This is a genomic window from Nonomuraea composti, assembly GCF_012034275.1.
GTDB lineage: Bacteria > Actinomycetota > Actinomycetes > Streptosporangiales > Streptosporangiaceae > Nonomuraea > Nonomuraea composti.
In genome coordinates, this window is record NZ_JAATEP010000004.1 from 1 (window position 1) to 113583 (window position 113583).

Genomic DNA, 113583 nt, shown 5'->3' on the forward strand with positions numbered 1-113583 from the left:
GGTCGTTCGGGAACGCGCTGGACGGGCGGGGTGATCCGGGCGTGCTGATCGCGGCGCTCAAGCAGTACGTGCTGCCGGAGCTGGCCTCCGCGTTCGGCGTCACCATGATCGCGCTGTTCCTGAGCGTGCTGGCGTTCGGGGCGATGGCTCTGGTCGAGCGGGCCGAGCGGGCCAACGTGGGTGCGGCCGACGAGGTGTTCCTGATCTACCTGGCGCGCCTGCCGGGCAAGGAGGCCGCGCCCGGGTTGCAGGGGCTCACCCGCGAGCTGGCGCAGGTGCAGGGGCTGACCAGGGAACTGTCGCACATGCAGGGCCTCACGCAGGAGCTGGCGCACTCGCGGGGCAGGACCGAGGAGCTGGTGAAGGGGCTGGACGCGCTGCGTACCGCCGTGGACCGGCTGGCCGCCGCCGAGAGCCGGCCGCAGAAGTACACGCTGGTGAGGGAACAGTGAGGAGGAGGCCGCCGCGGTCGTTCGCGCCGCCGCTCGACCTGCGGTTCATCGACCTGTTCATGGCCATCGTGCTCGCGCTGTCGTTCGTGGCGATCATGCTGACGGTGGTGACGCGGATGTTGCCGACCGAGAGCGCCACGCCGCCCGCGCGGCAGCAGAAGAGCGTGGCCCAGCTCGAACGGCAGCTCGCCGCCGCCGAGCGGGCCAGGCGGGAGGCCGAGGCGGAGCTGCGGACGACGCGGGAGCAGATCTCCGAGCAGACGGCCTTCGCCCTGCCGTGGTGGCTGATCGGCTTCTGCGCGCTGCTGGGCGTGCTGGCCGTGTTCATGAACTGGCGGGTGCGGCTGTGGAACAAGGGCAGCCTGCCGCCGCTGTGGAGCTGGGGGCTGGTCACGCTCGTGGTGGCGGTGGTCACGGTGGTGATCAGGTCGCTGAGCGACGGGCAGGGGTACCTGCTGCTGGCCGAGATCCCCTGGTGGGCCGCCGACGTCCTCTGCCTGGGGCTGCTGCTGGTCGCGCACGTGCTGATCTCGGACATCCGGGACCGGCAGCACGCGCTGGGACGTATCAAAGCGCAGGGGGTAAATCCTTCGCGTCCGTGACGAACCCTCGGTAAGGTCCGGAACCAGACTGGCCGCGGGACTCCGGTACGACTTCCGGAAACCGCCTCTGAAAGCGACGCTTCGCAGCTCGTGCCCCCATTCCCCGGCCAGTCCACGACCTGGGGGAGCCGATGGAGACGTACGCCGACCTGATCGAGTGCGAGGACGTGCTGCTCTTCGCCAACGCGGCGATCACCTCGACCGGGCAGCGCGAGTTCCACAGCGCGGCCGGCGAGCAGCGGCTGTCCCTCGCCTTCCTGCACGACTACATCCACGGCAACTATCCGGACCTGTACGCGGCCACGCTGGCGCTCGACATCAACGACCACAACGCCGCCCTGATCATCGCCAACCTCCTCAAGCGCGGGGCCGGCCTCCCCGGCGCCGGCGACGCGCGGCTGATCGCGGGGCGGCTGGCGCGGATGAGCCCGCCCCGCGTCTACCGGCTGTTCCAGGAGCTGCGGCGGGCGGGCGTCAACAACCGGCGCACCCGCGCGATCATCCGCGACTGGCTCGCCGCCCGGCCCGACCTGGCCTTCGACGCTGTGAAGTACCGCTCGGCGCTGAAGTCGGCGGTGCGGCACGCGCACCTGCGGCCCGAGGGCGAGCTGGGCGACTTCCTGTTCGCGCCGTTCCGCCGCGCCCGCTACGAGGCGCCCCTGCTGGAGGCGTGGCGGCGGGCGCACTACGACAAGAACGCCCTGTACGAGCTGCCGTACACGGTCGCCGAGGGCTTCGCCGCCCGCCACGGCATCAGCCGGGCCGCCTTCCTGGAGCGCGTCGCGCCCCGGCTGACGAAGCTGGAGCGGCTGCGGCTGACCGGGGCGGCCGAGCGCGACGGCGTACGGACCGAGGCGGACCTGACCGCGATGCCGCTGGTCAGGCTGGCCTCGTACGTGCTGTCGCTGGCCCCGGACGTGCGCGCGCGGCGGCGCGCGGAACTGGTCGCGGCGCTGCGCGCGGCGGCGGCGCGGGCGGCGGGGGCGCGGGCCGGCACGTGGGGCGACGTGGCCGCGGTGCTGGACGACAGCTTCTCCTCCTTCGGCTCGCCCGTGAAGCGCCGCCGGCCGCTCGCCGTCGCGCTGGCCTGCCACTACCTGTTGCGGGCGCTGGCCGGCTCCTACCGCGGGCTGTGGCTGTCGGGCCGCTCCGACCCGCTCCAGGCGCGCCCCACCGGGCCCACGCCGCTGGGACGGCGGATCCTCGACGCCCTCGAAGGGCGGCCGGGCCTGCTCGTCATCGTCTCCGACGGCTGGGACAACGCGCCCCCCGGCCTGGCCGCCGAGGTGCTGCGCGTCTGGCGGCGCAAGCTCGACCCGGCGGGCGAGGTCGGCATCGTGCACCTGAATCCGGTCTACGACGCCGAGCAGATCGAGGTGCGGCGGCTGGCCACGGTGGTGCCGACGGCCGGCATCCGCGATGCCGAGGACCTGCCGGCGCTGGTGGAGCTGGCCCGCTTCGCCGAGGGGCGGACGGGGCTCGCGGAGCTGCGGGCGTACCTGGAGGATCGGGCGGCACGACGATGACCGGCACACTGAGCGGCACGTTGATCGACTTCGGCGGGCTGGAGACGCGGCCCGCGCAGACGTGGGGCGCGCTGCGGCTCGTCCCACTCGTGCGCCGCGACTCCATCGAGGACCTGCGGCTGCACGCCAAGGTGTACGGCGACGAGGCGAGCCTGGTGCTGCTGCCGGACCGCACGCTCTACACCGCGTACGTCCCGCACGCCTTCGTCGCGTCCTGGACCGGCGACGGCACCCCGGCGGCGGCGTACGGCACGCAGCTCGGGCAGCCGCTGCGGCACGTGCCGGTCAGGGTGCGGCGCAGGATGGCCCGCCGGGTGGAGCCGGGCCGGCTGCGGTTCCTGCCGCTGCACCTGGCCCTGGAGGGCTTCCTCGCGCTGCACTTCGGCGGCCCCGAGATCGCGTGGCAGGAGTGGTCGCGCCAGGCGGTCGCGCACGGGCTGTCGCCGCGCGCCGAGGACGCCTACACCGGCGCGGAGGTGCGCGGGCTCGACGACGCGCTCAAGGTGTTCGAGATCCACCCGGGGCAGTGCGGGCTGCTGCTGTACGCGGGCGACACGCTGGCCGGCGCGTTCGTGGTGCCGCATCCGGAGGACTACCGGGCGCTGCACCCGACCCTCATCCGCGACCTGTACGGGGAGCTGATCTACGAGTACGCCCTCTTCCACCCCGCCAGGGACTTCCCCGCGGTGATCGACGAGAGCGCCGTCACCTCGCTGGCCGACCTGCGCGCCGAGGCGGAGCGGCACGAGCGGGAGTGGGCGGGCTTCCACGACTCGGTGATGGCGGCCGGGCTCCTGCGCGCCCCCGCCCGGGTGGAGCAGGTCTACCGGATGGGACGGTTCACGCTGAGCCGGTTCCTGCCGTCGTTCGAGAGGAAGAGCGAGAACCACCTCGGCGAGACGATCACCGACGGCGAGGGGCGGCTGGCGTACCTGAAGACGTTCAGGTTGTCGGAGGCGCAGAGCCGGCGCGGCCACCTGCTGAGCGCGCTGGCCGCGCACGGCTGGAGCCTGCCCGCCACCGCCGCCACGCTCCGGATCGGCGTGCCCATGCTGGCGGCGCGCCTGGAGCGGGCGGGGTTCGGGCAGTTGCTGCGGCAGGACGTCATGGACGCCTTCCGCAAGCAGCTCAATGAGCGCACCCGGCGTACTCGTCGAGGCGGCGCAGCATCGCCACCAGCATGAGCGGGAACATCACCACGTGCGAGACCAGCATCAGCCCGTCGGCGTCCATGACCCCCGTCCACAGCAGGGGGAAGAGCGGCACGGCGGGCGCGAACATGATCGCGCACATCTCCAGCGTCGGGGCCCAGCCGTGGCCGCGCACGCGCATCCACGCGGCCATGCCGATCGACATGTTCAGCGCCATCGCCAGGTACCACAGCTCCGGCTGCTCGGCGTGGGAGACGCCGAGGCCGACGGCCGACTGCAGCATGCCGAGCGCGAACATCCCGACGAACATCGCGATGATCATTTCGAGGTAGTGGAGGGCGAATCTGCCCCAGCGGCGGCCCGTCCTGGGCGTTGTCGTCGTCGTCATGTCCCCGACTGTCCTTGGTACGGCCGCCGGCGGCCAAGACCGGCGACCGAGAAGGTCCGGAAACTTGGGATCCGCGTCCTTCGCACCTAAAGTCGTGGCCATGGATCGACGACGGGTGGTGGTCGTGGCCTACGACGCGGCCGAGCTGCTCGAGATCGCGAGTATCACCTCGACGCTGGAGAGCGCCAACTGGCACGGCGCGGCACCCTACTACGAGTACCGGGTGGCCACCCCCGGAGGCCACCCCGTCACCACCGCCACCGCGCTGACCCTCGACGCCCAGCTCACCCTCGAACGTGTCACCGGCCCCCTCGACACGCTCGTCGTCGCCGGCGGGATCGGCGCCGAGAACGCCGCCGCCAGCCCGCTGATCGTCGGTCACGTCCGGCGGCTGGCCAGGGAGAGCCGGCGGGTCGCCTCCGTCTGCACCGGCGCGTTCGTCCTCGCCGCCGCCGGCCTGCTCGACGGGCGCCGCGCCACCACGCACTGGGGCTTCGCGCAGACGATGGCCGACCGCTACCCCGACGTCGTCGTGGACCCCGACCCGATCTTCGTCAGGGACGGCAACGTCGCCACCTCCGCCGGCATCACCGCCGCCCTCGACCTCATCCTCGCCTTCGTCGCCGAGGACAACGGCGACGAGCTCGCCAGGACCGTCGCCCGCAACCTCGTTACCTACCTGCAGCGGCCCGGCGACCAGGCGCAGATGAGCATGTTCGTCGAAGCGCCGTCGCCCGCCAACAGCCTCGTCAAACGCACCATCGACTACATCTCGGCCCACCTGCGCGACGACCTCAGCACCGCCGCGCTGGCCGTCGAGGCGGGCGTCAGCGAGCGGCACCTGACCAGGCTGTTCCTCAAGCACCTCGGCCAGACACCCGGCCGCTACGTCCGCCAGGTCCGCACCGAGGCCGCTGCCCACCTGCTCGCCTCCACCTCGCTGCCGATGGCGGCGGTGGCGGTGCGGTGCGGGTTCGGGACGGCGGAGACGTTGCGGCAGGCGTTCATCGACCGGTACGGCGTCCCGCCCTCCCACTACCGGCTCACCCAGGCCGCCGGCTGACCCTCCTGGCATGGTCCGGTTCGTCCGGACTCTGGCTAATGTGTCTGCGATGGACGGCGACCGGGTCATTGGCGGCTACACGCTGCGACGCCTGCTGGGGCGCGGCGGCATGGGCGAGGTGTACCTCGCCGCCACGCCCACCGGCGGCCTGGCCGCCGTCAAGCTCATCCACCCCGCCCTCGCCGGCGACCCCGCCTTCCGGCGACGCTTCGAACGGGAAGTGGCGGCCGCGCGACGGGTCGCCCGGTTCTGCACCGCACCCGTCCTCGACGCCGGGATCGACGACGGCGTCGCCTACCTCGTCACCGAATACGTCAAAGGGCCCGACCTCGCCCGGGCCGTCCGCGAGCAGGGGCCGCTGTCGGGCGGCAACCTGGAGGCGCTGGCCGTCGGCGTCGCCACCGCGCTGAGCGCCATCCACGGCGCCGGCGTCATCCACCGCGACCTCAAACCCGGCAACGTGCTGCTCTCGCCCCTGGGGCCGCGCGTCATCGACTTCGGCATCGCCCGCCTCGTCGGCCACGACGCCCTGTCCAGCCAGGCCATCCTGGGGACGCCCGCGTTCATGGCGCCCGAACAGGCGCGCGGCGAACCGCTGACACCGGCCGCCGACGTGTTCTCGTGGGGCGGGGTGATCGCGTTCGCGGGGACGGGGCGGCCGCCGTTCGGCGGCGAATCCTCGGAGGCGGCGCTGTGGCGGATCGCCCACGAACCGCCGCGGCTCTCCGGGTTGGACGACGGCATCAGGAGTATCGTCGAGCGGGCGCTGGCCAAGGATCCCCTCGCTCGGCCCACCGCTTCTGAGCTGCTGGCTGAGCTGGTGGGCGGCACGCGCCTGGCCACGGCCACGGAAGTGGTCGAACGCACGTGGACGGGCACCGCCACGGCCGACCTGCGCACCCCCGCCGCCCCTACCTCCGCCGCCCGCATCGCCCCCGCCCCCGCCGCCTCCCCGCCTGGTGCTGGCCCGCCTGGTGCCGCGCCAGTGGTTGCGCCGGTTGCGCCGACCGCGCCGGGCAGCGCGGCGCCCGCGGTCGCGCCTGCGGCGCCACTCGCGCCGTCCGGTGCTGCGCCCGCCACCTCACCCGCACCGCCCGGTGCCGCGCGTGCCGGCACGCCGTCCGCCCCATCCGCGGGTTCCGACGCGCGGGCCCCGTGGGCGGAGGCTGGGCACGATCGGCCGGTCAGCGTAGCGGGCACGGCTCGTTCCGGCGGGCGGCGGTGGCGTAGGTGGGTGTGGGGAGCGGCCGGAAGCGGGGCGCTGGCCCTTGGGGTTCTTGCCGCCCAGATCCTGCCCGGCCGGCTGACCGCACAGACCTGGCCGTACGAGGCCGGATTCGCCGACGGGTGGGCCGTCGGCGCGTCCGAGGGTGGAAGCGCCCGGACGGACGGTGGCGCCTACGAGCTGGACGTGAAGCCGGGGTGGCGGCTGTGGAAGTCCGCGCCCGTGAACGAGCCGGAGAGCGGCGTGGTCGTCAGCGCGAAGGGCACCCTGGAGGAGGGCGACGGGGAGTACGGTGTGTGGTGCCACGGCTCGGCGAGCTCCGGGAACCGTTACGAGTTCGGAGTGAGCGGCGCGGGCAAGGTCTCGATCGTCAAGCGCCGCACGGGCACGGAGGGCAAGATCCTTTACGGGCCGGCGGACGCACCGAGGACGGCCGCCAACCGCATCGTCGCGGAATGCGGCCAGAGCGGGAGCAAGGTGACCCTGCGGATGTGGCTGAACGAGACCCTGGTCGCCGAGGTGTCCGACGCCGACGCCCCGTACGGGGCCGGTGAGGCCGGGGTGCACGCGGCGTCGAGCGCGACCCGGCTGGCCCGCGTCCGCTTCGAGTCCTTCGCCGTCAGACCGGCGACCGGCACGTGAGGCCGGGGAGCCGGTGAGCACGCGGTCCGGCGAGCCTGGCCCGCCGCGGTCCGGTGTGCCCGGCCAAGCGCGGTCCGGTGTGCCCGGCCCGCCGCGGTTCGGCGTGCCCGGCCCGCCGCGGTTCGGCGTTCTCGGCCCGGTGCGCGTCGGCGGCGGCGACGGTGGTGGTGCCCGCGATGGCGGCGGTGATCGTGACGACGACGGTGGCGGCGGCTGGGCTCCGGGGCCGGCCAAGCATCGGGCGTTGCTGGCGGCGTTGCTGCTGTCGGCGGGTGAGCGGGTGCCGGTGGAGCGGTTGCTGTCCGCCGTCTGGGATGACCGGCCGCCCGCTTCCGCCGAGTCCGTGCTGCGGGTGTACGTCAGTGCGCTGCGGAAGAGCGTCGGCGGCATCCGTACCGTGCCCGGGGGGTACCTGCTCGACGTCGAGCGGGACGACGTGGACTGCCACCGCTTCGAACGGCTGGTCGCGGCGGCCAGGCAGGAGCGGGAGGCCGGGAGGGTGGCGGAGGCGGCCGACGGGTTCAGGGCGGCGCTGGGGCTGTGGCGGGGGCAGAGCGCGCTCGCGGACGTCGAGTCGTCGGTGTTGCGGCGGGCGTACGGGGTGCCGCTGGAGGAGCTGCGGCTCACCGCGCTGGAGGAGCGGGTGGAGCTCGACCTGCGGCTGGGCCGGGGCGCCGAGGTGGTGGGGGAGCTGCGGGCCCTCGTCGCGGCCCACCCGCTGCGGGAACGTGCCTGGGTCCGCCTCATCGAGGCCCTGCACCAGGCGGGGCGCAGGTCGGAGGCGCTGGACGCGTACCAGGACGTGCGGCGGACGCTGGTGGAGGAGCTCGGCCTGGAGCCGGGGGCGGAGCTGGTGGCCGCGCATCAGCACGTACTGAACGACATCGGGTCGCTGCCTGGCGGCTCCCTGGATGTGGTCAGCGCGGCGGGGGTGATCGGTGGCCTCGCGGGTGGGGTTGGTGCCCAAGGTGCGGTGGGGCCGGTCAATGAGTTGCCGCCGGATATTTCGGACTTCGCGGGGCGGCGGGCGGTGCTCGGCTGGATCGCGCGCATGGCCGCCGAACGTGTCCCGGCCCCCGTTCACCTGGTCCTGCACGGCCCGCCCGGCTGCGGAAAGTCGGCCGTGGCCGTGCACGCCGCCACCACGCTGGGTCAGCGAGACGGCCTCCCGTACGACCGCCTGTACGCCGTGCTCGGGGCGCGTCCGCCCGGTGCTGTGCTGGAGGATCTGTTGCGGTCGCTCGGGTGCCCGGACGGTGCGGTGCCGGCTGCGTTGGATGAGCGGGTGCGGTTGTACCGCAGCATCACGGCTCGTAGACGGTTGCTCGTCGTGCTGGACGATGCTGCCGACGAGTCCCAGGTGCGGCCGCTGCTTCCCACGGGGCCCGGCAGCCTCACGCTGGTGACGAGCCGGTCGCCGCTGGCGGGGCTGGAGGCGGCGCGGGCGTACGAGCTGGGGCTGCTCGATGAGGACGAGGCGGTGGCGCTGCTCGGCGGCGTGGCCGGGCATGATCGGGTAGGTGCGGAGCCCGAGGCCGCTGCCCGGATCGTCCGGCTGTGTGGGTATCTGCCCTTGGCGTTGCGTATCGCCGGCTCCCGGTTGGCCAGGAAGCGGGGCTGGACGCTGGGCCATCTGGCGGGGCGGCTGAGTGATGAGCGGCGGCGGCTCGACGAGCTGAGCGCGGGTGATCTCGCCGTCCGGGGCAGCCTCGCCCTGGGGTATCGAGGGCTGCCGGCGCAGGAGCGGCGGCTCCTGCGCCGGCTCGGCGCGCTGTCCGCGCCCGACTTCGCGCCCTGGGTGCTGGGCGCGGACCTGGAGCCGCTGGTGGAGGCGGGGCTGCTGCAGTCGCGCGGGCTGGACGAGGCCGGTCAGGAACGGTACGGCTGGCACGACCTGACCCGGCTGTACGCCGCTGAACGCCTGGCCGAGGAGGACGGCGGCCCGGCCGTGGTGCTGGCGGCCGTGGCGGGCGGAATCCTGGAGCGGACCCGCCGGGCCCGCGAAGCCCTCCTCCCGGCCGAGCCCGGCACCGGCCGCACCGAACTCCTCCCACCTGCGACAGCGGCGCACGATCACCTGTCGTGGGGGCGTCCGCCGGAGGGGGTGGGTGCTCAGCCCTTCTGGGGGCGTAGCGGGTGGTCGCGGCCGGGTGGTGGGCTGGAGACGGGGTGGTTGCGGCAGGAGGCGCGGTGGTTGGGTGCTGAGCGGCGGTTCCTGGTGGCGGCGGTCGAGGACTTCTACCGGGCCGGTCTGTACGAGGCCGCGTGGCGGCTGGCGTTCTACCTGACGCCGCTGTTCGAGCTGGGCGCCCACCACGACGACTGGCACGCGACGACCGCGACCGGGCTGGACGCGGCCAGGGCGGCGGGCCACCGGCACGGCGAGGCGCTGCTGTTGCGCGGCCTGGCCGACTTGCACCGGGTGGAGGGCCGCACGGACGCGGCGGCAGCGGCGCTGAGGGCGGCCCAGCCGCTGGTGGAGGGGCTGGAGCTGGCAAGGATCACGCTCAGGCTGGGCCTGGTCCAGGCCGCCGCGGGCGGGGCTCAGGTTCAGGCTGCTGCGGGCGGGGCTCTGGTTCAGGCTGCCGGTCGGAGCCCGGGGCGGGCCATGGGCGGGCGGCGGGCGTCGGAGGTGATGGAGGCGGAGCGGGCGTTCGTGCGGGCGTTGCGGGAGTTCGAGGAGGCGGGTGACCGGCGGGGGCGGGCCGACGCGCTCCGGGCGCTCGGCTGCCTGCGTGGGGACGAGGCGGCGCTGAAGGAGAGCCTGGACGCCTACCGGGAGCTGGGTGATCTGCGGGGTGCGGCGGAGGCGCTGCTCGACCTGGCCAGGCTGCATCTCGCGGCCCGGAGCCACGGTCAGGCCCGCGAGTGCGTGCGGTGGCGGCTGGGGATCAATCGTCGCCTGGGTGACCGGTTGCCGGAGGCGGTGGCGTTGCTCGTCCTGGCTGAGATCGAGGAGGCGGCGGGCGCGCCGGCAGCGGCGGCGCAGGCGGCGCGAGCGGCGCTGGAGACGTTCACCGCGTACGGGGAGCGGCGGGGCGCGGCGCGGGCGCGGCTGGCGCTGGCGAGGGCCGGGTTGGAGCTCGGCGAGCTGGATGAGGCGGTTGAGACCCTTGTGAGAGGTATGGAAGAGTTTGACCGCCTCGGTGATGACGAGGTCAAGGCCGAGGCCGACAGGCTCGCGAGGGAGGCCGCCAGGCGGCGTGATCGGCGCATATAGCCGACTATGCGGATCCTGAAGGTCGCCTCCCTAGGGTGAGGGCCACAACCCCGACAACGAAGGTGACCAGGTAAATGCGTAAGACGTTCGCGCTGGCTGTGGCCGCGATCGCGCTGGCAGGTTGCGGTGTGCTGCCGGGTCAGCAGGGCGGAGGCGGTGAGGAGCGGCAGACGCGGGCCGCCGCGGAGGGGCAGGCCACGCCCGCCTCCACGGCCCCTCAGGAGCAGGCGAGCAGCGCGCCGCCGCAGCAGACCGAGGTGATCGCCAGCCGCGAGGCCAAGGTCGGCGGCGGCGACATGTACGGCAAGGCGCGCGTCGACGTCACCGGCCTCAAGCGCCAGGGCCGCACCCTCAGCCTCACCTGGACGGTCACGGCCCTCGACGGCGACGTCAACCTGCACAACGGCCTGGGCAGTGGCCCGCTCGACTTCACCGTCTCGTCCGTCGCGCTGATCGACCCGGTCAACGCCAAGCGGTACCGGGTGGCGCGCAACGGCACGGACCAGGGGGCCGCGTGCGTGTGCTCCGGCACGCAGGGCCAGTTCCTGAAGCCGGGGGAGGCCTCCACGCTGTACGCGGTGTTCGCGGCGCCGCCCGCGGACGTCACGAAGATCAACATCGAGATGCCGATGTTCGGCGTGATCACCGATGTTCCGATCTCTTAGCGTCGCCCTCGCCCTCGTCCTGTCCCCGACCCCCGCACCCAGCCCGCCCGCGAACGCCACCGGCGCCGTCGAGGACCTCGTCCTGCCCGTCGAGGACATCGTGGGCGAGGTCGAGTCCATGGACGGCGCCGAGAGCGAGAGCAAGGTGGGCCGGCAGGTCACGGTCGCGGTGACCAGCGACGTGCTGTTCGCCCTCGACAAGTGGCGGCTCACGGACAAGGCCCGGCAGCGGCTGGCCAAGGTGGCCGGGAAGGTTCGGGACGAAGGGGCCGGCGGGGTGGTGAAGATCGAGGGGCACACCGACGACCAGGGCACCGACGCGTACAACCAGACCTTGTCGCAGCGGCGCGCGCAGGCCGTCGAGAGCGAGATGCGGCACCTGCTGTCGGCGGCCGGGGTGACGCTGGAGGCGCGCGGGTACGGCGAGAGCCGGCCCAAGGTGCCCAACATGGTCGGCGGCAAGCCCGTGGAGAAGAACCGCGCCAGGAACCGGCGCGTCGAGATCGTCTTCACGGCCAAGCAATAGGACCGCGCAGTAGAGGGGCGGGCGCGCGGACGGTGACGGATGCCCGCCGCGGGTGCGGACGGGCGCCCGGTGCACCACCGTCACCCGCACGGGACGCGTGAGCGGGCGTGTCACTCGCCCGGGAGTTGCCCCAAGGTCACGTTGAGCGTCTCGGTGCGGCCGTTCGAGCGGATCACGCCCACCCTGGCGTGGTCGCCCGGCTTGAGGGTGGTGATGGTCTCGGCCAGGAGCGCCATCGTCGACGTGTCCTTGCCGTTGATCGAGACGATCACGTCCCCGGCCCGGATGCCGGCCTTCTCGGCGCCGCTGCCCCGGTCGACGCTCGCCACCCCGACCCCGCTCGGCTGGCCGTCGGAGCCGATGACCGTGCTGCCGCGGATGCCGAGGGCGGCCCGGTGGCTGTTGGTGACCCGGCCGTCCTTGACGATCTGGCGGGCGATGTCGGTGGCCGTGTTGCTCGGGATGGCGAAGCCGATACCGGGCGCGGCGCCGCCGCCCAGGTCGGGGTCGGTGGCGGCGAGCGTCGGGATGCCGATGACGTGGCCGGACAGGTCCACCAGCGCGCCGCCGCTGTTGCCCGGGTTGATGGCGGCCGAGGTCTGGATGGCGCCGGCGATGGTGGCGCCGGGCGAGTCGGGGTTCTGCGGCTCGGTCACCGTACGGCCGAGCGCGGAGACGATGCCGTTCGTGACGCTCCCGGACAGCCCCAGCGGGTTGCCCATGGCCAGCACGATCTGCCCCACCCGCAGCTTCGACGAGTCGCCGAACCGGGCCGGCCTGAGCCCGTCGGGCCGGTCCACCTTGATCACGGCCAGGTCCCCGCCGGCGAACGACTTGACCAGCCGGGCCGATCGCGGCGGGCCGCCGGTGGCGATCGTCACGTTCATCTGCGTAGCCTCGCCGACCACGTGCGCGTTCGTGACGATGTGCCCCTGCGTGTCGAACACGATGCCCGACCCGAGCCCCACCTTCGTGGTGATCTGCACGATGGACGGCAGGACGTCCGAGATGACCTTCTCGTACGCCGCCTCCAGCGCCTGCGGGGACGAGGTGGGCGAGGTGGGCGAGGTGGGCGAGGCCGCTGTCGTGCTCGGCGCCGAGGAGGGCGAGGCGGACGGGCCGGTGGTGCCTGTGGTGGTGGGGGGAGGCCCGCAGCCGGCGACCAGTACGGCTGCGGCGGCCAGTCCTGCGACGATCTCCCTCATGGGGAGACTCTTCCCAGCTCAGCCCGAAAGATACGCTTCCCGGACGTTCCGCCTGCTCAGCTTGCCTGTCGGCGTACGGGGGAGCGATGCGCGGTACTCGATCAGCCGGGGATGCTTGAGCCGGGCCAGGCGGGGCGCGCAGTGCCGCAGCAGCTCGGCCGTGAGCTCGTCGCCGCCGGACACCCCGGCCGCCGGCTGCACCAGCGCCACCACCTTCTGGCCCCACTCGGGGTCGGGCACGCCGATCACCGCGACGTCGGACACGGAGGGGTGCTCCAGCAGCGCCGCCTCGATCTCGGCCGGGTAGATGTTCACGCCGCCGGAGATGATCAGGTCGGTCCTGCGGTCGAGCAGGAACAGGTAGCCGTCCTCGTCGAGGTAGCCGATGTCGCCCGGGGTGTAGTCGCGCCCGCGCATGGCGGCCGCCGTCTTGTCCGGGTCGCCGTGGTACTCGAAGCGGTTGATCCCGCCGATGTAGACCAGGCCGGGCGAGCCGGGCGGCACCTCGTTGCCGTCCTCGTCCACGATCGTGAACGACATCCCGTCCAGCGCCCTGCCGACCGTGCCCGGCTTGGCCAGCCACTCCTCGGAGGAGACCATGGTGGCCACGGCCGCCTCGGTGGAGCCGTAGTACTCCCACAGCACCGGCCCGAGCCAGTCGATCATCGCCTGCTTGGTGGCCGGCGGGCACGGGGCCGCCCCGTGGTAGAGGTGGGTGAGGGACGACAGGTCGTACGACTCCTTGTCCGGCACCGCCAGCAGCCGGTGGAACATCGTCGGCACCATGAACGCGTTCGTCACCCGGTACCGCTGGATCAGCTCCAGCGCGGCGGCCGCCTCGAACCGCTCCGGCGCCACGATCGCGTGCCCGAACTGCAGCGCCATCATCGCCTGCCCGTACGGCGCCGAGTGGTAGAGCTGCGAGCACACCAGGTGCACCCCGCCCATCGGCAGCCCGAAGTGCCGCCAGCTCTTGCGCATCAGGATCGGGTACAGCTCCTCCGGCGTCAGGTCCAGCAGCCGCCGGCGCACGCCCTTGGGCCGTCCGGTGGTGCCGGAGGTGTAGAGCATCATCGAGCCGGCCCGCCGGTGCTCGGGCGCGGTGGCGGACTGGCCCGCGACGAGCTCGTCCACGGACAGGGCGCCCGGCCCGACGACCACTTTCGCGCCGCAGTCGCCGATGATGTAGTCGATCTCCTCGGTGGTGAAGTGCCAGTTGACGGGGACGAGGTAGGCGCCGATCTGGTACGTGGCCAGCATCATGGTCAGGGCGTCGGCCCCGTTCTTCAGCACCGTCACCACACAGTCGCCCGGAGCGACTTCGCGCGAGGTCAGGCCGTGGGAGGCGCGGTTGACGCGGTCCAGCAACCGGCCGTAGGTCATGCCCTCGTCGCCGAGGAGGGCGGGGCGTTCAGGGTCGTTGGCGGCGATCTCGTAGAAACCCCTCATGTCCGCAGACCTTACAGAATTAGATTCTGCTGGGGGAATAGAGGAATTGTCCCGCTCTGTAGTGACGTAATCTCAAGGCCATGGCGGACGACGGCGAGCGCAGGCGCACTTACGATTCACCCACCACCCCGTTCCGCAAGGTCGTCCTGCCCGCGGAGGAGACCATCCGGATCTCACGGCCGCCCGCGCCCGGGGCCTCCGGGCCTGTCTCCGGGCCTGCCTCTGGTGCGACCGAGGAGCAGTCACCGGCACCTGCGCAGCCGGCCGGAAAGTCCGGTGGGAAGGCTCCCGGGAAGGGCGCCGGCTCGTCCACCGGGAAGGCCGCCGACCAGCCCAAGGGGCAGGCCGCCGGGCAGGCTCCCGCGAAGACGGGCACCAAGTCGCCGAGCCAGGCTCCCGCGAAAACGCCTGCCAAGTCGCCCAGCCCATCCCCGGGCCAGGCTCCCGGCCAGTCGCAGGGGCAGGGGCAGGGGCAGGGGCAGGGTTCCAGCCAGCCGCAGGGGCAGGCGCCCGCCCAGACGCAGGGCAAGACTCCCGTGCAGTCGCCGGGCAAGAAGGTTGCCCCGGTGCCGAGCCAGCCGCCGAAGCGGCAGCCCCCGAGCGGGCCCTCCGCCGTGCCCCCGGCGGGCGCTCCGGGATCGGGACAGGGCAGCGGGCCGAGGCAAGGCACCGGCCAGCCCCAGAGCCCGGGCGCCTCACAGGGCGCGGCTCCAGCGCAGAGTACGGGCCTCTCGCACGGCGCAGGTGCGGCGCAGGCTGCGGGCCAAGCGCAGGGTGCCGGCCAGGGGCCGGGTCAGGCGTCGGGTGCGGCGGGGCTTGGGCCAGGCGTGCCTCCGGGGCCGGGCGTGGGCTCGGGTCCCGGTCATGGGGCCGGGCCGATGCCGGTGCATGGGGGTGCGTTGCGGGTCGGGCATCCGCCGCAGCAGCAGCCGTACATGCAGCCGCTGCCGCCCGTGCCGCCGCTCCCGCCGGAGCCCAGGGGGCGCCGGCTCGGGGACATCCCGATCAGGGCGATCTACCTGGTCGGCGCGATCCTCGGCACGGTCCTGGCGGTGCTGCTCGTCTTCGTCGTGTTCCGCGGCGACGTGCCCGCCAACCAGCAGTCGGACGAGCAGATCATCCCGGTCGCGCCGGTGCCGTCCGTGTCGGTGACCCCGACGGCGTCGGCGAGCCCGACGCCGACCGAGACGCCGATCGTGCTGCCGCCGGTGCCGGAGTCGAAGAAGTTCGCCACGCTGTCGGGCACGGCGTCCCTCGTCACCGGCACGATCACGGACAAGAACAGCGGCATCTCCTACCCGAGGCTGGCCTCGCCGTGGAAGGCGAAGTCGTTCCCGCCGTTCTCGGTCGCGCAGCGCATCGGCAAGGTCGCCGTCCCGCACACGGTGATCGCCTCCGCCATGTACCCGGGTGACTCGCCGGAGAAGAAGCCCAGCACGAACGCCGACTACCGGGAGATCGCCACCCAGGCGGCCCGCTGGACGATCCGCACCCAGTATCCGGCGGGCGCCAAGCTCGACGAGTGGACGGCCTCGCAAAAGGTGCCGCTGGGGAAGGGGTGGACGCTCGGCTACAAGGTGACCTACACCTTCGACGGCAAGGAGCAGGAGGCCCAGGCCATGGTGACGGTCGTCGAAGTGGGCAAGACGAAGCCGGCGATGCTCATGGCCTCGATCCCCGAGACGAACAAGACCCGGTGGCGCGACCTGAACACGCTGGTGCAGCAGGTCCGTCCGCTGTAGCGGGCGCCCGTCGTGCCCTTTCCGCCGTCCGGGTCGTGCGGTATGCCAGAAGCATCCTCTAGAATATGATTCTGGGCATGACTCGGACCTGGCTGGAGGATGAGCAATGGCGATCGGGTTGAGCGAGGAGCACGAGGCGCTCCGCGAGTCGGTGAGCGGCTGGGCGGAGCGGAACATCCCCTCGGAGCTGCTGCGCGCCGGCACGGAAGGACGCCCCGCGTTCTGGCCGGGCCTCGCCGAGCAGGGGCTGCTCGGGCTGCACGTGCCCGAGGAGTACGGCGGCTCCGGCTACGGGCTGCTGGAGGCGGCCGTGGCCATCGAGGCGCTGGCCGAGCGCATGGCGCCGGGGCCGTTCGTGCCGACCGTGCTGGCCAGCGCCGTGATCAACGCCTCCAAGCGCCCCGAGCACCTGGAGTCGTTCGTGGACGGCACGCTGACCGCCGCCGTCGCGCTGACCGGCTCACTGACCGGCACCCGCCGCGAGGACGGCTCGCTGATCGTCTCCGGGACGGCCGAGCCCGTGCTCGGCGGCTCCCTGGCCGACTCGCTGGTGCTGCCCGTCACCACGGACGACGGCGAGGTGTGGGTGCTCATCGACGCCTCCTCCGCCACCGTCACCGAGATCAAGTCGCTCGACCTCACCAGGCCGGCCGCGAAGGTCGAGCTGACGGAGGTGGAAGTCCCCGCCGAGGGCGTCCTCGACGGCGTCGAGACCACCGACGTGCGCGACCTGGCCGCGATCCTGCTCGGCGCCGAAGCGGCCGGCCTGGCCTCGTGGTGCGTGACGGCCGCCGCCGAGTACGCCAAGGTACGCGTCCAGTTCGGCCGCCCCATCGGCCAGTTCCAGGGCATCAAGCACAAGCTGTCGCGGATGCTCGTCGCGCTGGAGCAGGCCCGCGCCACCGTCTGGGACGCCACCCGCGCCGAAGGGCAGGAGCTGCGCTTCGCCGCCGCCGTCGCCGGCGTCATGGCCCCCGACGCCGCCGTCCAGTGCGCCAAGGACGCCATCCAGACGTTCGGCGGCATCGGCTACACCTTCGAGCACGACGTCCACCTCTACTACCGCCGCGCGCTCACCCTGCGCGCCCTGCTCGGCCCGTCCGCCGAATGGGCCGCCACCGTGACCGAGCTGTCCCTCCAGGGCGTCTCCCGCGAGATGGAGATCGACCTGCCCGAGGGCGCCGAGGCGCTGCGCGAGTCGATCCGCGCCGAGATCGCCGAGATCGCCAAGCTGGAGGGCAAGGAGCAGAAGCGGGCCCTGGCCAACCAGGGGTTCGTCATGTCGCACCTGCCCAAGCCGTGGGGCCGCGACGCCAAGCCGCTGGAGCAGGTGCTCATCGCGCAGGAGCTCAAGGCCGCCAAGGTACGCCTGCCCGCCATGATCATCGGCGCCTGGGTGGTGCCGTCCATCGCCGCGTACGGCACACCCGAGCAGCAGCAGCGCTTCCTGCCCAAGACGCTCAGCGGCGAGATGATCTGGTGCCAGCTCTTCTCCGAGCCCGGCGCCGGCTCCGACCTGGCCTCCCTCCAGATGAAGGCCGAGAAGGTCGAAGGCGGCTGGAAACTCAACGGCCAGAAGATTTGGACGTCCGTCGCCCACGTCGCCGAATGGGGCATCTGCATCGCCCGCAACTCCAGCGAAGGCTCCAAGCACGAAGGCATCACGTACTTCCTCGTCGACATGAAGGCCCCCGGCGTCACCGTCAGGCCCCTCACCGAGATGACCGGCGAGAACCTGTTCAACGAGGTCTTCCTCGACGACGTCTTCGTGCCCGACGACCTCGTCGTCGGCGAGGTCGGCGAAGGCTGGAAGGTCGCCCGCAACACGCTGTCCAACGAGCGCGTCTCCCTGTCGTCCGGCTCCGGCGGCACCGGCGCGTCCGTCCCCGACCTGCTCGGGCTCGTCGGACGGCTCGGTCGCGAGCTGACGCCCGCCGAGGCGCAGCGGGTGGCCGAAGTGGTGTGCGAAGGGCACTCCATCAACGCCCTGTCGCTGCGGGTCACGCTCAAGCAGCTCGCCGGGACCGAGCCCGGGGCCGACGCGTCCGTACGGAAGCTGCTGTCCACCTCGCACGCTCAGCACGTGTCGGAGACGGCGGTGGAGCTGCTCGGGGCCGCCGCCGTGGTCGCGGCGGACATGAAGCTCGGGGACGCCGGGTACTGGAACCGGGCCGTGCTCGCCACCCGGGCCATGACCATCTACGGTGGCACGACCGAGGTGCAGCTCAACATCATCGGCGAGCGCATGCTGGGGTTGCCTCGGGATCCGGAGCCGGGCAAGTAGGTTTTCGTCCGGGCCGCCCCCACATCCTGCCCGCCCGCCCCTTCCCACCGCACTTCGGTGCTGTCCTTTGGGGGAAGGGGCAAGGGGTACGACCGCCACGGGGGTCGGCCTGCGGCGACCTCGGCACGGGCGAGCCGACCGCCCCGCGGCGACCGCGATGCGCGGGCGCTGGCGGCTGGCGTGCGGAGATCGCGTGCGCGGGCGTCGGCGGCTGGCCTGCTGTGACCGCGGTACGCGGGCGAGGAGGCCAGCCTGCGGTGACCGCGTGGCGGGCAGGCCGAACCGGCCCGCTACGACCGCGTGTGCGGGCGCTGGCGGCTGGCCTGTGGGGACCGCGTGGGCGGGCAAGGCGCCGCTCTGTGGTGACCGCGCGGGCAAGGCCGTCAGCCTGTGGCATCTCACGCCGCAGCCAGGTCTGAGGCGAGGGTCGTGCGCGTCGCGGGGCTGGCTGTGGCAAGCGCCCCTGCGCGTGGCTAATCGCCGTGGCGAGCGCAGCGCCAGCGCGGGGAGCCGAGCGGTGGGTCAGCTGTCCACCGGTTGTGGGGGGATGGCTGGGGCGGTTTCGTCGGGGATGGGGTGGCCGATGCGGATTTCGCCGAGGCAGGCCGGTGGGCCGTTGCCGGTGGTGCGGATGGTGAGTTCTCCGCCCCCGCCGGCGATGCGGGCGAACGTCCGGCCGAGATCCTTGCCGGCGCGGACCTCCGTGACGCCGAGGCCGAGGCGGACCGACAGGGTGGTTTCGGCGGAGTTCAGGTAGGAGATCTGGGCGGTGTAGACGCCGCCGGGGAGGCGGCCGGGGAGGCGGAAGCGGACCTCGGACGGGCCGACCGGGACGCAGCCGCCGCGCTGCGGGAGGCGCAGGCCCTGGATGGCGACCGGCCGCAGCCGGCCCTGCGCGTCGAAGGTCAGCGGGTTCGGTACGGGGCCCGACAGCTCGCGCAGCCAGGTCACCGGCCACGGGTCCGGGACGCCGAGCACCTTGGAGTGCAGGGCGTAGTCGTGGAAGAAGGCGGCGGCGGCGACCCCGGGCGGCACGTACGTGTCGAGCACGGCGGTGCCGCGCGGCACGCGGGTGAGCGCCAGCGTGGCCGTCCCGACGTAGTCGCGCACGGTGCGGCCGAGCGGGCGGTCGGCGTAGGCGGCCACCGACCAGACGGAGCCGGCCGTGACGGCGGCGGCCAGCGGCGCCCACGCCCAGCGGAGCCGGGTGCGCGGGCGCAGCCACGGGTGTTCCTCGCCGTCGAGGGGGATGAAGGCCAGCCCGAGCACGATGGCGACGACGGTGGCGGTGGCGGCGAGGTAGCGCAGCTCGTACCCGAGGATGCCGGGGCCGAGCAGTTCGATGCGGCCGAGCAGGACCGGCACCACGTCGGCGAGCAGGAAGTAGCCGAGCAGGGTCGACCAGGCCAGCCAGGCGCGGCGCCGCCACCGGACGGAGACGGCCACGACGGCGGCGGTGATCGCCAGGCCCGCCCAGGTCAGCGCGTCTGGCGGGGCGGCCATGGCGTAGTCGTCGCCGATCGGCCGCCACTGCCAGGGGCCGCCCAGCGCGGACGGGATCAGGCCGCGCGAGCCCAGCATCCAGAAGAACTCGCCCGCCACGGCGGGGTCGGGCAGGCCGGGGGTCTGGGTCGCGTTGTTGATCTGGACGGAGTTGTACAGGCCGGTGAAGAAGATCCAGGAGTAGGCGGCCAGCAGGGCCGTGTAGGGGAGCCAGGCCCGCCAGTATCGCCAGAGCCGTTTCCAGGCCGCCGTTGCCTCATGGGCGGAGCCCCGTGCCAGCCAGCCGGCGGTGAGCACGAGCATCAGGATCGGGATGAAGGCGGCCTTGACGAAGAACAGCAGGCCGAACAGCGTCCACGCGCACGCCGCGACCACGTGCCGGATGCGGCCGTCCCGCACGTACAGGAGGTGCGAGGAGAGGGCCATCGGCAGCGCGAGCTGCAGCGGCAGCGTCTCCAGCACCGCCGCCCACCACGACAGCGACGGGATCGTCATGGGCGTGAGCAGGTAGAACCCGAGCGGCACGAGGATCGCCGGCCGCGCCCCGAACAGCAGCCGCAGCAGCCGCAGCAGCGCGAGGCCGGCCCCGGCCTGGAGGGCGATCGTCATCGTGTGGGCCAGCACCTCGTTGTAGCCGCCGAGGCGGGCCATCGCCCAGGAGATGCCGAAGCCGCCGGGCAGCAGGTGGCCGACGTCGACCCACATGAGGTAGTCCCAGGTGAAGCCGCTCTCCTGGCCCCTGATGATGTAGTGGAAGTCGTCCTGGCGGAAGAACGTCCGTCTGACCAGCTCGTACTTCCAGACGAGCTGTACCGCCACCATCACGATCCCGGTGGCGAGCACGACGTCGCCGCCGCGTAATCGCGTCCCCTGTGCGGTCATGGCCCCCAGCCTCCCGTCCCGGCGAAGAGTAACCAGGCGGAGGTGATCAGTGGAATGGGCGTTTCGGGGTTGTGATGTCATTGCGGGATGCCGCACACCGCCCGAGCCGGGCTCGCCGCCGCCCTTCTCGGGCTGGTCCTGGGGTGCCTGGCGCTGGGGCCGGCGCTGGGGTGGGGGTTCACGCTGCTCCAGGACATGGTGTTCGTGCCGGACCCGGTGTTCTCGCGGTTCACGTTCGGGCTGGCGGGCGGGGCGGCGCGGGTGGTGCCGAGCGACGCCGTGGTGACCGCGCTGGCGCAGGTGGTGCCGGCCGAGCTGGTGCAGAAGGGGATCCTGCTGGGGATCTTCGTGCTGGGCTGCTCGGGGGCGGCGCTGCTGCTGCCGTCGCAGGCGCTCGGGCCGAGGCTGGTGGCGGGGGCGTGCTACGTGTGGAACCCGTACGTGGCCGAGCGGCTGCTGATCGGGCAGTGGGCGCTGCTGCTCGGGTACGCGGGGCTGCCGTGGGTGGTGCGGGCCGTCGGGGAGGGCCGGCGGGTGGCCGTGGCGGTGCTGCCGGCGGCGGTGGGCGGGTTCGCGGCGATGACGGTCACCGCGCTCACGGCGCTGCCCGTGGCGCGGCGGAGCGTGCTGGTGCGGGTGGTGGCGGTGTTGGCGGTGTTCAGCCTGCCGTGGCTGGTCCCGACGGCGTTGCGGCCGGAGGGGATCGACGGGGACCCGGTGGGGGTGGACGCCTTCGCGGCCAGGGCCGACACGCCGTTCGGGACGGTGGGGAGCCTGCTGTCGCTGGGCGGGATCTGGAACAGGTACGCGGTGCCGCCGGGGTACGAGAGCGTGGTCGGGGCGGCGGCCAGGCTGGCGCTCACCCTTGTGGGGGTCGTCTTCTTCCTGCGCTCGCAGGTCCCGTACAAGCGGCGGCTGGGCGTGGCGGCGGCGATCGGGCTGGGCGTGGCGTGTGCGGGGGTGAGCGAGCCGGGGCGGGCGGCGTTCCGTTGGGTCGTGGGGGAGGTGTGGGGCGGGTTCGCGGTGTTCAGGGACGCCCAGCAGTACGTGGCGCCGCTGGCGCTGGTGGCGGCGCTGGGGCTGGGGCTGCTCGCCGAGCGGGTGGCCCGGGACCGCGTGTGGGTGGGGGCGCTCGCGCTGGTGCCGGTGGCCGTGCTGCCGACCATGGCGTGGGGCTCGCTGGGGCGGCTGGGGGCGGTGGCGTATCCGGCGAGCTGGACGGCCGCGCGGGAGGTGATCGCCCGGGATCAGGACCCGGGTGACGTGCTGGTGCTGCCGTTCGAGTCGTACCGGCGGTTCCCGTGGAACGGCGGGCGGGCGGTGCTGGATCCGGCGCAGCGCTTCTTCGCGACGCCGGGCCGGCGGGTGGTCTCCAACGACGCCGTACGGGTCGGCGGCATGGTCGTCGAGAGCGAGGATCCACGGGTCCAGGGGCTAGAACACGTACTAGAAGGCGATTCGCCCGACCTGCCGGGGGCGGGGTTTCGCTACGTGATAGTCGACTCGGGGACAGTTGAAGAACGGCAGAGCTTCGGCATGTGGCTACGGAGTGCGAGGGTCCTGATCGATACCGGTGACCTGCGGTTGTACCGTTTCGACGGCCCGGTGACGGCGGTTCCGCCGGAATAGGTACGCTGATCAGCGTCTTTGTTAAGATTTCGTCTAGCTACTTCCGAGTAGCAAGAATTGGTTCTAGGTTTAGGGACGCCCGCACCACTGTCCGCTCGAGGAGGAACCCCGTGATCAAGATCCTCTTAGCAGCGATGATCGGCATCGCCGTTGCGGCACTCGTGGCGACGGTCACCACCGTCTCCTTCACCGGCGCCACCGCCACGCCGGTCAACCAGCCGCTCTACAACTACGGCGACCGGTAACCCGAGCCGACCATGCCACCCTCTCCGCAAGGGGACGAGAGGGCGAGCCGGCCACCACTGCTTGAGATCGTCGTTCCGGCCCACAACGAGGAACGACGGCTTCCCGGGGGGCTCCTGCAGCTGTGCGCGAAGCTTGCCCGCATGCCGTTCCCCACGTCCGTCATCGTCGTGGACAACAACAGCACCGACCGCACGGCCGAGATCGTCAGCGGCTGGCCGCGCGGCTCCGTGCCCGTCCGCCTCATCCAGTGCGCGACCCCGGGCAAGGGCGCGGCCGTCAAGGCCGGGCTGCTCGGCACCAGCGCCCCGTTCGTCGGCTTCTGCGACGCCGACATGGCCACCGACCTCGACGCCATCGACGTGGCGCTCGGGCTGCTGCTGTCCGGCGAGCGCGTGGTGATCGGCTCCAGGGCCCATGGCGGCTCGCACGTCGAGAACCGCCACAGCAAGGTCAGGGAGCTGGGCGCGTTCGGGTTCCGTGCGCTGGCCGGCGCGCTCGTACGGGGCGTCGGCGACACCCAGTGCGGCTTCAAGTTCTTCGACGGCGTGCTCGCCCGCGAGACCGCCGCGCGGCTGCGGACGCCGGGCTTCGCGTTCGACGTCGAGCTGCTCGCGCGCTGTGTCGAGCGGGGCTCGACGGTACGGGAGATCCCCGTCCGCTGGCACGACATGCCCGGCTCGCGCTTCTCCCCGGCCCGGCACACGCTCGGCATCGTGCTGGAGCTCGGCCGGATCTGGCTGCGGCTGCACACCAGGCCCCGGCCGGCCACGGCCGCGCACCCGGCCTGGGAGCCGCCGCTCGACCCCGTCGGATATCCGTGAAGATCGCTGTCGTCAACTGGCGTGACCCCTGGCATCCCCAGGCCGGCGGCGCCGAGACGTTCGCCTGGGAGCTGGCCCGCCGCCTCGCGCGCGCGGGCCACCGGGTGTGCTTCGTCACGGCCCGGGCGCCCGGGCAGCGCCGGCGCGACACCGTGGAGGGGGTGCGTTTCGTCCGGATGGGCGGGGTCTTCTCCGTCTATCCGCTGGTTCTGGGCTGGCTGCTGCTCAGAAGGGGCCGCTTCGACGCGGTGCTCGACTGCCAGAACGGGATCCCGTTCTTCACCCCCTGGGTGGTACGGCGGCGCACCCGCGTCTTGTGCGTCGTGCACCACGTGCACGACCGGCAGTTCGGGGTGCACCTGCCGGGGTGGCTGGCCGCGTTCGGGCGCTTCCTGGAGGGGCCGGTGTCGCGGTGGAGCTACCGGCGGCACGCGAGCGTGGCGGTCTCGCCGTCCACGGTGCGGGCCATGCGGGAGCGGCTCGGGTGGCGCGGTCCCGTGCACATCGTGTCGAACGGGGTGAGCGTCGCTCAGCCCGGAGACATCGAGAAAAGTCCGGTTCCGCGCCTCGTCTGCCTCGGCCGGCTCGTCGCGCACAAGCGGGTCCACCTGCTGCTCGACGCCATCGCCGAGCTGCGCGAGCAGCGGCCCGGCCTGGTCGTGGACATCATCGGCCGCGGCCCCGAGGAGGCGGCCCTGCGAGCCCGGCTGCCCGAGGGCGTCACCCTGCACGGCTACCTGCCGGAGGAGGACAAGGCCCGCCTCGTCGCCCAGGCGTGGCTGCACGTGAGCACCTCGCAGGGCGAGGGGTGGGGGCTGAGCGTGCTGGAGGCCGCCGCGCTGGGCGTGCCGACGGTGGCGTTCGACGTGGACGGGCTGCGTGACGCCGTCCGGCACGGCGAGACGGGCTGGCTGCTGCCGGAGAGCACCGACCTGGCCAAGGGCATCGGCGCGGCACTCGACGAGCTGGACCACACTTATACCGTGAAATGTCGGGAATGGGCCGGGCGGTTCTCCTGGGACCGCAGCGCCGAACGCCTCACGGCCCTGCTGCACGGCTCCGACCCGGGACCGGGCTGGGAGGAGCGGTGAGCAAGCGGCCACCGGGAGGAGCGGTGGGCGACCGGCCGGTCAGAAGCCAAGTGCCCACCCTGCTTCCCACCGACAAGCTGGTGGCCGGGCGCCGCACCGGCGCCGGCCGCCCGGTGAGCGAGGCGGCCCGGCGCCGCCTCTGGCTGCTGCTGTGCTGCCTCGGCTTCGGCCTGCTGGCGTTCACCACCAAGCCGGGCCACCTCATCTCCGACACCAAGATGGACCTGGCGCTCAACCCGGTCGGCTGGCTGGAGCGCGCCGCCCACCTGTGGGACCTGCAACACTTCGGCCAGCTCCAGAACCAGGTGGCCGGCTACATCTTCCCGATGGGCCCGTTCTTCGCGCTGGGCGACCTGGCGGGCGTCGCGCCGTGGGTGACGCAGCGCCTGTGGCTGACGCTGCTGATGTGCGTGGCCTTCCTCGGCGTGGAGCGGCTGGGCCGGCAGCTCGGCATCGGCACGCCGGGCACCCGCATCGTGGCCGCGCTGGCGTACGCGCTGGCCCCGCGCACGCTGTCGATCCTCGGCGAGATCTCGATCGAGTGGCTGCCCGCCGCGATGCTGCCGTGGATCCTCATCCCGCTGCTCACCGCGTCGGAGACCGGCCAGCGGGCGCGCGGGGCCATCAGGTCGGCGCTGGCCGTGGCGCTGTGCGGCGGCGTGAACGCGGTCGCCGTGCTGGCCGTGCTGGTCGCGCCCGTCCTCTACATCGTGACCAGGCCGTACCCGGTGCCGCGCTGGCGGCTGCTGGCCTGGTGGTCGGGCGCCGTCGCGGTGGCCACCCTGTTCTGGTCGCTGCCGCTGCTGCTGGTGGGCCGCTACGCGTTCAACTTCCTGCCGTACACCGAGACCGCGAGCACCACGACGGCCGTCACCTCGCTCACGAACGTGCTGCGCGGCGCCTCCGACTGGGTGCGTTACCTGCCGCTGAACGGCGTCTTCGAGCAGCCGCCCGGCTTCACGATCGCCACCTCCGCGACCATGGTCGTCGTCACCGGCGTGCTGGCCGCGCTGGGCCTGGCCGGGCTGTCGCGCCGCGACCTGCCCGCCAAGGGGTTCGTGGTGGCGATGTTCCTGGTCGGCGTGGTGGCGCTGGTGGCGGGGCACGCCGGCGCGCTGGAGCCGATCGTGGCCGAGCCGGTGCGCTGGCTGCTCGACGGGCCGCTCGCGCCGCTGCGCAACCTGCGCAAGTTCGACCCGCTCGTCCGGCTCGCGCTCGCCTTCGGGCTGGCCCACCTGCTGGTACGCGCCAGGCTGCCGCTGCGGACGACGGCCGTGGCCGCGTTCGTCGCGCTCGTGCTGCCCGTCTTCAACCAGGGCCTGGCCGCGCCCGGTGACTTCCAGCAGGTGCCGACGCACTGGCGGGAGGCGGCCGGCTGGCTCGACCGCAACGCCGGCGACGACGGCGTGCTGGTGGTGCCGGGCGCCAAGTTCGGCGAGTACGTCTGGGGCCGCCCCCTGGACGAGCCCCTGCAAGCCCTGACCACCGCCCGCTGGACGGCGAGGCAGATCACCCCGCCCGGCTCCGTGGGCCTGAGCAGGCTGCTCGACGCCATCGACCAGCGGCTCACCGCCGGCCAGGGCTCGCCGGGGGTGACGGCCGTGCTGCGCCGCCTCGGCGTGCGCTACCTGCTCGTGCGCAACGACCTCAACCGGGCCAACCTCCAGGGCGCCTGGCCGTCGCGCATGTACGAGGCGCTGCGCGAGTCGCCCGGCATCAGGAAGGTGCGCTCGTTCGGCGACCTGGTCGGCGACCGGGAAACCGACGACGCGGTGAACCAGGTGGACGCCCCGTTCCCCGCGCTCGACCTGTACGAGGTGTCCGGCAGCTCCGACCTGGTCTCCGTGCAGCCGGCCGCCGACGCGCTGGCCGTGCGGGGCGGGCCCGACTCGCTGCTGGCCATGGGCGACCTCGGCCTGCTGGACGAGGGCCCGGTCCTGGTCAACGGCGACGCCGGCACCCGCGAGGCGCCGACCGTGGTCAGCGACGCACTGCGGCTGCGCGAGCGCTCGTTCGGCGAGATCCGGTCGAACTGGTCGCCCACCCTCACAGCCGACAGCAAGGCGGACTTCGGCGGGGTCAGGGAGCTGGATCTGCTGGAGGACGGCTGGCTGGAGGAGACGGCGGTGGCCGAGTACCACGGCATCGCCGGCATCAGCGCGTCCTCCTCGGTCGCGGACCCGTACGCGATCGCCGGGATCAGCAGCAGCGGCAGCGGCCCCTGGGCGGCCATGGACGGCAACGTCGAGACCGGCTGGCAGAACGACGGCTCCAAGTCCCCGCAGGGCGAATGGCTGCGCGTGGACCTGGCCGGGCGGATGCGGCTGCCGTACCTGAACGTCATGTTCGCCCCCGACCTGCTGCTCGGCCAGTCCGTGCGGCGGATCGCCGTGGAGACCGAGGCCGGCAGCCTGGTGCAGGACGTCACCAACAGCACCGACCCGCAGCGGCTGCGCGTGCCCGACGGGCCGACGACCTGGGTGCGGCTCAAGGTCGTCCGGACGGCGAGCGCGACGTGGAGCTACGGCCAGCGGATCGGCATCGTCGAGCTGTCGATCCCCGGCGTCACGGCCGGCCGCACGATCCGGCTGCCCGGCGAGGGCGACGTCTACGTCATGGACCGGGGGCTCGACGAGCGGCCCGCGTGCATGCGCAACCCGTACCGGTGGGTGTGCAACGAGGTGGCGCTGGCCAGGAAGGGGGAGGAGACCGGGTTCGACCGGACTTTCAGCGCCGCGTCCGGCTCGACGGCGAACGTGCGGGGAACCGCCGTGCTGAAGGATCCGGCGCTGGTCGACCGCTTCACCCGCATCCGTGCGGACCTGACCACTGTGACGGGCTCCTCCCAGCTCAGCGACGACGCCGTGGTCGCGCCCAGGTCGGCGTTCGACGCGGACGGGAGCACGACGTGGATCCCGGACTCGGACGACGCCGAGCCGACGCTCACCCTCGCCTGGAAGGGCAAGCGGAAGATCTCCCGGATCCAGATCGGCCGCCCGGGCGGCGACAAGCAGCCGCTGGACGTGATCGTCAGCGGCGACGGCGGGCAGGTGCGCGGCGGGCGGGTGGACGAGCGCGGCAACCTCACGTTCAAGGCCATGTCCACCTCGCGGCTCAAGCTCCGCTTCACCCCGTTCTCCAAGCGGCTGCAGGTGACCGAGCTGGTGGTGCCCGGCGTCGACCCGGTGGGCCGGCCCGCCGACGTCCCGCTCCGGCTGGCCTGCGGGCTCGGGCCCAGGATCGAGGTGAACGGCAAAGCCATCCCGACCAAGGTCGCCGGCACTCATGCCGACCTGCTCGAACAGCGGCCCGTGCAGATCCTCGGCTGCTCGAAGGCGGAGCTGGCCGAGGGGGACAACCGGGTGCGGGTGGCCGGCTGGGACCCGTACGCGATCGACTCGCTCGTGCTCGGCACGCTGCCGCGCCGGCCGGACGGCGTGGAGGGCTCGGTGTCGCGCGGGCTCTGGACCACCTCGGCCCGCGAGGTCACGGTGAGCGCGCCGAAGGACGCGTTCCTCGTCGTCAACGAGAACTACAACGCGGGCTGGCGGGCGCAGATCAGCGGCAAGACGCTCAAACCCGTACGGATCGACGGCTGGAAGCAGGGCTGGGAGCTGCCCGCCGGCACGCAGGGGACCGTCAGGCTCGACTACCTGCCCGACCGCCCCTACCGGCTCGCGCTGCTGCTCGGGCTGGCCGGGATCGCGCTGCTGGCGCTGGCCGCGCTGGCGCTGCGCGGGCCCCGCCCCGAGCACGTGCGCGAGACGGCCGCCGCCGCCTCCGGGCGGCTGGCCCGGCCGCGGGCGCCGGTCGTGGTGGTGCTCGCGCTGGCGTTCGGCGGCTGGGTGGCGAACTGGCAGGGCATGCTCGCGGTGCTCGCCGCCGTGCTCGTGACGCTGCTGCTGCGGGCCCGCGGGCGGCCCGCGCACTGGGCGGCGGCCGGGAGCTTCGGCGTGGCCACGGTGTCGCTGGCGGCCGCCATGGTGCTGCGCGACTATGGCATCGACGTGGAGCCGCTGATGGACCACGTGCCGCAGCTCGCCGCCGTGGCGGCCGTGGGCGTGCTGTTCGGCCAGCTCGTCACGGAGCCGGCGCGGCCGGCAGCGGAGCCCGCGCGGGAGCGGGCGGAGCAGGTGCTGACCGGTGTCCGCTGAGCCTGAGCGCGGGCACCTCGATGAGGTGGTGGCTGCCGACGCTCAGCAGCATCGTCACGATGAACGACACCGCCGCCACGCTGGCGAAGTCGCCCTGGAACGGCTGCGCGCCGGTGAGCTTGAGCTGCAGCGTGATCACCGGCGCGTGCCAGAGGAAGAAGCTGTAGGAGATGCGGCCCAGGTAGGCGCCGACGGGGTTGCCGAGCACGCGGTTCCGCAGCGAATCGGGGCGGGAGGCCAGCGCGAACGGCGCCACCAGGAGCACGGCCACGGCCGTCTCCAGGCTGACCCGCCACAACGACTGCGACAGGGTGGGCAGCGTGAGCGTGCGGGGGCCGGCCAGCTCGGTGCTGAGCACGGCGTACAGCAGGCCCGCCAGCACGAGGAGCTGCGGCGCCAGCGAGTCGATCACGCGGCTGTGCCCGATCCACACCGACAGCACCGCCATCGCCATGCCGCAGGCGAAGTAGACCAGGTGGTACGGCAGCAGCAGCGCGATCTGCGGCTGCTCGAACAGGCGGGCGGCGACCACGGCGGCCACGGTGATCAGCGGCAGCACGCCGATGCCGACCAGCAGCCGCACCGGCGTGTTGCCGCGGCGCGCGAAGCGGTGCAGCAGCCACGCCAGGATCGGCAGCAGCACGTAGAACGACATCTCGATGGGCAGCGTCCACATCTGGTACAGCCCGTCGGGCACCGGGTCGCCGGGGAAGAAGTTCTGGGCCAGGAGCAGCCACTTGAGCCAGCCGGTCCAGTCGTCGAACGGGCTCCACGCCCACAGCACCAGAGCGGTCACGAGCCAGTAGACCGGCATCACCCGCAGCACCCGGCGCCACAGGTAACGCAGCGGCTGTGGCCGTGCCGTATTCTCGATCACCGCGCGCGCCCACGGGCGGTAGAGCAGCAGGCCCGACAGGAGGAAGAAGATGGGTACGGCGATCCCGAGGCGGCTCATCATCCACGGGAGCATGCCCTCGCGGTACATGACACCCGTGTTGCTCCCGACGTGCAGCAGCCAGACGCCGAGTGCCGCGATCGCCCGGATGCCGTCGAGTGCGGCGTCCCTGCTCTTCATCGCTGCTCCTGCTTTCTCGCTTTCCCGGCCGTCCGACAGGTAGCGGGCCGGGGCCGAAACCACGATAGAACTTGTTTCTATCAATTTGGTTGCGGTGCGCGGGCCGCCGGTGACGTCCCTCACTCACTGTCATACTTTGTTGCTCGACGATCGGGAACAAACGACAACATGTTCTACAAAATGCGGAGGCCTCGATGGGTCGTATCTCCACGCTCGTCCTCATCGGGTTCGGGGCTTTCTTCATCGCGCTGGCGCCCCTGCTGAAATTCTGGGCGGCCGGCCAGATCATCTCCGCGCCGGCGGACCAGTTCGGCATCTCGCGGCTGGAGGCCAAGGGCGCCCGGTACTTCTCCCTCCAGGACCTCAAGGTGCTGACCGGTGACCTCGACATCATCGTCACCACGCGCGGGGACGTGAAGGAGGCCAAGGACGACCACGTGGTCTGGGACGAGGCCACGGTCGTCAACGACGTCACCAACAGCCGCCCGCAGATCGACATCTCCGAGCGCCGCAGCGCCTTCAACCGCTACACCGGCCTGGCGGTGAACTGCTGCAGCAACAACGTCGAGAAGGCCCCGGTGACGCTGGAGGGGCAGGTCTACAAGTTCCCCTTCGACGTGGAGAAGAAGACGTACAAGGTGTTCAACGCCACGGCGCAGAAGGCGTTCGACGCGGTGTTCGTGCGCGAGGACAAGGTCAACGGGCTGCCCGTCTACGTCTTCGAGCAGACCGTGCCGCCGACCAAGACCGAGACCCGCACCGCTCCTGCGAACGTGCTCGGCATCACCGGCGAGACCGGCGACGTGCAGGTGGACCGCTGGTACGACGGCAAGACGACGTTCTGGGTGGAGCCGGTCACGGGCTCGCCGGTGCGGCAGGAGGTGCAGCGGCACGAGGTGCTCAAGACCCAGGACGGGGTGGAGCGCTCGGCGGCCTTCATCGCCACCGCGAAGATGACCGAGGCGACGGTGAACGACCTGGTCAAGAACGCGCAGAGCGGCAAGAACACCATCAACCTGCTGCGCAACGTCATCCCGCTGGTGCTGCTCGTCGTGGGCGTCCTGCTCCTCGTGGCCGGGGTGCTCGTCGGCCGCCGCCGGCCGGAGCCGGCCGAGTAAATTCAGGCGCTATTTATCGGGCCCGTGAGAACGGGCCCTTTTTCATTGACTGCCATTCTTTACTAGAACGAGTTATAGCCCGACGTTACTCATCAGTACCAGACGAAAGGTTCTAGTCTAGAACACGTTGCAGTTTGCCGTCCGCCGGACGTATTGTCGGGCCATGCGGACACGTGTCACGGACATGTTCGGAATCGAGCTCCCGATCTTCGCGTTCAGCCACTGCAGGGACGTGGTCGCCGCCGTCAGCCGGGCCGGCGGCATGGGAGTGCTCGGAGCGCTCTACTTCACGCCCGAAGAGCTCGAGACCGAGCTCAAGTGGATCGACGACCACGTGGACGGCAAGCCGTACGGGGTGGACGTCGTCATGCCGGCCTCGTACGAGGGCGCCGACTTCGCCCCCGAAGAGCTGGTCGGCCGCCTCCAGGCCATGATCCCCGAAGGCCACCGGGCCTTCGTCGAGAACCTCCTCGCCAAGCACGGCGTCCCGCCGCTGTCGGCCGACGCGGAGGCGGGCCGCGTCCTGCTCGGCTGGACGGACGCCACCGCCCGCCCGCAGGTCGAGGTCGCCCTGCGCCACCCCATCGCGCTGCTCGCCAACGCCCTCGGGCCGCCGCCCGCCGACGTGGTGGAGCTCGCCCACGCGCACGGCGTCAAGGTCGCCGCGCTCGCCTCCACCCTCCGCCACGCGCTCAAACAGGTCGAAGTCGGCGTGGACGTGGTCGTCGCCCAGGGCACCGAAGCCGGCGGCCACACCGGCGAGATCTCCACCATGGTCCTCATCCCGCAGGTCGTGGACGCCGTGGACGTGCCCGTGCTGGCCGCGGGCGGCATCGGCAACGGCCGCCAGATGGCCGCCGGCCTGGCACTCGGCGCCGAAGGCGTCTGGACGGGCTCGATCTGGCTGACCGTCGAGGAGGCCGACACGCCCGAGCCGGCCAGGCGCCGCATCCTGGAGGCCACCTCCCGCGACACCGTCCGCTCCCGCAGCTGGACCGGCAAGCCCGCCCGCCTGCTCAGGAACGAGTGGACCGAGGCGTGGGAGTCGGAGGAGTCGCCGGGGACGCTGCCGATGCCGCTGCAGTTCATGCTGGTCTCGGACGCGCTGCGCCGCATCGGCCGCTCGGACGCCACGGAGCTGGCCACGTTCCCCGCCGGGCAGATCATCGGCGTGATGAACCAGGTCCGCTCGGCCAAGGACGTGGTGTTCGGCCTCGTGGAGGAGTACGGCGAGGCAGTGGAACGCCTGGACCGCCTCACCGGCGACTGACCACTCGAACGGGCGCCGGCCACAGGTCGCCGGCGCCCAGGCCGGTGCGATTCATGACCTCATGATGCGTCCTGCCCGTGCCTCGCGCCGCCGAGCTCGCTCACCGCCCTTCGTAGCGGGCCGGGCGCTTTTCGCGGAAGGCGCGGGTGCCCTCCTTGGCGTCCTCCGAGCCGATCACCGGCCAGCCCAGCTCGTCCGACACCTTCAGGGCCTCCACCTCCGGCATGCCCAGCGTGTCCCGGTATGTCCGCAGGATGGCCTGCACCGCCAGCGGCCCCGAGGCGGCGATGTCCTCGGCCAGCTCGCGGGCCGTAGCGAGGGCCTGGCCGTCCGGGACGACGCGGTTGACCAGCCCCATCGACAGGGCTTCGGCGGCGGTGACGGGGCGGCCGGTGAGCAGGAGGTCCATGGCGTGGCAGTACGGGATCTGGCGGGGCAGCCGCACGGCGCTGCCCCCCATGGGGAACAGGGCCCGCTTGGCCTCGAACAGGCCCAGCGTGGCGGACTCGGCGACGACGCGCAGATCCGTGCCCACCAGCAGCTCGGTGCCGCCGGCGACCGCGTAGCCCTCGACGGCGCAGATGATCGGCTTGGTGGGCAGGTCCTCGCGCAGCAGGCCCTTCCAGTGGAAGTTGGGGATCTGCGCGGCCCTGGCCTGCACCTGCGGGTCGGTGGAGGGCTGGCCCATGGCTTTCAGATCGGCGCCGGCGCAGAACGTGCCTTCGGCCCCGGTCAGGATCGCCACCCGGATCCCGGGCTCCTGCGACGCGTACGCCCAGGCGGAGGCGAGGCCGATCAGCATGTCCGAGGACAGGGCGTTGCGGGCCTCCGGCCGGTTCATGGTGACGGTCAGGACGTGGCCGTCGCGTTCGATCCGGCAGTGGGGGGTGCTGATCGGCAGGAGCTCCACGGACGCCTCCGGAGTGATGAGATCAAGCGCTTGCTACGAAGTTGGGCCCAGGATACGCTCCGACCAGCAAACGAGAACAGGTTCCTGTTTTGCACGCCCTGAGCTGAGGAGATCAGATGGGCACGCTCGGTTTCTGGAGGCTCGCGCAGGCGGATCCCGAGTGGATCGCGGCCGTGGACCCCGACGGCACCCAGCACCGCGCGGGCGACCTCCTGGCCCGTTCGAACCGGCTCGTGCACGGCCTGCGCGAGCTCGGCCTGCGGCCCGGCGACGGCATCTGCGGCCTGGTGCCGAACGGCGCCGACGGGCTCGTCCTCTACCTGGCCGCGCTCCAGGCCGGCTGGTACTACACGCCGATCAACTGGCACCTGACCGGGCCCGAGATCGCCTACATCGTCTCGGACAGCGAGGCCAAGGCGTTCTTCGTGCACCCCCGCTTCGCCGAGGAGGGCGCCAGGGGGGCCGAGGCCATCGCGCCCGAGCGCCGCTTCCTGCTGAACGCGGAGCCGGCTGAGGAGCTTCGGCGGGTGGGCTCGCCGATCGACGGCTTCCGTCCGATGAGCGAGCTGGTCGAAGGGCGGCCCGGCAGCGCGCCTGAAGATCGCACCGCGGGCGCCACCATGCACTACACCTCCGGCACCACCGGCAAGCCCAAAGGGGTCAGACGGCCGCTCAGCGGCCTCGATCCGGACGACGCCGCCGAGCTCATGACGTTCCTGCTCGGACTGTTCGGCATCACCCCCGGCCGCCCGAACGCCCACCTCGTCACCTCGCCCAGCTACCACACGGCGGTGACCCAGTTCGGCGGCACGGCCCTGCACATGGGGCACACGCTCGTCTACATGGACAAGTGGAACGCCGAGGAGATGCTCGCCCTCTGCGAGCGCCACCGCGTCACGAACTCCCACCTGGTCCCGACCCACTTCAAGCGCCTGCTCGCGCTCCCGGAGGAGACCCGGCGCAAGTACGACCTGTCGTCGCTGCGCTGGATGATCCACGCCGCCGCCCCCTGTCCCGTCCCGGTCAAATGGGCGATGCTCGAATGGTGGGGCGACTGCGTGTACGAGTACTACGCGGCCACCGAAGGCGGCGGCACCCTCGCCACGCCCGCCGACTGGAAGGCCCACCCCGGCACCGTCGGCAAGGCGTGGCCGATCAGCGAGCTGCTGATCGTCGACGAGCAGGGCGAGCCGGTGCCCACCGGCACCCCCGGGACGATCTACATGAAGATGATGGGCGTCCAGTTCGAGTACAAGGGCGACCCCGCCAAGACCGCCGCGAACCGCCTCAAGGACCACTTCACGGTCGGCGACATCGGATACCTGGACGAAGAGGGCTTCCTCTACCTCTGCGACCGCAAGGCCGACATGATCATCTCGGGTGGGACGAACATCTACCCCGCCGAGATCGAGAACGAGCTCATGGTCCACCCGAAGGTGGCCGACGTGGCCGTGTTCGGCATCCCGGACGAGGAGTGGGGCGAGCAGATCAAGGCCGTGGTCGAGCCCGCCCCCGGCGCGGAGCCGGGCCCCGAGCTGGCCGCCGAGCTGCTGGCCTCGCTGGAGGGCCGGCTGGCCAGGATGAAGTGGCCCAAGAGCATCGACTTCATCGCCGAGATGCCCCGCGAGCCGAACGGCAAGCTGCTCAAACGCAAGCTCCGCGACCCGTACTGGGAGGGACACGACCGTGCCATCTGATCCCCTGGTCGCTCAGCACGTCCTGGAGTTCCCCGGCGGCTACACGCGTACGACGGGGCCGGTCATCGGCCGCTTCCTCAGCGAGCTGCGCGCGCGCCGCATCGTCGGGGTGCGGACGGCTGAGGGGCGGGTGCTCGTCCCCCCTCTCGAGTACGACCCCGCGACCGGTGAGCCGGTGACCGGCGAGTACGTCGAGGTCGGCCCGGCCGGCACGATCACGACGTGGGCCTGGGTGGACGAGCCGCTCGACACCCACCCCCTCGACCGGCCCTTCGCCTGGGCCCTCATCCGGCTCGACGGCGCCGACTCCGACCTCCTGCACGCCGTGGCGGCCGAGAACCCGAAGGCTCTGGCGGCCGGCGCCCGCGTCTGGCCGGTGTGGCGCGACCGGCCGACCGGCCACATCACCGACATCTCCCACTTCGCCCCCGAGGTCACGAAGATCGTGTCCGAGGTGCGGGCCGAGTACCGCCTCCAGGCCGGCGGCGCGCTGCGCGTCTTCCTGGAGGGCGTCGAGCGCGGCGTCTTCCTCGGCAGCCGCTGCGAGCAGTGCGAGAAGGTGTACGTGCCGCTCCGGCTGGCCTGCCCCGAATGCGGAAACACCCTCCCGGAGACGCTCGAACTCCCCGACACCGGCACGATCACCACCTTCGCCATCAACAACCTGCCCGATCCCCGGGCCCCGGAGGTGCCGTTCGTGTCGGCGTACATCCTGCTCGACGGGGCCGACATCCCCATGATCGCCCTCATCGGGGACGTACCCGCACACGAGGTGCGCCAAGGCATGCGGGTCAAGGCGGTCTGGGTGCCCGAGAGCGAGCGCACGGCGTCCATGGCGAACATCCGCTGGTTCGCCCCCACCGGCGAGCCCGACGTGGAGCTGACATGAGAGACGTGGCGATCGTCGCGTTCGCGCAGACGCGGCACACCGATCACGACACCGGCCTGAGCGAGCACGAGCTGATCCACCCGGTGATCAGCGAGGTCAAGGAGCGCACCGGGCTCAGGCGCTTCGGCTTCACCTGCTCGGGGAGCTGCGACTACCTGGCGGGGGCACCGTTCTCCTTCGTGTCCGCGCTAGACGCGCTGGCCGCCTGGCCGCCCATCTCCGAGAGCCACGTCGAGATGGACGGCGCCTGGGCCCTGTACGAGGCGTGGGTGCGGCTCCAGCACGGCGACATCGACTCCGCCCTCGTCTACGGCTTCGGCAAGTCGTCCCTGGGCGACCTGCGGACGATCATGACGTTGCAGCTCGACCCGTACTATCTGGCGCCGCTCGGCCTCGACCAGCTCTCCTACGCCGCCCTCCAGGCCGCCGCCGTGGGGGCCGACCGGGGGGAGCTCGACGAGATCGTGCGGCGCAGCCGGGCCGACGGCAGGAGCAACCCGTACGCGTTCGACCTGCCCGACCCTCCTGGCGGCGAGGACTTCGCCGTCCAGCCGCTCGGGAAAGCGGACGTGCCGCCCATCACGGACGGCGCCGCCGCGATCGTCCTGGCCGCCGGGGACCTGGCCACGGAGCTGTGCGACCGCCCCGCCTACATCCGGGGCATCGCGCACCGCACCGAGCCGCACTACCTGGGCCTGCGCGACCTGGCGAAATCGGCCTCGGCCGCCGACGCCGCCCGCGCCGCCGGCGTCGGCAAGGGGCCCGTCGAGGTGGCCGAGCTGCACGCCCAGTTCCCCCACGAGGAGATCATCCTGCGCCGCGCCCTGGAGCTGGGCGGCGACACCGTGATCAACCCGTCCGGCGGCCCCCTGGCCGCCAACCCCGTCATGGCCACCGGCCTCATCCGCCTCGGCGAGGCCGCGCGCCGCATCCACGACGGGACGGCGAGCCGCACGGTCGCGCACGCCGCGAGCGGCCCCTGCCTGCAGCAGAACCTCGTGACCGTCCTGGAGGCATGACCATGGGTAACCGGTGTGCGGTCATCGGCGTCGGCCAGACGCACTACACGACCAAGCGCAGGGACGTCTCCATCGCCGGCCTGGTCCGCGAGGCGGCGCTGCGCGCCCTGGAGGACGCCGGGCTGACGTTCAAGGACATCGACGCCGTCGTCATCGGCAAGGCGCCCGACCTGTTCGAGGGCGTCATGATGCCGGAGGCGTACCTCGCCGACGCCCTCGGCGCGGCCGGCAAGCCCATGATGCGGGTGCACACGGCCGGCAGCGTCGGCGGCTCCACCGCGCTCGTCGGCGCCTCGCTCATCCAGGGCGGCGTGCACGAGCGCGTGCTCGTGGTCGCGTTCGAGAAGCAGTCGGAGTCCAACGCCACCTGGGCCCTGTCCACCCACCTGCCGTTCAGCGCTTCGCTGGTGGTCGGTGCGGGCGGCTACTTCGCGCCGCACATCCGCGAGTACATGCGCAGATCCGGCGCTCCCGGACACATCGGCACGCTCGTGGCGGTCAAGGACCGGCTGAACGCGCTCAAGAACCCGTACGCGCACCTCAAGATCCCCGGCATCGACCAGAAGATGGTCGAGTCCACGCCCATGCTCTGGGAGCCCATCCGCTACCTGGAGACCTGCCCGTCCAGCGACGGCGCCTGCGCGATCGTGCTGGCCTCGGAATCGGCCGCCACCGGCACCCCCGCCTGGGTGCACGGCACCGCCATGCGCTCCGAGCCGATCTTCCGCGCCGGCCGCGACACCGTCAGCCCGCAGGCGGGCAAGGACTGCGCCGCCGACGTCTACCGGCAGGCCGGCATCGCCGACCCGCGCCGGCAGATCGACGTCGCCGAGGTGTACGTGCCGTTCTCCTGGTACGAGCCGATGTGGCTGGAGAACCTCGGGTTCGCGGCGGAAGGTGAGGGCTGGAAGCTCACCGAGTCGGGCGCCACCGCGCTCGACGGCGACACCCCGTGGAACGCCTCCGGCGGGGTGCTGTCGAGCAACCCGATCGGGGCGTCGGGGCTGATCAGGTTCGCCGAGGCCGCGCTGCAGGTGCGCGGCATGGCGGGCGAGCACCAGGTGGACGGCGCCCGGACGGCGCTCGGCCACGCGTACGGCGGGGGAGCCCAGTTCTTCGCGATGTGGATCGTCGGACGGGAGAAGCCCTGATGGAGTTCAACCACGCTGACCTGTTCGAGGGCCTCGCGGACACGATCGGGGACCGGACGGCCGTCGTCTGCGACCACGAGCGGCGCACCTACGCCGAGCTCGACACCGAGGCGAACCGGCTCGCCCACTACCTCCTCGACCTCGGCATCCAGCCCGGCCAGCACGTCGGCCTGCACCTCTACAACAGCATCGAATACCTGACCGGCATGCTCGCCGCCCTCAAGATCCGAGCCGTGCCGATCAACGTGAACTACCGCTACGTCGAGTCCGAGCTGCTCTACCTCTACCGCGACTCCGACATCCGGGCGCTCGTCTACGACGTCGAGTTCGAGCCGCGCGTGGCCGCCGTGCTGGACGAGGCGCCGCTGCTGGAGCACCTCGTCCACGTCGGCGGGCCGTCGGAGATCGGCAGGGCCGTGCCGTACGCGGCGGCGCTGGAGCGCGGCAAGCCGGAACGGGGCTTCGCGCCGCGCTCCGGCCAGGACGTCTACATCATCTACACCGGCGGCACCACCGGCATGCCCAAGGGCGCCATGTGGCACGTCGAGGACCTGTTCATGGGCTTCGGCGGCGGCAACCCGTACGGCGAGCCGCGCGCCACCCCGCAGGAGGTCATCGACGAAGCCGTCAAGGCCAACCCCATGGTCATGCTGGCCGCCTCCCCGCTCATGCACGGGGCCGCGCAGATGGCCACGTTCCTCACCTGGTGGATGGGCTCGACCATCGTGTTCGTGCGCAAGTTCGACGCCGACGCGGTGTGGCGGGCGGTCGGGCGCGAGCACGCGAACACCATCAGCATCACCGGCGACGCCATGGCCAGGCCGCTGGCCGAGGCCCTGGAGCGCGGCGAGTACGACGTCTCCTCGCTCTTCGTGATCAGCTCCACCGGCGCGATCCTGAGCGGCGCCGTCCGCGACCGCCTCCAGGAGCTGCTACCGAACGTGATGATCATGGACAGCTTCGGCTCCACCGAGTCCGGCTACACCGCCTCCGGCGTGGCCGGCTCCTCACCCGAGAAGGGCCTGCGCTACCAGCCGAACTCCGTGGTCAAGCTGGCCGTCCTCGACGAGAAGGGCCGCCCCGTCGAGCCCGGATCCGGCGTGCCCGGCACCGTGGCCAGGTCGGGGCGGGTGGCGTTCGGCTACTACAACGATCCCGCCAAGACGGCCCGCACGTTCGTCACCGACGAGGACGGCACCCGGTGGCTGCTCACCGGCGACCTGGCCACCGTCGACCCCGACGGCACCGTGAACGTCCTCGGCCGCGGCTCCCAGTGCATCAACACCGGCGGCGAGAAGGTGTTCCCCGAGGAGGTCGAGGCCGTGCTCAAGGGGCACCCGGCGGTGTTCGACGCCGTGGTGACCGGGGTGCCCGACGAGCGCTGGGGGAGCAGGGTCGCCGCCGTCGTCGAGCCGCGGCCCGGCGTCGAGGTCACGCCCGCCGAGCTGGATGCGCACTGCCGGCAGCTCCTGTCCGGGTACAAGGTGCCGCGCACGTACGCGTTCGTGTCCCAGATGGTGCGCTCGCCGGCCGGCAAGGCCGACTACCGGTGGGCCCGCGAGACCGCCGCACGCGCCGGGCAGCCCGAGAGCTGACGGCGCCGGGGGCCGGGCTGGCGCGGCCCGGCCCCACGTGCGGCCTTGACCCACGCGTGGCCTTGGCCCACGTGCGGCCTTGACCCACGCGTGGCCTTGGCCCACGCGCGGCGGTGGCTGGGCCCACGATCGGGTGGGGCTAGCCACACTTCCGGCCTGACCAGGGCAAAGCACGCTCCGTCCGGTGCAAGAGTGGAGGCACCGAACGAAGCGAGGAAAAGTCATGAAATTGCGGGCATCGTGGCCGGCCCGCGCCGCAGCGGGATTCCTCCGGTCCTGCGCCGTGGCGGCCGTCAGCATGCTGATCCCGGCCGTGTGGGCCGTCTCCGTCGCCTGGGGCATCCGGTGGGGGGCGGCCAACCCGTGGTCGTGGCTCGGGCCACTCGTGCTGACCTGCGCCGGAACGCTCGCCCTGACCCGCCCCGTCTGCCGGACGTTCCGCTTCCTCGTCGCGAGCTGGACCGGCACCGTCGTCCCCGCCGGCTACCGTCAGGCCGGGCCCGTCACCCAGCTCTCCACCGGCTACTGGTGGAACGGCTTCAGCTACGAGCGCACCCGGCGCGACGCCCTCATGGACCAGAGCCGGCACCTCCGCTGGAAGGACCCCGCCAACTGGCGCGACCTGCGGTTCTGCGCGATCGTCCCCTTCACCGCGGGCCTGGTGGCCGCTGTCTCGCCGGCCGCCGCCGCGGCCGCCGTCCTCGCGCTCCTCTCGCCGTCACCCGCCGTCGCGGTTCTTGGCGTGGTCGTGGCCGTCACCACCGCACCGTACGCCTGGCGCCCCGCCGTACGGATCACCGTCCGCTTCCTGCGCCCGACCCCCGCGATGGCGCTGGCCGGCCGCGTGGAGGAGCTGACCGCCCAGCGCGCCGACACCACGATCGCGCAGGCCGCCGAGATCCGCCGCATCGAGCGGGACCTGCACGACGGCGCCCAGGCCCGCCTCGTCGCGCTCGGGCTCGCCCTCGCGACCGCGGAGAAACTCATGGAGACCGACCCGGACCAGGCCAGAGCGCTCCTGCGCGACGCGCGCGCCGGCGCCGCCACCTCGCTCACCGAGCTGCGCGAGCTGGTCCGCGGCATCAGCCCGCCCGTCCTGAACGAACGCGGCCTCGCCGACGCCGTCCGCGCCCTCGCCATGGACAGCCCCCTCGAAACCGTGGTCACCGCCGACCTGCCCCGGCGCCTCGACCCGCCCATCGAGTCCGCCCTGTACTTCGGCATCGCCGAGCTGCTGACCAACGCCGCCAAGCACGCCGCCGCCACCCGCGCCCACGTCTCCCTCACCCGGCAGGACACCTCCGTCACCGCGGACGTCGAGGACGACGGTCACGGCGGCGCCCACGCCTCATCCGGCGGCGGGCTGAGCGGGCTGCGCCGCCGCCTGGCCGCCTTCGACGGCTCCCTGGAGATCACCAGTCCGGACGGCGGGCCGACGCGTGTGAGGATGGTCCTGCCATGCGCATCGTTGTAGCCGAAGACCTCTACCTCCTGCGCGACGGGATGGTCCGCCTCCTCCAGGCGTACGGGCACGAAGTCGTCGCCACCGCCGCCACCGGGCCCGAGACGCTTCAGGCGCTGCTCAAGTGGCGGCCCGACGTCGCGGCCGTCGACGTCCGCATGCCGCCCGGCCAGTCCGACGAAGGGCTGCGCGCCGCGCTGGCCGCCCGCCGCGAAGCACCCGGGCTGCCCGTCCTGATCCTCTCCCAGCACATCGAGCAGCTCTACGCCCGCGAGCTGCTCGCCGACGGCACCGGCGGCATCGGCTACTTCCTCAAGGACAGCGTCTTCGACGCCGACCAGTTCATCGACGCGCTCGAACGCGTCGCCGCCGGCGGCACCGCCATGGACCCCGCCGTCATCGCCCGGCTCCTGTCCAGCGGCACCTCCAACCGGCGCCTGGCCCGGCTCACCGAACGCGAGCACGACGTCCTCGCCCTCATGGCCGAAGGGCTGTCCAACCAGGCCATCGGCCGGCGGCTGTTCCTCAGTGACTCCGCGATCAGCAAGTACACCACTTCGATGTTCGGCAAGCTCGGGCTCGTGGACGACGACGACAGCAACCGGCGCGTCCTCGCCGTCCTCACCTACCTCAACAAGGCCCCTGATTGACCATGGTTCATGGCAGGCGGCCGATGCGGTGAGCGGGTCGCCGGCTCATGGCAGGCGGCGCAGCTCCTCCTCGACCGCCTTGGCCTCCTCCACCCGGCCGGTCCGCCCCAGCAACTCGGCCCGAGCGGCGAGCACCTCCCGCAGCAGGCTCCGCTCTGGCCCGGACGCTTCCCGCCACAGGCTCTGACCTGCCCCCGATACCTCCTTCAACAGGCCCCGCTCCGCTCCCGACAGCTCCCGCAGCAGGTCGGCGGCGACGCGCAGGGCGGCGTCGGCGGCGTCGTCCCTGCCCAGCTCCTGCTGGCAGAAGCCGAGCCGGGCATGCGCCACCGCCCTGCTCAGCCCGTCCCGCGTCACCTGCGTGCTGCGGTGGAAGACGAGCCCCGCCTCCAGCGCCCGGCCCGCCTCCATCAGCGCGTCGCCCAGCATGAGCATGGCCCGAGACAGCAGCCCCGCCTGCATCGGGTTCCCCGGCGAGAACCGCTCCAGCGCCGCCACCGCCTCCCGCAACGGCTGGATCGCCTCCGCCGCCAGGTCCCGCACCCGCAACGCCGACGCCAGCGCGAGGCAGGCACCCGCGCGGCTGGTGTGCAGGGCCTGCGCGTTCATGCCGGTGGTCAGCAGCTCGTCGTAGATCGCGATCGCCTCCCGCGCCCGTGCCTCGGCCTCCGCCCCGCCGTCCAGCCGCAACAACGGCATCATCTCCGAGCTCTGCGCCAGCGAGTCGGCCAGGATCGCCCGGTGCGTCAGATCGCCCGGCGCCCGCCTGGCGACCGGAATCAGCCCCTCCACCAGCTCATTCGCGGCGACCAGCTCACCCAGCATCATGTGACACCTGGCCAGCCGCTGCGTGGCCAGCGCATGTTTCACGGTGCCCGGCTCATACCCGTTTGTGGCGGTACGTGCGTACTCGACGGCCTCCTGCGGACGACCGGCGGCCAGGAGATCGTCCGCGATCAGAGCGGCCGTCTCGGCGGCGGCCAGCGGCTCCCGCAGCTCACCGAACAGCCGCAGAGCCTCCACGAGGTGCGCCATCGCCTCCCGCTCCCGCCCGAACGTCCGCAACACCCGCCCTCTGACCTGGACCGCCCGCGCCCGCACCCGCCGCACCTCACTCCACTCGCCCACCTCCCCCCAGCCGGCCTTCTCATCCCAGCCCGCCTCGCCGAGCTTCCCTTCGCCCGCTTCCCGCCCCTCGCCGAGCTCTCCGTCGCCTGCCCCCCGCCCCTCGGCCCGCTCGCCCCCGGCCTCTTCCTCCGTCTCGGCGCGGTCCAGCTCGGCCAGCGACCAGGCGATGGCCTCCAGTGCGGCTTGAGGTCGATCGAGCGCGGCCAGGGTGGAGCCGAGCTGGGCGTAGACGGCGGCGGCGATGGCCGGATCCTCCAGCTCGTCACAGAGATCGGCGGCCCGCTCGCAGTGAGCCAGCGCCTCAACGGCCCGCCCCCGGTCGAGCAGTTCAGCGGCGTAGCGGTGCAGGGCTCCGGCGAGCATCCGGCCCTGACGCCCACCGGCCGCGCCGGCGGTCTGGGCCTGCTGCTGGGTGAGCAGGTCGATGGCCTGCTCCAGCGTGGCGAGCCGGTCCTGACCCGCGCGGTCCTGGGCGATGGGCAGGGCGGACAGCGCGGCGAGGGCCGAGGCGAGGGCCTGACGGTAGGCGGGCGAGACGGAGGCGAGGCCCCGGCAGACGCGCACGGCCAGCTCGGCGATCGCGACGGCGCTCGCGGTGTCACCCGCCCGGGCGGCCTCACCGCCGAGCCGTGCCAGGCACCGCACGTACCGTTCGTGCGTCTCCGGCGCGCCGCTGACCGCAACCTCCCGCTCCAGCACCTCGGTGAACGCCGTGAGCGGCCCCACCAGCCCTTCCACCACATCGGCAGCGGCACTCCTCGCCCCCGCAGCAACCCCTGCGGCGTCACCCTCGAACCTTGCAGCCACTCCCGCAACCCCGTCCGGACCCGCGAGCCGGGCCAGCTCCTCCAGGACGGTGTCGAGCACCGGCGGACCGGGCAGCGGCCGGAGGCCGAGGATCTCGGCGTACAGGGCGATCGCCGCGACCGGCCCCTCCTCCTCCACCCGCATCCGAGCCAGCCGCACCAGCGCCAGCAGGTGCACACCGACGAGATCGTGCGGCACGGCCTGTAGCCCGGCCATCGCCGCGGTCCCGGCGGCCAGCCGATCCTTGGCGGCGTCACTCTCGTGCAGCTCGGCCAGGCACAATCCCGCCAACTCCAGGCAAGTGGCGGCGAGCAGCCGCTCCTCGCCGGTGGACGGCACGGGCGGGAGGCCGCCGGACGGTGATGGGAGAGGGTCGCCGGACGCGGCCGGGAGAAGGTCGAGCGCGCGCGTGACCGACTGAAGCGCGCCGTCCGGATTCTGCCTGGTGAACCGGATGCCACCCTGCAGTCGCAGCACGTAAGCCAGAGCCAGGGGAGGCTCGGCGCGTTCGGCCACCAGCCGTTCGCACAGCTCGACCACCCGGCTCGCCGCCGCCTCCGCCTCGGACGGGCAGGCGGCGTGCGACAGGGCGACGGTCTCCAGGACCATCAGCCGGGCCAGCTCGGTACGGAACTCCTCGCTCGCCCCGGCGTGCGGCTCGTAGGACTCGATGGCCGTGAGCAGGTGCGGGATGGCCTCCTTGTGCCGCCCGAGCCCGACGAGCGAGCGCCCGAGCGCCGCGGCGACCATGCCGACGGCGATCGCGTGCGGCCGTTCGGGCGCGGCGTGCCGTTGCAGCAGCTCGGCCGCCTGCATCGCCAGCACGAACGCGTCCGCGGCCCGCCCCGCGTCCGCCCATGCCCGGGCAAGCGTGGCCTGTGCGGACAGGTACGCATGAATCCGCTCGATCCCCGGCGTACCAGCGCTCTCGACCGCTTTCCCGCACTCGCCGAGCCGCCGCTCCGCCCGTTCCACCGCCTCCTGAGGCCGGCTCACCGACGGCAACCAGGGCTCCTCAGCCGGCCGGTCGGGCCGCTGGGCGGTCTCCAGGCGGCTGCGGGCCTCGTCGCGGCGGGCCAGGTACGACGCGTCCCCGAGAGCCAGCACGTCGTACAGCTCGGCGGCGATCTCCAACTGCGTCAGACCGTCGGCGGTCCTGCCCAGCTCGTCCAGGCAGAGCCCGAGCAGCCACCGGCCCCTGGCCTGCGTCGCCGTGCGCCGCTCCGCCGCCACGGCCATCGCCTCCTGGAGCGGGGCGAGCCCCTCCTCGGGACGATCGTCGATCAGCAGCAGCTCACCGAGATCGAGAAGCTGCTCGGCGAGTGCAGGGCGGTGCTCGTCAGGATCGAGCGTGACGAGGGCCCGCAGATTCCGTACGGATTCGGCAGCCGAACGCACGGCGGCGTCCGCATCCTCCATACGGGCGTGCAACCGGCCCAGCACGGCCGCAGCCGACGCCAGCATGGCCCGCAACCCCGGCTCCTCAGCGGCCAGGCCCCGCAGCCGCACGACGGCCTCACCAGCCGGAACCCGAGCCTCGGCCGACCTCCCGTGCGCCTCCAGCCATGTGGCGGCCAAGTGCAGGTGGTGAGCGACGTTCTTGCTGGTGGGGGCGATGCTCCTGACCGCCGACACGGCAGCGACACCCAGACAGGCAGCCAGTTCGGGCAGCACAGAGGCAACCTCGCCTCCCTCGAACGGGGTTATGGGCCCCGGCGACTGCACCGAAGAGGTGCCCGCATCGTCGTGGGCCGGGGGAGAACCCGCTCGCCCGCCGGACACGCCCGCCACCTGCGACGCGCCCGCCGAGGGGGATGCGCCCGCCAGGGGCGATGCGCCGGCCAGCGGAGATGTGCCCGCCGAGGGCGGCGCACCAGCTCGGGGCGGGCCACCGGCTGAGAACGGCGCCCCGACCAGGCCCGGGGGATCGCCCGAGCCGGGCAGCACGGACAGGATCGCGCGCAGATAGGACGCGAACTCGGCGCTCCCGCCCGCCGCCTCGAACGCCTCCACCGCCTCACCCAGCCGCCCCAGCTCCAGCAGCGCGCAGGCCGCGTTGTAGTGCGCCCTGGCAGCGTGCCCGGCGTAGCGCGGATCCTCCTCGGCCAGGATCCGGTACCGGGCCGCCGCCTCCTGCGCGGGCTTGAACGCCCCGCCCGCCTCACCACCGAGCAGGAGGCACGCCCCCAGCCCGAACAGCGCCTCAGCCCGCCCGGCCGCCTCCTCGTATGGGGGAGCACCCGCATACGTCTCCACGGCCTCCGCCGCCGCGACAACCGCCTCCCCGGCCCGGCCCACGGCGGCCAGCCCACCCGACAGCCACGTCAACGCCCTGGCCAGCGCAAGCCGCCCACCGCTGCCCCGCCGATGCTGCACGGCCAGCTCAGCCAACGTCACCCGCAGCGCCCGACACCCCAGCCCCGCCTCCCGCCCCTCCACCCCATAGGGCCGCACAACCACGTCCGACCGGTCCGCTTGGCCCGCTCGGTCCGCTTGGCCCGCTTGGTCCGTTTGGCCGGGCAGTGAGGCTGCGGTCTCGGCGAGTTGCGGGTCACCCGGGAACAGCAGGAGCGCGGCGCTGAGCGCGTCCCCGAGTCCACTCGCCGGGTGCGACTCGGCCTCCGCGACCAGCTTGCCCATGCGGCTGGCGACCAGCGACCACAGTGCCGCCCTGACCGGCTCCGTGCCGGCCGACAGCCGCAGGACGTCCAGCATGCGTACCAGGTGATGAACCGTGCGGCCCTCGTGGTCGTGCACGGCGAGCACGAGCGCATCCAGGTCCTCGGTCTCCGCCAGGAACCGCTCGGCCACCGGCCCCGGCCCGAGCGAGGCGAGCCGCCCGCCCTGCGGCTGGTCAGGGGAGCTCGGGAAGAGCCGCGCCAGCCAGCGGGCCGTGGTGAGGGTGCCGGTGTGGGAGGAGGGCGCACCGTTCGGGGTGCGAAGCTTCGGAACGGCGGTCAGCAGGCCGGGAAGCTCGGCCGGGGTGGGCGCGGTGAGCGTGAGCACCGCCACCGCCTGCCGCGCCGCCACCCCGCCCAGAGGCTCCTCACCCTCCGGCCAGACCCGCTCCCACTGGCCCTGCTCACGCGCCAGAAACCGCCCGACCAGCCCACCACCACCGCCCTGCCAACCCGCCACCATCGCACCCGCAGCCGGTCGGCCTGCCATCGTGCCCGCCGCGTCGCCCGCGGTCGGCCCGCCCATCGCTGTGCCGGAAGCGTCGCCCATCGCCGGGTCCGCAGGCGTTTCAGGAGCCGTTCCGGCCGGTGAGTCCCCGTCGCACAGCCGCAGCAGTGCGGCCAGGTGGACGTGCAGGGGCAGGCCGTACTCCGGGTCGTCGAGGCGTGGCGGGGTGGGGAGGGCGGCGCGGCTCGGGGCGAACGCCTTCATGGCCGCGAGCGCGTGCTCGCTCCGCTCGGCGAGCGTGAGCGGATGGGCGTTGAGCTGCACGGTCGTCGTGTTGAGCCGCCTGAGCCAGCCGCCCGCCGCCGTGTCCAGCCGCCGCCACCACTCGGCCTCGCCGGGCCCGCGAGCCAACAGCAGGAGCCGTACGCGGGGATTGTGGCCGTGCTTGGCCAGCCGCCGCACCAGCTCACCCACCACAGGCGGCGACGCCTCGGGCCCGTCGACCACGATCAGGGTGGGCCGCAACGCATCGAGCGTCACCGCACCGCCGGCCGCAGCACCGCCGGGAAGCCCGCCGGCCGCATCACCGCCGGGAAGCCCACCGGAGGCAACGCCAGCCAAAAGCCCGCCGGACGCATAGCGCGCCGCAAGTTCCCCCGACAAAAGCCTCGTCAACGCGTCCATGGGCAGGAATCCGGCGTCCCATCCAGCCTCGGCCAGCTCCACGCACAACTCGCCCGCGAGCCGCGTCTTCCCCGTCCCGCCGCGCCCGCTCAGCACCGCGATCGACAGCGGGCCGGGCTCGGCGGCCCAGGCGCGCAGCGCGCCCAGCTCCTCCTCCCGTCCCAGGAACGGCACCACCGCGTGCCGCGCCATCAGCAGCGCCCAGTCGGGGCAGTCCTGCGGCAGCCGTTCGCGGGCGGGGACGAGCAGGGCGGGCAGGGCCACCGAACGTTCGAGCTCGGAGACGGTCTCCAGCGGCCCGGGAGGCACCCCCGCCAGCTCGCGGAAGCGCGGGTCGCTGAGTAACGCGGTCACGGGGACGGCGTCGAGGCGGCGCAGCGCGTACCCGCTGGGAGCGGGGGTGGCCACGCCGATGAGCTGGCCGGCGGGCTCGGCGAGCAGTGCGGCGCCCGCCATGCCCTGCCACAGCGAGATGGGCGTCGCGTCGAGCTCGGGGGACAGCACGCTCACCGTGAGCACTCTCGACACCGCGCTGGTCGGCGGGCTCACCAGGCCGGACAGCGTCTCCGCGGCCCGCACCCCGCCCTGCCGGCCGCCCCACGGCCCGCTCTGATCGCCGTCTCGTTGTCCCTCATGCTCGCCGACCCACCGCGCGCCATGCTCGCCGACCCACCGCGCGCCATGCTCGCCCTGCTCGCCGCCCCGCGCGAAGCCACGGGCCGCGCAGCGGACGCGGTAGGAGCCGCCGCCCGCCACCCTGGCCCAGCGGTTGTGCTCGATGCCGGGCAGCGCGGCCCAGGCCGCCTCCGCGACCCGCAGCAGCACCGCGCCGGTGCTGCCGCGTCCGCGCCACACCGGCTCGGCGGGCAGCCGGCGGCCGGACCATGAGGGACGTACGTGACAGGGCGAGCCGGTCTCCACCACGCACCCGGCGGTCAGCACGAGGTCGGCACCGACCGCGTACCCGGAGCCGGTCACACCGACGAGGCCGTCATGACCGGAGAAGACCTCGACGACCCGCTCGGGCCCGAGGCGGTGTGGTGGCGTGTCCATGGGTCCGCTACCTGTCAGCTACGTGTGGAAGAGCCCCCGATCAGCGCCTGATCTCCTCTTCACTATCGCACCCGGGACGGGAAATTTCGCGGCTTGTCAGGCCTTCTCGGTCGTGAGCCAGGCCGCGAGTCCCAGGTACACGACGCCGCTCCCGACGTCCAGCCGCCGCCGCGCGCGGGCGGAGCTGCGGACGCGTCCGGCGAGGGCGGAGGCGAGCATTGCGTACGTGCCGTCCGACGCCATGCCGAGCAGCAGCCACACGAGGCCGAACACGAGGATCTGCGGCCCGACGGGCCCGGCGGCGGGGTTGGTGAACTGGGGCAGGAACGCCAGGAAGAAGATCGCGGTCTTGGGGTTGAGGACGTTCACCACGAAGCCCTCCCAGAACAGCCGCCGCTTCGACTGCACCTTCAGCTCGACGATCTCCTCGCCGCCGCCCTTGTTGAGCAGCTTGCGCAGGCCGAGCCACAGCAGGTAGGCGACGCCCACGTACTTGACGATCGTGAACGCGGTGGCCGAGGCCGCCAGCAGCGCGCTGATGCCGAGCGCGGCGGCGGCGATGTGGACGATGGAGCCGGTGTGGATGCCGAGCACGGAGATCAGGCCAGCCGTGCGACCTTGGGAGACGCTCCTGGTGACGATGTAGAGCACGGCGGGACCGGGCACCACCAGCAGCCCGAGCGTGGCCGCACAGAAGACGGCGAGTGTCGAAATATCCGGCATGTGGCAATCGTAGGACCGCCGTCAAAGGCTTTCCGGGCGCTTCCGGCGGGCCCGATCAGAGGCTTTCGCGTAGGGCCGAGAGCAGGGCCGCGGTGGCCGGCGGGTGGGGTTGCTCGCCGTAGACCGCCGCGTACACGTGCCGCGTGGACCCCGGCACCTCCGCCACCTCGACGTCCGGATGCCGGTGCGCCGCCAGCGCCAGCCCCGGCAGCATGGTCAGCCCCAGCCCGGCCGCCACCAGCGCCTGCACGGCCACGATGTCGTCGCTGGTGAACGCGATGCGCGGCTCGAACCCGGCCTTGTCGCAGATGTCCAGCAGGTGGCTGCGGCACCGGTCGCACCCGGCGATCCAGGAGGAGTCGGCGTGGTCGGTCAGCGCGCCCGGCGTGGTGCTGGACACGAGGTAGCTGGGGTCGTCGAGGAGGTGGACCATGTGGATGCCGGTGTCCTCGGGGGCGGTGTCGTCGTACCGGAAGATGACCGCCACGTCGATCCGGCCGGCGCGCAGCAGCCGCAGCGCCTCGGGCGGCTCGGTCTCCATGAGCTGCAGGTGCAGGCCGGGGTGCGCGCGGGCCAGCAGCCCGACCGCCTTCGGGATGAACGTGCCCAGCGCGGACGGGAACGCCGCCAGCCGCACCCGCCCGGAGCGCAGCCCCACGTGCGCGGCCAGCTCTTCGGCGGTGGCGTCGAGCCGGCCGATGATGTCGGAGGCCCGCTCGGCGAGCAGCCGGCCCGCCTCGGTGAGCCGGATGCCGCGCCCGGCGCGCTGGATGAGCTTGGCGCCGGTCTCGGCTTCCAGCCGGGCCAGGTGGTGGCTGACCGAGGGCTGGGAGTAGTGCAGCTCCTTGGCCGCCGCGGTCAGCGACCCCTTGCGGGCCACGGCGACGAGCACGCGCAGACGTACGACATCCAGCATCCATCAATCGTATCTATGGGTGGGCCAGAGAACTTCTGTTGGACCTATCGTTCGAAATGCAGGACCGTAAGAGGGGAAGGCAGATTACTGATTTTCCCTGGGGGGATACCATGGATATGGCCACCACCACCATCGCCAGGCCAGGGCTGGAGCCGATCGTCTCGGGCGTCTCCGAGGTGGTCGCCCGCCGCCTCGACGCCCACGAGACCGCGCTCGCCGTCGCCGCCCTGCTCAGGGAACGCCTCCCAGGGCTCGACGTCCTCACGCCGCAGGAGCGCGCCGGCTCCCCCGACCGGTACGTCTCCCACGTCCTCCACGCGGAGGAGGACTTCTCGGTCGTCGGCGTCGTCTGGCGTCCCGGCCAGGACACGGTGATCCACGACCACGTGTCGTGGTGCACGTTCGGGATCCTCAGCGGCATCGAGTACGAGACGCTCTACCGCGACATGGGCGACCACCTGGTGGAGATCGGGCGGGCCGAGAACCGTCCGGGCGAGGTCAGCGGCTTCGCCCCGCCCGGGGACATCCACAAGGTCCGCAACACCAGCTCGGAGACGGGCGTGTCCCTGCACATCTACGGGGCCGACGTGAGCAGGCTCGGCAGCAGCGTGCGCCGCGTCTACGACCTGCCGGTCCGATGAGTTCCGAACGCCTCCCCGGTCTGTTGGTACGACAGCCGATCCGAGGGAGCGACCATGGAACCCACCACGGAGCTGGACGCCCGCTTCAGCGCCGAGAACGCCACCGCCACCCCCTGGGCCGAGGCGCGTGAGCAGCTTGAGGGTGCCGAGACGTACTGGCTGAGCACCGTACGCACTGACGGCCGCCCGCACGTCACCCCGCTGATGGCCGTCTGGCAGGACGACGCGCTGCACTTCTGTACGGGAGCGGAGGAGCAGAAGGCCAGAAACCTGGAGTCCAACCGCAACTGCGTCCTCACCACGGGCTCCAGCTCCCTGCGCCAGGGCCTCGACCTGGTCGTGGAGGGTGTGGCCGAGCGCGTCACCGACCCCGGCCGGCTCAAGCGGCTGGCTGATGCCTGGGAGGCCAAGTACACCGCCGAATGGCACTTCGACGTGGGCGACGGGGTGTTCGTGAACGGCTTCGGGGGAGAGGCCCTGGTGTTCGCCGTGGCCCCGGCCAAGGTGCTGGGCTTCCGCAAGGGCGACTACGCCCAGACGCGGTGGCGCTTGCGCTAGACGCGTCGGCACGGTCCGCTCCGAGCATCCACCACCGGACAGATGCGAAAGAAAAGTTGCGCAACTTTCCTTTCGCATCTACGGTGGAGACATGTCCTCCGCCGAGCAGACCCACCGCGTCAAGGACCTCGACACGCTCAAAGCTCTGGGCCACCCGCTGCGCATCAAGCTCTACCGCGCGCTCTACTTCGCGGGCACGGCGACCGCCTCGCAGCTGGCGGAGAAGGTCGGCGAGGCCGTGTCCCTGGTCAGCTACCACCTGCGCAAGCTGGCCAAGCACGGCATCATCGAGGAGGTCGAAGGGGGCGGTGACGCCAGGGAGCGGTGGTGGCGTCCGGTCATGACCAGCATCTCCACCACCGACGAAGACTTCCGCGACGCCCCCGAGCGCAACGCCGTCCACACCGCCGTCTCACGCCTGTACGCCCGGCAGCGCGGCGAGCTGTACGAGAGCTACCTCGACACGAAGGCCACCTGGAGCGACGACTGGCGCGACTCCGCCTTCTCCAGCGAATCCCTGATGCCGCTCAGGCCGGAAGAGCTCAGTTCCCTGCGCGATGAGCTCGCCGAGGTGGTGCGCGGCTACCGTCTGCGCGCCGAGGCGGCGCGGGCCGCGGGCGACACGGAGGGGCGCGAGAACGTGGCGGTGCAGACCTACGGTTTCCCGTTCCGAACCTGACCGGCAGGAAGCGAGGCTCCTCCATGCTGCATCCCGACTTATACCTGTTTGTCGAGCACGTAAGAGCTGGTGAACTGCAGGCCAAGGCCGCCCACGACCGCCAGGCCCGCAACTGGATGGCCCGCGACCGGATGGCGCGCGCCCGGGAGGCGTCCGGCGACATGGCTCGTGACTGGCCTACCCGTGACTGGCCTACCCGTGACTGGTCTACCCGCGACTGGCCTGTCGGCTACCGCCCGGGTTCGCCCATGATGCGCCGGCTGCGTTCCGGAGCTCGCGCGTGGGGGCGGCGCGTCGGCTGGATGCTGGTTGAGGTGGGCCTACGTCTGGTCGCACGTCACTGACCCTGCTGGTCGGACGTCACTGGCCGAGTGCATCGGACGTGGCTAGGGTCGCATCAGACAACGTTCGCCCCGACGGGGCGCGAGTGATGATCTTTATGGTACGTTCAGTGTCGCCGTGCAGTACCGCGCATTCGAGGAGGTGAGTCCGATCAACGCTGTGACAGGTCGGGGCTCCCTCCTTCGCATGGCCTAGGGAGCGCCCGCGAAGGCATTCCCGAAAGGCTTGAAACGCTGATGCGCTTCACCTCCCAGACGTCGTCGGACGGCGTCACCGAGCAGTTCTTCACCCTCGGCGAGATCCCCGGCGTGTTGTGGACGCCGGAAGACGCTCGCGGGGCTCGTCCCCTGATTCTGCTGGGCCATGGCGGCGGGCAGCACAAGACGGCCCCTGGCAACGTGTCCCGCGCGCGTCGCTACGCCGCCGCTGGTTTCGCGGTCGTCGCGATCGACGCGCCCGCTCATGGCGACCGCCCCAAGGACGAGGGGTTCGACCGGATCGTGGCCGAGCTGCGGGCAGGCATGGCGGCCGGTGAGAATCCGGGCGCGCTGGTCGCCGGCATGCACAGCTATCTGGCCGGTCAGGCCGTCGCCGACTGGCAGGCGGTCCTGACCGCGGTCCAGCGTCTCGACCGGGTCGGCGCCGGCCCGGTGGGCTACTGCGGCATGTCGATGGGTTGCGGGCTCGGCATACCGCTCATCGCCGCAGAGCCCCGGATCCGCGCCGCGGTGCTCGGCCTGCTCGGCGTACAGGGGCTGGCCGAAGACGCCGCGCGCATCACCGTCCCGGTGCAGTTCCTGCTGCAGTGGGACGACCAGATGGTGCGGCGGGACCAGGGCCTGGCCTTGTTCGACGCCCTGGCCTCGGCTCACAAGACGCTGCACGCCAACCCTGGCAAGCACGGGGATGTGCCGTCGTTCGAGGAGGACAACTCGCTGAGGTTCTTCACCCGGCATCTGAGCTGACACGAGATCGCAGTGCTCAGCGCGCTGGGCCGGAAGAGGTGCCTGGGGCGCTGGGCCGGAAGAGGTGCCTGGGGCGCTGGTCCGGAAGAGGTGTCTGGGGCGCTGGTCCGGAAGCAGTGCCCGGGGCGCTGGTCCGGAAGCAGTGCCCAGCGCGCTGGGCCGGAAGCCGTTTCCGGCCAGCGCTCGGTCCGCAGTGTTCGGCCTGGCCGAGTGGGGGACGGAGCGCGAGAGATCGATGACGACGAGGGAAGGCGCTGTCGCGCATCATCCGGCGCGGCAGCGGGCCGGTGGCGACCGGGCGGTGGTCGCGGATGGTGCTGCCGTCGGCCCGCAGGGCATGTCGGGGGCGAAGATCACGCATGTGGGGCGTCATCGGCCCAGTTGGTGGTGCATGGCGACCGCGTCTCTGATGGCCCAGTGCTCGACGATCCTGCCGTCCCTTACCCGGATCATGTCGATGCCTCGCACCTCGTAGCTGCGTCCCGTCGCCGTGTGCGTGCCGCGGCTGATGTAGATGTTGGACGACAGCTCGCCGTCCGTCACGTTCCGCTCGACCTCTACCGACACGTCGTGGAAGCCGGTTTCGCCGGACATCGCCCGCTCCCACTTCTGCCGCCACGCCTCCAGGCCATGGTGGTCGCCTTCCGTGCCGCCCCGGTGGTCGATCACGTCGGGGTCGATCAGGGCCAGTGCCTCGTCCATGCGTCCGGTCGCGAGCATCTGGGGGTAGAGCTCGACGATCCGGCGATGCAGCTCTCCAGCGGTCATGGCCGCGCCTCCATCTCCGTGCGGCTAAGTGGGGGGCTCCCCACTTACGTGGCTGGGCTACTCTAAGTGGGGGGTACCCCACTTAGCAAGGAGAGAGATGCGAGCGGACGCTCAGCGCAACCGTGATCTGCTCGTGGCTGCGGCGGTGCAGGTGTTCGCGGAGCGCGGCACCGACGCCCCGCTCGACGACGTGGCCCGCCGGGCCGGGGTCGGGAACGCCACCATGTACCGGCACTTTCCCACCCGCTCCGACCTCCTGCTCGCCGTCTACGCCGACGAGGTGAGCCAGCTCTGCACGAGCGCCGAGACGTTGCGCGAGGAAGCGGCCTCGCCGCAGGAGGCGCTGCACGAGTGGCTGCGGCTGTTCATGGACCACGTCGCCACCAAACCGGACCTGGCCCTGGCCGACCCCGCCCAGGTCGCCGACTGGCATCGCGCCATGCTGACCGCCGCCTCGTCCCTGTTGGCGGACGCCGTACGCGCCGAAGCCGTACGGGCCGACCTGGACGTACGGGACCTGCTCACCCTGGTCAAGGGCATCACCCTGGCCGCGGAGAACCGGGACCAGGCCGAACGCCTGCTGTCGCTGGTGAACTGGGGGTCGTGATCAGGGCCCGTCGCCCGCCCGATCCACGCTCCGCGCGCCCGATCCAGGTTCCGGTCCCTGGGCTCACGTTCCGGGTGCCCGGCCCGCGCTCCGGGTGCCCGATCCAGGTTCCGGTCCCTGGGCTCACGTTCCGGGTGCCCGGCCCGCGCTCCGGGTGCCCGATCCAGGTTCCTGGGCGCTCCGCCCGCGTTCCGTGCGCCTGATCCACCTTCTCGGGCGCACGGCGGGTGTCTGATCCGCGTTCCGGACGTCCGGCGCACGTTCCCGGGCCCGGGCACCGGCAAGCCCACCGTTGCGCCGGAACCGTCCACCACCTTCACCCCCATGGAGTGGGAATCGTCGGGATCGAGGCTGGTGGCGCCGGTGTTCGTGGCGTTCTCGCCCACCCCCGTGCCGGGCCAGGGCGAGGCGTTCGCCCGGCTGTCGTGTCGCAGGTCCCGCGTCTCGGATGCTTGCCGTCACGACGCGAGTAAGCGCCACGGACGGTGGCGGCGGTTGCGTGTTGGTGCGTCGATCAGGGGGCCTCGAAGGCGGCGAGGTGGTCGCGGACCCAGGTGGCGAACGTGCGTGGTGCCCGTCCCAGCACCCGTTCCACATCGTCGGTGAGCCGGGCGTTGCCGCCTGCGGCCACCGTTCTGGCGCCGCTGACGGCGACGTCGGCGAAGGTCGGGTCGACGCCGGCGGCGAGCAGGCGTTCGCGGTAGACGTCGAGGGGGACGTCCACCGTTTCCAGGGGACGTCCGAGCACCTGGCCCACCGTTCGCACCATGTCGGGCAGGCTGAGCAGTTCCGGCCCGGTGAGCGTCAGGATCTCTCCCGTGTGCTCGCCGGACGTCAGCGCCCGCACCGCGACCTCCGCCACATCCCGGGGGTCGATGACGCCCTGCTCGCCGTCGCCGGTCATGTTCGGGATGGGTCCGTTGCCGAGGAAGGGCCAGCGCAGGGCGTTGGAGGCGAAGCTGGAGGGGCGCAGTATCGTCCACTCCAGGTCGCTGTCCCAAAGGGCGCGCTCCCCGGGCAGGTGCCAGTCGCCGACCTCGGCGCCGGCCCGCTCGCCCGTGCCGATCGCCGACACCTTCACCACCCGCCGCACGTCCCGCGCCGCGGTCAGCATGGCCTCGTCGTGGCGGGGCATCCACGGCCCCGGAGCGCTGAGCAGGAAAAGGGTCTCGGCGCCGCGTGCCGCCTCCGCCAGGGAGTCCGGGTCGTCGAAGTCTCCTCGTGCGAACTCGACGCCCGCCCGCGCGGGCACCTCCGGCGGCTTCCGCGTCATCGCGCGCACCCGCTCACCCCCGGCGGCCAGCAACCGGACCACCTCACTGCCGATCGTGCCCGTGGCACCCGTGATCAGGATCATGTGGTTCAGCGTGGCAGCGGGCCCACCTGCGCCTATAGGAACTTCCGGCACCATTTGTACGGTAGGGGCATGAGCACCGAGGCCCCCATCGACGTACCGGAGCGGCTGCGGGCGCTGGTCAGCCAGGTGACCGTGCTGAGGAGCGGCGACCGGCGACCCCTCGTACGCGTCCCGGACCCGGACACCTCGCTCCTCTACCGCAGGACCGCCGCCGGGCACGCCGACCTCCTGGTGGCCGGCCCGCGCACCCGCGCCACGTACCACGTGGGCAAGGACATCCCTCTCTGCATCAGGATCCGGCTGCGTCCGGGGGCGGCGCGGCCGCTGTTCGGGGTGGCGGTCGGCGAGCTGGTCGACCGCGTCGTCCTCCTGGAGGAGCTTTGGGACGACGCCCCGCCCGCCCCCACCGGCGGCTCCGCCCGCATCCTCCGACACCTCGAAACCGCCCTGCTGCGCAGGCTCGCCGCCCGGTCCTCGTCGGAGGTGGCGCGGGGCGAGCTGGTACGCGCGGCGGCCGAGGCCCTGGAGGGCCACCCCGGACGGCGCCGCGAGCCCCTGCCCGCCCTCGCCAGGCGGCTGGCGGTGAGCGAGCGTCATCTGCGGGACGTGTTCGCCGACGGGGTCGGGCTGCCGCCCAAACGGTTCGAGCGCATCGGGCGGGTACGGTCGGTGCTCGCCCAGGGGCGCCGGGCGCCGTGGGGGCAGCTCGCGGCGGCGGCCGGCTACTACGACCAGTCGCACATGACGGCCGAGTTCCGCGACCTGATGGGCGTCACCCCCGGCGCCTTCTTCGCCGGCCGCCTGCCGACACTCGAAGCCTGCTGAACAGACCGGGACCCGGGCGGGGTGCCCACGATGGCCGGCCATGATGGTGTACGGGCGCTGCCCGCCGCCCGCTTCATGGCCTCCGGCTACATCGCGGCGATCCACGAGGCGGCCTGCGGATCGTGGGCTGTCACGAGCCCCGCTGCGGCAAGGTGCCCGGCGGCCACGGCGGCCCCCTCGCCCAGGAGCGCTGCCCGGAGGCGGCGGCCGCGGCCTACGAGGACACCCCCGCCCTGATCATCTGGCATCTGCGGCGACCGAAGGAGCCCGTTCCGAGCCGAGCCGCCGCAGCTCCGGCGCCGCCCAGGTGACGGCGACGACGGCGACCGTGGTGAGCAGCCCGCCCGCGCAGATGACCAGGCGGTGGTCGAGGACGGCGGTGGCGGCGCCGTGCAGCAGGTTCGCGAGGTGCGGGCCGCCGAACAGCACCACGGTGAGCGATCCCTGGATCCGGCCGCGCAGGGCGTCGGGGGTGTGGGCCTGGGTGATGGCGTTCCTGAACGTGCTGAGGACGAAGTTGACCGCACCCCCGAGCACCAGCGCCACCAGGGCGAGCCAGAGCTGCGCGGCCAGCCCGAGGAGCACGACGGTGAGCCCCCACGCGGCGGCGGCGCCCGCCATGAGGGCGCCGTGGCGGCGGGCACGCGTGAACGTCCCCGACAGCAGCCCGGCCGCGAACACCCCGGCCGGATAGGCGGCGTAGAGCAGCCCGAGTTCGGGGCCGCCGCCGGGCGTTCCGCCGAAGGTGTGCTGGGCGAGCTCGGGGAACAGGGCGCTCGGCATGCCGAACACCATGGCCGCCAGGTCCACCAGCAGCACCGCCACCAGCAGCCGGCTGGCCGCCAGGTACCGGAGACCGGCGGTCCGCCTCGCGGGGCCGGGGGTGGGCGGCAGGGGCGGCAGCTTGACGACCGCCCACACGACGGCCAGCAGGGCGAGGGCGTCGCACAGGTACAGCGTGCCGAGCCCGGTCACCGGGATCAGCACCCCGGCCAGCACCGGCCCGGCGATCGAGCCGGCGTACCGGGTGAGGGAGCTGAGGCTGTTCGCGGCGGGCAGCAGCTCGGCCGGGACGAGCCGGGGCACCGCGGCGCCCATCGTCGTCATGATCGCCCCGAGCGACAGGCCCTGGCAGGCGACCAGCACCAGCAGCAGGGGCACGAAGCCCGGGCCCAGGACGGCCAGCGCCCACAACGCCACGTACGTCACCGCGAGGCCGCAGTGCGCCACCAGCAGCACCATCCGCCGGTCCCGCACGTCGGCCACGGCGCCGGCCCCCAGCGACGCCACGACCAGCGCCACGAACGACACCGCCCCCGCCACGCCCACCACCACCGACGACCCGCTCACCGTGAACAGCTGCGCCGGCACGGCCACCCCGCCGAACGAACCCCCCACCGCCCCCACCACCGAGGCCACCCACAGCCGCCGGAAGGCGGGGATCGCGAGCGGGCGCCGATCGACGACGTAGGCCCCGAACGGCCTCCTCACGCCCGGCTCCCCTCCTGTGAGGCGTCCGCACTGCGGCGTCCGTTCGACGAGAGGTTCGCGCTGTGACGTCCGTTCGGCGAGAGGTTCGCGTTTCGGCGTCTGTCCGGCGAGAGGTTCGTGCTTCGGCGTCCGTCCGGCGAGAGGATTGCGCTTCGGCGTCCGTCCCGCGAGACGTTCGCACGCCGACGCGCGGGCGGCGGGATGCTCACGACCCGCCCCCCGCACCCGGCGTCGTCTCCAGGCTCACCACATCGGCGACCACGCACGCCACGTTGTCCGGCGCCCCAGCCGCATATGCCCGCGCGACCAGCTCGTCCAGCACCTCCTGCGGAGCGCCGGGCCCGGTCAGCACCTCCCGCAGCGCGTCGGCCGGCACGACCGCCGACAGCCCGTCGGAGCACAGCATGTACCGGTCCCCGGCCGCCGCGTCGTGCAGCGCCAGTTGGGGCCGGACGCCGCCCGTTCCGGTCAGCGCCCGCGCGAGCAGCGCCCGCCGCGGGTGCGAGGCCGCCTCCTCCGCCGTCAGCCGCCCCTCGTCCACCAGCGCCTGTACGTACGTGTGGTCGTGGGTGATCTGGAACAGCTCCCCGTCACGTACGAGGTACGCCCGCGTGTCCCCGATGTGCACCAGCGCCAGCCGCGACCCCGACCACAGCAGCGCCGTCAACGTGGTGACCGCCTCGCCCGACGGCGCCGACGCGGCGATCTCCTTGAGCGCCCGGTCGGCGTCACCGACCGCGTCCGCGAGGGCGCCGAGCAGGTCCTCGGCGGGGACGGTCATGGTCTCCAGCGGCTTGAGCGCTTCGACGGCCGCCGCGCTGGCCAGGTCGCCGCTCGACCCGCGTACCCCGTCGGCCACGGCGAGCAGGCGCGGGCCGGCGTAGGCGGTGTCCTCGTTGCTCGTGCGGCCCAGCCCGGACTCCGACCGGGCGGCGTACCGGATCCCCAGCAGGCTCGACGTCTCCTCCACCGTGCTGCCCCTTCCCGACAGGTAGTCGACGAGGAACGTCGCCAGTTCCTCCCGCGCGGCGGTTTCGGCCAGCACCTGCTCCCAGTAGGCGGCGATCTCGCCGGCCGCCGCGCCCGGCGGCAGGTCGCACACCCGCCGGATCCGCGCCAGCGGCATGCCGAGCCGCCGCAGCCAGGCGATCAGCCGCGCCTGTTCCAGCTGGTCGGGGTCGTAGAGCCGGTACCCGGACTCGCCGTCCACGGCGGCGGGCCGCAGCAGCCCGAGCTCGTCGTAGAGCCGCAACGCCTTGGGCGACAACCGCGCCGCCCGCGCGAACGCCCCGATCGTCAGCAGCCGCACCGCTCCTCCTCACCCCGCCGGTACGGACGATGGTGCGGCTTCACCCAGGGGGAAGGTCAACACCCGACCCCACCAGTGACGTACGTCACTGTCACAGGATCCGGGCGGCCGGCATCTCCATGTGCGTCAAGAGGCCGCGCTCACGAAGGCGCGGCCCACGAGCCCCACCAGTGAGGACGCTGCCATGGAACCCCGTTTCGACATGTTCGCCAACGCGCTCGGCGCCAAGATCAGCAAGCGGCTCTACAACGTCAGCCTGGCCATCGAGCAGTCCCCACTCCCCAAGGCCACCCAGAACCTGATGATGGTGCGCGCCAGCCAGATCAACGGCTGCGGTTTCTGCGTCGACTTCCACACCAAGGAGGCCACGGCCGCCGGGGAGAGCGCGGTGCGGCAGAACCTCGTGGCGGCCTGGCGCGAGACCACCGTGTTCACGGACGCGGAGCGGGCCGCGCTCGCCCTCACGGAGGAGGGCACCCGCCTCGCCGACGCCCACCAGGGCGTCTCCGACGAGACGTGGGCGCAGGTCCGCGAGCACTACGACGACGATCAGATCGCCGCGCTGGTGTCGCTGGTCGCCGTGATCAACGCGGCCAACCGGATGAACGTGATCGTCCGCAACCAGGGCGGCTCGTACGAGCCTGGCATGTTCAGCGGCATGTCGAGCTGAGTCGTCCGTCCAGTCCTGCGTATCGAGCACATGGATCTTGACTGGGCCGACCTGGCTGCTCTACGCCTGTGTGCATGGCACTGGGAATGTTGGGGGCACTCGGTGGGACACAGGGCGGTGCCGCACAATTGCCACAGCTTGCTCGTGCCCGAGACGGCGGCACGGGTACATGAGGTGTTCGCGGATCTACTCGATACGCCGGATGGATGAATCGCGCTGCGCACGGCCGCGCATATTCTGGGGCGTGTAGAGGATCATGGCGAGCCGCAACCTGCAGTCCGCAAGCTCGCGCGTCGGCTTCTCGAAACAGTGGAGAGGCGGTAGTGGTGCTGCTGACGCGGCTTGATGTCCCTCATCCTCCGGATGGCTGGCCCGCCGCTCTCCCCGTGGTCCGTCACCTTGAGATGCATGGGCTGGTCTTCACCGAGCAGGTGACCTTCCTGGTAGGTGAGAACGGATCAGGAAAGTCCACCTTGATAGAGGCGATCGCCGACGTGTGCGGCATCAACTCGGAGGGTGGTAAGGCAGGCACCAAGTACGCGTCGACCGGGATGCCGTCGCCACTCGGGGAGGCGGCTGAGGTCGAACTCACCGCGTTGGGGATCGAGTTGCTGCGCGGCCCTCGGCGCAGACGGCGGGGGTTCTTCTTCCGCGCCGAGACGCTTTTCAATCTGGCTCGGAACGTGTCCGGGCTGCCCGGGTTCTGGGAGGACGACCTTACGGCGCAGTCTCACGGCGAAGGGTTCTTCACCGTTCTCGACCGGATGGTGTCCGGGCCGGGGCTCTACCTGATGGACGAGCCGGAGGCGGCCCTGTCGTTTCGCTCCTGCCTTCGCCTGCTCTATCTCATGCACCAGGTTGCGCGTGAGGGCGGCCAGATCATCTGCGCGACGCACTCGCCGATCCTGGCCAGCCTGCCGGGAGCGCAGATCGTCGAACTGGGTGAGAACGGCATTCAGAACGCCACGTGGGAGGATCTTCAGCTGGTGGATGACTGGCGGCGTTTTCTCGCCAAGCCGGGTTCTTATCTGCGGTATGTGCTGGAGAGCGACTGATCGTGACATGGCGGCTGGGGTGGGGGATCGGACGGCCGGCTCGGTAACCGGTGATCCAAGGGGGTGGGTGAGAGCGCCTGGGTCGCGCCGTAAGGCGCCTTGTTGGGGGCGTCTGAGCTGAAGTGCGCGGAGCGCTCCCGGGGCGAAGTCCGTGGTTCGGGGCGGGCCAGAGACGGCCCGCCCCGGTGACGGGTAACGGGTGGGGGGCGAGGGCCGGCCTACCTCACACACCCCCACGGCTGATGCGAAGGACCTCATACCCCGAGGGCTGAAGGAAGGCTGAGCTCCTGGAGGAACAGGGCCTCCGTTGTGGCGACTCGCCGGAGTTCCTCCAGGTCCACCCGCTCGTTGGGCGCGTGGATGGCCGCTTCCTCGTCCTCCGCCCCGAACAGCAGGATCTCGGCGGCGGGGAACTGCCGGAGGAGGGTGTTGACGAGGGGGATGGAGCCGCCGGCGCCGACGTCGCGGGGTGGGCGGCCGAAGGCGCGTTCCATGGCGCGGTTGAGGGCGGCGCGGGCCTTGCCGCCGGAGTCGGCCTGGTAGCCGGAGCCGACGGTGAAGTCGCCGAAGGCGACCTGGACGCCCCAGGGGGCGACTTGGCGGAGGAATTCGACGACGGCGTTGACGGTGGTCTTGGGGTCGCCGGCGGGGGGGACGCGGACGGTGACGCGGGCGCGGGCGGCCGGCTGGACGGCGTTGACGGCGCCGGACACGGTGGGGACGTCGAGGCCGGTGACGGTGATGGCGTAGGAGGACCAGAGCCGGTCGGCGAGGGGGCCGGAGCCGACGAGGCTGACGCCGTCGAGGACGCCGGCGGTGCGCCTGAACTCCTCCTCGGACGGTCCTTGCCCGAGGAAGGTGCCGCGGGGCAGGCCGGGGACGCGGATGTCGCCGTTGTCGTCGTGCAGGGAGGTGAGCATGCGCATGAGGGCGGCGAGCGCGTCGGGGGCGGCGCCGCCGAAGGAGCCGCTGTGGACGGCTTCGCGCAGGGTGCGGACCTCGATGGTGAAGGCGGCCATGCCGCGCAGCGAGGTGGTGACGGCGGGGTCGCCGACGCGGGGGTTGCCGGTGTCGGCGACGACGATGGCGTCGGCGCGCAGCAGGTCGGGGTTGCGTTCGACGAACGCTTCGAGGCGGTCGCCGGCGTATTCTTCCTGGCCTTCGATGATGACCTTGATGCCGACGGGGAACCGGCCCTGGAAGGTGCGCAGGGCGGTGATGTGGGAGATGATGCCGGACTTGTCGTCGGCGGTGCCGCGCCCGTAGAGGCGGCCGTCGATGAGGGTGGGCTCGAAGGGCGGCGTACGCCATGCGGCCGGGTCCCCCGCCGGCTGCACGTCGTAGTGCGCGTACAGGAGCACGGTGGGCATGCCGGGCGGCGCGGGGGCCTCGCCGTAGACAGCGGGGAAGCTGCCTTCGACGGCGACCTGCTGGACGCGGGGCAGGCCGGTGGAGCGCAGCAGGTCCTCGGTCATGGCGGCGGCGGCGAACACGGGCTCTTCCGGGTGCCCGGGGAAGGCCACGGAGGGGATGGCGGCGAGCCGCTTCAGCTCCTCGACGGCCTGTGGCATCGCGGCAGCGACTGCGCTCTCGATCTGGTCTGGAGTCACGGAGGGTCCCCCGGTTGTTTTCACCTATTCACTGCGATTCGTCTCATTGGATCACACCGGCCCTGTGCTGCGGGAACGAGGTGCGGGGCGGTCTTGACCCGCGCGCTAATCTACCTGCGGATTTCGTTGCTGTTACATAGCGGATCTGCGGATCCCGATTTTCTTGCAGAGTGCTGCGACCGATTCGCTTGGCAAAGATGCAGGTGAAGCGTCACACTGTGGCTAGTTCAGACACGAGGGAAGATAACCATGACGCAGCCGGAACACGACGTCCTCAAGGCCGCGCAGGACAACCTGTGGTTGCACTTCACCAGGCACAGCGCGTACCAGCAGTCCGAGATCCCGACCATCGTGCGCGGTGAGGGGTCCTACGTCTACGACATCCACGGCAAGCGCTACCTCGACGGTCTGTCCGGTCTGTTCGTGGTCCAGGTGGGTCACGGGCGGCAGGAGCTGGCCGAGGCCGCCGCCAAGCAGGCGCAGGAGCTGGCGTTCTTCCCGTTGTGGTCCTACGCCCACCCGAAGGCGGCGGAGCTGGCGCAGCGGCTGGCCGCGCACACCCCGGGCGAGCTGAACCGCGTCTTCTTCACCACGGGCGGCGGTGAGGCGGTCGAGACGGCCTGGAAGCTGGCCAAGCAGTACTACAAGCTGATCGGCAAGCCGCTCAAGCACAAGGTCATCAGCCGCCAGATCGCCTACCACGGCACCCCGCAGGGCGCGTTGTCGATCACTGGCATCCCGGCGTTCAAGCAGATGTTCGAGCCGCTGGTGCCGGGCTCGATCCGGGTGCCGAACACCAACCACTACCGCGCCGACGAGATCACCGGCGTCAAGGGCATGTCGCCCGAGGAGTACGGCATCTGGGCGGCCGAGCGGGTGGCCCGCGCGATCGAGATGGAGGGCCCCGACACGGTGGCCGCCGTCTTCGCCGAGCCGGTCCAGAACGCGGGCGGCTGCTTCCCGCCGCCTCCCGGCTACTTCCAGCGGCTGCGCGAGATCTGCGACGAGTACGACGTCCTGCTCGTCTCGGACGAGGTCATCTGCGCGTTCGGCCGGCTGGGCACCATGTTCGGCGGCCAGAAGTTCGACTACGTGCCCGACATCATCACCTGCGCGAAGGGCATGACCAGCGGTTACTCCCCGATCGGGGCGATGATCGCGCACGAGCGGCTGTTCGAGCCGTTCAAGAGCGGCGACACGATGTTCGCTCACGGGTACACGTTCGGCGGCCATCCCGTCTCCGCCGCGGTGGCGCTGGCCAACCTCGACATCTTCGAGCGCGAGGACCTGCTCGGCCACGTCACGAGGAACGAGCCGCGTTTCAAGCAGACCCTCGACGATCTGCGCGACCTGCCGATCGTCGGCGACGTGCGCGGCTCGGGCTACTTCTGGGGCATCGAGCTGGTCAAGGACAAGACCACCAAGGAGACGTTCACCGCCGACGAGTCGGAGCGGCTGCTGCGCGGGTTCCTGTCGAAGGCGCTGTTCGACGCGGGCCTGTACTGCCGCGCCGACGACCGCGGCGACCCCGTCATCCAGCTCGCCCCACCGCTGATCGCCGGGCAGAAGGAGTTCGACGAGATCGGAGCGATCCTCCGTGGCGTGCTCGCCGAAGCCTGGGCTCAGCTCTGACACCCCTCAATCCGGTACGACGGAGTGCCGGTTCCCGAAAGGATCCACCGCCATGAAGATCGGCGTTCCAGCCGAGGTCAAGAACCACGAGTATCGCGTCGCCGTCACCCCGGCCGGCGTGCACGAGCTGGTGCGCAACGGGCACGACGTCACCGTACAGCGGGGCGCCGGCCTGGGCTCGCAGATCACGGACGAGGAGTATCTCTCGGCCGGTGCCAAGATCCTGGACAGCGCCGACGCCGTCTGGGCCGAGGCGGACATGGTGCTCAAGGTGAAGGAGCCGATCGCCGAGGAGTACCACCGGCTGCGCGAGGGGCTGGTGCTGTTCACGTACCTGCACCTGGCCGCCTCCCGGCCGTGCACCGACGCGCTGCTGAGCGCGCGGACCACCGGCATCGCGTACGAGACGGTGCAGGTCGGCAACGCGCTGCCGCTGCTCGCCCCCATGTCGGAGGTGGCCGGTCGCCTGGCGCCGCAGGTGGGCGCGTACAACCTGATGCGCTTCAACGGCGGCCGGGGCATCCTGCCGGGCGGCGTGCCGGGCGTGGCGCCGGCGAAGGTGGTCGTGATCGGCGGCGGCGTGTCCGGGCTGAACGCCGCGCAGATCGCGGTCGGCATGGGCGCCGACGTCACCGTCCTCGACACGAACGTGGACCGGCTGCGCCACATCGACGCCATCTACCAGGGCCGGCTCAAGACGCTCGTGTCCACGGCGTACGCGATCGAGCAGGAGGTGCTGCGGGCGGACCTGGTCATCGGCGCGGTGCTGATCCCCGGCGCCAAGGCCCCCACGCTGGTCTCGAACGACCTGGTCAGCCGCATGAAGCCGGGCTCCGTGCTGGTGGACATCGCCATCGACCAGGGCGGCTGCTTCGAGGACTCGCGCCCGACGACGCACGCCGAGCCGACGTACAAGGTGCACGAGTCGGTCTTCTACTGCGTGGCGAACATGCCGGGCTCCGTGGCCAACACCTCCACCTACGCCCTGACAAACGCGACCCTCCCGTACGCGGTCAAGCTGGCCAACCTGGGCTGGCGGGATGCGATCAGGTCGGACGCGGGCCTGGCGGGCGGGCTCAACACGCACGGCGGCAAGCTGACGAACGAGCCGGTCGCGCAGGCGCTCGGCCTGCCGTACACGCCGGTGTCCGAGCTGGTGTGACCAGGGTGCGGGCCTAGCGGATCCCGAGTCGCCAGCGCAGGTCGCGGGCGGTCACCAGGACGTGCTGGAGCTCCGCCGGGCTGGGCCAGGGCGCGCTGCCGGGCCGGACGAGCGCCCCGCGTACCGACGCGAGGTGCTCGATGGCGCTGGCGTGCGCGCCGCTGCGCTCCGCGAGCCAGGCCAGCACGTCGGAGTGGTCGTGCAGCGGCCTGGTCACCAGGTCCCAGGTGGCGAGCACCTCGGCGAGGTCGGCGACCCGCAGCTCGGCCTCGCCCCGGCGCGCGGTGGCCGCCGCGGCCAGCTCGGCACGGGCGGTCAGCTCGGGCTCGGCGGGCCTGGCCCAGGAGGGCGGCGGCGGGTCGGCCAGCCACTTCTGTGCCTCGCCGTGCGCGCCGGCGACCGACAGCAGCCCGCCCAGCTCGACGGCGGCCCTGTGGTGCCCGGCCCGGGCCGCCTGACGGAACCAGTGCTGCCCGCCCGCCAGGTCCCCGAACTCGGCGATGAGCAGCAGCCCGTAGTTGAACGCCGATTCGGCGTCCCCGCCGGCGGCCGCCCGCCCGAACCAGTGGCTGGCGGCCGCGGTGTCGTCCAGCTCCACGCAGACGAACCCGGACATGCGCTGGTCGTAGGCGCGGCCGGCGTTGGCGGCCTGCTCGAACCAGGCGCGCGCGGCCCGCAGGTCGCCCCTGGACAGGGCCACGCCGCCGAGCCGGGAGGCGGCGCCGGGGTGCTCGCTCCTGGCGGCCAGCCGGTAGTACGCCTCGGCGCCCTCCGGGTCGCGGCTGGCGTGCAGGTACAGGCCCAGGCAGTAGGCGGCGTCGGCGTGCCCGCCCCTGGCGGCGCACTCCCACCAGTGGACGGCCTCCGCGTCCTCGCCCGCGCAGTACGCCAGGAACCCCAGGTCGTGGGCGGAGGCCGCGTCGCCGCCCTCGGCCGCCCGGCGGTGCCATTCGCGGGCGTGGCCGGGATCGCCGGCGTCCTCACACATGAGTGCCAGCCTGCGGGCGGCCGTCCTGGACCCGGCCATGGCCGCGCTCTCGAACCAGACCCGGGCCGCGCCGACGTCGCCGCGCTGCTCCAGCAGCAGGAGCGCCAGGTTCGTGGCGGCTTCGGCGTCGCCGGTGCTGGCGGCGGCCTCGTACCAGGTGACGGCGTCCTCCAGGCTGCCGTGTTTCTCGTGCCAGATGCCCAGGTTGTAGGCGCTGTCGACGTTGCCGCCCGCGGCGGCGCGCTCCCACCAGTGCCGGGCGGCCACGCGGTCGCCGTGCTGGGCGAAGAGCTTGCCGAGCCGGTGCGCGGCCTGGGCGTCGCCCGCCTGCGCGGCGGCCATCAGCTCGGGCTCGTCACCCACGCGCGGCGCCGGTACGGACGGCACCCCCACCTCTCCTTGCCAGGACATGGCGACAGAGTGGCACGTGATCGCCCGATCGCGAACGGTAATCGCCGAAGCCTCTGGGACGAATGAGAGGAAGTCTCTAAGAGAAGTGGATGAAGCCGGTGTACATGCCCATGCCGCAGACGTAGCGCAGCGAGCCCGCGGGCTGCGGCGGCAGCCGTACGGTGGCGGGGAGTGCGAGGTCGCGCCCGCCGATCGAGACGGTGTCGGTGCAGCCCCGGCCGGCGACCTTGAAGACCACCTCGACGGGCACGCCGGCCCGCGCGGTCACGATGGCGGGCCGGTAGCCCTCGCGGGTGGCCCACACGGTGACCGTCGTCGCGCCGGTCTCCGTGGTGGCGGGGGCGGCGGGGACGGCGAGCCAGCCGCCCAGGTTGACGCCGGCCGCCGCGGTCCACAGGCCGGCCCCCACGGCGACGACCCCGGCCCAGCGGGCCAGCCGGGTGCGGGAGACGCGCCGCAGCACGTACCCGAGCAGCGCGAACGCGGGCGCGGTGCCGGCCACGAACCCCGCCATGGCCGCGGCGCCCGCCAGTGGCGAGCCGCTGGAGACGGCGATCATCTCGACGCCGAGCGTCACCCCGCAGGGCACGAGGATGGTGGCCGCGCCGAGCAGCGGCGCCCGGTAGCGGGACGGCGGCGCGGGCTCGGGCGCGGTGCGGCACGGGCGCCGCATGAGCCGGATCGCGAAGCCGATCACGGTGATGCCGGCGATGACCAGCAGCACCGCCCTGGCCTGCGGCGGCAGGCTGACGGCCGAGCCGAGCAGCCCGAGCAGCGCCCCTGTCGTGGTGTACGAGGCCAGCCGCCCGGCCAGGAACCAGGCCACGAGCGCGGGGTCCCGCCCCTGGCGGCCGTCGGCGAGCCCCATGAGCAGCCCGCCCTGCGCCGCCGTGCACGTGGCGGTGCCGGCGACGAGGCCGGCGGCCACCCCGCCGGCCAGCAGGGTGAGGGTCTGCACGGTCAGCGGGCGGGCGCCAGGTCGTCGAGCGCGCCGCTCCTGGCGGCCTCGACGATGGAGCCGAGCTGGTCGAGGCTCATCTCCACGCGCTGCCCGAAGTCGTCGACGATGACGACCCGGCGCTCGGCGGGGGCGGTCTCGTCGACGAACAGCTCGGGGCAGCCGCAACTGCACTGGCCGCAGAACTTGGCGATGGACCGCATCATCGTCCTCACTCTCTCTCGGGCCGTGTTACTCGCAAGGTAACGCGGGCTCCCGGATGCGGCCAGTGACAGTTGTCGCACTCATGGTGATGTTTAGGATGATCCGCCCCTCAGCACAGACATCCTTTCGAAGTACTCGTCGTCGGTCATCTCGCCGCGGGCATACCGTTCGGCGAGGATCTGCTCGGCGGACGCGGTGGGCGAGGCGGCGGCGGTGTGGGCGGGCGCCCGGCGCGGCCCCCACCAGCCCCTTCGCCAGCTCAGCACGGCCAGCGCGATGAAGCCGACCCAGAGCAGGCCCCAGACGATCGGGAAGATCGGTGCTATGCCTCCGGCGGCGCCCCAGTGCGGGCCCGCCACGATCAGAGTGTCCATGTCTCCTCCTTGACGTGTACCTCCAGGGTCGCCGGAGGAGCCGCGCGGCGAATCGGACGGCGGGCGCTGCTCGCACTGCGCCCGCCGGAGTGCTCAGGCGGGCCGGCCGTACGACAGCGGGGGTAGGGCGCCGGTGCGTTTCATCGTCCTCAGGACGGGGGCGGTCTCCAGCGTCTGGACGGCGTCCAGGGCGCTGACCCGCTCGGTGAGGTAGCGGTACAGGGCGGCGCTGTCGCGGCACAGGGCGGTGGCGAGCAGGTTCGCGGGGCCGGTGGTGACGGCGGCGAAGGCGATCTCGGGGTGGCCGGCCAGCGTCGTGGCCACGTCCAGCAGTGCGGACGGGCGTACGGACATCCACAGCCGCGCCTCAGAGCGGTAGCCGAGCAGCCTGGGGGAGTAGTCGAGCTGGACGTTGACCGCACCGGACGCCCTGAGCAGCGCCAGGCGGCGCTTGACGGTGGCCTCCGACCAGCCGGTGGCCGCGGCCAGCTCGGCGTGGCCGGCCCGCCCGTCCCTGGCCAGGACGGCGGCGAGCCGGTGGTCCTCCTCCTTCAGGACGATCTCGCGGCGCTCGGCGGGCGGCGGGCGCAGTTCGTCGGCCTGCTCGGGCGTCAGCGCCGCCAGGCCCGGCCAGCCGTCGGGCAGCGCGAAGCCGCGCAGGAGCAGGTGCGCGGTCATGCCCAGCACGCGGGCGGTCCTCGGCAGCCGCTCCAGCAGGACCGGGTCGGGGGACTGGGTGAAGCAGGAGATCTCGGTGCCGCCGGACAGCAGGTGCACCCAGTACGCGTCGGGCCGCCTGGCCAGGGCCTCGGCGATGGCGGGGCCGGCGTCGGGGGTGCAGCGGACGCGGACGGTCCACGGCTCGTACCCGAGCAGCGCCCCGTCCACCCCGCCCACGACCCGGATCACCCCGCCCGCCACCAGCCTGCGGTAGCGGCGGGCCACGGTCTGCTCGGAGACGCCGAGCACGGCGGCGATCCTAGCGAACGGCGCGCGGCCGTCGAGCTGCAACGCGTGGATCAGGCCCCGATCGGTGGCGTCCAAGGTGGCGGATCCCATCCTTGAAGCGTATCCAGATGGAGGAAAACTACTATCTCAAGGCCGGGAGTGGGAGGCGGGCGGCCGGACGCGCCAGCCTGGACGGCATGATCCTCGTGACTGGAGCCACCGGCAACGTCGGACGCCAGGTCGTCCACCAGCTCATCGCCGCGGGCCACTCCGTACGCGCCCTGACCAGGAACCCGGGCACCGCCCGCCTCCCGCAGGCGGCGCAGGTCGTCAAGGGCGGCCTGGAGACCATCGACCAGTGCCTCGAAGGAGTGGAGTCCGTCTTCCTCATGTGGCCCTTCCACACGGCGGAGGCCGCCCCCGCGGTCGTCTCCGCCGTCGCCCGGCGCGCCCGCCGCGTCGTCCTGCTCTCCTCCGGAGCGGTACGCGACCAGCCCGACTCCTTGGTGGGCCGCTCGCACCGCGAGCTGGAGCAGCGGGTCGAGGAGTCGGGCCTGGCCTGGACCATGTTGTGGCCCAGCACGTTCGCCGCGAACGCGCTGTGGTGGGCCGACCAGGTCCGCGCCGGCGACGTGGTGCGCGGCGCCTTCGGCGCGCTGCCGATGGCGATGCTGCACGAGAGCGACATCGCCGCCGTCGCCGTGCGGGCCCTCACCTCCGGCGGGCACGAGGGCGCCCGCTACGAGCTGACCGGCCCGGAGGTGCTGACCCAGGCCGAGCAGGTACGGATCCTCGGCCGGGCGCTCGGCCGCCCGCTGCGCTGGCAGGAGCTCACCCGGGAGGAGGAGCGGCGGCGGCTGCTGGCCGACGACGGCTTCCCCGACGCGTTCGTGGACGAGCTGCTCGACGGCTACGCCCGGATGCTCGGCGGCCCGCCGCCGGCCCTGACGAGCACGGTCGAGGAGGTCACGGGCCGCCCGCCGCGCACCTTCGCCCAGTGGGCGGCCGACCACGCGGCCGACTTCCGGTGACCAGGCCGGTGATCAGGCCCATGATCAGGCCGGTGATCAGCGCAGGCAGAACTCGTTGCCTTCGGGGTCGGCCAGCACCGTCCAGTCGTCGTGGGTGCGCACCAGCTCGGCCCCGAGCCCGAGCAGCCGCTCCATCTCGGCGTCGGGGTCGTCGGCCCGCAGGTCGAGGTGGAGCCGGTTCTTGACGATCTTGCGTTCGGGCACCCGCTGGAACCACAGCCGCACCGGGCCGCCCTCGACGAGCACGGTCGGGTCGTCCTCGGGGTCGTCGACGCCGATGGAGCGCAGCCGGGCCAGCTCGGCCTCGTCGTAGGGCGCCACCTCGTACGCGTCGAGCGCCGCCGCCCAGAACCGCGCCAGCGACGCCGGATGCCGGCAGTCGATCACCACGTCACGCAGCTCGACCATCAGGTTTCCTCGCCTCGATCAGGAACCGGGCGGAGTGGGCCACGAACGGCCCCTCCGCCTCGATCCGCTCGTGCAGTGCGCGCAGCTTCCCGGCGAAGCGCTCCACCGAGAACCCGGGCACGATCCAGATCACCTTCCGCAGGAAGTAGATGACGGCCCCGATGTCGCCGAACTCCATGCGCAGCCGCTCGGAGCGCAGGTCCACCACCTCCAGCCCGGCGGCCTGCGCCGCGGCCCGGGCGCGGGCGGGGTCGCGGTGGCCGGCGTCGTGGGGGCCGAGGAAGTGCTCCGACAGCTCGTACACGCTGCCGGGCCCGACCTGCTGGGAGAAGTAGGAGCCGCCGGGACGCAGCACGCGGGCGATCTCCGCCCACCACGTGGCCACCGGGTGGCGGCTGCTGACCAGGTCGAAGGCGGCGTCGGCGAACGGCAGGCGCGGCTCCTCGTCGTCGGCCACCACCCACGCGCCGCGCGGGCGCAGCCGGGAGGCGGCCAGCCGCAGGTTGGGCGGCCAGGACTCGGTGGCCACGGTCACCGGCGGCAGCGCGGGCAGCCCGGCCAGGATCTCGCCGCCGCCGGTCTGGATGTCGAGCGCGGCCGACGCCCGCGCCATGCGCTCGCCGAGGAGCCGGGCGTATCCCCAGGAGGGCCGCTCCTCGGTGGCCCGCCCGTCGAGCCAGGAGAAGTCCCAGCCGTCGACCGGCACGGTGGCGGCCTCGCGGACCAGATCGTCGTACGTGCGCCCCATGCTCCGACCATGTCAGCGGCCGGGGCCGGAGATCAACCACATTTCTTTCACGCGAGGCGGGCCCGGATCGCGGCGCGATCGATGCCGAGCTGGTCGACGAGCTGCGCGACGGGGTCGGGGCTCTTCTGGGCGAGCAGGCCGAGCGCCAGGTGCCGGGGCACCTCGGCGTCCCTGGTCTTGACGGTCGTGGCCTTGATGGCCTGGTTGAGCACGGCCCTGGCGCTGGAGGTCAGCGCCGTCGCGGGGACGGCCGGGTGCTTGCGCGGCGTGTCGGGCAGCTCGCCCACCTCCAGCCCCAGCATGCGCAGGGCGGCGCGGTCGAGCTGCTCCAGCGCGGCGCGGGCGGCGGCCAGGTCGACGCCGAGCGCCCGCGCCGCCTCGTCGTGGTGCAGGAGGCCGAGCAGCAGGTGCTCGGTGCCCAGCCGCCGGTCACCGCGCAGCCTGGCCTCCTCGAACGCGGCTTTGACGATCACCGTCACCGAGCTCTTCTGCCTGCCGAACATCGTCAGCCCCCTCATTTCCCGTATTTGGCGTGCACCGACTGCCGTGACATGCCGAGCGCGTCACCGATCTGCTCCCAGGTCCAGCCCTGCTCCCTGGCCAGCGCCACGGACACCGCTTCGACCTGCTCGGCCAGCCGGTGCAGCGCTCCGACCGCGCGCAGGCCCATGGCGGGGTCGTTGGCGCGGATCCGCTCGGTCAGCTCTGTAACGTCCACGCCTGTCAGGCTAGATTGACAAGCGCGATTTTGTCAATCTAGCCTGACAGGCATGGAAGATGTGCTGATCGTGGGGGCGGGCCCCGTCGGGCTGATGCTCGCGTGCGAGCTGAGCCTGGCCGGCGTGCGCCCCGTCGTGCTGGAGAAGAGAGCCGAGCCGGGCGACCTGCCCAAGGCCAACGGCATCGGCGGCCAGATCGTCGACTTACTCGACCACCGCGGGCTGCTGGAGCGCTTCAGCGCGGGCAGCCCGTTCGCGGGCCGGGCCACCGGCTTCCCGTTCGCCGGGGTGCCGCTGCGCTTCGAGGGCCTCGACGACATCCCGTTCAAGCTGATGCTCATCCAGCAGCCGCACCTGGAGCGGCTGCTGGCCGAGCGGGCGCGCGAGCTCGGCGTCGAGATCAGGCGCGGCAGCGAGGTGACCTCGCTGACGCAGGACGAGGAAGGAGTGACGCTCGGCACCGGGGACACCGAGCTGCGCGCCCGGTACGTCGTCGGCTGCGACGGCGCCCGCAGCGGCGTACGCGAGTGGGCCGGGATCGCCTTTCCCGGCACCACCGACGAGGAAGGGCTGCTCATCGGCCACTTCAAGGCCGACATCAAGGTCTTCGACAGCCTGGAGGGCGACGGCCTCCAGCCCGGCTGGAACCGCACCCCGCACGGCCGCGTGCTGCTCACCTCGCTGCGCGACGGCGTGCTCATCGCCGGCGTCCGCGAGCCCGCCACCCTGCCCGACGGCCCCGTCACGCTCGACGACTTCCGCGCCGCCGTGCGCCGCGTCCTCGGCAGGGACGTCCCGCTCGGGGAGCCGATCTGGCTGTCCAGCACGCTCTCCCAGGCCCGGCTGGCCGGGCGGTACCGGGCCGGCCGCGTGTTCGTGGCCGGCGACGCCGCGCACCTGTTCCCGGCCGGCGGCTCGGCGCTCAACGTGGGCATGACGGACGCCGTCAACCTCGCCTGGAAGCTGGCCGCCGTGCTGCGGGGACGCGTCCCGGACACCCTGCTCGACACGTACGAGAGCGAACGCCGGCCGATCGGGGCCCGCACCCTCATGCAGACCCGCGCCCAGGCGGCCGTCGACCGGGTGGAGGGCGAGAACGGCCAGGCGCTGCGCGACCTGCTCGGCGAGGTCTTCGCCTTCGAGGAACCCGCCCGGCACCTGGCCCGGCTGCTGCACGACTCCGGCCTCGCCTACGGCTCACCGGACCACCCGCTGACCGGCCGGTTCGTCCCCGACCTGAAGCTGGCGGACGGGCGCCGCGTCGCCGACCTCATGCACGCGGCCCGCCCGCTCCTCCTCGACCTCGGCGGCGGCGCGGACCTGGAGGACGACTGGATCGACGTGGTGCACACCCACTGCGCCGACGCCCCCGCCGACGCCCTCCTGATCCGCCCGGACGGCTACGTGGCCTGGGCGGGCACGGGCGGCACGGACGGCCTGGCGGAGGCCGTGTCCACCTGGTTCACTCCAGGAAAGTCCTAGGCGAGGTCGTCCCGGTGCGGCGCGTACATGGTCTCCAGATCGACGAGGTGAACCCGTCCATCGGCGGCGGCCGCCTTGAGATCGGACGGAAATCCGGTCTTGGAGAACAGCGCCGGCCTGGCCTGCTCCGCATCCCAGCCCAAGCCTGTGAGAAGGTCGCGGATGTGCTCAAGCCGGCGGAGGTCCGCCATCGTGCGGGCCTTGCCGGTGCACTTGGCCTCCCCGAGGAGGGTGATCCGCGCGCCCTTCGACCTGGCCTGAGCGGTCCGGCTGATGGCCACGACGTCCACCTCGTGACCACGGTGCTCGCGGCAGGCGACCTCGGTCGTGCCGACCTGTCCGATGTCGTCGAGGCCGGTCTCCGCGCCGTACCAGCGGACCCACGCGCGGGCGGCCTCCTCGAAGTGCGGGCCGAGGATCTTGTCGGAGAAGGTTTTGCGTGAGCGGTCCCACACGTCCCGGGCGTGACGCAGTTCGAGAGCGCTGATATTCGGCTGGACGATCAGGTTGTGGAACCGTACGGCGGGGTCGGCGATGGTGATCGTGGGCCGGCGCTGCCTTAGCAGGTCCTGCTCGCTGCGGATGAAGCCGCCGTCACGCATGACATTGAGGTGATATGTGAGCGCCTTGGCGTCCATGCCGACCAGACCGCCGATCTGCGTGGGCGACGTCGCTCCCATGGCAACCGCCCACCAGATCGCGTTGTAGATGGCGCGATCACGGATGCGTGGGTCCTCCGCCAACAGGTAGTCGGGCTCGGTGAACAGGATGTGGGAGGGGTTGAGGATGCTGTGCTCCAGCCAGCGGAAGAACCCTTCCTCGCCCGGGGCGGGCGCATCACCGACGATGTCGCGATACCCCGGAGCGCCACCCAGCACCGCGTCGATGAGGAAGGCGGTCTGCGGTGGCGCGTCCCAGTAGTCGGCCGCGTCACGGAAGCGGAAGGGGCCTATGCGCAGATCGAGCACCGCACGTCCGCGTAGAGCCTGGTCGCCGGCCAGGAGGGTGGACATGATGGAGATCGCCGAGCCGCACAGGATGAGCTTGAAGGGCGGGTGCCCCTTGCGGGGCCCACGTCTGTCGTAGAGTGCCTGGATGGCCGAGGGCAACTCCGGGGAGTGGTCGATCAGGTACGGGAACTCGTCCAGTACCAGCAGGGGAGGATGGGTGCCCGGCCTGTGGGACAGCGCGTCCACGGCTGTGTCCAGTGCCGTCACCCAGTCCTGGAAAGTGCCGAGCCGGTAACCCAGGGACTGGGACAGGAAGTCGGAGAAGCGGGCCAGCGCCATGGCCCTGCTCTGCCTGAGCGCCACGGTGTAGACCCCGTTGACCGCATCGCACAGATGCTCGAGCAGGAAGGACTTGCCGTGGCGGCGACGCCCGCGCACCACGCCGATGCGGACCCCCGGCGCGCGATCACCCACGAATCGGACCAGATCGTCCCACTCGTGATGGCGATCGAACACCCCGTCGGGCTTGATGACTTCCACGTCGCTCATGTTAACCAAAATCCAGTTAGGTCAACTGCATTTCGGCTAACCTTCACAGCCAGCCCGGTTTGACCAGGCCCGACTCGTAGGCGATGACGACGAGCTGGGCGCGGTCGCGGGCGTGCAGTTTCATCATGGCCCGGCTCACGTGCGTCTTCGCCGTCGCCGGCGACATGAACAGCTTGGCCGCGATCTCGTCGTTCGTCATGCCGGTGCCGACCAGGGCGAGCACCTCGCGTTCGCGGTCGGTGAGCTGGTCGAGGCCGTCGGCGATGATGGGCTCCTTGGCGCGGGAGGCGTACTCGGCGATGAGGCGGCGGGTGACGCTGGGCGACAGCAGCGCCTCGCCGGCCGCCACCACCCGGACGGCCTGGATGAGCTCGGCCGGTTCGGTGTCCTTGACGAGGAAGCCGCTGGCGCCGCCGCGCAGCGCCTCGAAGACGTACTCGTCGAGCTCGAACGTGGTCAGGATGATGATGTGCGGCCCCGGCGGCATCTGGCGGGTGGCGGTCAGGCCGTCGGTGCCGGGCATGCGGATGTCCATGAGCACGACGTCCGGCTGGTGCTCGGCCGCCAGCCGGACGGCCTGCGCGCCGTCGGACGCCTCGGCCACCACGGTCATGTCCGGCTGGGCGTCGAGCAGCGCCTTGAAGCCCGCGCGGACCAGCGCCTGGTCGTCCGCCAGCAGAACCTTGATCATGACCTCTCCTCGGGTAGGGGCAGCCGGGCCTCGACCTGGAAGCCGGCGCCGGACGGCCCGGCGACCAGTGTGCCGCCAAGCGCGGAGGCCCGCTCGCGCATGCCGGGGATGCCGTTGCCGCTGCCGGACTCGGCCAGCGCGCCGGGGGTGCCGGAGCCGGTGTCGGTGACGCGCACGACGAGCTCCCGCTCGCCGTACTCCAGCCGCACGCTCACCCGCGCGCCCGGCGCGTGCCGGGCGGCGTTCGTCAGCGACTCCTGGACGATCCGGTACGCCGCCCGCTCCACCTGCGGGGGCAGCGGCCGGGAGCCGACGCGTTTGAGCGCCACGTCGAGCCCCGAGCGTTCGATGAGCTCGTCGAGGCGGTCGAGCCCGGCCGTGGGGGAGCGGGGGGCGCCCTCGCGCAGCACGTTCAGGACCGAGCGCAGCTCGCCGAGCACCTCCTTGGAGGCCGTCTTGATCGTGGCCAGGGCGGTCCGCGCCTGTTCGGGGTTGTCGTCGATGAGGTGCAGCGCGGTCGAGGCCTGGACGTGGATGAGCGAGATGTTGTGCGCCAGCACGTCGTGCAGCTCCTGCGCCATCGTCAGCCGCTCCTCGCTGGCCTGCCGCCTGGCCTCCTCCTCCTCGACGCGCTCCCGCTCGGCCCGGCGCTCCTTGACGGTCTTGACCAGCTCGGCCACGACCATCAGCAGCATGACGGAGGTCAGGATCCACACGCTGTGGAACAGGTCGCGTTTGCCGACCGCCCAGGCGTAGGTCAGGATCGACAGCAGCGACATCGCGGCCATCACCCAGGCCATCAGTCTCCTGCCGCGCAGCACCAGCAGCACGAGCAGCACGCCGGGGCTGACGAAGCTGGGGCCGTAGGCGTACCCGCCGATCAGGAACAGGTCGGAGGCGAGCAGCGCGGCGGCGGTGGTCAGCAGCGGGAAGCGGCGGTGCAGCAGCACGGCCAGCGGGCCGATCAGCAGCAGCGCGTAGCCGTAGGGGTCGAGTGCCTCCCGCTCCGCGCGCTGCCCCCATGAGGCGCCCCGGCCGATCACCTGCTGGGCGACCGCGACGATCAGGGCGAGGTAGGGGTCGAAACCGTGTTTCCCGCGCACGCCCCTCACGCTAGTTCCCCCTCCTGACCAGCGCATCATCCGTATGTGTGAGCGGGCACTACCACGCGGGGCGTACGTGGGTCATCGTGGACCCATGCGCCGTGCGATCATTCCCGCAGCAGCAGCTCTCTTCGTCTCGCTCGTGCCCGCGCCCGCCGCGCTGGCGCGGCCCCCCGTGAAGGTTCCCGTCGCCGAAGGGTACGGCGGCGCGGTGGCCACCGTCGACCTCGACGCCAGCAAGGCCGCCATCTCCGTGCTCAGGAGGGGCGGCAACGCCATGGACGCCGCGGTCGCGGCCGGCGCGGTGCTGGGCGTCACGGAGCCGTACTCGTCCGGCCTGGCCGGCGGCGGCTTCATGGTCTACTACGACGCCAGGCAGCGCAAGGTGTTCACGATCGACGGCCGCGAGACCGCCCCGCGGGCCATGACCTCGACCTCGCTGGAGGGCATCCCGTTCGACGAGGGCGTCACCAGCGGCCTGTCGGCGGGCGTGCCCGGCACGGTCGCCACCTGGGACCTGGCCCTGCGCAGGTTCGGCACCATGTCGCTGGGGCAGGCGCTCCAGCCGGCGATCGAGGTGGCCTCGAAGGGCTTCGTCGTGGACCAGACGTTCTACGACCAGACCGCCGCCAACGCCGCCCGCTTCAAGGACATCTCCTCGACGGCCAAGCTGTACCTCCCGAACGGCGCCCCGCCGCCGGTCGGCTCGGTCTTCAGGAACCCGGAGCTCGCCGACACCTACCGGGAGCTGGGCAGGCGCGGCCCCGGCTGGCTGTACGGCGGTCAGCTCGGCAAGGAGATCGTGGCCACCGTCAAGAACCCGCCGGTCACCCCGGGCAGCACCCGCAACGTCCGGCCGGGCCTGATGGAGCTGTCCGACCTGCGCGCCTACCGCGCCCTCCTGCGCGAGCCCACCAAGATCTCCTACAACGGCATGGACGTGTACGGCATGGCCCCGCCCTCCTCGGGCGGCTCCACGGTCGGCGAGGCGCTGAACATCCTGGAGGCGCTGCCGCGTGTCGGCCTGCACGAGTACCTGGAGGCGTCCAGGCTGGCCTTCGCCGACCGCGGCAAGTACGTCGGCGACATCCCGGGCGTGCCGCTCGAGGAGCTGCTGTCCGACGGCTTCGCCAAGGAGCGCGCGTGCCTGGTCGGCGACACGGCCCTGACGTCCCCGGTCGCGCCGGGCAGCCCCGACGGCTCGTACGAACCGTGCGCCGAGCCGACCGGCACCGCCACCCCGGTCGCTCAGGAGGGCCCCGAGACCACACACCTGGTCGTGGCCGACCGCTGGGGCAACGTGATCGCCTACAACCTGACGATCGAGTCCACCGGCGGCAACGGCATCGTGGTGCCGGGCCGCGGCGTGCTGCTCAACAACGAGCTGACCGACTTCACCTTCGGCCCGGCCCCCGGCGACCCGAACCTGCCGGGCCCCGGCAAGCGGCCGCGCTCGTCGATGGCGCCGACGCTGGTGTTCGACGGCGGCCGGCCGGTGCTGGCGGCGGGCTCGCCGGGCGGCTCGACGATCATCACGACCGTGCTGCAGATCCTGGTCAACCGCTACGAGTTCGGCATGAGCCTGCCGGAGGCGCTGGCCGCGCCGCGCGCCACCCAGCGCAACACCGCGCAGACGCAGGCCGAGCAGGCCTTCCTCGACAAGTATCGGGCCGAGCTGGAGGCCAAGGGGCACAGCTTCGCCCTGAACCCGGAGATCGGGGCCGCCACGGCGCTGGAGTTCCTGGGCAGGAGCCGGATCCAGGCCGTGGCCGAGCCGACCCGCCGGGGCGGCGGCAGCGCGATGGTGGTCTCGCCCGGTAGATGACTAGTAGATGAGCTCGTAGGCGCCGGGTCTCACCTTCCGGGTACGCGCCCAGTACTCGAAGGTGAAGCCCGGCCAGATCGTCCGGTTCACCCCCTGCTCGTCCAGGTACCAGGAGCTACAGCCTCCCGCGTTCCAGACCAGGGGGTCGAGCCGGGCGCGCAGCCGCTCGTTGAACGCGCGCTGGGCCCGCGGCCGCACGTCCACAGCTCTGGCCTGGGTGCGGGAGAGCAGGCGCAGGCACTCGATGACGTAGCGGACCTGCGACTCGATCATGAACACGACCGAGGTGTGGCCGAGCCCGGTGTTGGGGCCGAGCAGGAAGAACAGGTTGGGGAAGCCCGAGGTGGCGATGCCGTAGTACGCCTCGATGCCGTCGCGCCAGGCGTCCTGGAGCTTCAGCCCGTTCCTGCCGACGATGTGGCGGGCGGCGAGCGCGTCGGTCACCCTGAAGCCGGTGCCGTAGACGATCGCGTCGGCCTCGTGCTCCTGGCCGGCCACCAGAGAGTGCTCGCGGATCTCGGTGATCGGGTCGGTGACGAGGGTGACGTCCGGCCTGGTCAGGGCCGGATAGTAGTCGCTGGAGACGATGATGCGCTTGCAGCCGATGAGGTAGTCGGGGGTCAGCGCGCGGCGCAGCTCCGGGTCGGGCACCTGGGCGCGCAGGTGGCGGAGCGCCAGCCGCTCGTGGGCCTTCATCAGGCGGGGGTGCACGGCGAAGCCGAGTGCTCTGGTCTCCAGGGCCCAGTAGATGCCGGCGCGCAGGGCCCTGGCCGCGCCGGGCAGGCGCAGGAGGCGGCGGGCGGCGGGGGAGAAGGCGAGGTCCGGCTTGGGGTGCAGCCAGGGGGCGGTGCGCTGGAAGACGGTGACGTGGCGGGCGGTGCGGGCGAGCTGGGGGACGAACTGGACGGCGGAGGCGCCGGTGCCGATAACGGCGACGCGCTTGCCGGTCAGGTCGGCCGCGTGGTCCCACTCGGCGGAGTGGAAGGCGGGGCCGGCGAAGGTCTCGCGCCCCACAATTTCCGGAAATTTCGGGATGTGGAGGGCGCCGATCGCGGAGATCACCGCCTTCGGGCGCAGGGTGCCGCCGTCCTCAGTGGTGACCGTCCAGGAGCGGTCGGCGTCGTCGTACTCCATGGAGACGACGTTCTTGCCGTACCGGATGTGAGGGGTGACGCCGTACTTGGCGGCGCAGCGCCGCAGGTAGTCCTGGATCTCCTCCTGCGGCGAGAACATCCGCGACCAGCCGGGGTTCAGCTCGAACGAGTACGAGTACATGTGCGACGGCACGTCGCACGCGCAGCCGGGATAGGTGTTGTCGCGCCAGGTGCCGCCCAGCTCGGCGGCCTTCTCCAGGATGACGAAGTCGTGGTGACCGGCCTGTTTGAGCTTGATGGCCATGCAGATCCCGGCGAAACCGGACCCGATGATCACGATCCCTGGCTCACCCACTGGCTCCTCCCGCGGCCGCGCTTATTGGACTGTGTGTCCAATGTAGCCAGCGCACCCCTCACGGTCCAGATGCCCTGGGGAACGACGAAAACCCGCCACGGCGCCCGCGGCGGGTGAAGCTGTCGGCTGTCTTACCTGAGCAGCAGGAGGTGTCTTACCTGAGCAGCAGGAAGGCGGCGACGCCGATGATCACGATGGCGGCGACGACCGCGATGATGGGCACGAGGGGCGACTTCTTCGGCTTGGCCGCGGACTCCTGCTCGCGCGCGTTCGCGAACGCGCGGAAAGCCTGCGTGTTGCCCGCCGGGTCGATGTGCTGGTCAGACATGGGCAGCAGCCTAGCGTGCCCGCCTGCGATGTTTGCCTCTTTTGGTGGGATACGTAGTGATGGGCTGATTAGGGGACCACCCCACCTGCCGGATAGCTTGGAAGCATGCTCAGGACCCTGCTCTCGCCGCGCCTCGTGGGGCTGCACCTGCTCACGATCGGGGTCCTGGTCGCGTTCATCCTGCTCGGGCGCTGGCAGCTCGGCGTCTTCCAAGATTCGGGAAAGCCGCGTGTCGCCACCGACCCCGAGCCCGTCGCAGTCGCCACGCTCGCCAAGGCCGGCGCCCAGCTCGACGGCGAGCTCGTCGGCCGCAGGGTCACGGCCGAAGGCGTCTACGAGGCCGACCGCCAGCTCCTGGTGGCCGACCGGCGGGCCGACGTCGACGCCCCCGGCGGCAACGTCTCCCGCGACGACGGCTACTGGGTGCTGACGCCCATCAGGCTCGACGACGGCACGCTCATGCCGGTCGTCCGCGGCTGGGCGGCCAAGGCCGACGACCCCGGCGTGGCGGCCGTGCCGCAGGGCCGGGTCACGGTGTCCGGGCGGCTGCGGCCCCAGCAGGGCACCGACAGCGTGCAGCGGCGCGCGGAGGGGCTGCCCGCCGGCCAGGTGCAGACGGTCTCCACGGGCGAGCTGGTCAACCTGTGGAGCGGGCAGCAGGTCCGCACCGGCTTCGTCGTCGCGCAGCCCGCCTCGGGCTCGCTGACGCCGGTCAAGGTGGCTCCGCCGGTGGTCGGCGGCACGCTGACGTGGCGTAACCTGGCTTACGCCGCCAACTGGTGGATCTTCGCTGGATTCGCCGTCTTCATGTGGTTCCACTTCGTCCGCGACGCCGTGCGCGGCGACCGGGACCACCGCAAGTCGTCCCCTGAGATGGTTCTGGAAGGTTAACGGTGGAATCGGCTCTCAAGCCCTTCCGGGTGCTCGCGTACGTGGTCGGATGCATGCTGCTCGTCTTGTGCGTGGGCATGGTCCTGCGGTACGGCTTCGGCGAGGACGCCATGTCGAAGATCGTCGCCCCCATCCACGGCGGGCTCTACATGATCTACCTGATCACCGTGATGAACCTGGGCATGAAGGCGCGCTGGTCGTGGCCGTACATGGCCGGGGTCATGCTCGGCGGCACGGTGCCGTTCCTGTCCTTCTACGTCGAGCGAAGGGTGACCCAGCGCGTGCAGGACGCGCTGGCGGCGGCGGAGGCCTGAGACCCCCGCCGCCAGAGGCGGGCACGAAAGCGGTCAGCGCCCGATGCCGCGCCTGCGGGCCCTCTTGAGCCGCTCGCGCTGCGACGGGTCGAGCATCATGTAGCCGACCACCGGGGCCGCGATCACGCCGAGGACCACCAGCAGCGTGACCCAGCCGGGCAGGATCATCCACGAGAGCAGGACCGCGATGCCCGCACCGATCGCGTACTTCTGAATGGGCGACATCCTCAACATCCTCCGAACGCGGAGCGCGCGCCCCGCCTCTCCCACATTCTGCGTCGCCTGTCCAACGTGTGAACCCGCCACAAGGTTCCATGTCGCGATGTATCGCAATCGTTGTGCGATCGGTCAGGCCAGGCCCCGGTGATCGACCAGGCTGGGCCGCGGTGATCGGTCACGCCAGGCCGCGGTGATCGGTCACGCCAAACCGGCGGCGATCGTCAGCAGCTCCCGGCGCAGCTCGTCCATCGTGGGCCGCCCCGCCGGGTCGCCCGACAGCAGCCGCGCCAGCACCGGAGCCAGCGCCCCCGCCCTGGTCAGCGGCGCCCCCGGCGCGGGCGGCACCCCCTCGACGGCCAGGAAGAGCGTGGCGCCGAGCGACCACAGGTCGGCGGCCCGCGTCGCCGCGCCCTCCGGCGCCGTGTACGCCGGGAGCGTTCCCGGCCTCGGCAGCGGCGCCAGCCAGGCCCGCCCCGCGTCGTCGATCAGCACGTTCCCCGGCTGCACCCCGCCGTGGAAGCCGGCGGAGGCCGCCAGCCGGTCGAGGACGGCCAGCCCGATCGCGGCCACCCGCTGGGGCGGCAGCGGGCCCGCCGCCACCACCGCGTCCAGCGGCCGGTCCACGGCCAGCCGGTCGAGCGTCTCGCGCACCACCTCCAGGGGCGGCGGCCCCGACGGATGCAGCATCGCCCGCACCAGCGACCTGAACGGGTCGGCGCCCGCCGCCGGCACCTGGCCGGGCGGCCGGCCCTCCACCGCGAAGTGCAGCGTCGCGGCCAGCGACCACAGGTCGGCCGAGGGCAGCGTGCTCAGGCTGGGGAACCCGAACCCGGCCAGCACCGCCCGCCCCGTCGCGGTGAGCAGCACGTTGCCCGGATCGACCCGGCCGTGCACGATGCCGGCCGCGTGCGCCGCGCTCAGCGCCGACAGCACGCAGACCCCGACCCTGGCGGCCTGCGGCACCGGCAGCGGGCGCCGCGAGCGCACGGCCTGCTCCAGCGACATCCCGGAGACGAACTCCATCACCAGCCACGGCGTGCCGTTCTCGATCAGCACGTCGAGCACCCGCACCACCGACGGATGCCGCAGCCCCGTCGCCCTGCGCGCCTCGAACATCGCGGCGTCGCGCAGCTCCGGCGGCACCCGCAGCTCCCTGACCGCCACATCCCGGTGCTCCGCCTCGTCGAACGCCAGCCGCACCGAGCCGGCGCCCAGCGGGTTCAGCAGCCGGTAGCGGTCGTTCAGCTTCCTGGCCTCGCCCCCGGCCCCCGCCCACGACGTCATCATGCGGAGCCGCCCGCCAGCCAGCTCTCGTGGGCCGCGTACACCTTGCGCCAGAGCCGGTCCTTCTCCCCGGCGCTCACGTCGTCGAGCGGCAGCAGGAAGACGTCCGCCAGTGCCGCGTAGTAGTCGCGCGCCGTGCCCAGCGTCACCGAGTGCGCGCCCCTGCCCAGGCGGGTCAGCGCCAGCCCGCGCAGGGTGTCCACCCCGTACGCGTCGCGCCGCTGCACCGTCGCCACCCGCACGAACCCCGACTCCGGCGAGGTGGTCAGCTCCACGTGCTTGTCCGCGAACGCCGACATCTCCACCGCACTCATGCCGAAGTCCATGCCCGCGAACGAACCAGCCGGATCGTGGTCGAGCCGCCACCCGCCGGGCGCCACCTCCGACGGCCGCAGCACGTACGTGAAGGGCCCCTGCCGGTACGTGCCCGCCACCAGCGGCAGCGGCTCGTGCAGCGCGTCACCGAGCCCCAGGTCCACCAGCCACTCGCCGCCCGGATTGGCGTCGGAGGGCAGGCCGCGCACGGTCAGCACCAGATGGTTGCCGGACACGCCCGGCTCACCGCCGCGCCCCTGCACGCCCCCGACATGCCGGGTCACGTCGTAGCCGAGCGCCCGCGCCAGCTGCGAGAAGGCGCCGTTGAGGTGGTAGCAGTAGCCGCCGCGGCCCCCGATGATCCGCTCGGCGGACTCGACGGGATCGACGGTCGTGGTGCGGCCCAGCCAGATCTCCAGCGCCTCGTACGAGACCCTCTCGACGTGCGCCATGTGCAGCACGCGCAGCGTCTCGGCACTGGCAGGGGCGGTGAGCAGGCCGGGCAGGCCAAGGCGGCGGAGGTAAGCGGCGGTGTCCACCCGCCAAGTCTGCACGGTTTGTGCACGGATTTGGGAGTGTCGTCTGCACAGCGCGCTTCTAGGCTTTCGTACGTGGCAGAGCAGCGACGCATCCTCGTGGTCGAGGACGACGTGACGATCGCGCTGGCCGTACGCAACCGCCTGGCGGCCGAAGGCTTCGACGTCAGGGTGGCCGGCGACGGGCAGGACGCACTCGTCCAGTACGGCAACGCGGAACCGGACCTGGTGATCCTCGACCGGCTGTTGCCGGGCCTCGACGGCCTGGAGGTCTGCCGCAGGATGCAGGCGGCCAGGCCGGTGCCGGTGCTCATGCTGACCGCGCTCGGCGACGAGACGGACGTCCTCGTCGGGCTCGGCGTCGGGGCCGACGACTACCTCGCCAAGCCGTTCAGCATGCGCGAGCTGGTCGCCAGGATCCACGCGCTGCTGCGCCGGGTGGAGCGGGCGGCCCAGCTCGCCGCCGAGGACACCGTGATCAGGGTCGGCGAGGTCGAGATCGACACCGCCGCCCGCCGCGTGTTCGTGCGCGGGGCCGAGGCGCAGCTCACCAGGACCGAGTTCGACCTGCTGCGCCGCCTGGCCGAGCGGCCCGGGCAGGTCTTCGAGCGCGACCGGCTGCTGTCGGACGTGTGGGGCTTCTCCGAGGCGGCCGCCACCAGGACCGTGGACAGCCACGTCCGGGCGCTGCGCCGCAAGCTGGGCTCCGACGTCGTCCGTACCGTGCACGGCGTCGGGTACGCCCTGGTGCGCCGGTGAACCCGCTCGACTTCCTCGGCCGCATCAAGGTCAAGCTCGGCATCGTGATCGTGCTGGCCGTCGGCACCGCCTTCGTGGTGAACGAGGTCGGCATCAACTCCGGCTTCTCCCGCGAGGTCCGCATCGCGGTCGCCGTCGTCCTGGCGCTGATCATGGTGCAGGTGCTGGCCATGGGCATGACCAAGCCGCTGCGCCAGATGGCCCGCGCCGCCCAGACCATCGCCAAGGGCAGCTACACGCTGCGCGTCTCCGCCACCTCCAGGGACGAGGTGGGCGAGCTGGCCAGGGCGTTCAACGCGATGGCGGCCGACCTGCGCGAGGTGGACCGGCAGCGGCGCGAGCTCGTCGCGAACGTCAGCCACGAGCTGCGCACCCCCATCACCGGGCTGCGCGCCGTGCTGGAGAACGTCGTGGACGGCGTCTCCGCGGCCGACCCGGTCACCATGCGCACCGCGCTCGCCCAGACCGAGCGGCTCGGCCGGCTCGTCGCCCAGCTCCTCGACCTGTCGCGGCTCGACTCCGGCGCCCGCCTCATCGAGGCCGAGGCCGTCGAGCTGGCGCCGCTCATCGAGCAGGCGGTGCGCGAGGCGTCGCTGGCGCGCGAGGACGTGGTGATCCGGCCGTCGGTCCCCGACGACCTGGTGGTGCGCGCCGACCCCGACCTGCTGGCCCAGGTCCTGGCCAACCTCCTCGACAACGCCGTACGGCACAGCCCGCCCTCCGGGGTGGTCACCGTGAGCGGCTCGGCGTCGGGCTCCGGGGTCCGCGTCGCCGTCGCCGACCAGGGGCCGGGTATCCCCGGCTCGGCGCGGGCGCGGGTCTTCGAGCGCTTCTCCCGCCTGGACGCGGGGCGCGCCGCCGACGCCGGGGGCGCCGGGCTGGGGCTGGCCATCGTGAAAGAGATCGTCGAATTGCACGGGGGATCCATCAGGATCGACGACTGCGCCGGGTGCCGGATGGTCGTCGAGCTACCAGGGAGGACGACGATGGCAGACGTGTCGCTGCCGGCGGGGGAAGAGGAACGGCCGGAACCTTCGGACGAGGCGGTCGCCCCGCCGGAAGCCGCGTCCGGGCCGGCGGCCGGGGTCATGGCGGCCCTCGGCACCGCCGCCGCCGCCGCCGGCGCCGCCTCGGCGGCGGGCACCACTCCGGCCGGCACTTCATCGGTGGCCGGCACCACCTCGGGTGCGGGCGGGGCGCAGGCAGGCGGTGCGGCGGCAGGGGAGCCCGCCGGGGCGGCGAGCGGCCCTGCGGGCGGCGGCGCCCTGGGGGCCGGCGCCACGTCGGGAGTCGCGGCGGCGGGCGACCGCCCGGCAAGCGTGGCGGCGGTCGCGACGGCCCCTGGCGCCGGCGCGGGCGGCAGTGCCGGTGGCCCGGCCGTCGTCACGTGGGGCGGCGTTCCGATGGGCGGCCTCGCGCCGGGCGGTCCGGCAGCGGGCGGCCTCACACCGGGCGGCCCGGCGGCGGGCGGTCCGGGGGCGGGCGGCCTCACGCCGGGCGGTCCGGGTTCCGGCGGTCCGGCGGCGGGCGGGTACGGGCCGCCCGAGCCGCCGAGCCCCGTCGGCAGCCTGGCCAGGGTGTTCGGCGGTGCCGTCATCGGGCTCATGGTCGGCTTCCTCGTGGGCATGTTCGGCGCCGTCTTCGTCAGCGTGACCGTGGGCGACGGGATGGCGCTGATCACGCTCGTCGGCTGCACCGCGTTCCTGGGAGCGGTGGGCGCGGCCATGGGCGCCGGTTCGGGGCGCAGGGCGGCGGTAGCGGCGTACCAGGCGACGGTGCCGTACCGGAGCCAGGCGGGCCCGGTCCCGCCGTACGTGCCGCCGCCGCTGTTCCCCAGGCCCGAGCTGCCCGACCCGCCCAGGTGGCTGCTGCCGGCCGCCGCGGGGGCGGGCGTGTTCGCGGCGGTGGCGCTGCCCGAGGCGCAGGTGGGGCTCGGGATCGTGCTGGTCGCGATGGTGCTGGGCGCGGCGGCGCTGCCGGCGGTGCTGCGCCGGATGACGCCGTGGACGGTGGCGTTCGCGGTGACGGCGTACTGGCTGATCTCCATGGCGGCGGTGCGCGACGCCGACTGGCTGGTGGGGATCCTGCTCGTGGCGGGGGCCGGGCTGGGCGCGCTGGCCGTCTCGGGCGCGGGCACCGGCTGGCTGGGCGTGATCAGGGGCGGCGCGTCCGTGCTGCTCGCGCTCGGCCCCGTGCCGTGGTTCCTGGCGCGGCCGCTCAAGCGGCTGACGGCCCGGCGGCGGGTGCTGCCGATGGTGTCCGCGCTGGGCATCACGGTGGTGCTGCTGGTGGTGTTCGGGTTGCTGTTCTCGTCGGCGGACGCGGTGTTCGCCTCGTACGTGGAGCGGCTGACCACCACCCCCGACTGGGCCGAGTCGATTCCCGGGCGGATTGTCCTGTTCGTGCTGTTCGCGGTGCTGCTGGCCGCGGTCGTGCTGGTCGCGCTGCGGCCCGTCGCGGACCCGGTGGGCCCCGACACGAAGTTCAGGGTGAGCAGGAGCGTCTGGCTGGTGCCGCTGACGGCGGTGAACCTGCTGTTCGCGTCGTTCGTGGCGGTGCAGGTCACGGCCCTGTTCGGCGGCAACACGCTGGTGCTGCGGACGGCGGGCCTGACCTACGCCGAGTACGCCAGGCAGGGCTTCTTCCAGCTCGTGGTGGTCAGCGTGTTCGTGCTGGCCATCGTGGCGGTCGCGGCCGGGCTGCTCAAGGTGGAGCGGGGCGAGCGGTGGGTGCTGGCCGGGCTGCTGGGCGTGCTGTGCGCGCTGACCATGGTCGTGCTGGCCTCCGCCCTGCACCGGATGAACCTCTACACCGACGCCTACGGCCTGTCCCGGTTGCGGCTGTCGGTGCAGGCCACGGTGTGGTGGCTGGGCGCGTTGTTCGCGCTGGTGCTGCTGGCGGGCGCGGCGCGGCTCACGGGCCGCGGCTCCGGCTGGCTGCCGCGGACGATCGTGCTGGTCACCGGGCTCAGCCTGGGCGCGTTCGCGATCGTCAACCCCGATCTGCGCGTCGCCCAGACGCAGGTCGAGGTGCGCGGCCCGGCGAAGATGGACTCCGACTACCTCGGCGACCTGGGCGCGGAGGCGGTGCCGGCGCTCGACCGGCTGCCCGAGCCGCAGCGCAGCTGCGTGCTCGCGGCGGTGGTCGAGGCGAACGGGCTGGACCGGCCCGACCCGTGGAACGGCTGGAACCTGGCCCGGTCGCAGGCCCGCGACCTGCTGGCCGAGCGGCCGGTGCGGAAGGTGTCGGGGTGTCCCGACCTGCGGGCCTCTGTCGAGGACTAGCTCCCCTGGTTAAATCCAGATGTGACCTTCGACATAGTGATCAGCGGTGGGCGGGTGCTCGACGGCACGGGCGCCCCGCCGTACCGGGCGGACGTGGGCATCGCGGGCGACCGGATCGCGGCGGTCGGCCGGCTCGGCGACGCCCCGGCGGGGACGGTGATCGACGCGGCGGGCCGGCTCGTCGCGCCGGGCTTCGTCGACTGCCACGCGCACGGTGACGCGGCCGTGTTCGACCCGGAGGTGCAGCGGGCGGCGCTGCGGCAGGGGGTCACGACGTTCGTGCTGGGGCAGGACGGGCTGTCGTTCGCGCCCGGCTCGGCGGCGACCGTCGCCTACGCCTCGCGGTACTTCGCGGCCGTCAACGGCACGTCGATGGAGGGGCCGCTGACGGTCGCCGAGCTGCTCGCGGGCTACGACCGGGCGGTGGCGCTGAACACGGCGTACCTGCTGCCCCACGGCACGATCCGCTACGACGTCATGGGGCCCTCGCCCGACCGGGCGGGGCCCGGTGACCTGGCGGGGATGCTGCGGCACGTCGAGCGCGGGCTGTCCGAGGGCGCGGTGGGGCTGTCCACGGGGCTGGAGTACCTGCCGGGCCGGTACGCCGACGCCGAGGAGCTGGCCGCCCTGTGCCGGCCGCTCGGCGGTCTGCCGTACGTCACCCACATGCGGGCCTACGGCGAGCGGGCCGGCGTCGGGATGGCGGAGGTGGTGGAGATCGCCGGGCGCTCGGGCGCGGCCGTGCACGTCTCGCACCTGCACGGGCCCGCCGACGTGCTGCTGCCGCTGGTCGAGGAGGCCCTGGGCAAGGGCGTGGACCTCACCTTCGACACCTACCCCTATCTGCGGGGGAACACGATCCTGGCGATGGTCGCGCTGCCGCCGTCGGTGCCGGGCGCCGACACGGACGCCGCGCTGGAGATGATCGCGTCGGACGCGCTGGACGACTGGTGGCCCACCCGGGAGGCCCTGTGGCCCCGGCTCACCGTCTCGCATGCGCCCGGCCTGGAGTGGGCCGAGGGCCTGACCGTGGTGGCCGCGGCCGAGCGGGCGCGGGTGGCGCCGGCCGCGTTCTGCCGCCGCCTCCTGGCCGAGACGCGGCTGGAGGCCGGGGTCGTCATCGCCCGCCCGGACGAGGGGCCGCGGGGTGACGAGTCCGTGCGCCGGATGCTGCGCCACCCCTCGCAGACGGGCGGCTCCGACGGCATCTACGTGGGCGGCCATCCGCATCCGCGCGGTTTCGGGGCGTTCGCCCGGTTCCTCGGCCGGCACGTCAGGGAGCTGGGCGACTGGACGTGGGAGCAGGCGGCGGTGCACCTGGCCGCGCATCCGGCCCGCCGGTTCGGGCTGGCGGACCGGGGGCTGCTGCGGCGCGGGTTCGTCGCCGACGCGGTGGTGTTCGACCCGGCCACGGTGGGCGACCTGGCCACGTACGCGGCGCCGCGCACGCTGGCGGAAGGGGTCGGCGACGTGGTCGTCTCCGGCGTGCGCGTGCTGGCCGGCGGCGAGCTCACCGGGGCCACGCCGGGGCGCGCGCTGCGGCCTTCGTGAGCGATAGGGTCGGACGCGGACTAAAGGGGGTGTTGTGCCGGCGATTCTCGGCCAATCGGTCTTCGACGGCGGGCTCGAATTTCCCGCCATGGTGGTGCACCGCGACGCGCTGGAGCACAACGTCTCGACGATGGCGGCCTTCGCCCGCGACCACGGCATGGAGCTGGCGCCGCACGCCAAGACGCACATGTCCCCCGAGATCGCCAGGATGCAGCTGGAGGCCGGCGCGTGGGGGCTGACGGTCGCCACGCCCCGCCAGGCGGCCACGGTCAGGGCGTTCGGCGTCGGCCGGATCCTGGTGGCCAACCAGGTCGTCGATCCGGCCGGGCTCACCTGGGCCGCCCACGAGCTGGAGCGCGACCCCTCGTTCGAGCTGCTGAGCTTCGCCGACTCCCGGGCCGGGCTCGACATCCTGGCCGCGCACGCCGGCTCCCGGCCGTTCAGGGTGCTGGTGGAGCTGGGGCACGAGGGCGGGCGGGCCGGCTGCAGGACGATCGACGAGCTGCTGGAGGTGGCCTCCCACGCGCAGTCCACGCCCGGTGTCGAGCTGGCCGGGGTGGCCGGCTACGAAGGGGCGCTGCGCTCGGGCGACGAGGTCAGGAAATATCTGGACGCGTTGCAGGAGGCCGTCGAGTACCTCCGCGTCAAGAACCCCATCCTCACCGTCGGTGGCAGCCAGTGGTTCGACGTGATCGGCCGCGAGCTGGTCGCCACGCAGGCGCGCATCCTGCTGCGCAGCGGCGCCTACGTCACCCACGACGACGGCTACTACCGCGAGCGCACGCCGTTCAACCGCATCGAGGGCGAGCTGCGCCCGGCCCTGGAGGTGTGGGCGCACGTGCTGTCGGTGCCCGAGCCGGGGCTGGCGGTCGTGGGCATGGGCAAGCGCGACGCGCCGTACGACGAGGGGCTGCCGATCCCGCGCCGCGGCGGCGTCACGATCACGAAGATGCAGGATCAGCACACCGTGGTCCGCGCCACCGGGCTCAAGCCCGGTGACCTGCTGGCCTTCGGCATCTCCCATCCCTGCACGGCGTTCGACAAGTGGCGGATCCTGCCGCTGGTGGACCGGGACTACCGTGTCGTTGGCACGATAAGCACGCATTTCTAGGGAGATTCAGTGAAAAAGGAGCTCCGGACCACGGAGGGCGCCGCCCCCATCGGCGCCTACTCGCAAGGGCTCGTCGTCGGCGACTTCGTCTACACCTCCGGCGCCGGCCCCCTCGACCCCCAGACCGGCGAGGTCGTCGGCGACGACGTGGCCGCCCAGACGCACCAGACCATGCGCAACCTCGGCGCCATCCTGGCCGCCCACGGCCTCGGCTTCGACGACGTCGTCAAGGCCACCGTCCACCTGCAGCACCTCAAGCGCGACTTCGCCGCGTTCAACGAGGTGTACAAGTCGTACTTCAACCTGCCGTACCCCGTGCGGACCACCGTCGGGTCCGACCTGATGGACATCCTGGTGGAGATCGACTTCGTCGCGCACAAGAGCGCCTGAGGTGCGGCCGTGGACAGTTCGGTGTACGTCTTCGTCGAGGACCTGCGCGGCGAGGGCGTCGAGCGGGTGCTCGACAGGATCAGCGGGTACGGCGTCGCCGGCATCACCGTCGGCGCCGTGCACCACGCCTCCCGCGACGTCACCCCGCACGGGCTGTCCCGGCTGACGCTGCGCCACGACGGGGCGCACTTCACCCCGCCGCCGGAGCTGTTCGACGGCCTCCGCCTGACCCCCGTGCCCGGCTACACCGACGCCTTCGACGGCCTGCGCGAGGCGTGCGCGAAACGCTCGATGAAGCTGCACGGCTGGACGGTCTTCCTGCGCAACGCCACGATCGGCACCGCGCACCCCGACGTCACCGTACGCGACTGCTTCGGCGACCGCGGCTCGCTCACCGACCTGTGCCCCGCCCACCCCGACGTGCGCGACTACGCCGTCGCGCTGGCCAGGGCGGTGGCCAGGCTCGGCGTCGACAGCGTGGTGGCCGAGTCGCTGCACTTCAGGCCGCTCAAGCCGCAGCGCTCGTTCGTGCCGCTCGGGCCGATGGACGCCTACCTGTTCGCCCTCTGCTTCTGCGACTACTGCATGCGCCGGGCCACCGACCTGGGCGTCAACGCCGAGGTGGCGCGCGAGGAGTGCGCCCGCATCGTCGGCGGCGTCTTCGACGGCGACCCGCCCGCCCAGGGCGAGGTGACCCGGGCGGCGCTCACCGCGTACGCCGGGCCCGACGTCGTCGCCTACGCCCGCGCCCGCTCCGAGACCGTCACCACGCTGGTGTCGGAGGTGGCCTCGGCGGTCGCCGGCGAAGGGTCCAAGCTCGTCTTCATCGACCCCACGGGCGCCGTCAAGGGCTACACCGACGGCCTGCCCACCCCCGGCCTGGCCGCGCACGACGCCTGGCAGCTCGGGGTCGACCTGGTGGCCCTCGGCGACCTCGTGCCCGCGTTCGGCGTGCTGGCCTACGCGCGCGACGCCGCCCGGGTGGCCGACGACGTGGGCGCCTACCTGCGCTCGGTGGGCAAGGACCGCGAGGTGCGCGCGGTGCTGCGGCCCGGCTACCCCGACAGCGACTCCACCGACCGGCTGGTGGCCAAGGCCAGGGGGGCGAAGGCGGCGGGGGCGTCGGCGATCGACTTCTACGCGTACGGGCTGGTGCCGCACCCCGTGCTCGACCGCATCCCGGCCGCCCTGTCGCTCTAGCGCCGCCGCGCCCCTTCTCGCGGCCGGTCGGATGCCGTCGAGGAGTACGGGCGCCGCCGTGCGGGTCAGATGCCGTCGAGGAGGGCCGATACCGCTTCGGTGGCGAAGTCGTCGCCCGGTCGCAGGCCGCGGAAGACCGCCCGCATCCACACGGCCCCCGCGAGCAGGTCGACGATCAGCATCGGGTCGGCCGACTCCTTCAGCTCGCCCCTGCTCACCGCGCGCTCGAAGATCCGCCGCTCCCTGGCGAAGCGGTCGGCGAAGAAGCGCCGCGCGTCCAGCTCGGGATGGCGGACGGCGGCGCCCAGCGCGGCCACCGCGATGTCGCTGCCGGGCGGCTCGGTCAGCAGCCGCCGGACGCCCTCGACCAGTGCCACGAGATCGCCGCGCAGGCTCCCCGTGTCGGGGGCGTCGAACGCGAGCACGTCGGACTCGACCAGGGCCGCCCCCAGCAGCGCCGCCTTCGACGGCCACCACCGGTAGATCGTCGTCTTGTTGACGCCCGCGCGCTCGGCGACCCCTTCGACGGTCAGCCCGTCGTAGCCCTTCTCGGCGACCAGCCTCAACGTCGCATCGAAGATCTCCTGCTGCTTCCTCGGCGCCATGCGCCTCATTCTCTCCCGGTGAACGCCGTGAGCACGCCGAGCCCGAGGTAGACGACGCCGCTGACGTACCGCAGGCTCCTGGCGGCCCGGTCGAGGCGGCGGCCCAGGGCGCCGGCGGTGAGTGCGTACGCGACGTCGGAGACCAGCCCCAGGAGCATCAGCGTGAGGCCGAACACCACCACCTGCAGCGCGGGCGAGCCCGACTCCGGGTGCACGAACTGCGGCAGGAGCGCCAGGAAGAACAGCAGGGTCTTGGGGTTGAACACGTTGACCAGCACGCCTTCGAGGAACACCTTGCGCAGTGGCTGCGGCTGCGGGCGTCCCGCCTGCGCCTGCTTGCTGGTGAACGCCCGGAACGCCAGGTACACGAGGTAGGCGACGCCGGCCCACTTGATGACCGAGTACAGCGTCGCGGAGCGCGCGATCACGAACGACAGGCCCGCGGCGGCGGCCGCGATGTGCACGAGCGTGCCGAGCTCGATGCCCAGAGCGCTGACCAGGCCCGCCGACCGGCCCTGGGTGAGGCCCCGGGCGGTGATGTAGAGGTGGTTCGGCCCGGGGATGAGGACGAGGACGACCGAGGTTGTCAGGAAGAGGGTGAAAGTCGCGGGAGATATCACGAAAGAGCAGCGTAGGATGGTCTTGGTATGTCGAAGAGGGCCAATCCCGGGCCGGTTTCCCGGACCAATGCGTTGTCAGCGGGCTCTGGCATAGTTTCTGGCGTGAACGGTCTTCTTGTCGGGCGCTCCGCGGAGCTGGCCGGCCTCGTGCGGGTGCTCGCCGCCGCCGGCGACGGCATGGCGGGGGTGGCGCTCGTCGGTGGTGACGCCGGCATCGGCAAGACCCGGCTGATCAGCGAGCTGGCCGCCGAGGCCCGCGAGCGCGGGTTCAACGTGCTGGTCGGGCAGTGTGCCGAGCTGGGCGACGCGCTGCCGTACCTGCCGCTGGCCGACGCCCTGCGCGGCGCCGAGCCGGCCGTGCGCGAGGCCGCCGCCGCCCACCCCATGCTGGGCCAGCTCCTGCCGGGCACCGAGAGCGCCCCCTCGACCGGGCTCACGCAGCAGCGGCTGTTCGGCTCGCTGCTGGGGCTGCTCGCCGACGTGCAGCCGGTGCTGTTCGTGATCGAGGACCTGCACTGGGCCGACCGCTCCACCCGCGACCTGCTCGTCTTCCTCAGCCGCATGGTGCAGAGCGAGCGCGTCTGCGTCGTCGGCACCTACCGCACCGACGACCTGCACCGTCGCCATCCGCTGCGGTCCGTGCTGGCGGAGCTGAAGCGCCTGCCGACCGTGATGAGCCTGGAGCTGGGGCCGCTCGGCTCCGGCGAGATGTCCGACTATGTCGCGACTTTGGGAGACGTCGACGCCCAGGGGCTCGGTCTCATCGTCTCCCGCGCCGACGGCAACCCGTTCTATGCCGAAGAGCTGTTCGCGGCCATGGCCGAGGGCGACACCCTGCCCGACGGGCTGGCCAGCCTGCTGATGTCGCGGGTCGAGGTGCTGTCGGAGGCCGGGCAGCGGGTGCTGCGGGCCGCCGCCGTGGCCGGCCGCCGCGTCGAGGACGAGCTGCTGCGCGAGGTGTCCGGGCTGCCGCTGGCCGAGTTCGAGGAGGCGGTCAGGGAGATCGTCTCGCGCGGGCTGCTCAAGGTGCAGGGCCACGGCTACACCTTCCGCCACGCCCTGCTCCAGGAGGCCGTCTACACCGACCTGCTGCCCGGCGAGCGCACCCGGCTGCACGCCGCGTTCGCCCGCCTGCTCACCTCTCCGGCCGAGCTGGCCCACCACTACCTCGCCGGCCACGACCTGGCCGGCGCGCTCGCCGCCTCCGCCGAGGCGGGCCGGGCCGCCGAGCGCGTCGGCGCGCCCGCCGAGGCCCACAGCCACTACGACCGCGCGCTCAGCCTGTGGGAGCGCGTCGACGACGCCGAGCGCCTGGCCGGCGAGAGCCGCGTGAAGCTGGCCTTCCGCAGCGCCGTCATGGCCGCCGACAGCGGCGACAAGCACCGGGCCGTCACCCAGCTGCGGGTGCTGCCGCAGACGTCCGAGGTCAGCGAGCGGCTGGCCTACTACCTGGTCGAGATGGACGCCGACGAGAGCGCCGTCGGGGCGGCCGAGCGGGCCGTCGAGAGCGCCAAGGAGCCCGCCGCGCTCGCCCGCGCCCTGGCCACCCTCGCCCGCACGCTCCTGTGGTCCCCGCGCAGCCAGGAGGTCGAGGGCCTGTGCGCCAGGGCGCTCGAGACCGCCCGCGCGGCCGGCGCCAAAGACGCCGAGGTCGGCGCGATGCTCACGCTCGCCACGTTCGTCGAGCTGCGCGGCGACCTCACCAGGGCGCACGAGCTGGTCGACGCCGCCATGGCGCAGCCCACCGGCGACCTCGCGATGGACCTGCGGGCCCGCTTCCACCACGCCCGCATCCACTACGAGCAGGGGCTGCTCGACCACGCCGCCGAGGTCGCCGACGACGGCATCCGCATGGCGTCCGAGACCGGCCTCAAGTGGAGCACCTACGGCACCGACCTGCGGTTCCTGCGCTTCCTCATCCACTACGCGGCCGGCGAATGGGACCAGGCCGAGACCATGGCGGCCGGCTTCGGCGCGCGGGTCGGCACGGTGCCCGAGGCCATCCTGTCGTCGTTCGCGCTGTTCATCGAGGTCGCGCGGGGGCTGCCCGTCGTCGAGGGGCGGCTGAGCTGGCTGCGGCCGTTCTGGTCCGACCCGCTCGTCTCCTACATCTCCCGCGGGCTGGCCGCCGAGCACGCCCTCTGGCACGGCGACCCGGTCACCGCCCTCGACCACGTCCGCGCCGTCATGGCCAAGCAGATGGACGGCGAGTCCGGCAACGTCCGCATGGCCGCCATCGCGCTCTGGGCGCTGGCCGAGCTGGGCACCACCGAAGGCGCCGACGACTGGCTCGCCCACGCCCGCCTCGCCGTCGAGTCCGGCCCCACCGGGCAGGGCGGCCACCTCGGCCCCGAAGGGCTCGCCTGGGCGCTGCGGGTCGAGGCCGAGTGGCACCGCGTGCACGGGCGGCTCGACGCCGAGCTGTGGCGGCGCGCCGTCGAGGCGTTCGACATCGGGTTCGTGTACGAGACGGCGCGCGCCCGCTGGCGCCTGGCCGAGGCGCTGCTCGCCGCCGGCGACCGGGAGGCGGCGCAGGCGGAGTGGGAGCTGGCCAGGGAGACGGCGGGCAAGCTGCGCGCCGCGCCCCTGGAGAACGCCCTGCTCGACTTCGGCCGCCGCGCCCGCTTCGCCTCGGGGGGCGGGGCCGGCTCGCACGGCGACGGCGGGCTCACGGCGCGGGAAATCGAGGTGTTGCGGCTGGTGGCCGAAGGGCTGACCAACCGGGAGATCGCGGAGCGGCTGTTCATCGCGCAGAAGACGGTGAGCGTGCACGTGTCCAACATCCTCGGCAAGCTCGACGTCTCCACCCGCACCCAGGCCGCCGCGGCCGCCCGCCGCCTCGGCCTTCTGGGCTGACCACCGCCCCGGTTGTCTGGCGCCTCGCCGTGCCGTCCCGGCCGCCGTGCCACGGCGGGGGCCGCCTTGTGGCGGGGCGCCGCTTCGTCAGGGGCGCCCGGCGGCGGCGGGTTCGTGAGGGCGTTCGCGCAAGGGGCGGGTTCGTGAGGGCGTTCGCGCAGGGGCGGGTCAGGGCTGGGTGAGGGTGACGGCGTCGATGGACTTCAGGGCGCCGAGCTCGTCGGCCGTCATCCAGACGGCGCTGATGCGTCCGTCCGTGAGCGTCATGACGTCGATGACCCGCAGGTCCAGGAAGCGGCCCGTGGGTTTCAGCAACCCCGCCGAGGTGGCCATCGGGCCGACGTGCTTGCCGCGGGACCGGGCGACGAGCACGAGCTTGTCCGGCGTCTGGAAGACCTCCAGCAGCTCCTGCCGGACGTCCTCGAACATCGCCTGGACGGCCCTGGCCCTCGACACCAGCTCTGAGGCGGGCATCGGGGAGCCGTTGACCAGGACCGGATCGGTGTAGTACGCGCGGAAGGCCGCGGCCGCCGCCTCGTCGTCGGGAGGCAGGGGGTGGGTCCACAGCCGCAGCAGAGCTTCGACGTCGATGGCCATGCCGCCAGTGTGCGCCGCGGACCGCCCCGAGGCGAGACCCAGCCGGGAGCGGGTCCGGTCCGGATCTCACCCCGGGGCGGGATCTCAGCGGAAGCGCGTCCGGTCAGGACCGCATCCCGAGGCGGGACCTCAGCCCGAAGCGCCGCCGGCCAGGATCGAGGACACGTCGAACTTCTGCTTCAGGTAGCCGAACTCCAGCATGAGGTCCGCCACCCGCTGCACCCGCGCGGGGTCCACGGTGGTGGTGAAGCCGCCGAGCTTCATGGTGGAGGCCGTCGCCTGGTCGATCTTGGTGTACTTCAGGAGCGCGGCGGTGACCTGGGTGGAGTCGGAGCGGGCCAGCTCGGTCGCCTTGCGCAGGGCGCGCTGGAAGGCGGCGACGGTCTTCGGGCTCTGCTGGGCGAAGGCGTCCGTGACGAGGTAGCCGGCGATGGGGAAGTCGGTCAGCGTGCCGGAGAAGATGTCGGTGAGCGTGACGGCGCCGAGCGTCTTGGCCGCCGCCTGGTGGAACGGCTCGGGCAGCAGGGCGACGTCCACCTGCCCGCTGTCCAGCGCCCCGGCCATCTCGGGGAACGGCCGCTCGACGAACTTGACGTCCTCCGGCCGCAGCCCGGCGGTCTTGAGCAGGGCGGAGACGGAGAGGGTGGAGATGTTGTTGAGGGTGTTCACGCCGACGGTGTGGCCCTTGAGGTCGGCGATCTCGGTGATCGGCGAGCCCTTCTTCGTCATGAGCAGGAAGTTGCCGGGCTGCGCGGTGTACGCGGCGCCGACGATCTTGATCTTGACGGTGCCGCTGGCCGAGGCGAGCAGGGCGGAGACGTAGTTGCTGTGCAGGATGTCGATCTTGCCGGAGACCAGGTCGGGCATCGCCGCCGCCCCGCCCGAGATCAGCTCCGTCTGGACCTTGAGCCCTTCGGCGGTGAAATAGCCCTTGTCGATGGCGATCTGTATGGGTGCCACCTCCGGGAGCGGCAACATCCCGATTCTGATTTCGGTCTTTTCCCGGCCATTGGTCGGCGGGGCCGAATTTCCTCCTCCACCGCAGGCGGTCAACACGAGTGCCGCGACGCAGAGGGCGGACAAACGCCGGAAACCTAACATGAACGCTCCTCGGTGGGTAAACGCGTCCGATAAGGCCGATCTGCGAGCCTAACTCCGCCGTGCCACAAAATCGCTACATTTTTGCGTCATGCCAGGTGAGCGCTCTTTTCTCCAGAAGCAGAAAGCCCTGGTTCAGCAGATAACCCAAGATCCCGAGCAGCACGATCGCCCCCCACACGCCCGGCAGGTCGAACGCCCGCTGCGCCGCCCGCAGCTGGAACCCGATGCCCTCGGTGCTGAAGAACTCCGCGATGACCATGAGGATCAGCGCCAGCGACAGGCTGAGCCGCAACCCCGCGAAGATCTTGGGCGCCGCCGACGGCAGGATGACGCGCGCGAGCCGCTGCCCGCGGCTCAGCCCGAACACCCGCGCCGTCTCCAGGTGCCCCGGCTCCACGCTGCGCGCCCCGTCGGCCGCGTTGAACAGCACCGGCCACACGATCCCGAACGTGATCGTGGCCACCTGCATCCGCGTGCCCGTCGAGAACAACGCCAGGAACATCGGCAGCAACGCCGGCGCCGGCAGCGCCCGGCCGAACTGGATGATCGGATCCAGGAAACGGTAGAGCAGCGGCGAGCGGCCGATGGCCACGCCGAGCGTCACCCCGCCGGCCCCGGCCAGCACCCAGCCCGCCAGCAGGCGTCCCAGGCTCTGGGGGAAGTTGGCCAGGGCGGTGTCGTTCAGCCAGAGCGTGGCGGGTGAGCCGGTGAACCACAGCTCGCGCATGTGGGTGACGATGAGCGACGGCGGCGGGAAGAACGGGTGCTGCGCGGCGCGCGTGGCCAGCTCCCACACGAGGAGCACGACCGGCACGATCCACAGCCGGGCCAGCCGCGACAGCGCCGCCCGGAGCGCCGTGCCGACCCGCGCCCGGAGCGCCGTGCCGACCCGCGCCCGGAGCGCCGTGCCGACCCGCGCCCGGAGCGCCGTGCCGGCCCGCGGGCCGGTCGAGGGCCTGGTCGACGGGCCCTTCGTCGGGTCGGGGCGCCGGGTGGTCATCGGGCCGTTCCCGGGTGCCAATGGAAGATGCGGCGCTCCGCCCAGACGAACGCGCCGTTCGTGGCGATGCCGAGCAGCCCGGCCCAGACGGTGGCCGCGACGGTCAGCGTGAGGCCGTCCGGGCTGCTGCCGGCCAGGATGATGAACGCGCCGATTCCGTCCGAGCCGCCCGCCAGCAGCTCGGTGCTGATGGCCAGGATGAGCGCGATCGTGGCCGCCACCCGCACCCCGGTCGCGATGAACGGGGCCGTGCTCGGCAGCGAGACCCGCAGCAGCACCGCCAGCCGGCCGAAGCCGAACGTCCGCAACGTCTCCTTGGCCAGGGGATCGACCTCCCTGAGCCCGTACATGGTGTTGATCAGGATCGGCCACGTGGACGCGTACATGATCATCGCGATCTTCATGTCCAGCCGCTCGGTGAACACGAACGCCGCGAGCGGGATGAGCGCCACGGACGGGATCGGCCGCAGGAACTCGATCACCGGCCGCAGCGCCCGCTCCACCGCCGGCACGCTGCCCAGCAGCAGCCCGGCCGGTACGGCGACCGCCACCGTCAGCGCCAGCCCCAGCGCCCACGCGGCAAAGGTGGCGCCGACGTCCAGCAGGAATTCCGGATCGGCCGCCAGCCCGGCCGCGGTGACCAGCACCGTGGAGGCGAGCGGGAATTGCGCGGTGGAAACGAGCCCGAGCCGGCCGGCCGCCTCCGCGAGAAGGAGCAGGCCGGTCACGCCGAGGAAACCGCAGAATAACGCGCTGTCGAATGGACGCCGGAAAAGCAGCCGGGGGATCAACAGATCGCCCCGGTGGGGAGAAATGCCATGAAGCTCTCCATATTCTCCGAGACGGTGAATATGGAGCCAGCGTAACGATCAGTTGTGCGAATCGGCGAGTGCCTGCCGTTGCCCCGGGGGGGCCGGGTTCAGCGGGTGGCCTCCAGGAGGAGGCCGGGGTCGCCGAAGTTGCCGGACTTCAGCAGCAGCGCCGGGCCGGACGGGACGAAGATCCAGGGGACGCCCCGTGCCGCCTCCGCCCCGATCACGCCGCCGGGCACCCCGAGCGCGCTCACCACCGCGCCTGACGTCTCGCCGCCCGCCGTGACCAGGCGGGTGACGCCCCGCTCCACCAGCCCCCGCGCGATGCGGCCGATGGCCGACTCCAGGAGCGCCGCCGACCGCTCGGCCCCCAGGGCCTGCTGGACGCGGCGCAGCTTCGCCGGCTCCAGCGACGAGTAGATCAAAGGCGCGCCGTCGCTCGCGTCGAGGGCGTCGTACCAGGCCAGAGCGCGCCGGGCGAGCGAGTCGGCGTCCTGGTCGGTCAGCGCGTCGAGCCGGTGCGCCGGCCGGCCCGCCTCGATCATCACCTGGACCTGCTCCAACGTGCGGGACGAGCAACTGCCCGCCAGCACCGCGGCCGGCCCCGACGGCTCGGGCGCGGCCGTCTCCTCCTGCCCGGCCGCCCCGGCGCGGGCCGCGGCCAGCCCGCCCGCGAGCCCCGCCGCGCCCGCCACCAGCGGCGCGCGGACCAGCGCGCGACCGGCTGTCATCAGGTCCTCCTCCGCCAGCGCGTCCACGAACGCGTACCGCACCCCCTGCTCGCGCAGCTCCGCCAGCCGCCGCTCGACCGCCTGCCCGCGCACGTGCGGCAGCGTCACCACCCCCGACCGGTAGGCGCTCTGGGCCTCCAGCAGGCGCGGCAGGTACGAGTCGGTCATCGGGGTGAGCGGGTGGTGGCGCATGTGGGACTCGCCGAGCAGCACGTCCCCGACGAACAGGTAGCCGTTGTACTGCGTGCGGCCGTGCTCCGGCGAGCTGGGCGTCATCGGGACGATGGGCGCCTCCAGCGCGTCGGCCAGCGCGTCCAGCACCGGGCCGATGTTGCCCTCCGGAGTGGAGTCGAACGTGGAGCAGTACTTGAAGTAGACCTGCTCGGCGGCGCCGTGCGCGCGCAGCCAGCGCAGCGCGCGCAGGGAACGGGCCACCGCGTCGGCCTTGTGGACCGTGCGGGTCTTGAGCGCGATCACGACGGCGTCGTGCTCGGGGGGCTGGGCGCCCTGCGGCGGGAGCCCGAAGTAGAGGAGGGTGCGGAGGCCCCGGCGGCGCAGTGCCACGGCGACGTCGGTCGCGCCGGTGAAGTCGTCCGCGATGGCGCCGATCATGGGTGCCCCGCCGGGCTGGTGTCGATGCTGTCGTCCTGCGAGTCGAACATGATGCCGACGTTATCCGCGTCCGGTCACCGGACGGTCCCGCGCCCCCGCTGCGGTACAAATCGTGACGGTATGCCGCATAACGGTCAGCTCGTGATGGTCTGGTCGCGCAGCTCGAAGTAGCTGGTGTGGTCGGTCTGCAAGTAGGCGTGGAAGTTCTGGGCCATGCGGCGGGCCGACTTGTCGGCGGTGACGATCGTGACGACCACGTAGTTCCTGGACGCGCCCGAAAGGATCTTGCCGTAGACGTACCGGGTGAGGGCCTTGTCCTGGCGCCACTTGACGGCGTCCGACGACAGCTTCGCCAGCCGGTCGGCCGTCGTCTTGGCGGCCTGGTCCGTGGGGAAGGACAGGATGACCTGCACCGCCTTCAGGTGGCCGCTGTAGGCGGAATAGGCGAGCTGGACCGCCCTCCGGCACTTGTTCTTCGCCAGCACGCCCTGGCCGTCCACCGGGGTGCACGAGCTGTACGTCCAGCCGCCGACCTTGTCGGCCTTGAACTTGATGCCGCCCAGCGCGAAGTTCCAGTCGTCGAACTCCTGGTGCGTGATCGGCGAGCCCGGCTGCGCCTGCTTCGAGGTCGCCGGGGTGTCGTCCGGGGTCGTGGAGGGGGAGGCGGAGGGAGCCGTCGTGGGCTGGTCCGACGGGTCGGGGGTCTGCGGCGGTGTGGGGTCGGACGTGGTGGGGGTGCTGCTCGGCAGGGCGACGGTCGGTGCCGGGCCCGGGGCGTTCAGGTACGCGTACGCGGCCCAGCCGCCGCCCCCCAGGAGCAGCACGGCCAGGCCGGCCACCAGGGCGATGAGCAGCACGTTGGCGCCCTTGGCCGGGGGAGCGGGCGCATACCCCGGCGGCCCATACGGCGGTCGCGGCTGCCCTCCGTGCGGCGGCTGGCCTGCGTATGGCGGCTGGCCTCCGTGCGGGGGCTGGCCCGCGTGTGGCGGCGCACCGAGCCCGTACGTGTTCTGTGCGGCAGGCGCCGCCCCGGGTGCCTGGGGGGCCGGGGCGGTGGGCGGTTGCCCGTAGCCCGGTTGCCCGTAGCCGGGCTGTCCATAGCCGGGCTGTCCGTAGCCTGGTTGCTGCGGGCCGGGGCCGTAGGGCGGGTGGCTCGGGCCGGGCTGTTGCGGGCCCTGGCCGGGTGGCGGGCCGTAGCCCTGAGGGGGGCCGTAGCTCGGGGGAGGGCCGTAGGCGGGTGCGGGGGCGTGGCTTCCTTGCGGCGCTCCCTGGCCCTGTGCGCCGCCCCACGGTCCTGGCTGGTGGGGCTGGGGTTGCGGAGGCTGCGGAGGGTGTGCCATGCCCCCATTGTGGTGCAGCCCCCCACCTTCTGCCCCAATTACCCCACCAATCGCCACACGGGACAGCCCGGCACCCCCGCGATGCTTTGGTCGTCCGCCCCCAGACCAAGGTCGGATGCCCGGCGGGGCCGGCCATCCGTAGCTTCGGCGGCATGACAGAAGTGCGCACGCCACACGCCGGCGGCCGAATCCATGAGGTGGACGTGGTGCGCGGGTTCGCGCTCGCGGGCATCCTGGTGGCCAACATCGGCTTCTTCGCCGACCCCGGCTACGCCGTGAACGGCACCCTGCCCATGCCCGGCGGCCCGGTGGCCTTGGTCGTCACCACGCTCGTGCTGAGCAAGTTCTACATCGTCTTCTCGTTCCTGTTCGGCTACTCGTTCACGCTGCAGATGCGCTCGGCGCAGCGGGCGGGCGTGAGCGTGCGGGCCAGGACGTTGCGCCGGTGCCTGGGCCTGTTCGTGATCGGTGTCGCGCACGGGGTGCTGCTGTGGATCGGTGACATCCTCACCCTGTACGCGGTGCTCGGCCTGGTCCTGCTCGCGTTGCGCGGCATCCGGCCGAGGACGGCCGTGGTGACGGGCACGGTCATCGTGGCCGTGCTGGCCCTGCTGTGGGCGGGGCTGGCGGCGCTGTCCACGCTCGACCCGGCCGCCGGCCAGGCCCCGCCCGCCGACCTGGCGGCGGCCCGCTCGCTGGCGCTGGCCACCGGCAGCCCGCTCGACGTGCTGACCCTGCAGCTGGAGCTCTACCCGCCGCTGGTCGCGATGGTGTGGATCTTCCAGGGGCCGATGGCGCTGGCCATGTTCCTGTTCGGGCTGGCGGCGGGCAAGGCGCGGGTGCTGGAGGAGACCGGGCGGTGGTGGCACCTGGCGCGGCGCGTCCAGTGGATCGGGTTCGGTCTCGGCCTGCCGGGCGGGGTGCTGCTCGCGGTGACGTCGTCCATGCCCGGTATGGGGGAGCTGGTGGGGCAGGCGGTGAGCACGGTCACGTCGGTGCCGCTGGCCGCCGCGTACGTGGTGACTTTGCTGCGCGTGACCCGCCGCTTCCCCGCGGCCGGGCGCGCGCTGGCGCCGGCGGGGCGGGTCGCGGCCTCCAACTACGTCGGGCAGTCGGTGCTGTGCTGCCTGGTCTTCACCGGGTACGGCCTGGCGCTGGCGGGCAGGCTGTCACCGCTCGCCGTGATGGGCGTGGCCCTGGCCATCTACACGTTCCTGCTGGCGCTGAGCGCGTGGTGGCTGCGCACGCACCGCTACGGCCCGGTCGAGTACGTGCTGCGCCGCGTCACGAACGGTGCTCAGGCCACGGCGGCGCAGCGGCGGTAGCGGCCGGGCGGCACGCCGAACTCCCGCTTGAATGCGTTGCCGAACGCGAACTCCGAGGTGTATCCCACCCGCTCGGCCACCTCCGCCACCGACGCGTCGGTCTCGCGCAGCATGCGGGCCGCGCTCGCCAGCCGCCACCAGGTCAGGTACGCCAGCGGCGCCTGCCCGACCAGGGCCGTGAAGCGCCGCGCGAAGCCGGCGCGGGACAGGCCGGCGTGCGCGCCCAGCGACTCGACCGTCCAGCGGCGGCCCGGCTCGCAGTGGATGGCGTTGAGCGCGCGGCCGATGGCGGGGTCGGCCAGCGCGGCGGCCCAGCCGGACAGCGTGCACGGCTCGTCGCCGCCCTCGAACCAGGCCCGCAGGATGTACAGCTGCAACATGTCGAGCAGGGACGACACGACGGTGTCGGCGCCGGGTCGCGGGTTCTCGATCTCGCCGGCGAGCAGCTGGACGGCGGACCTCAGCTCGGGCTGGCAGCCGAGCTTGGCGGGCAGGTGGATCACGGCGGGCAGCGAGCCCAGGATGGGGTGGATGCGATCGGGGGCGGTGTGGTAGCCGCAGGACAGGATCACCGTCTCGGCCCCCTCGCCCTCGAAGCCGGCCGAGGAGAACAGCTCGGAGTGCGGCCCGCAGTCCGACTCCGTCAGCGGCGTCGAGGGGTCGTCGGCCAGCCCGAACCCGTCGCCGTGTGGCAGGAACACCACGTCTCCCACGCCCAGCCGGACCGGCTCGCCCGCCTCGGGCAGCAGCCAGCAGGACCCCCGCAGCACCACGTGGAACCCGGCGGACCCGGGCGTCGTGGGGAACGCCCGCCCCCAGGGCGCCCGCCACGAGATGCGGGAGGAGACCGGACGCCCGGTCCGCATGAACGCGACCACGTCGCTCAGCACATCCATAAGTGACGAGTCTAACCCCTGAGACGATCGCGTATAAAACTGAGCTGACAACGCATTCAGTATCTCAGCCTTCCCTCGTAAGGTGATTCGGGTAACCGAACCCCTGAGAGGAAGCACTGACATGCAGAAGGTAGGCATCATCCTGGGCAGCACCCGTCCCGGACGCAACGGCGACGTGGTGGCGCAGTGGGTGCACGATCTGGCGGTCAAGCGGGGCGACGCCGAGTACGAGATCGTCGACCTGAAGGACTACGACCTGGGCCACCTGGACGAGCCCCAGCACCCCGCCATGGGTGAGTACCAGCACGAGCACACCAAGCGCTGGTCGGCCAAGATCTCGTCCCTGGACGCGTTCGTGTTCGTGACCCCGGAGTACAACCACTCCTTCCCGGGCGCGCTCAAGGACGCGATCGACTTCCTGTACGCGGAGTGGGCCAACAAGGTCGCCGGGTTCGTCGGGTACGGCGTGGACGGGGCGCCGCGGGCGATCCAGCACCTCAAGCACGTCCTTGGCCTGCTCAACGTGGCCACCACGTCCGGATCGGTCGGGCTGTCCATCCACACCGACTTCGTCGACGGCTTCAACCCCGCCCCTCACCACGAGGACCGGCTCAACGGCGTCCTCGACCAGGTGCACACGTGGGGTACGGCCCTGCGCCCGCTGAGGGGGTGACCGTCATTACGTATTCATCCGGCCATGCCGCCCCTCTAGGGAAGCACGATCCTGGAGCAGGGGGTGAGCATGCGGCTGGACCTCGCCGGAGCGGCCGCGCCCAGGATCGCCGAGACCCCCGCCGAGCCGAGCGCGGTCTTGCTGCGGGGCAGCGCCCTGCTCGGCGGGTATCTCTGCCCGGCCGCACCCCGGCTGGCGGGTCTCTCTCCCCGGCTGGGCGGGTATCTCTCCCGGCCGCACCCCTGCTCGGCGCGCATCTCTCCCGGACGCGCCCCTGGCTCGGCGGCGGAGGGGCCCTCAGCTCGCGGAGGGGCCCTCAGGTCGACTCGGCCACGATGGCGGCGAGGGTCTGGGCGGTGGTGAAGTCGGGGGCGAGCCGGTTCTTCGTGACGGCGAACGCCACGCCCGTCGCGGTGTCGGCGCAGGCGTAGCTGCCGCCGCTGCCCGCCCACCCGAACACGGTCGGCGTGTCGTCGGGATCGGTGCCGACGCGGCCGACGGCGTAGCCGTTCGCGAGCACGGCGCGGTTGCCGAACACCCGGTCCACGTCGTCCACGACGGGCGTGCCGACCTCGCGCAGGCGCTCCGCCGAGATCAGCCGCACACCGTCGACGGGGCCGAGCAGCGCGGCGTACATGCGGGCCGCCGCCCGCGCGGTGAACTGGCCCGCCGCCGGGATGGCCGCGGTCAGCACGTCGGCCCGGTTCCCGAACGCGGCCGTGGGCAGCACGCCACGCGGCGCCACGGCGAGCACGGGCGAGCCATCAGGTGGCGCGGCGCCGTTCCCTGGTGCGTCTTCGAGGCGGGCGAGCCGTCGCAGCTCGGCCCGCGGCACGCCGAGGAACAGCTCGCCGGGCACCTTCAGGGGCGCGGCCACCTCGTCCGCGAACGCCTTGGAGACGGGCACGCCGGTGACCCGCCGCACGACCTCGCCGACGATGTGGCCGAAGGTGTAGGAGTGGTAGCCGGTGCCGGTGCCCGGCTCCCACCACGGCCGGGCGTCCGCGATCAGGGCGCACATGTGGTGCCAGTCGCACAGGTGCTCGGGCGTGAGGTCCGGCGGCAGGCCGGGGACGCCGGTCGCGTGCGTCAGCGCGTCCCTGATCGTGGCGGTGTCCTTGCCGTGCGCGCCGAACTCGGGCCAGATCCGGGCGATCGGGGTGTCGTAGCGCAGGGCGCCGCGCTCGGCGAGCACGTGGACGAGGGTGGCGGTCAGGCCCTTGCCGGCCGAGAAGGCGTGGAACGGCGTGTCAGGGGTGACCGGCCGCCCGGTCGCGGGGTCGGCCAGCCCGGCGACGACGTCGGCGACCTGCTCGCCGTGCCGGTAGACGGCGATCTGCAGCCCGCGCTCGGCCCCGGAGCGGACGAGCGCGTCGGCGGTGTCCTGGAGCCTGCGTCGCAAGGCGGTCAAGGGCGCCTCACCGGGCTTCCGCGCGGTGCACGAGGGCGGCGATGCGGGCGGTGAGCTCGGGCCACAGCGCCCTGGGCAGGTTGTGGCCCATGCCGTCGACGACGACCAGCTCGGCCCCGGGGATGGCCGCCGCCGTGGCCCTGCCCCCGCTGACGTCGCACATCAGGTCGTCGGCGCCGTGGATCACCAGCGTCGGCACCCGTACGGAGCGCAGCCGCGCCGTGCGGTCGCCGGAGGCGATGACCGCGACGCTCTGCCGCGCCACCCCCGTGGGGTCGTAGGCCCGGTCGTAGGCGAGGGTGGCGCGCTCGCGCAGCTCGTCGTCGCCGGCCGGGTAGCCGGGCGAGCCGACGAGCCTGAACGCCCGGACCCAGTGCTCGATCACGTCTTCCCTGGTGCGCGGGGGCGGCCCGGTCATCCGGGCCAGGGCCTCGCGGTCGGCGCCGCCCACGCCGGGGGCCCCCGTGGTGCTCATGATCGAGGTGAGGGACCGGACCCGGGAGGGATGCTCGATCGCCACCGTCTGGGCGATCATCCCGCCCATGGAGGCGCCGACGAGGTGCGCGCTGTCGAGCCCCAGCGTGTCGAGCAGCCCGACGGTGTCGGCCGCCAGGTCGGACAGCGTGTAGGAGGCCGAGGACGCGTCGCCGGCCAGCGCCGCCGCCAGGTCGGGTTTCGGCGCGTCGTGGAAGTGGGTGGACAGCCCGGCGTCGCGGTTGTCGAACCTGATCACGTGGCAGCCCCGGGCGGCGAGCTCGGCGCAGAAGCCGTCGGGCCAGTGGATGAGCTGCCCGCCGGCGCCCATCACGAGCAGCACGGGCGGCGCCTGCGGGTCGCCGAGCCGTTCGTACGCGATCTCGATCTTCGACGGGCCGACGCCGAACGCCTTTTCCTCGCTCATTCGCGGCACCACCTCCTCACCGGCCATCGTATTTCTTCCGAATGGCCGCGCGGAAAGCCGCTGAATGGCGAGGAAATGCTTTTTTCAGGGCTTGCGCGCGACGCCCGCCAGCACGTTGTCATGGGTCAGGTCCTGGCGGATGAGGTCGCCGGGCTGGCCGCGCCATTCGGCCAGCGGCACCAGGCCGGGCTCGATGAGCTGCAGGTCGCCGAAGTACGACGCGATCTCGGCCCGCGTGCGCCAGCGGCCCGTGCCCGAGGTTCTTGTTGAAGTCGCGCTCGGCCTCCACGGCGATCCTGGACGCCTCCGGGTGCTCGTCGCCGGGGTTGTGGAAGTGCACGATGGCGAGCCGGCCGCCGGGGGCGAGGACCGAGCGGAAGCGCTCCATCACGCCGGAGGGGTCCTCGTCGTCGTTGAGGTGGTGCAGGACGGAGACGAGCAGCAGCCCGAGCGGCCTGCCGAAGTCGAGGTGCGCGCGGACCTCGGGTGCTCCAGGATCCCGGACGGGTCGCGGATGTCACCGGGGACGACGGTGGTGACGTCGTTCGTGGTTGCCCTGCGTGAGCAGCCCGGAGCCGAGATCGAGAAACTGCCGGATGCCGGCCTCGGCCGCCATGTGGTGCACGGCGCGGCGCAGGAACGCCCGGTTGGCCCGGCCCGCCTCCCGCGCGTCGGGGGCGATCTTCAGTGCCTCCTCGGCCACCCTGCGCTCGACCTCGAAGTTGTCCTTGCCGCCGAGGAAATAGTCGTAGACGCGGGCGATGCTGGGCTTGGTGGGGCCTACTCCGGGTGGCACCCATTCCTGCATGAACCGAAATCGTAGGCCGAAGGGCGGGGGTGCCAAGCGGGTGATTCATCAGAAATTCGTCGGAGTTTCCGTGGACCCGGCGGTGACGTTGTTCACCGTGCTCACGGCCGAAAAACCGGCCAGGAATCCGCTGCTGGTCGTCCACGGCGGCCCCGACTGGGACCACTCCTACCTGCGCGACCCGCTCGTCCGGCTCGCCGACCACCATGACCTGATATTTCCGGACCTGCGGGGCTGCGGGCGGTCCACCCGGGGGCTCCCCGACGACCAGTACACGCCCGACGCCGCCACCGCCGACCTCGCCGCCCTCCTCGACGCGCTTGGCGTGACCCGGGCGGACGTGCTCGGCTTCTCCTACGGCGGCCTGATCGCGCAGCGCCTCGCCCTGGCGGCGCCCGGCCGCGTGCGCCGGCTCGTCATCGCCTCCAGCACCGTGCTGCCGGTGCCCGCCGACGCGTTCGACGGCTGGCCGGAACGCGCCCGCCGCACCGCCGCCGAGGCGGCCGTGTGGTCGGAAGCGGACGTGCGGTCCCAGGCGGACGTGCGGTCTCAGGCGGATGTGGCGTCCGACCCGGCGCTGCCGGGGCCCGGGCTGACGAGGGCGGCGGCGTTCGCGGGGGCCGAGGCGGCCGTCTGGCGCGCCGCGTCCCTGCCCGACTACCGCGAGCGCCTTTCCCGCATCCGCTTCTCGGCCGAGTGGCTGCGCCCGTGGCGGGCGGGCACGCTGCCCACCGCCCGCGTCGACGACGCACCGGAACGCCTGGCCGCGCTCGGCCTACCGATCCTGCTGCTGCACGGCCGGCAGGACATGACGTTCCCCGCCGCGCTGGCCGAGCGGGCCGCGCGGCTCATCCCGCACGCCCGCGCCGTGATCCTCGACGAGGCCGGCCACATGGCGCACGTGGACCAGCCGGGCCCGTGGCTGGAGGCCGTGTCCGCCTTTCTCCGGTGAAGGTCAGAACTGACGGCGCCGCACCAGCCACAGGCACAGCCCCACGAGCCCCAGGGTGAGCACGGTGTAGATGCCGCTCTCGTACCACTGCAGCGCCCAGAACCGGCTGGAGGGCTGGAAGGTGACGTCCTGCCGGTAACCCAGCCGGTTGGCCTCGTCGAGGCACAGGTCCCTGCCCTGCTCAGGCGGCCCTTCGACCGGCACACGGGGGCTGCAGGGGCCCGAGTCGGTGGCGACGGGGATGACGGCGCCGCCGGGAGGCGGCTCGGCCACGCTGACCAGGCCCGACGGGCCGATGACGCGGCTCGACAGCGTCCAGGCGCCGGGGTCCCCCGGCACCCGGCCGTCCGCGACCACGACCACGGCCCCGTCCGGGCCGCGCATGAGCTGGTCCACGTTCGCGGGCGAGAGCGCGAACGTGCCGTGCACCGGCGCGAGCAGGTGCGGCCTGACCAGGAGCGGCATGCCGATCTGGACGGCGGTGAAGAGCACCAGCGTGACGGCCATGGCGGGCAGGGGACGGCGGACGAGCAACCCCACGGTGACCCCGAGGGCGAACGCGAAGGCCGCGTACCCGATGGGGGCGACGCCGCGCCCGGCGAACACCAGCGGCCCCATCAGCGGGAAGCCCACCGCGGCGCGGTCGAGCGCGGTGGCCCACCAGCTAGCCAGGAGGCCGCCCAGCCCGCCGGTCACGGCGGCCGCCGCGCCGACGAGCGCGAGCTTGACGGCCAGCCAGCGGGTACGGGTGATGCTCTGGCTCCACACCAGCAGGTGCGTGCCCGCCTCCAGCTCCCGCGTGACCAGCGGCGCCCCCCAGAAGATCCCGACGAGGGCGGGCAGGAGGAGGGCGACGGCGGTGACGCCGACGAACGGGGTCTGGTGGTCGTCGAAGAACCGGTCGAGGAACCGCTCGCACGTGCCGCCCTGCCCACAGAGGGCGAGGCCGCGTTCGTACTGGTCGAGCAGGCTCGTGCGGCCGGCGGCGAGGAACGCGGCGAGCACGCCGAGCGCGGCGGCCGTCATGAGGGCGGCGGCCCGGAACTGCCGCCACGCCAGCCAGATCACCGCAGCACCGCCAGCGCGGGCCGGGCAGCGGGGACCGGCGCGGGGGCGGGGGCGGCCTGCTCCATGTAGGCCAGGACGAGGTCCTCCATGGTGAGCCGGCCGACCGACCAGGCCGGGTCGAGGATCGGCCCGGCGGTGCGGACGATCAGCGTGCTCTGCCGGTCGGTGTGGCGGGCGGAGACGACGTGCTGGTCCGCGGGCAGGCGGCCGGGGTCGCGGCGCGGGCCCGTCAACCGGTGGTGGGTGGCCAGCAGCTCGTCGACCTCGCCCGCGAGACGCACCCGCGAGTCGGTGAGCACGATCAGGTGGTCGCAGGTGCGTTCGAGGTCGGAGACGAGGTGCGAGGAGAGCAGCACGCTCAGCTCGTGCTCGGCGGTGGCCTCCATGAGGCCGCGCAGGAAGTCGCGGCGGGCCAGCGGGTCGAGCGCGGCGACCGGCTCGTCCAGGATCAGCAGCTCCGGCCGCTTGGCCAGGCCGAGGGTGAGGGCGAGCTGGGCGCGCTCGCCGCCCGACAACCGGCCCGCCTTGCGGCCGGGGTCGAGGCCGAGCCGCTCGATCCGCTCGCGGGCCAGCGCCGAATCCCAGCGGGGGTTGAGCCGGGCGCCGAGCCGCAGGTGGTCGGCCACGGTCAGGCCCGCGTAGGTGGGGGTGTCCTGGGCGACGAAGCCGATCCTGGACAGCTGCGCCGGGTCGGCGGGCGGGCCGCCGAGCACGGTGACGGTGCCCGACGTCGGGGCGAGCTGGCCGGAGGCGAGCTTCAGCAGCGTGCTCTTGCCCGCGCCGTTGGGCCCGACCAGGCCGACGACGCGCCCCGCCGGGAGGTCGAGCGTGCAGTCACGCAACGCCCAGCGCCGGCCGTACTTCTTGCCCAGGTCCTGGGCCTGTAAGGCAGCGGTCACGCGACGTCCTCCTGAGCCGTGTTCCGGAAGGTGGTCATGAACAGCGCCTCGATGCTCTCCTCGTCGAGCCCGGCGCGGCGGGCCTTGGCCAGCCAGTGCCGCAGCTCCTCGCGCAGCGGGCCGTGCGCGGCGAGCGTGGCGTCGGTCAGCGTCGCCGTCACGAACGTCCCGACGCCGGGCCGGGCGGCGACCAGCTTCTCGTGCTCCAGCTCCCGGTACGCCTTCAGCACCGTGTTGGGGTTGATCGCGAGCTGCGCCACGACCTCCTTGACCGTCGGCAACCGGTCGCCCTCACGCAGCAGGCCCAGCCGCATCGCGTGCCGCACCTGCCGGACGAGCTGCTGGTACGGCGACACGCCCGAGCCGCTGTCCAGATGGAACTCGATCACCGATTTCTCCATTTGACTAGTCTCGTGGTTCTTTCTAGGCCCCCGACCATACGGTGCCGGTAAAGAACCCGCCTCCGTCGCGGGACGGGTGCCCGGTCCGAGCGGTTCAAGTTCCCGCAAACAACCGCCGCACCCGGATTGGCAGCCCGGCGGCGCGGAATGATGCCGGGTTGTGGCGTCCCGTCCCCCCGAGGCACCCGGGGGAGTGATGAGCACCGAGACAGAGACGGCCGCCGCCGCGCGCAAGCTTCCGCTGCCGACCCTGACCGCCATGGTCGTCGGCTCCATGGTGGGCGCGGGCGTCTTCTCGCTGCCGCGCAACTTCGCCCAGGCCACCGGCGTGTGGGGGGCGGTGGTCGCGTGGGTGGTGGCCGGGTTCGGCATGCTCATGCTGGCCTTCGTCTTCCAGCTGCTCGCCGTGCGCAGGCCGGAGCTGAACGCGGGCGTCTACGCCTACGCGAAGGCGGGGTTCGGCGAGTTCCCGGGGTTCCTGTCGGCGTTCGGGTACTGGGCCAGCGCCTGCGTGGGCAACGTGTCGTACTGGGTGCTGATCAAGTCCACGCTCGGCGGGGTCGTGCCCGGCTTCGGGGAGGGGAACACGCTGCTCGCCGTGGGCATCTCGGCGATCGGCGTCTGGGCGTTCCACGCCATGATCATGCGCGGGGTGAAGGAGGCCGCCGCGATCAACAAGATCGTGACGGTGGCGAAGCTCATCCCCATCCTGCTGTTCGTCGTGATCCTCGCGGTGTCGCTGCGCGGCGGCGTGTTCGCCGGCAACCTGTGGGGCGGCGGGCGCAGCTCGGCGGGCGCGCTGTTCGAGCAGGTCAAGGCCACGATGCTGGTGACGGTCTTCGTATTCCTCGGGGTCGAGGGGGCCAGCGTCTACTCCCGCTACGCCCGGCGGCGCCAGGACGTCGGCCGGGCGACGGTGCTGGGCTTCCTCAGCGTGCTCGCGCTGTTCGCCTCGGTCTCGGTGCTCTCGTACGGGGTGCTGCCCCAGCGGGAGCTGGCCGGGATCCGCCAGCCGTCCATGGCCGGGGTGCTGGAGTCGGTGGTCGGGCCGTGGGGGTCGGCCTTCATCGGCGCCGGGCTGATCATCTCGGTGCTGGGCGCGTACCTGGCCTGGACGCTCATGGCGGCCGAGGTGCTGTACGTCGCGGCCAAGGACGACGACATGCCGGCCTTCCTCAAGCGGGACAACGGCCGGGACACGCCGGTGGCCGCGCTGCTGCTGACCAGCGGCCTCATCACCGCCGTGCTGGCGATCACCCTGTTCTCCGACGACGCCTTCGCCTTCACGCTCAAGCTGTGCAGCTCGTTGTCGCTGGTGCCGTACCTGCTGGCGGCCGCGTACGCGCTGAAGATCTCGCGCGTGCCGGAGCGCGGCCGGGACCTGCTGGTGGCGGTGCTCGCGGTCGTCTACACCGCGTTTCTGATCTTCGCGGCGGGGTTGAAGTTCCTGCTGCTGTCCTGCGTCATCTACGCCCCCGGGATGATCCTGTTCGTCCTCACCAGGCGCGAGCGCGGCAGGCCCGCCTTCTCGCCCGGGGAGCTGGT

At 72.6% G+C, this 113583-nt stretch carries 99 protein-coding genes and 1 pseudogene (1 of these 100 only partly in view); 52 read left to right on the forward strand and 48 right to left on the reverse strand.

The window, feature by feature from the left end; genetic code table 11:
• From HCN51_RS07365 to HCN51_RS07380, 4 genes are all read left to right on the forward strand, one after another.
• On the forward strand, window positions 1–452 hold a 452-nt coding region (locus HCN51_RS07365), incomplete at its 5' end, for a hypothetical protein (protein WP_168008094.1).
• Entirely contained in the window at window positions 449–1054 is a 606-nt protein-coding gene (locus HCN51_RS07370) for a hypothetical protein (RefSeq protein ID WP_168008096.1), read from the forward strand. The genes HCN51_RS07365 and HCN51_RS07370, both read left to right, overlap by 4 nt.
• A 131-nt stretch (window positions 1055–1185) precedes the next feature.
• The gene (locus HCN51_RS07375) at window positions 1186–2580 is read left to right on the forward strand and encodes a hypothetical protein (RefSeq protein ID WP_168008098.1); all 1395 of its coding nucleotides are present in this window, start codon (window positions 1186–1188) and stop codon (window positions 2578–2580) included.
• On the forward strand, window positions 2577–3764 hold the full coding sequence (locus tag HCN51_RS07380; RefSeq protein ID WP_168008100.1) for an ARPP-2 domain-containing protein: 1188 nt from the start codon (window positions 2577–2579) through the stop codon (window positions 3762–3764). Before HCN51_RS07375 ends, HCN51_RS07380 begins: the two co-directional genes overlap by 4 nt.
• On the opposite strand, the gene HCN51_RS07385 is transcribed toward HCN51_RS07380, so the two are convergent.
• Window positions 3709–4119, reverse strand: a complete 411-nt coding sequence (locus tag HCN51_RS07385; RefSeq protein ID WP_168008102.1) for a hypothetical protein — start codon at window positions 4117–4119, stop codon at window positions 3709–3711. The genes HCN51_RS07380 and HCN51_RS07385 overlap by 56 nt on opposite strands.
• 100 nt (window positions 4120–4219) lie before the next feature.
• Here HCN51_RS07385 and HCN51_RS07390 point away from each other — a divergent pair, with 100 nt between their 5' ends.
• From HCN51_RS07390 to HCN51_RS07410, 5 genes are all read left to right on the forward strand, one after another.
• Window positions 4220–5182 carry a GlxA family transcriptional regulator gene (locus tag HCN51_RS07390; protein WP_168008104.1) on the forward strand — a complete coding sequence of 321 codons (963 nt, stop codon included), beginning with the start codon at window positions 4220–4222 and terminating at the stop codon, window positions 5180–5182.
• Window positions 5183–5231: 49 nt separating this feature from the next.
• Window positions 5232–7049, forward strand: a complete 1818-nt coding sequence (locus tag HCN51_RS59160) for a serine/threonine-protein kinase (RefSeq protein ID WP_240972587.1) — start codon at window positions 5232–5234, stop codon at window positions 7047–7049.
• Window positions 7050–7128: 79 nt separating this feature from the next.
• Complete coding sequence (locus tag HCN51_RS07400) at window positions 7129–10269, forward strand: AfsR/SARP family transcriptional regulator (protein ID WP_346433564.1); 3141 nt, start codon at window positions 7129–7131, stop codon at window positions 10267–10269.
• A gap of 74 nt (window positions 10270–10343) precedes the next feature.
• Window positions 10344–10934, forward strand: a complete 591-nt coding sequence (locus HCN51_RS07405; protein ID WP_168008108.1) for a hypothetical protein — start codon at window positions 10344–10346, stop codon at window positions 10932–10934.
• Complete coding sequence (locus HCN51_RS07410) at window positions 10918–11460, forward strand: OmpA family protein (RefSeq protein WP_168008109.1); 543 nt, start codon at window positions 10918–10920, stop codon at window positions 11458–11460. The genes HCN51_RS07405 and HCN51_RS07410 overlap by 17 nt, the downstream gene beginning before the upstream one ends.
• A 110-nt stretch (window positions 11461–11570) precedes the next feature.
• Here HCN51_RS07410 and HCN51_RS07415 read toward each other — a convergent pair whose 3' ends face one another.
• Window positions 11571–12665 carry a S1C family serine protease gene (locus HCN51_RS07415; protein WP_168008110.1) on the reverse strand — a complete coding sequence of 365 codons (1095 nt, stop codon included), beginning with the start codon at window positions 12663–12665 and terminating at the stop codon, window positions 11571–11573.
• 18 nt (window positions 12666–12683) lie between these two features.
• Entirely contained in the window at window positions 12684–14114 is a 1431-nt protein-coding gene (locus tag HCN51_RS07420; protein ID WP_168008111.1) for an AMP-binding protein, read from the reverse strand.
• An 878-nt stretch (window positions 14115–14992) separates the two neighbouring features.
• On the opposite strand from HCN51_RS07420, the gene HCN51_RS07425 reads away from it, so the two are divergent.
• On the forward strand, window positions 14993–15856 hold the full coding sequence (locus HCN51_RS07425) for a hypothetical protein (RefSeq protein ID WP_168008112.1): 864 nt from the start codon (window positions 14993–14995) through the stop codon (window positions 15854–15856).
• A gap of 106 nt (window positions 15857–15962) precedes the next feature.
• Window positions 15963–18140, forward strand: coding sequence for an acyl-CoA dehydrogenase family protein (locus HCN51_RS07430; protein WP_168008113.1), 2178 nt, complete (start codon window positions 15963–15965; stop codon window positions 18138–18140).
• A 522-nt stretch (window positions 18141–18662) separates the two neighbouring features.
• Here HCN51_RS07430 and HCN51_RS07435 read toward each other — a convergent pair.
• A complete protein-coding gene (locus HCN51_RS07435) occupies window positions 18663–20525 on the reverse strand; it encodes a hypothetical protein (protein ID WP_168008114.1) in 1863 nt (620 codons plus the stop codon).
• 87 nt (window positions 20526–20612) lie between these two features.
• On the opposite strand from HCN51_RS07435, the gene HCN51_RS07440 reads away from it, so the two are divergent.
• The 5 genes from HCN51_RS07440 to HCN51_RS07455 all read left to right on the forward strand — a co-directional run bounded on the left by HCN51_RS07440 (window position 20613) and on the right by HCN51_RS07455 (window position 28466).
• Window positions 20613–22154, forward strand: coding sequence for an MmpA family trehalose lipid delivery protein (locus HCN51_RS07440; protein WP_168008115.1), 1542 nt, complete (start codon window positions 20613–20615; stop codon window positions 22152–22154).
• Window positions 22155–22264: 110 nt separating this feature from the next.
• Window positions 22265–22399, forward strand: coding sequence for a hypothetical protein (locus HCN51_RS61170; protein ID WP_277349952.1), 135 nt, complete (start codon window positions 22265–22267; stop codon window positions 22397–22399).
• A 12-nt stretch (window positions 22400–22411) separates the two neighbouring features.
• The gene (locus HCN51_RS07445; RefSeq protein WP_080042795.1) at window positions 22412–23221 is read left to right on the forward strand and encodes a glycosyltransferase; all 810 of its coding nucleotides are present in this window, start codon (window positions 22412–22414) and stop codon (window positions 23219–23221) included.
• Window positions 23218–24312 (forward strand): glycosyltransferase, encoded by a 1095-nt coding sequence (locus HCN51_RS07450; protein ID WP_168008116.1) that lies wholly within the window; start codon window positions 23218–23220, stop codon window positions 24310–24312. Before HCN51_RS07445 ends, HCN51_RS07450 begins: the two co-directional genes overlap by 4 nt.
• Window positions 24313–24362: 50 nt before the next feature.
• On the forward strand, window positions 24363–28466 hold the full coding sequence (locus HCN51_RS07455; protein ID WP_168008117.1) for an alpha-(1->3)-arabinofuranosyltransferase domain-containing protein: 4104 nt from the start codon (window positions 24363–24365) through the stop codon (window positions 28464–28466).
• On the opposite strand, the gene HCN51_RS07460 is transcribed toward HCN51_RS07455, so the two are convergent.
• Window positions 28393–29541 carry an acyltransferase family protein gene (locus HCN51_RS07460; protein ID WP_168008119.1) on the reverse strand — a complete coding sequence of 383 codons (1149 nt, stop codon included), beginning with the start codon at window positions 29539–29541 and terminating at the stop codon, window positions 28393–28395. The genes HCN51_RS07455 and HCN51_RS07460 overlap by 74 nt on opposite strands.
• Window positions 29542–29735: 194 nt before the next feature.
• Between HCN51_RS07460 and pgfA the strand changes: the two genes are divergently transcribed.
• Complete coding sequence (gene pgfA, locus HCN51_RS07465; protein ID WP_168008121.1) at window positions 29736–30659, forward strand: cell envelope lipid trafficking protein PgfA; 924 nt, start codon at window positions 29736–29738, stop codon at window positions 30657–30659.
• Window positions 30660–30822: 163 nt separating this feature from the next.
• The gene (locus tag HCN51_RS07470) at window positions 30823–31929 is read left to right on the forward strand and encodes an NAD(P)H-dependent flavin oxidoreductase (protein ID WP_168008123.1); all 1107 of its coding nucleotides are present in this window, start codon (window positions 30823–30825) and stop codon (window positions 31927–31929) included.
• Window positions 31930–32029: 100 nt separating this feature from the next.
• Here the strand turns inward: HCN51_RS07470 and HCN51_RS07475 are convergent, their stop codons facing one another.
• Complete coding sequence (locus HCN51_RS07475; protein WP_168008125.1) at window positions 32030–32839, reverse strand: crotonase/enoyl-CoA hydratase family protein; 810 nt, start codon at window positions 32837–32839, stop codon at window positions 32030–32032.
• Window positions 32840–32955: 116 nt separating this feature from the next.
• Between HCN51_RS07475 and HCN51_RS07480 the strand changes: the two genes are divergently transcribed.
• The 7 genes from HCN51_RS07480 to HCN51_RS07510 all read left to right on the forward strand — a co-directional run bounded on the left by HCN51_RS07480 (window position 32956) and on the right by HCN51_RS07510 (window position 41302).
• Window positions 32956–34536 (forward strand): acyl-CoA synthetase, encoded by a 1581-nt coding sequence (locus HCN51_RS07480; RefSeq protein ID WP_168008127.1) that lies wholly within the window; start codon window positions 32956–32958, stop codon window positions 34534–34536.
• Window positions 34526–35425, forward strand: a complete 900-nt coding sequence (locus tag HCN51_RS07485) for a Zn-ribbon domain-containing OB-fold protein (protein WP_346433565.1) — start codon at window positions 34526–34528, stop codon at window positions 35423–35425. Before HCN51_RS07480 ends, HCN51_RS07485 begins: the two co-directional genes overlap by 11 nt.
• Window positions 35422–36444: a thiolase domain-containing protein gene (locus HCN51_RS07490; RefSeq protein WP_168008129.1), complete on the forward strand. Its 1023-nt coding sequence runs from the start codon at window positions 35422–35424 to the stop codon at window positions 36442–36444. The genes HCN51_RS07485 and HCN51_RS07490 overlap by 4 nt, the downstream gene beginning before the upstream one ends.
• Before the next feature lie 2 nt (window positions 36445–36446).
• Window positions 36447–37595: a thiolase domain-containing protein gene (locus tag HCN51_RS07495; RefSeq protein WP_168008575.1), complete on the forward strand. Its 1149-nt coding sequence runs from the start codon at window positions 36447–36449 to the stop codon at window positions 37593–37595.
• On the forward strand, window positions 37595–39190 hold the full coding sequence (locus HCN51_RS07500; protein WP_168008131.1) for an acyl-CoA synthetase: 1596 nt from the start codon (window positions 37595–37597) through the stop codon (window positions 39188–39190). Before HCN51_RS07495 ends, HCN51_RS07500 begins: the two co-directional genes overlap by 1 nt.
• Before the next feature lie 223 nt (window positions 39191–39413).
• Window positions 39414–40664 (forward strand): sensor histidine kinase, encoded by a 1251-nt coding sequence (locus HCN51_RS07505; RefSeq protein WP_168008133.1) that lies wholly within the window; start codon window positions 39414–39416, stop codon window positions 40662–40664.
• Window positions 40649–41302, forward strand: coding sequence for a response regulator transcription factor (locus HCN51_RS07510; RefSeq protein ID WP_168008135.1), 654 nt, complete (start codon window positions 40649–40651; stop codon window positions 41300–41302). Before HCN51_RS07505 ends, HCN51_RS07510 begins: the two co-directional genes overlap by 16 nt.
• Before the next feature lie 45 nt (window positions 41303–41347).
• Here the strand turns inward: HCN51_RS07510 and HCN51_RS07515 are convergent, their stop codons facing one another.
• From HCN51_RS07515 to HCN51_RS07525, 3 genes are all read right to left on the reverse strand, one after another.
• Window positions 41348–48100 carry a tetratricopeptide repeat protein gene (locus tag HCN51_RS07515; RefSeq protein WP_168008137.1) on the reverse strand — a complete coding sequence of 2251 codons (6753 nt, stop codon included), beginning with the start codon at window positions 48098–48100 and terminating at the stop codon, window positions 41348–41350.
• Between the two features lie 96 nt (window positions 48101–48196).
• Window positions 48197–48823, reverse strand: a complete 627-nt coding sequence (locus tag HCN51_RS07520) for a LysE family translocator (RefSeq protein ID WP_168008139.1) — start codon at window positions 48821–48823, stop codon at window positions 48197–48199.
• Window positions 48824–48878: 55 nt separating this feature from the next.
• Window positions 48879–49739 (reverse strand): LysR family transcriptional regulator, encoded by an 861-nt coding sequence (locus HCN51_RS07525; protein WP_168008141.1) that lies wholly within the window; start codon window positions 49737–49739, stop codon window positions 48879–48881.
• Between the two features lie 116 nt (window positions 49740–49855).
• Between HCN51_RS07525 and HCN51_RS07530 the strand changes: the two genes are divergently transcribed.
• The 5 genes from HCN51_RS07530 (at window position 49856) to HCN51_RS07550 (ending at window position 52924) form a co-directional block, all read left to right on the forward strand.
• Complete coding sequence (locus HCN51_RS07530; protein ID WP_240972588.1) at window positions 49856–50380, forward strand: cysteine dioxygenase family protein; 525 nt, start codon at window positions 49856–49858, stop codon at window positions 50378–50380.
• Window positions 50381–50434: 54 nt separating this feature from the next.
• Window positions 50435–50938: a pyridoxamine 5'-phosphate oxidase family protein gene (locus tag HCN51_RS07535; protein WP_168008145.1), complete on the forward strand. Its 504-nt coding sequence runs from the start codon at window positions 50435–50437 to the stop codon at window positions 50936–50938.
• A 91-nt stretch (window positions 50939–51029) separates the two neighbouring features.
• Complete coding sequence (locus tag HCN51_RS07540) at window positions 51030–51617, forward strand: ArsR/SmtB family transcription factor (protein WP_168008147.1); 588 nt, start codon at window positions 51030–51032, stop codon at window positions 51615–51617.
• A 23-nt stretch (window positions 51618–51640) separates the two neighbouring features.
• Entirely contained in the window at window positions 51641–51961 is a 321-nt protein-coding gene (locus HCN51_RS07545) for a hypothetical protein (RefSeq protein ID WP_168008149.1), read from the forward strand.
• A 234-nt stretch (window positions 51962–52195) separates the two neighbouring features.
• Entirely contained in the window at window positions 52196–52924 is a 729-nt protein-coding gene (locus tag HCN51_RS07550) for a dienelactone hydrolase family protein (protein WP_168008151.1), read from the forward strand.
• Between the two features lie 369 nt (window positions 52925–53293).
• On the opposite strand, the gene HCN51_RS07555 is transcribed toward HCN51_RS07550, so the two are convergent.
• On the reverse strand, window positions 53294–53692 hold the full coding sequence (locus tag HCN51_RS07555) for an ester cyclase (protein WP_080042774.1): 399 nt from the start codon (window positions 53690–53692) through the stop codon (window positions 53294–53296).
• A gap of 97 nt (window positions 53693–53789) precedes the next feature.
• On the opposite strand from HCN51_RS07555, the gene HCN51_RS07560 reads away from it, so the two are divergent.
• The gene (locus HCN51_RS07560; protein WP_168008153.1) at window positions 53790–54299 is read left to right on the forward strand and encodes a TetR/AcrR family transcriptional regulator; all 510 of its coding nucleotides are present in this window, start codon (window positions 53790–53792) and stop codon (window positions 54297–54299) included.
• 514 nt (window positions 54300–54813) lie between these two features.
• Here the strand turns inward: HCN51_RS07560 and HCN51_RS07565 are convergent.
• Window positions 54814–55656 carry an SDR family oxidoreductase gene (locus HCN51_RS07565; RefSeq protein WP_168008155.1) on the reverse strand — a complete coding sequence of 281 codons (843 nt, stop codon included), beginning with the start codon at window positions 55654–55656 and terminating at the stop codon, window positions 54814–54816.
• A gap of 69 nt (window positions 55657–55725) precedes the next feature.
• On the opposite strand from HCN51_RS07565, the gene HCN51_RS07570 reads away from it, so the two are divergent.
• Window positions 55726–56481, forward strand: a complete 756-nt coding sequence (locus HCN51_RS07570) for a helix-turn-helix domain-containing protein (protein WP_168008157.1) — start codon at window positions 55726–55728, stop codon at window positions 56479–56481.
• Window positions 56482–56718: 237 nt separating this feature from the next.
• Here the strand turns inward: HCN51_RS07570 and HCN51_RS07575 are convergent, their stop codons facing one another.
• Window positions 56719–57972, reverse strand: coding sequence for an MFS transporter (locus HCN51_RS07575; protein ID WP_168008159.1), 1254 nt, complete (start codon window positions 57970–57972; stop codon window positions 56719–56721).
• Between the two features lie 205 nt (window positions 57973–58177).
• On the reverse strand, window positions 58178–59281 hold the full coding sequence (locus tag HCN51_RS07580; protein ID WP_168008161.1) for a MerR family transcriptional regulator: 1104 nt from the start codon (window positions 59279–59281) through the stop codon (window positions 58178–58180).
• A gap of 184 nt (window positions 59282–59465) precedes the next feature.
• Between HCN51_RS07580 and HCN51_RS07585 the strand changes: the two genes are divergently transcribed.
• Both HCN51_RS07585 and HCN51_RS07590 read left to right on the forward strand, forming a co-directional pair.
• Window positions 59466–59951, forward strand: a complete 486-nt coding sequence (locus HCN51_RS07585) for a carboxymuconolactone decarboxylase family protein (protein WP_168008163.1) — start codon at window positions 59466–59468, stop codon at window positions 59949–59951.
• 323 nt (window positions 59952–60274) lie between these two features.
• Window positions 60275–61006 (forward strand): AAA family ATPase, encoded by a 732-nt coding sequence (locus tag HCN51_RS07590; RefSeq protein ID WP_346433566.1) that lies wholly within the window; start codon window positions 60275–60277, stop codon window positions 61004–61006.
• Window positions 61007–61260: 254 nt separating this feature from the next.
• Here HCN51_RS07590 and HCN51_RS07595 read toward each other — a convergent pair whose 3' ends face one another.
• A complete protein-coding gene (locus tag HCN51_RS07595; protein ID WP_168008167.1) occupies window positions 61261–62616 on the reverse strand; it encodes a M20/M25/M40 family metallo-hydrolase in 1356 nt (451 codons plus the stop codon).
• Between the two features lie 249 nt (window positions 62617–62865).
• Here HCN51_RS07595 and HCN51_RS07600 point away from each other — a divergent pair, with 249 nt between their 5' ends.
• Entirely contained in the window at window positions 62866–64248 is a 1383-nt protein-coding gene (locus tag HCN51_RS07600; protein ID WP_168008169.1) for an aspartate aminotransferase family protein, read from the forward strand.
• Between the two features lie 52 nt (window positions 64249–64300).
• On the forward strand, window positions 64301–65410 hold the full coding sequence (gene ald, locus HCN51_RS07605; protein ID WP_168008171.1) for an alanine dehydrogenase: 1110 nt from the start codon (window positions 64301–64303) through the stop codon (window positions 65408–65410).
• A 13-nt stretch (window positions 65411–65423) separates the two neighbouring features.
• On the opposite strand, the gene HCN51_RS07610 is transcribed toward ald, so the two are convergent.
• The 5 genes from HCN51_RS07610 to HCN51_RS07630 form a co-directional block, all read right to left on the reverse strand.
• A complete protein-coding gene (locus HCN51_RS07610; RefSeq protein WP_168008173.1) occupies window positions 65424–66809 on the reverse strand; it encodes a tetratricopeptide repeat protein in 1386 nt (461 codons plus the stop codon).
• Window positions 66810–66885: 76 nt separating this feature from the next.
• Window positions 66886–67767, reverse strand: coding sequence for an urease accessory protein UreH domain-containing protein (locus HCN51_RS07615; RefSeq protein ID WP_206066697.1), 882 nt, complete (start codon window positions 67765–67767; stop codon window positions 66886–66888).
• Between the two features lie 2 nt (window positions 67768–67769).
• On the reverse strand, window positions 67770–67973 hold the full coding sequence (locus HCN51_RS07620; protein WP_206066698.1) for a hypothetical protein: 204 nt from the start codon (window positions 67971–67973) through the stop codon (window positions 67770–67772).
• Between the two features lie 90 nt (window positions 67974–68063).
• Window positions 68064–68345, reverse strand: a complete 282-nt coding sequence (locus HCN51_RS07625; RefSeq protein WP_168008175.1) for an SHOCT domain-containing protein — start codon at window positions 68343–68345, stop codon at window positions 68064–68066.
• 93 nt (window positions 68346–68438) lie between these two features.
• Window positions 68439–69404 carry an Lrp/AsnC family transcriptional regulator gene (locus HCN51_RS07630; RefSeq protein WP_168008177.1) on the reverse strand — a complete coding sequence of 322 codons (966 nt, stop codon included), beginning with the start codon at window positions 69402–69404 and terminating at the stop codon, window positions 68439–68441.
• Between the two features lie 86 nt (window positions 69405–69490).
• On the opposite strand from HCN51_RS07630, the gene HCN51_RS07635 reads away from it, so the two are divergent.
• Window positions 69491–70324: an SDR family oxidoreductase gene (locus HCN51_RS07635; RefSeq protein ID WP_206066699.1), complete on the forward strand. Its 834-nt coding sequence runs from the start codon at window positions 69491–69493 to the stop codon at window positions 70322–70324.
• Between the two features lie 36 nt (window positions 70325–70360).
• On the opposite strand, the gene HCN51_RS07640 is transcribed toward HCN51_RS07635, so the two are convergent.
• The 4 genes from HCN51_RS07640 to HCN51_RS07655 are packed head-to-tail and all read right to left on the reverse strand — an operon-like array spanning window position 70361 to window position 72198.
• The gene (locus tag HCN51_RS07640; protein WP_080042758.1) at window positions 70361–70732 is read right to left on the reverse strand and encodes a VOC family protein; all 372 of its coding nucleotides are present in this window, start codon (window positions 70730–70732) and stop codon (window positions 70361–70363) included.
• On the reverse strand, window positions 70716–71480 hold the full coding sequence (locus tag HCN51_RS07645; RefSeq protein WP_168008179.1) for a class I SAM-dependent methyltransferase: 765 nt from the start codon (window positions 71478–71480) through the stop codon (window positions 70716–70718). The genes HCN51_RS07640 and HCN51_RS07645 overlap by 17 nt, the downstream gene beginning before the upstream one ends.
• Before the next feature lie 47 nt (window positions 71481–71527).
• Window positions 71528–71998 carry a Clp protease N-terminal domain-containing protein gene (locus HCN51_RS07650; protein ID WP_230465572.1) on the reverse strand — a complete coding sequence of 157 codons (471 nt, stop codon included), beginning with the start codon at window positions 71996–71998 and terminating at the stop codon, window positions 71528–71530.
• Window positions 71995–72198: a helix-turn-helix domain-containing protein gene (locus tag HCN51_RS07655; RefSeq protein WP_080042755.1), complete on the reverse strand. Its 204-nt coding sequence runs from the start codon at window positions 72196–72198 to the stop codon at window positions 71995–71997. Before HCN51_RS07655 ends, HCN51_RS07650 begins: the two co-directional genes overlap by 4 nt.
• A gap of 52 nt (window positions 72199–72250) precedes the next feature.
• Here HCN51_RS07655 and HCN51_RS07660 point away from each other — a divergent pair, with 52 nt between their 5' ends.
• Window positions 72251–73681, forward strand: a complete 1431-nt coding sequence (locus HCN51_RS07660; protein ID WP_168008181.1) for an FAD-dependent oxidoreductase — start codon at window positions 72251–72253, stop codon at window positions 73679–73681.
• Here HCN51_RS07660 and HCN51_RS07665 read toward each other — a convergent pair.
• Genes HCN51_RS07665 through HCN51_RS07675 form a run of 3 tightly spaced genes read right to left on the reverse strand, consistent with a single transcriptional unit; the run spans window position 73678 to window position 76974 of the window.
• Complete coding sequence (locus HCN51_RS07665) at window positions 73678–75180, reverse strand: ATP-binding protein (RefSeq protein WP_168008183.1); 1503 nt, start codon at window positions 75178–75180, stop codon at window positions 73678–73680. The two genes, HCN51_RS07660 and HCN51_RS07665, sit on opposite strands and share 4 nt — an antisense overlap.
• 43 nt (window positions 75181–75223) lie before the next feature.
• Window positions 75224–75871: a response regulator transcription factor gene (locus tag HCN51_RS07670; RefSeq protein WP_168008185.1), complete on the reverse strand. Its 648-nt coding sequence runs from the start codon at window positions 75869–75871 to the stop codon at window positions 75224–75226.
• Window positions 75868–76974 carry a histidine kinase gene (locus HCN51_RS07675; protein WP_168008187.1) on the reverse strand — a complete coding sequence of 369 codons (1107 nt, stop codon included), beginning with the start codon at window positions 76972–76974 and terminating at the stop codon, window positions 75868–75870. Before HCN51_RS07675 ends, HCN51_RS07670 begins: the two co-directional genes overlap by 4 nt.
• 94 nt (window positions 76975–77068) lie before the next feature.
• Here HCN51_RS07675 and HCN51_RS07680 point away from each other — a divergent pair, with 94 nt between their 5' ends.
• On the forward strand, window positions 77069–78799 hold the full coding sequence (locus HCN51_RS07680; protein ID WP_168008189.1) for a gamma-glutamyltransferase family protein: 1731 nt from the start codon (window positions 77069–77071) through the stop codon (window positions 78797–78799).
• On the opposite strand, the gene HCN51_RS07685 is transcribed toward HCN51_RS07680, so the two are convergent.
• On the reverse strand, window positions 78800–80248 hold the full coding sequence (locus HCN51_RS07685) for an NAD(P)-binding domain-containing protein (protein WP_168008191.1): 1449 nt from the start codon (window positions 80246–80248) through the stop codon (window positions 78800–78802).
• Between the two features lie 154 nt (window positions 80249–80402).
• The gene (locus HCN51_RS07690; protein WP_168008194.1) at window positions 80403–80576 is read right to left on the reverse strand and encodes a hypothetical protein; all 174 of its coding nucleotides are present in this window, start codon (window positions 80574–80576) and stop codon (window positions 80403–80405) included.
• 105 nt (window positions 80577–80681) lie between these two features.
• Between HCN51_RS07690 and HCN51_RS07695 the strand changes: the two genes are divergently transcribed.
• Together HCN51_RS07695 and HCN51_RS07700 are read left to right on the forward strand one after the other, a co-directional pair.
• Window positions 80682–81467 carry an SURF1 family protein gene (locus HCN51_RS07695; RefSeq protein ID WP_168008196.1) on the forward strand — a complete coding sequence of 262 codons (786 nt, stop codon included), beginning with the start codon at window positions 80682–80684 and terminating at the stop codon, window positions 81465–81467.
• A gap of 2 nt (window positions 81468–81469) precedes the next feature.
• Window positions 81470–81781, forward strand: a complete 312-nt coding sequence (locus tag HCN51_RS07700) for a DUF3817 domain-containing protein (protein WP_168008198.1) — start codon at window positions 81470–81472, stop codon at window positions 81779–81781.
• A gap of 33 nt (window positions 81782–81814) precedes the next feature.
• Here HCN51_RS07700 and HCN51_RS07705 read toward each other — a convergent pair whose 3' ends face one another.
• From HCN51_RS07705 to HCN51_RS07715, 3 genes are all read right to left on the reverse strand, one after another.
• Window positions 81815–82006: a hypothetical protein gene (locus tag HCN51_RS07705; RefSeq protein WP_080042747.1), complete on the reverse strand. Its 192-nt coding sequence runs from the start codon at window positions 82004–82006 to the stop codon at window positions 81815–81817.
• A 192-nt stretch (window positions 82007–82198) separates the two neighbouring features.
• Window positions 82199–83287 carry a protein kinase domain-containing protein gene (locus HCN51_RS07710; RefSeq protein WP_168008200.1) on the reverse strand — a complete coding sequence of 363 codons (1089 nt, stop codon included), beginning with the start codon at window positions 83285–83287 and terminating at the stop codon, window positions 82199–82201.
• A complete protein-coding gene (locus tag HCN51_RS07715) occupies window positions 83284–84138 on the reverse strand; it encodes an arylamine N-acetyltransferase (RefSeq protein ID WP_168008202.1) in 855 nt (284 codons plus the stop codon). The genes HCN51_RS07710 and HCN51_RS07715 overlap by 4 nt, the downstream gene beginning before the upstream one ends.
• Before the next feature lie 72 nt (window positions 84139–84210).
• Between HCN51_RS07715 and HCN51_RS07720 the strand changes: the two genes are divergently transcribed.
• The 6 genes from HCN51_RS07720 to HCN51_RS07745 are packed head-to-tail and all read left to right on the forward strand — an operon-like array spanning window position 84211 to window position 92430.
• Window positions 84211–84894 carry a response regulator transcription factor gene (locus tag HCN51_RS07720; RefSeq protein ID WP_168008205.1) on the forward strand — a complete coding sequence of 228 codons (684 nt, stop codon included), beginning with the start codon at window positions 84211–84213 and terminating at the stop codon, window positions 84892–84894.
• Window positions 84891–88178, forward strand: a complete 3288-nt coding sequence (locus HCN51_RS61175) for a DUF4153 domain-containing protein (protein ID WP_168008207.1) — start codon at window positions 84891–84893, stop codon at window positions 88176–88178. Before HCN51_RS07720 ends, HCN51_RS61175 begins: the two co-directional genes overlap by 4 nt.
• 21 nt (window positions 88179–88199) lie before the next feature.
• On the forward strand, window positions 88200–89729 hold the full coding sequence (locus tag HCN51_RS07730; protein WP_168008209.1) for an amidohydrolase family protein: 1530 nt from the start codon (window positions 88200–88202) through the stop codon (window positions 89727–89729).
• A gap of 34 nt (window positions 89730–89763) precedes the next feature.
• On the forward strand, window positions 89764–90840 hold the full coding sequence (locus HCN51_RS07735) for an alanine racemase (protein WP_346433567.1): 1077 nt from the start codon (window positions 89764–89766) through the stop codon (window positions 90838–90840).
• Between the two features lie 9 nt (window positions 90841–90849).
• Window positions 90850–91230, forward strand: a complete 381-nt coding sequence (locus HCN51_RS07740) for a Rid family detoxifying hydrolase (protein WP_168008211.1) — start codon at window positions 90850–90852, stop codon at window positions 91228–91230.
• A gap of 9 nt (window positions 91231–91239) precedes the next feature.
• Window positions 91240–92430 carry a hypothetical protein gene (locus HCN51_RS07745; protein ID WP_168008213.1) on the forward strand — a complete coding sequence of 397 codons (1191 nt, stop codon included), beginning with the start codon at window positions 91240–91242 and terminating at the stop codon, window positions 92428–92430.
• A 65-nt stretch (window positions 92431–92495) separates the two neighbouring features.
• On the opposite strand, the gene HCN51_RS07750 is transcribed toward HCN51_RS07745, so the two are convergent.
• Together HCN51_RS07750 and HCN51_RS07755 are read right to left on the reverse strand one after the other, a co-directional pair.
• Window positions 92496–93035, reverse strand: a complete 540-nt coding sequence (locus HCN51_RS07750; RefSeq protein WP_168008215.1) for a TetR/AcrR family transcriptional regulator — start codon at window positions 93033–93035, stop codon at window positions 92496–92498.
• 5 nt (window positions 93036–93040) lie between these two features.
• Complete coding sequence (locus HCN51_RS07755; protein ID WP_168008217.1) at window positions 93041–93655, reverse strand: LysE family transporter; 615 nt, start codon at window positions 93653–93655, stop codon at window positions 93041–93043.
• A gap of 102 nt (window positions 93656–93757) precedes the next feature.
• Between HCN51_RS07755 and HCN51_RS61180 the strand changes: the two genes are divergently transcribed.
• Entirely contained in the window at window positions 93758–96511 is a 2754-nt protein-coding gene (locus HCN51_RS61180; protein WP_346433568.1) for an ATP-binding protein, read from the forward strand.
• A gap of 168 nt (window positions 96512–96679) precedes the next feature.
• On the opposite strand, the gene HCN51_RS07765 is transcribed toward HCN51_RS61180, so the two are convergent.
• The 6 genes from HCN51_RS07765 to HCN51_RS07790 all read right to left on the reverse strand — a co-directional run bounded on the left by HCN51_RS07765 (window position 96680) and on the right by HCN51_RS07790 (window position 102221).
• Entirely contained in the window at window positions 96680–97108 is a 429-nt protein-coding gene (locus tag HCN51_RS07765) for an ester cyclase (RefSeq protein ID WP_168008221.1), read from the reverse strand.
• Between the two features lie 129 nt (window positions 97109–97237).
• Window positions 97238–98209: an ABC transporter substrate-binding protein gene (locus tag HCN51_RS07770; protein WP_277349940.1), complete on the reverse strand. Its 972-nt coding sequence runs from the start codon at window positions 98207–98209 to the stop codon at window positions 97238–97240.
• A gap of 73 nt (window positions 98210–98282) precedes the next feature.
• Window positions 98283–99209, reverse strand: coding sequence for an ABC transporter permease (locus tag HCN51_RS07775; protein WP_168008225.1), 927 nt, complete (start codon window positions 99207–99209; stop codon window positions 98283–98285).
• Window positions 99206–99937, reverse strand: coding sequence for an ABC transporter permease (locus HCN51_RS07780; RefSeq protein ID WP_346433569.1), 732 nt, complete (start codon window positions 99935–99937; stop codon window positions 99206–99208). The genes HCN51_RS07775 and HCN51_RS07780 overlap by 4 nt, the downstream gene beginning before the upstream one ends.
• Window positions 99938–100128: 191 nt before the next feature.
• Entirely contained in the window at window positions 100129–101364 is a 1236-nt protein-coding gene (gene otnK, locus HCN51_RS07785) for a 3-oxo-tetronate kinase (RefSeq protein WP_168008227.1), read from the reverse strand.
• A gap of 134 nt (window positions 101365–101498) precedes the next feature.
• Window positions 101499–102221: a hypothetical protein gene (locus HCN51_RS07790; RefSeq protein ID WP_168008229.1), complete on the reverse strand. Its 723-nt coding sequence runs from the start codon at window positions 102219–102221 to the stop codon at window positions 101499–101501.
• Window positions 102222–102856: 635 nt separating this feature from the next.
• Between HCN51_RS07790 and HCN51_RS07795 the strand changes: the two genes are divergently transcribed.
• Complete coding sequence (locus HCN51_RS07795; RefSeq protein WP_168008231.1) at window positions 102857–104029, forward strand: DUF418 domain-containing protein; 1173 nt, start codon at window positions 102857–102859, stop codon at window positions 104027–104029.
• Here the strand turns inward: HCN51_RS07795 and HCN51_RS07800 are convergent.
• On the reverse strand, window positions 104002–104925 hold the full coding sequence (locus HCN51_RS07800) for an AraC family transcriptional regulator (protein ID WP_168008233.1): 924 nt from the start codon (window positions 104923–104925) through the stop codon (window positions 104002–104004). The two genes, HCN51_RS07795 and HCN51_RS07800, sit on opposite strands and share 28 nt — an antisense overlap.
• A gap of 121 nt (window positions 104926–105046) precedes the next feature.
• On the opposite strand from HCN51_RS07800, the gene HCN51_RS07805 reads away from it, so the two are divergent.
• Window positions 105047–105598, forward strand: a complete 552-nt coding sequence (locus HCN51_RS07805) for an NADPH-dependent FMN reductase (RefSeq protein WP_168008235.1) — start codon at window positions 105047–105049, stop codon at window positions 105596–105598.
• A 316-nt stretch (window positions 105599–105914) separates the two neighbouring features.
• Here HCN51_RS07805 and HCN51_RS07810 read toward each other — a convergent pair whose 3' ends face one another.
• From HCN51_RS07810 to HCN51_RS59190, 5 genes and pseudogenes are all read right to left on the reverse strand, one after another.
• Complete coding sequence (locus HCN51_RS07810) at window positions 105915–107009, reverse strand: serine hydrolase domain-containing protein (RefSeq protein ID WP_168008237.1); 1095 nt, start codon at window positions 107007–107009, stop codon at window positions 105915–105917.
• A gap of 7 nt (window positions 107010–107016) precedes the next feature.
• Entirely contained in the window at window positions 107017–107910 is an 894-nt protein-coding gene (locus tag HCN51_RS07815; RefSeq protein ID WP_168008239.1) for an alpha/beta fold hydrolase, read from the reverse strand.
• 84 nt (window positions 107911–107994) lie between these two features.
• On the reverse strand, window positions 107995–108135 hold the full coding sequence (locus HCN51_RS61185) for an SAM-dependent methyltransferase (RefSeq protein ID WP_346433582.1): 141 nt from the start codon (window positions 108133–108135) through the stop codon (window positions 107995–107997).
• Window positions 108136–108259: 124 nt separating this feature from the next.
• Window positions 108260–108355 (reverse strand): annotated as a pseudogene (locus tag HCN51_RS61190) (SAM-dependent methyltransferase); the annotation flags it as partial.
• 72 nt (window positions 108356–108427) lie between these two features.
• A complete protein-coding gene (locus tag HCN51_RS59190; protein ID WP_240972590.1) occupies window positions 108428–108718 on the reverse strand; it encodes an SAM-dependent methyltransferase in 291 nt (96 codons plus the stop codon).
• 40 nt (window positions 108719–108758) lie between these two features.
• Between HCN51_RS59190 and HCN51_RS07825 the strand changes: the two genes are divergently transcribed.
• On the forward strand, window positions 108759–109670 hold the full coding sequence (locus HCN51_RS07825) for an alpha/beta fold hydrolase (protein WP_346433570.1): 912 nt from the start codon (window positions 108759–108761) through the stop codon (window positions 109668–109670).
• 3 nt (window positions 109671–109673) lie between these two features.
• On the opposite strand, the gene HCN51_RS07830 is transcribed toward HCN51_RS07825, so the two are convergent.
• Genes HCN51_RS07830 through HCN51_RS07840 form a run of 3 tightly spaced genes read right to left on the reverse strand, consistent with a single transcriptional unit; the run spans window position 109674 to window position 112026 of the window.
• Window positions 109674–110738, reverse strand: coding sequence for an ABC transporter permease (locus tag HCN51_RS07830; RefSeq protein WP_168008243.1), 1065 nt, complete (start codon window positions 110736–110738; stop codon window positions 109674–109676).
• The gene (locus HCN51_RS07835) at window positions 110735–111637 is read right to left on the reverse strand and encodes an ATP-binding cassette domain-containing protein (protein ID WP_168008245.1); all 903 of its coding nucleotides are present in this window, start codon (window positions 111635–111637) and stop codon (window positions 110735–110737) included. The genes HCN51_RS07830 and HCN51_RS07835 overlap by 4 nt, the downstream gene beginning before the upstream one ends.
• On the reverse strand, window positions 111634–112026 hold the full coding sequence (locus HCN51_RS07840; RefSeq protein WP_080047233.1) for a GntR family transcriptional regulator: 393 nt from the start codon (window positions 112024–112026) through the stop codon (window positions 111634–111636). Before HCN51_RS07840 ends, HCN51_RS07835 begins: the two co-directional genes overlap by 4 nt.
• A 208-nt stretch (window positions 112027–112234) precedes the next feature.
• Between HCN51_RS07840 and HCN51_RS07845 the strand changes: the two genes are divergently transcribed.
• Window positions 112235–113583, forward strand: the 5' portion of a protein-coding gene (locus HCN51_RS07845; protein WP_168008247.1) for a basic amino acid/polyamine antiporter. The gene runs 73 nt beyond the window's last position; 1349 of the gene's 1422 nt are visible here — the first part of the coding sequence; its start codon is at window positions 112235–112237; its stop codon lies off the right edge, out of view.

Bases quoted from the DNA above. Each gene is read 5' to 3' on its own strand.
- HCN51_RS07375 (WP_168008098.1), top strand. From the start codon at position 1,186: ATGGAGACGTACGCCGACCTGATCGAGTGCGAGGACGTGCTGCTCTTC.
- HCN51_RS07380 (WP_168008100.1), top strand. From the start codon at position 2,577: ATGACCGGCACACTGAGCGGCACGTTGATCGACTTCGGCGGGCTGGAG.
- HCN51_RS07385 (WP_168008102.1), bottom strand. From the start codon at position 4,119: ATGACGACGACGACAACGCCCAGGACGGGCCGCCGCTGGGGCAGATTC.
- HCN51_RS07390 (WP_168008104.1), top strand. From the start codon at position 4,220: ATGGATCGACGACGGGTGGTGGTCGTGGCCTACGACGCGGCCGAGCTG.
- HCN51_RS59160 (WP_240972587.1), top strand. From the start codon at position 5,232: ATGGACGGCGACCGGGTCATTGGCGGCTACACGCTGCGACGCCTGCTG.
- HCN51_RS07405 (WP_168008108.1), top strand. From the start codon at position 10,344: ATGCGTAAGACGTTCGCGCTGGCTGTGGCCGCGATCGCGCTGGCAGGT.
- HCN51_RS07410 (WP_168008109.1), top strand. From the start codon at position 10,918: ATGTTCCGATCTCTTAGCGTCGCCCTCGCCCTCGTCCTGTCCCCGACC.
- HCN51_RS07415 (WP_168008110.1), bottom strand. From the start codon at position 12,665: ATGAGGGAGATCGTCGCAGGACTGGCCGCCGCAGCCGTACTGGTCGCC.
- HCN51_RS07420 (WP_168008111.1), bottom strand. From the start codon at position 14,114: ATGAGGGGTTTCTACGAGATCGCCGCCAACGACCCTGAACGCCCCGCC.
- HCN51_RS07425 (WP_168008112.1), top strand. From the start codon at position 14,993: ATGCCGGTGCATGGGGGTGCGTTGCGGGTCGGGCATCCGCCGCAGCAG.
- HCN51_RS07430 (WP_168008113.1), top strand. From the start codon at position 15,963: ATGGCGATCGGGTTGAGCGAGGAGCACGAGGCGCTCCGCGAGTCGGTG.
- HCN51_RS07435 (WP_168008114.1), bottom strand. From the start codon at position 20,525: ATGACCGCACAGGGGACGCGATTACGCGGCGGCGACGTCGTGCTCGCC.
- HCN51_RS07440 (WP_168008115.1), top strand. From the start codon at position 20,613: ATGCCGCACACCGCCCGAGCCGGGCTCGCCGCCGCCCTTCTCGGGCTG.
- HCN51_RS07445 (WP_080042795.1), top strand. From the start codon at position 22,412: ATGCCACCCTCTCCGCAAGGGGACGAGAGGGCGAGCCGGCCACCACTG.
- HCN51_RS07460 (WP_168008119.1), bottom strand. From the start codon at position 29,541: ATGAAGAGCAGGGACGCCGCACTCGACGGCATCCGGGCGATCGCGGCA.
- pgfA (WP_168008121.1), top strand. From the start codon at position 29,736: ATGGGTCGTATCTCCACGCTCGTCCTCATCGGGTTCGGGGCTTTCTTC.
- HCN51_RS07470 (WP_168008123.1), top strand. From the start codon at position 30,823: ATGCGGACACGTGTCACGGACATGTTCGGAATCGAGCTCCCGATCTTC.
- HCN51_RS07480 (WP_168008127.1), top strand. From the start codon at position 32,956: ATGGGCACGCTCGGTTTCTGGAGGCTCGCGCAGGCGGATCCCGAGTGG.
- HCN51_RS07490 (WP_168008129.1), top strand. From the start codon at position 35,422: ATGAGAGACGTGGCGATCGTCGCGTTCGCGCAGACGCGGCACACCGAT.
- HCN51_RS07495 (WP_168008575.1), top strand. From the start codon at position 36,447: ATGGGTAACCGGTGTGCGGTCATCGGCGTCGGCCAGACGCACTACACG.
- HCN51_RS07500 (WP_168008131.1), top strand. From the start codon at position 37,595: ATGGAGTTCAACCACGCTGACCTGTTCGAGGGCCTCGCGGACACGATC.
- HCN51_RS07505 (WP_168008133.1), top strand. From the start codon at position 39,414: ATGAAATTGCGGGCATCGTGGCCGGCCCGCGCCGCAGCGGGATTCCTC.
- HCN51_RS07510 (WP_168008135.1), top strand. From the start codon at position 40,649: ATGCGCATCGTTGTAGCCGAAGACCTCTACCTCCTGCGCGACGGGATG.
- HCN51_RS07515 (WP_168008137.1), bottom strand. From the start codon at position 48,100: ATGGACACGCCACCACACCGCCTCGGGCCCGAGCGGGTCGTCGAGGTC.
- HCN51_RS07520 (WP_168008139.1), bottom strand. From the start codon at position 48,823: ATGCCGGATATTTCGACACTCGCCGTCTTCTGTGCGGCCACGCTCGGG.
- HCN51_RS07525 (WP_168008141.1), bottom strand. From the start codon at position 49,739: ATGCTGGATGTCGTACGTCTGCGCGTGCTCGTCGCCGTGGCCCGCAAG.
- HCN51_RS07530 (WP_240972588.1), top strand. From the start codon at position 49,856: ATGGCCACCACCACCATCGCCAGGCCAGGGCTGGAGCCGATCGTCTCG.
- HCN51_RS07535 (WP_168008145.1), top strand. From the start codon at position 50,435: ATGGAACCCACCACGGAGCTGGACGCCCGCTTCAGCGCCGAGAACGCC.
- HCN51_RS07540 (WP_168008147.1), top strand. From the start codon at position 51,030: ATGTCCTCCGCCGAGCAGACCCACCGCGTCAAGGACCTCGACACGCTC.
- HCN51_RS07545 (WP_168008149.1), top strand. From the start codon at position 51,641: ATGCTGCATCCCGACTTATACCTGTTTGTCGAGCACGTAAGAGCTGGT.
- HCN51_RS07550 (WP_168008151.1), top strand. From the start codon at position 52,196: ATGCGCTTCACCTCCCAGACGTCGTCGGACGGCGTCACCGAGCAGTTC.
- HCN51_RS07555 (WP_080042774.1), bottom strand. From the start codon at position 53,692: ATGACCGCTGGAGAGCTGCATCGCCGGATCGTCGAGCTCTACCCCCAG.
- HCN51_RS07560 (WP_168008153.1), top strand. From the start codon at position 53,790: ATGCGAGCGGACGCTCAGCGCAACCGTGATCTGCTCGTGGCTGCGGCG.
- HCN51_RS07565 (WP_168008155.1), bottom strand. From the start codon at position 55,656: ATGATCCTGATCACGGGTGCCACGGGCACGATCGGCAGTGAGGTGGTC.
- HCN51_RS07570 (WP_168008157.1), top strand. From the start codon at position 55,726: ATGAGCACCGAGGCCCCCATCGACGTACCGGAGCGGCTGCGGGCGCTG.
- HCN51_RS07585 (WP_168008163.1), top strand. From the start codon at position 59,466: ATGGAACCCCGTTTCGACATGTTCGCCAACGCGCTCGGCGCCAAGATC.
- HCN51_RS07600 (WP_168008169.1), top strand. From the start codon at position 62,866: ATGACGCAGCCGGAACACGACGTCCTCAAGGCCGCGCAGGACAACCTG.
- ald (WP_168008171.1), top strand. From the start codon at position 64,301: ATGAAGATCGGCGTTCCAGCCGAGGTCAAGAACCACGAGTATCGCGTC.
- HCN51_RS07610 (WP_168008173.1), bottom strand. From the start codon at position 66,809: ATGTCCTGGCAAGGAGAGGTGGGGGTGCCGTCCGTACCGGCGCCGCGC.
- HCN51_RS07620 (WP_206066698.1), bottom strand. From the start codon at position 67,973: ATGATGCGGTCCATCGCCAAGTTCTGCGGCCAGTGCAGTTGCGGCTGC.
- HCN51_RS07625 (WP_168008175.1), bottom strand. From the start codon at position 68,345: ATGGACACTCTGATCGTGGCGGGCCCGCACTGGGGCGCCGCCGGAGGC.
- HCN51_RS07630 (WP_168008177.1), bottom strand. From the start codon at position 69,404: ATGGGATCCGCCACCTTGGACGCCACCGATCGGGGCCTGATCCACGCG.
- HCN51_RS07635 (WP_206066699.1), top strand. From the start codon at position 69,491: ATGATCCTCGTGACTGGAGCCACCGGCAACGTCGGACGCCAGGTCGTC.
- HCN51_RS07640 (WP_080042758.1), bottom strand. From the start codon at position 70,732: ATGGTCGAGCTGCGTGACGTGGTGATCGACTGCCGGCATCCGGCGTCG.
- HCN51_RS07645 (WP_168008179.1), bottom strand. From the start codon at position 71,480: ATGGGGCGCACGTACGACGATCTGGTCCGCGAGGCCGCCACCGTGCCG.
- HCN51_RS07650 (WP_230465572.1), bottom strand. From the start codon at position 71,998: ATGAGGGGGCTGACGATGTTCGGCAGGCAGAAGAGCTCGGTGACGGTG.
- HCN51_RS07660 (WP_168008181.1), top strand. From the start codon at position 72,251: ATGGAAGATGTGCTGATCGTGGGGGCGGGCCCCGTCGGGCTGATGCTC.
- HCN51_RS07665 (WP_168008183.1), bottom strand. From the start codon at position 75,180: ATGAGCGACGTGGAAGTCATCAAGCCCGACGGGGTGTTCGATCGCCAT.
- HCN51_RS07670 (WP_168008185.1), bottom strand. From the start codon at position 75,871: ATGATCAAGGTTCTGCTGGCGGACGACCAGGCGCTGGTCCGCGCGGGC.
- HCN51_RS07680 (WP_168008189.1), top strand. From the start codon at position 77,069: ATGCGCCGTGCGATCATTCCCGCAGCAGCAGCTCTCTTCGTCTCGCTC.
- HCN51_RS07690 (WP_168008194.1), bottom strand. From the start codon at position 80,576: ATGTCTGACCAGCACATCGACCCGGCGGGCAACACGCAGGCTTTCCGC.
- HCN51_RS07695 (WP_168008196.1), top strand. From the start codon at position 80,682: ATGCTCAGGACCCTGCTCTCGCCGCGCCTCGTGGGGCTGCACCTGCTC.
- HCN51_RS07705 (WP_080042747.1), bottom strand. From the start codon at position 82,006: ATGTCGCCCATTCAGAAGTACGCGATCGGTGCGGGCATCGCGGTCCTG.
- HCN51_RS07710 (WP_168008200.1), bottom strand. From the start codon at position 83,287: ATGATGACGTCGTGGGCGGGGGCCGGGGGCGAGGCCAGGAAGCTGAAC.
- HCN51_RS07750 (WP_168008215.1), bottom strand. From the start codon at position 93,035: ATGGCGCCGAGGAAGCAGCAGGAGATCTTCGATGCGACGTTGAGGCTG.
- HCN51_RS07765 (WP_168008221.1), bottom strand. From the start codon at position 97,108: ATGGCCATCGACGTCGAAGCTCTGCTGCGGCTGTGGACCCACCCCCTG.
- HCN51_RS07770 (WP_277349940.1), bottom strand. From the start codon at position 98,209: ATGTTAGGTTTCCGGCGTTTGTCCGCCCTCTGCGTCGCGGCACTCGTG.
- HCN51_RS07775 (WP_168008225.1), bottom strand. From the start codon at position 99,209: ATGACCACCCGGCGCCCCGACCCGACGAAGGGCCCGTCGACCAGGCCC.
- otnK (WP_168008227.1), bottom strand. From the start codon at position 101,364: ATGATCGGCGCCATCGCGGACGACTTCACCGGCGCGACCGACGTCGCC.
- HCN51_RS07795 (WP_168008231.1), top strand. From the start codon at position 102,857: ATGACAGAAGTGCGCACGCCACACGCCGGCGGCCGAATCCATGAGGTG.
- HCN51_RS07800 (WP_168008233.1), bottom strand. From the start codon at position 104,925: ATGGATGTGCTGAGCGACGTGGTCGCGTTCATGCGGACCGGGCGTCCG.
- HCN51_RS07805 (WP_168008235.1), top strand. From the start codon at position 105,047: ATGCAGAAGGTAGGCATCATCCTGGGCAGCACCCGTCCCGGACGCAAC.
- HCN51_RS07815 (WP_168008239.1), bottom strand. From the start codon at position 107,910: ATGAGCGAGGAAAAGGCGTTCGGCGTCGGCCCGTCGAAGATCGAGATC.
- HCN51_RS59190 (WP_240972590.1), bottom strand. From the start codon at position 108,718: ATGCAGGAATGGGTGCCACCCGGAGTAGGCCCCACCAAGCCCAGCATC.